Source organism: Patulibacter americanus DSM 16676 (genome assembly GCF_000420025.1).
Lineage (GTDB): Bacteria > Actinomycetota > Thermoleophilia > Solirubrobacterales > Solirubrobacteraceae > Patulibacter > Patulibacter americanus.
On sequence record NZ_ATUD01000008.1, the window covers coordinates 53,931 to 166,014 of the forward strand.

103 protein-coding genes and 3 pseudogenes (2 of these 106 only partly in view) are annotated in these 112,084 nt (G+C 74.2%); 48 read left to right on the forward strand and 58 right to left on the reverse strand.

Annotated elements, in window-relative coordinates; translation table 11 throughout:
* Positions 1–194, forward strand: the 3' portion of a protein-coding gene (locus tag F593_RS0113875) for a serine hydrolase domain-containing protein (protein ID WP_022929351.1). It extends 1,027 nt beyond the left edge of the window; only the last 194 of its 1,221 coding nucleotides appear in the window; the start codon falls outside the window, past its left edge; its stop codon occupies positions 192–194.
* Positions 195–256: 62 nt separating this feature from the next.
* On the opposite strand, the gene F593_RS0113880 is transcribed toward F593_RS0113875, so the two are convergent.
* Positions 257–838 (reverse strand): dihydrofolate reductase family protein, encoded by a 582-nt coding sequence (locus F593_RS0113880; RefSeq protein ID WP_022929352.1) that lies wholly within the window; start codon positions 836–838, stop codon positions 257–259.
* Positions 839–915: 77 nt separating this feature from the next.
* Between F593_RS0113880 and F593_RS0113885 the strand changes: the two genes are divergently transcribed.
* On the forward strand, positions 916–1,488 hold the full coding sequence (locus F593_RS0113885; protein ID WP_022929353.1) for a TetR/AcrR family transcriptional regulator: 573 nt from the start codon (positions 916–918) through the stop codon (positions 1,486–1,488).
* A 68-nt stretch (positions 1,489–1,556) separates the two neighbouring features.
* On the opposite strand, the gene F593_RS0113890 is transcribed toward F593_RS0113885, so the two are convergent.
* A complete protein-coding gene (locus F593_RS0113890; RefSeq protein ID WP_022929354.1) occupies positions 1,557–2,099 on the reverse strand; it encodes a cupin domain-containing protein in 543 nt (180 codons plus the stop codon).
* Entirely contained in the window at positions 2,096–2,950 is an 855-nt protein-coding gene (locus tag F593_RS0113895; RefSeq protein WP_022929355.1) for an alpha/beta fold hydrolase, read from the reverse strand. The genes F593_RS0113890 and F593_RS0113895 overlap by 4 nt, the downstream gene beginning before the upstream one ends.
* A 152-nt stretch (positions 2,951–3,102) precedes the next feature.
* On the opposite strand from F593_RS0113895, the gene F593_RS25310 reads away from it, so the two are divergent.
* The gene (locus tag F593_RS25310) at positions 3,103–5,832 is read left to right on the forward strand and encodes an AAA family ATPase (RefSeq protein WP_022929356.1); all 2,730 of its coding nucleotides are present in this window, start codon (positions 3,103–3,105) and stop codon (positions 5,830–5,832) included.
* Here F593_RS25310 and F593_RS28465 read toward each other — a convergent pair.
* From F593_RS28465 to F593_RS0113915, 3 genes are all read right to left on the reverse strand, one after another.
* Positions 5,829–6,467: an LURP-one-related/scramblase family protein gene (locus F593_RS28465; protein WP_022929357.1), complete on the reverse strand. Its 639-nt coding sequence runs from the start codon at positions 6,465–6,467 to the stop codon at positions 5,829–5,831. The two genes, F593_RS25310 and F593_RS28465, sit on opposite strands and share 4 nt — an antisense overlap.
* A 144-nt stretch (positions 6,468–6,611) precedes the next feature.
* Positions 6,612–7,436, reverse strand: coding sequence for a GNAT family N-acetyltransferase (locus tag F593_RS0113910; RefSeq protein ID WP_022929358.1), 825 nt, complete (start codon positions 7,434–7,436; stop codon positions 6,612–6,614).
* Positions 7,433–8,317, reverse strand: coding sequence for a short-chain dehydrogenase/reductase (locus F593_RS0113915; RefSeq protein ID WP_022929359.1), 885 nt, complete (start codon positions 8,315–8,317; stop codon positions 7,433–7,435). Before F593_RS0113915 ends, F593_RS0113910 begins: the two co-directional genes overlap by 4 nt.
* Positions 8,318–8,407: 90 nt before the next feature.
* Here F593_RS0113915 and F593_RS0113920 point away from each other — a divergent pair, with 90 nt between their 5' ends.
* Positions 8,408–9,655, forward strand: coding sequence for a PucR family transcriptional regulator (locus F593_RS0113920; protein WP_022929360.1), 1,248 nt, complete (start codon positions 8,408–8,410; stop codon positions 9,653–9,655).
* Between the two features lie 89 nt (positions 9,656–9,744).
* On the opposite strand, the gene F593_RS0113925 is transcribed toward F593_RS0113920, so the two are convergent.
* From F593_RS0113925 to F593_RS0113950, 6 genes are all read right to left on the reverse strand, one after another.
* A complete protein-coding gene (locus F593_RS0113925) occupies positions 9,745–10,356 on the reverse strand; it encodes a TetR/AcrR family transcriptional regulator (protein ID WP_022929361.1) in 612 nt (203 codons plus the stop codon).
* Between the two features lie 34 nt (positions 10,357–10,390).
* Positions 10,391–11,386, reverse strand: coding sequence for an AurF N-oxygenase family protein (locus F593_RS0113930; RefSeq protein ID WP_022929362.1), 996 nt, complete (start codon positions 11,384–11,386; stop codon positions 10,391–10,393).
* Positions 11,387–11,577: 191 nt separating this feature from the next.
* Positions 11,578–14,220: a delta-60 repeat domain-containing protein gene (locus F593_RS28470; RefSeq protein ID WP_022929363.1), complete on the reverse strand. Its 2,643-nt coding sequence runs from the start codon at positions 14,218–14,220 to the stop codon at positions 11,578–11,580.
* Between the two features lie 137 nt (positions 14,221–14,357).
* The gene (locus F593_RS0113940) at positions 14,358–14,963 is read right to left on the reverse strand and encodes a dihydrofolate reductase family protein (RefSeq protein WP_022929364.1); all 606 of its coding nucleotides are present in this window, start codon (positions 14,961–14,963) and stop codon (positions 14,358–14,360) included.
* A 118-nt stretch (positions 14,964–15,081) separates the two neighbouring features.
* Positions 15,082–15,588, reverse strand: coding sequence for a hypothetical protein (locus F593_RS0113945; RefSeq protein WP_022929365.1), 507 nt, complete (start codon positions 15,586–15,588; stop codon positions 15,082–15,084).
* 6 nt (positions 15,589–15,594) lie between these two features.
* Positions 15,595–16,215 (reverse strand): MBL fold metallo-hydrolase, encoded by a 621-nt coding sequence (locus tag F593_RS0113950; RefSeq protein ID WP_022929366.1) that lies wholly within the window; start codon positions 16,213–16,215, stop codon positions 15,595–15,597.
* Between the two features lie 95 nt (positions 16,216–16,310).
* On the opposite strand from F593_RS0113950, the gene F593_RS0113955 reads away from it, so the two are divergent.
* Both F593_RS0113955 and F593_RS28475 read left to right on the forward strand, forming a co-directional pair.
* A complete protein-coding gene (locus F593_RS0113955) occupies positions 16,311–16,655 on the forward strand; it encodes a hypothetical protein (RefSeq protein ID WP_157251818.1) in 345 nt (114 codons plus the stop codon).
* Positions 16,656–16,750: 95 nt separating this feature from the next.
* Positions 16,751–18,373, forward strand: a complete 1,623-nt coding sequence (locus tag F593_RS28475; protein WP_022929368.1) for a right-handed parallel beta-helix repeat-containing protein — start codon at positions 16,751–16,753, stop codon at positions 18,371–18,373.
* 26 nt (positions 18,374–18,399) lie between these two features.
* On the opposite strand, the gene F593_RS0113965 is transcribed toward F593_RS28475, so the two are convergent.
* Positions 18,400–19,386 (reverse strand): aldo/keto reductase, encoded by a 987-nt coding sequence (locus F593_RS0113965; RefSeq protein ID WP_022929369.1) that lies wholly within the window; start codon positions 19,384–19,386, stop codon positions 18,400–18,402.
* A 197-nt stretch (positions 19,387–19,583) separates the two neighbouring features.
* Between F593_RS0113965 and F593_RS0113970 the strand changes: the two genes are divergently transcribed.
* The gene (locus F593_RS0113970) at positions 19,584–20,189 is read left to right on the forward strand and encodes a TetR/AcrR family transcriptional regulator (protein WP_022929370.1); all 606 of its coding nucleotides are present in this window, start codon (positions 19,584–19,586) and stop codon (positions 20,187–20,189) included.
* A 109-nt stretch (positions 20,190–20,298) separates the two neighbouring features.
* On the opposite strand, the gene F593_RS0113975 is transcribed toward F593_RS0113970, so the two are convergent.
* Entirely contained in the window at positions 20,299–21,048 is a 750-nt protein-coding gene (locus F593_RS0113975) for an SDR family NAD(P)-dependent oxidoreductase (protein WP_022929371.1), read from the reverse strand.
* A gap of 95 nt (positions 21,049–21,143) precedes the next feature.
* Between F593_RS0113975 and F593_RS0113980 the strand changes: the two genes are divergently transcribed.
* On the forward strand, positions 21,144–21,734 hold the full coding sequence (locus tag F593_RS0113980) for a TetR/AcrR family transcriptional regulator (protein ID WP_022929372.1): 591 nt from the start codon (positions 21,144–21,146) through the stop codon (positions 21,732–21,734).
* An 80-nt stretch (positions 21,735–21,814) separates the two neighbouring features.
* Here F593_RS0113980 and F593_RS25330 read toward each other — a convergent pair whose 3' ends face one another.
* Complete coding sequence (locus F593_RS25330) at positions 21,815–22,438, reverse strand: dihydrofolate reductase family protein (protein ID WP_022929373.1); 624 nt, start codon at positions 22,436–22,438, stop codon at positions 21,815–21,817.
* 109 nt (positions 22,439–22,547) lie between these two features.
* Positions 22,548–24,209 (reverse strand): peptide chain release factor 3, encoded by a 1,662-nt coding sequence (locus tag F593_RS0113990; protein ID WP_022929374.1) that lies wholly within the window; start codon positions 24,207–24,209, stop codon positions 22,548–22,550.
* Positions 24,210–24,423: 214 nt separating this feature from the next.
* Between F593_RS0113990 and F593_RS0113995 the strand changes: the two genes are divergently transcribed.
* Positions 24,424–25,146, forward strand: coding sequence for a hypothetical protein (locus F593_RS0113995; protein WP_022929375.1), 723 nt, complete (start codon positions 24,424–24,426; stop codon positions 25,144–25,146).
* 99 nt (positions 25,147–25,245) lie between these two features.
* On the opposite strand, the gene F593_RS25335 is transcribed toward F593_RS0113995, so the two are convergent.
* Complete coding sequence (locus F593_RS25335) at positions 25,246–25,830, reverse strand: TetR/AcrR family transcriptional regulator (protein ID WP_022929376.1); 585 nt, start codon at positions 25,828–25,830, stop codon at positions 25,246–25,248.
* 111 nt (positions 25,831–25,941) lie between these two features.
* Here F593_RS25335 and F593_RS25340 point away from each other — a divergent pair, with 111 nt between their 5' ends.
* Positions 25,942–27,363: a cytochrome P450 gene (locus tag F593_RS25340; protein ID WP_022929377.1), complete on the forward strand. Its 1,422-nt coding sequence runs from the start codon at positions 25,942–25,944 to the stop codon at positions 27,361–27,363.
* Positions 27,364–27,431: 68 nt separating this feature from the next.
* On the opposite strand, the gene F593_RS0114010 is transcribed toward F593_RS25340, so the two are convergent.
* Positions 27,432–27,821 (reverse strand): winged helix-turn-helix transcriptional regulator, encoded by a 390-nt coding sequence (locus F593_RS0114010; protein WP_211216174.1) that lies wholly within the window; start codon positions 27,819–27,821, stop codon positions 27,432–27,434.
* Between the two features lie 144 nt (positions 27,822–27,965).
* Between F593_RS0114010 and F593_RS0114015 the strand changes: the two genes are divergently transcribed.
* A complete protein-coding gene (locus F593_RS0114015; protein ID WP_022929379.1) occupies positions 27,966–28,337 on the forward strand; it encodes a VOC family protein in 372 nt (123 codons plus the stop codon).
* Between the two features lie 152 nt (positions 28,338–28,489).
* Positions 28,490–28,927: a hypothetical protein gene (locus F593_RS0114020; RefSeq protein WP_022929380.1), complete on the forward strand. Its 438-nt coding sequence runs from the start codon at positions 28,490–28,492 to the stop codon at positions 28,925–28,927.
* 142 nt (positions 28,928–29,069) lie between these two features.
* On the opposite strand, the pseudogene F593_RS0114025 reads toward F593_RS0114020, so the two are convergent.
* From F593_RS0114025 to F593_RS0114035, 3 genes and pseudogenes are all read right to left on the reverse strand, one after another.
* A pseudogene (locus tag F593_RS0114025) lies at positions 29,070–29,546 on the reverse strand (STAS domain-containing protein); the annotation flags it as partial.
* Positions 29,547–29,570: 24 nt separating this feature from the next.
* Positions 29,571–30,962, reverse strand: coding sequence for an arsenic transporter (locus F593_RS0114030; protein WP_022929382.1), 1,392 nt, complete (start codon positions 30,960–30,962; stop codon positions 29,571–29,573).
* Entirely contained in the window at positions 30,962–31,366 is a 405-nt protein-coding gene (locus F593_RS0114035) for an arsenate-mycothiol transferase ArsC (RefSeq protein WP_022929383.1), read from the reverse strand. Before F593_RS0114035 ends, F593_RS0114030 begins: the two co-directional genes overlap by 1 nt.
* A gap of 154 nt (positions 31,367–31,520) precedes the next feature.
* Here F593_RS0114035 and F593_RS0114040 point away from each other — a divergent pair, with 154 nt between their 5' ends.
* Complete coding sequence (locus tag F593_RS0114040; RefSeq protein ID WP_022929384.1) at positions 31,521–31,874, forward strand: ArsR/SmtB family transcription factor; 354 nt, start codon at positions 31,521–31,523, stop codon at positions 31,872–31,874.
* A gap of 23 nt (positions 31,875–31,897) precedes the next feature.
* Positions 31,898–32,668, forward strand: a complete 771-nt coding sequence (gene arsM / locus F593_RS0114045; RefSeq protein WP_022929385.1) for an arsenite methyltransferase — start codon at positions 31,898–31,900, stop codon at positions 32,666–32,668.
* A gap of 572 nt (positions 32,669–33,240) precedes the next feature.
* Here arsM and F593_RS0114050 read toward each other — a convergent pair.
* Positions 33,241–33,879 (reverse strand): LysE family translocator, encoded by a 639-nt coding sequence (locus tag F593_RS0114050; RefSeq protein ID WP_022929386.1) that lies wholly within the window; start codon positions 33,877–33,879, stop codon positions 33,241–33,243.
* A 110-nt stretch (positions 33,880–33,989) separates the two neighbouring features.
* On the opposite strand from F593_RS0114050, the gene F593_RS25345 reads away from it, so the two are divergent.
* Positions 33,990–34,757 carry a DUF1932 domain-containing protein gene (locus tag F593_RS25345; protein WP_022929387.1) on the forward strand — a complete coding sequence of 256 codons (768 nt, stop codon included), beginning with the start codon at positions 33,990–33,992 and terminating at the stop codon, positions 34,755–34,757.
* Between the two features lie 305 nt (positions 34,758–35,062).
* Positions 35,063–36,652 (forward strand): sugar porter family MFS transporter, encoded by a 1,590-nt coding sequence (locus F593_RS25350; protein WP_281166659.1) that lies wholly within the window; start codon positions 35,063–35,065, stop codon positions 36,650–36,652.
* A 71-nt stretch (positions 36,653–36,723) separates the two neighbouring features.
* On the opposite strand, the gene F593_RS0114065 is transcribed toward F593_RS25350, so the two are convergent.
* Entirely contained in the window at positions 36,724–37,275 is a 552-nt protein-coding gene (locus tag F593_RS0114065) for a dihydrofolate reductase family protein (RefSeq protein ID WP_022929389.1), read from the reverse strand.
* Between the two features lie 79 nt (positions 37,276–37,354).
* Entirely contained in the window at positions 37,355–38,245 is an 891-nt protein-coding gene (locus F593_RS0114070; RefSeq protein WP_033207473.1) for an alpha/beta fold hydrolase, read from the reverse strand.
* A gap of 86 nt (positions 38,246–38,331) precedes the next feature.
* On the opposite strand from F593_RS0114070, the gene F593_RS0114075 reads away from it, so the two are divergent.
* Entirely contained in the window at positions 38,332–38,808 is a 477-nt protein-coding gene (locus F593_RS0114075; protein WP_022929391.1) for a MarR family winged helix-turn-helix transcriptional regulator, read from the forward strand.
* Positions 38,809–38,881: 73 nt separating this feature from the next.
* On the opposite strand, the gene F593_RS0114080 is transcribed toward F593_RS0114075, so the two are convergent.
* Entirely contained in the window at positions 38,882–40,168 is a 1,287-nt protein-coding gene (locus F593_RS0114080; protein ID WP_022929392.1) for a glutaminase, read from the reverse strand.
* Positions 40,169–40,346: 178 nt separating this feature from the next.
* Here F593_RS0114080 and F593_RS0114085 point away from each other — a divergent pair, with 178 nt between their 5' ends.
* The 3 genes from F593_RS0114085 (at position 40,347) to F593_RS0114095 (ending at position 42,658) form a co-directional block, all read left to right on the forward strand.
* A complete protein-coding gene (locus tag F593_RS0114085) occupies positions 40,347–41,261 on the forward strand; it encodes an ABC transporter ATP-binding protein (protein WP_022929393.1) in 915 nt (304 codons plus the stop codon).
* A complete protein-coding gene (locus tag F593_RS25355) occupies positions 41,258–42,073 on the forward strand; it encodes an ABC transporter permease (protein WP_022929394.1) in 816 nt (271 codons plus the stop codon). The genes F593_RS0114085 and F593_RS25355 overlap by 4 nt, the downstream gene beginning before the upstream one ends.
* A gap of 93 nt (positions 42,074–42,166) precedes the next feature.
* Entirely contained in the window at positions 42,167–42,658 is a 492-nt protein-coding gene (locus F593_RS0114095; protein WP_022929395.1) for a response regulator, read from the forward strand.
* Here F593_RS0114095 and F593_RS0114100 read toward each other — a convergent pair.
* Positions 42,655–43,878, reverse strand: a complete 1,224-nt coding sequence (locus F593_RS0114100; protein ID WP_022929396.1) for an SGNH/GDSL hydrolase family protein — start codon at positions 43,876–43,878, stop codon at positions 42,655–42,657. The two genes, F593_RS0114095 and F593_RS0114100, sit on opposite strands and share 4 nt — an antisense overlap.
* Before the next feature lie 185 nt (positions 43,879–44,063).
* Positions 44,064–46,199: an MMPL family transporter gene (locus F593_RS25360; RefSeq protein ID WP_022929397.1), complete on the reverse strand. Its 2,136-nt coding sequence runs from the start codon at positions 46,197–46,199 to the stop codon at positions 44,064–44,066.
* Between the two features lie 153 nt (positions 46,200–46,352).
* Here F593_RS25360 and F593_RS25365 point away from each other — a divergent pair, with 153 nt between their 5' ends.
* A complete protein-coding gene (locus tag F593_RS25365) occupies positions 46,353–47,531 on the forward strand; it encodes a sensor histidine kinase (RefSeq protein ID WP_022929398.1) in 1,179 nt (392 codons plus the stop codon).
* Positions 47,528–48,202: a response regulator gene (locus tag F593_RS0114115; RefSeq protein WP_022929399.1), complete on the forward strand. Its 675-nt coding sequence runs from the start codon at positions 47,528–47,530 to the stop codon at positions 48,200–48,202. The genes F593_RS25365 and F593_RS0114115 overlap by 4 nt, the downstream gene beginning before the upstream one ends.
* A gap of 126 nt (positions 48,203–48,328) precedes the next feature.
* On the opposite strand, the gene F593_RS0114120 is transcribed toward F593_RS0114115, so the two are convergent.
* Both F593_RS0114120 and F593_RS0114125 read right to left on the reverse strand, forming a co-directional pair.
* Positions 48,329–49,675, reverse strand: a complete 1,347-nt coding sequence (locus tag F593_RS0114120; RefSeq protein ID WP_022929400.1) for an NtaA/DmoA family FMN-dependent monooxygenase — start codon at positions 49,673–49,675, stop codon at positions 48,329–48,331.
* A 236-nt stretch (positions 49,676–49,911) separates the two neighbouring features.
* Positions 49,912–50,505, reverse strand: a complete 594-nt coding sequence (locus tag F593_RS0114125) for a TetR/AcrR family transcriptional regulator (protein ID WP_022929401.1) — start codon at positions 50,503–50,505, stop codon at positions 49,912–49,914.
* 158 nt (positions 50,506–50,663) lie between these two features.
* Here F593_RS0114125 and F593_RS25370 point away from each other — a divergent pair, with 158 nt between their 5' ends.
* Positions 50,664–52,169 (forward strand): MFS transporter, encoded by a 1,506-nt coding sequence (locus tag F593_RS25370; RefSeq protein ID WP_022929402.1) that lies wholly within the window; start codon positions 50,664–50,666, stop codon positions 52,167–52,169.
* A 63-nt stretch (positions 52,170–52,232) separates the two neighbouring features.
* Here F593_RS25370 and F593_RS31285 read toward each other — a convergent pair.
* Positions 52,233–52,331: pseudogene (locus F593_RS31285) on the reverse strand (YciI family protein); the annotation flags it as partial.
* A 154-nt stretch (positions 52,332–52,485) separates the two neighbouring features.
* On the reverse strand, positions 52,486–53,160 hold the full coding sequence (locus tag F593_RS0114140) for a GntR family transcriptional regulator (protein WP_022929404.1): 675 nt from the start codon (positions 53,158–53,160) through the stop codon (positions 52,486–52,488).
* A gap of 94 nt (positions 53,161–53,254) precedes the next feature.
* Between F593_RS0114140 and F593_RS25380 the strand changes: the two genes are divergently transcribed.
* From F593_RS25380 to F593_RS30880, 4 genes and pseudogenes are all read left to right on the forward strand, one after another.
* Positions 53,255–54,559 carry an MFS transporter gene (locus F593_RS25380; RefSeq protein WP_084630073.1) on the forward strand — a complete coding sequence of 435 codons (1,305 nt, stop codon included), beginning with the start codon at positions 53,255–53,257 and terminating at the stop codon, positions 54,557–54,559.
* Positions 54,556–55,923, forward strand: coding sequence for an acyclic terpene utilization AtuA family protein (locus F593_RS0114150; RefSeq protein WP_022929406.1), 1,368 nt, complete (start codon positions 54,556–54,558; stop codon positions 55,921–55,923). The genes F593_RS25380 and F593_RS0114150 overlap by 4 nt, the downstream gene beginning before the upstream one ends.
* Complete coding sequence (locus tag F593_RS0114155; protein WP_022929407.1) at positions 55,920–56,243, forward strand: DUF4387 family protein; 324 nt, start codon at positions 55,920–55,922, stop codon at positions 56,241–56,243. Before F593_RS0114150 ends, F593_RS0114155 begins: the two co-directional genes overlap by 4 nt.
* A gap of 123 nt (positions 56,244–56,366) precedes the next feature.
* Positions 56,367–57,931: pseudogene (locus F593_RS30880) on the forward strand (MFS transporter).
* Positions 57,932–57,939: 8 nt separating this feature from the next.
* On the opposite strand, the gene F593_RS0114165 reads toward F593_RS30880, so the two are convergent.
* Complete coding sequence (locus tag F593_RS0114165; protein ID WP_022929408.1) at positions 57,940–58,551, reverse strand: TetR/AcrR family transcriptional regulator; 612 nt, start codon at positions 58,549–58,551, stop codon at positions 57,940–57,942.
* A gap of 67 nt (positions 58,552–58,618) precedes the next feature.
* On the reverse strand, positions 58,619–58,972 hold the full coding sequence (locus tag F593_RS28480) for an HNH endonuclease (protein WP_022929409.1): 354 nt from the start codon (positions 58,970–58,972) through the stop codon (positions 58,619–58,621).
* 122 nt (positions 58,973–59,094) lie between these two features.
* On the opposite strand from F593_RS28480, the gene F593_RS0114175 reads away from it, so the two are divergent.
* From F593_RS0114175 to F593_RS25395, 3 genes are all read left to right on the forward strand, one after another.
* Positions 59,095–60,066: a hypothetical protein gene (locus F593_RS0114175; RefSeq protein WP_022929410.1), complete on the forward strand. Its 972-nt coding sequence runs from the start codon at positions 59,095–59,097 to the stop codon at positions 60,064–60,066.
* 174 nt (positions 60,067–60,240) lie between these two features.
* Positions 60,241–61,542: an acetyl-CoA hydrolase/transferase family protein gene (locus F593_RS0114180; protein WP_022929411.1), complete on the forward strand. Its 1,302-nt coding sequence runs from the start codon at positions 60,241–60,243 to the stop codon at positions 61,540–61,542.
* Between the two features lie 144 nt (positions 61,543–61,686).
* Positions 61,687–61,881, forward strand: a complete 195-nt coding sequence (locus F593_RS25395) for a hypothetical protein (RefSeq protein ID WP_022929412.1) — start codon at positions 61,687–61,689, stop codon at positions 61,879–61,881.
* Between the two features lie 85 nt (positions 61,882–61,966).
* On the opposite strand, the gene F593_RS25400 is transcribed toward F593_RS25395, so the two are convergent.
* The 7 genes from F593_RS25400 to F593_RS0114220 all read right to left on the reverse strand — a co-directional run bounded on the left by F593_RS25400 (position 61,967) and on the right by F593_RS0114220 (position 69,893).
* Positions 61,967–63,061, reverse strand: a complete 1,095-nt coding sequence (locus tag F593_RS25400; RefSeq protein ID WP_022929413.1) for a DUF808 domain-containing protein — start codon at positions 63,059–63,061, stop codon at positions 61,967–61,969.
* A 234-nt stretch (positions 63,062–63,295) separates the two neighbouring features.
* Entirely contained in the window at positions 63,296–63,682 is a 387-nt protein-coding gene (locus F593_RS0114195) for a hypothetical protein (RefSeq protein WP_022929414.1), read from the reverse strand.
* Positions 63,683–63,790: 108 nt separating this feature from the next.
* Positions 63,791–65,074 carry an L-2-hydroxyglutarate oxidase gene (lhgO, locus tag F593_RS25405; protein WP_022929415.1) on the reverse strand — a complete coding sequence of 428 codons (1,284 nt, stop codon included), beginning with the start codon at positions 65,072–65,074 and terminating at the stop codon, positions 63,791–63,793.
* A gap of 301 nt (positions 65,075–65,375) precedes the next feature.
* Positions 65,376–65,789, reverse strand: a complete 414-nt coding sequence (locus F593_RS0114205) for a hypothetical protein (RefSeq protein ID WP_022929416.1) — start codon at positions 65,787–65,789, stop codon at positions 65,376–65,378.
* 260 nt (positions 65,790–66,049) lie between these two features.
* The gene (gene argF, locus F593_RS0114210; protein ID WP_022929417.1) at positions 66,050–67,045 is read right to left on the reverse strand and encodes an ornithine carbamoyltransferase; all 996 of its coding nucleotides are present in this window, start codon (positions 67,043–67,045) and stop codon (positions 66,050–66,052) included.
* Between the two features lie 5 nt (positions 67,046–67,050).
* Positions 67,051–68,355, reverse strand: a complete 1,305-nt coding sequence (locus F593_RS0114215; RefSeq protein ID WP_245540808.1) for an arginine deiminase — start codon at positions 68,353–68,355, stop codon at positions 67,051–67,053.
* Positions 68,352–69,893, reverse strand: a complete 1,542-nt coding sequence (locus F593_RS0114220) for a YfcC family protein (protein WP_022929419.1) — start codon at positions 69,891–69,893, stop codon at positions 68,352–68,354. Before F593_RS0114220 ends, F593_RS0114215 begins: the two co-directional genes overlap by 4 nt.
* A gap of 149 nt (positions 69,894–70,042) precedes the next feature.
* On the opposite strand from F593_RS0114220, the gene F593_RS0114225 reads away from it, so the two are divergent.
* Positions 70,043–71,005 carry a carbamate kinase gene (locus tag F593_RS0114225; protein WP_022929420.1) on the forward strand — a complete coding sequence of 321 codons (963 nt, stop codon included), beginning with the start codon at positions 70,043–70,045 and terminating at the stop codon, positions 71,003–71,005.
* A 64-nt stretch (positions 71,006–71,069) separates the two neighbouring features.
* Here the strand turns inward: F593_RS0114225 and F593_RS0114230 are convergent, their stop codons facing one another.
* Entirely contained in the window at positions 71,070–71,582 is a 513-nt protein-coding gene (locus tag F593_RS0114230; RefSeq protein ID WP_157251822.1) for a GNAT family N-acetyltransferase, read from the reverse strand.
* 32 nt (positions 71,583–71,614) lie between these two features.
* Positions 71,615–72,685 carry a zinc-dependent alcohol dehydrogenase gene (locus F593_RS0114235; RefSeq protein WP_022929422.1) on the reverse strand — a complete coding sequence of 357 codons (1,071 nt, stop codon included), beginning with the start codon at positions 72,683–72,685 and terminating at the stop codon, positions 71,615–71,617.
* Positions 72,686–72,920: 235 nt separating this feature from the next.
* On the opposite strand from F593_RS0114235, the gene F593_RS25410 reads away from it, so the two are divergent.
* Entirely contained in the window at positions 72,921–73,856 is a 936-nt protein-coding gene (locus tag F593_RS25410; RefSeq protein ID WP_022929423.1) for a dihydrodipicolinate synthase family protein, read from the forward strand.
* A gap of 10 nt (positions 73,857–73,866) precedes the next feature.
* The gene (locus F593_RS0114245; protein ID WP_022929424.1) at positions 73,867–74,439 is read left to right on the forward strand and encodes a hypothetical protein; all 573 of its coding nucleotides are present in this window, start codon (positions 73,867–73,869) and stop codon (positions 74,437–74,439) included.
* 18 nt (positions 74,440–74,457) lie between these two features.
* Here the strand turns inward: F593_RS0114245 and F593_RS0114250 are convergent, their stop codons facing one another.
* Positions 74,458–77,229: a helix-turn-helix transcriptional regulator gene (locus F593_RS0114250; protein ID WP_022929425.1), complete on the reverse strand. Its 2,772-nt coding sequence runs from the start codon at positions 77,227–77,229 to the stop codon at positions 74,458–74,460.
* 177 nt (positions 77,230–77,406) lie between these two features.
* Here F593_RS0114250 and F593_RS0114255 point away from each other — a divergent pair, with 177 nt between their 5' ends.
* Together F593_RS0114255 and F593_RS0114260 are read left to right on the forward strand one after the other, a co-directional pair.
* Positions 77,407–77,766 carry a response regulator gene (locus F593_RS0114255; protein ID WP_022929426.1) on the forward strand — a complete coding sequence of 120 codons (360 nt, stop codon included), beginning with the start codon at positions 77,407–77,409 and terminating at the stop codon, positions 77,764–77,766.
* Complete coding sequence (locus tag F593_RS0114260) at positions 77,756–78,436, forward strand: response regulator transcription factor (protein ID WP_028721692.1); 681 nt, start codon at positions 77,756–77,758, stop codon at positions 78,434–78,436. The genes F593_RS0114255 and F593_RS0114260 overlap by 11 nt, the downstream gene beginning before the upstream one ends.
* 28 nt (positions 78,437–78,464) lie before the next feature.
* On the opposite strand, the gene F593_RS25415 is transcribed toward F593_RS0114260, so the two are convergent.
* From F593_RS25415 to F593_RS29955, 4 genes are all read right to left on the reverse strand, one after another.
* Complete coding sequence (locus F593_RS25415) at positions 78,465–79,535, reverse strand: ATP-binding protein (RefSeq protein WP_022929428.1); 1,071 nt, start codon at positions 79,533–79,535, stop codon at positions 78,465–78,467.
* A 93-nt stretch (positions 79,536–79,628) separates the two neighbouring features.
* The gene (locus tag F593_RS0114270; protein WP_022929429.1) at positions 79,629–79,979 is read right to left on the reverse strand and encodes a zinc ribbon domain-containing protein YjdM; all 351 of its coding nucleotides are present in this window, start codon (positions 79,977–79,979) and stop codon (positions 79,629–79,631) included.
* A 40-nt stretch (positions 79,980–80,019) separates the two neighbouring features.
* Positions 80,020–80,607: a sugar O-acetyltransferase gene (locus tag F593_RS25420; protein WP_022929430.1), complete on the reverse strand. Its 588-nt coding sequence runs from the start codon at positions 80,605–80,607 to the stop codon at positions 80,020–80,022.
* Positions 80,608–80,711: 104 nt separating this feature from the next.
* Entirely contained in the window at positions 80,712–80,879 is a 168-nt protein-coding gene (locus F593_RS29955; RefSeq protein WP_022929431.1) for a hypothetical protein, read from the reverse strand.
* A gap of 307 nt (positions 80,880–81,186) precedes the next feature.
* Between F593_RS29955 and F593_RS25425 the strand changes: the two genes are divergently transcribed.
* Together F593_RS25425 and F593_RS0114290 are read left to right on the forward strand one after the other, a co-directional pair.
* Positions 81,187–81,729: an RNA polymerase sigma factor gene (locus tag F593_RS25425; RefSeq protein WP_022929432.1), complete on the forward strand. Its 543-nt coding sequence runs from the start codon at positions 81,187–81,189 to the stop codon at positions 81,727–81,729.
* The gene (locus F593_RS0114290) at positions 81,726–82,817 is read left to right on the forward strand and encodes a hypothetical protein (protein WP_022929433.1); all 1,092 of its coding nucleotides are present in this window, start codon (positions 81,726–81,728) and stop codon (positions 82,815–82,817) included. Before F593_RS25425 ends, F593_RS0114290 begins: the two co-directional genes overlap by 4 nt.
* Before the next feature lie 12 nt (positions 82,818–82,829).
* On the opposite strand, the gene F593_RS0114295 is transcribed toward F593_RS0114290, so the two are convergent.
* Both F593_RS0114295 and F593_RS0114300 read right to left on the reverse strand, forming a co-directional pair.
* A complete protein-coding gene (locus F593_RS0114295) occupies positions 82,830–84,305 on the reverse strand; it encodes a protein adenylyltransferase SelO (protein ID WP_022929434.1) in 1,476 nt (491 codons plus the stop codon).
* A 46-nt stretch (positions 84,306–84,351) separates the two neighbouring features.
* On the reverse strand, positions 84,352–85,323 hold the full coding sequence (locus tag F593_RS0114300) for an AraC family transcriptional regulator (RefSeq protein WP_022929435.1): 972 nt from the start codon (positions 85,321–85,323) through the stop codon (positions 84,352–84,354).
* A 115-nt stretch (positions 85,324–85,438) separates the two neighbouring features.
* Between F593_RS0114300 and F593_RS0114305 the strand changes: the two genes are divergently transcribed.
* Positions 85,439–86,176, forward strand: coding sequence for an SDR family oxidoreductase (locus F593_RS0114305; protein WP_022929436.1), 738 nt, complete (start codon positions 85,439–85,441; stop codon positions 86,174–86,176).
* A gap of 242 nt (positions 86,177–86,418) precedes the next feature.
* Complete coding sequence (locus tag F593_RS0114310; protein ID WP_022929437.1) at positions 86,419–87,156, forward strand: hypothetical protein; 738 nt, start codon at positions 86,419–86,421, stop codon at positions 87,154–87,156.
* Here the strand turns inward: F593_RS0114310 and F593_RS0114315 are convergent.
* On the reverse strand, positions 87,140–87,727 hold the full coding sequence (locus F593_RS0114315) for a hypothetical protein (RefSeq protein WP_022929438.1): 588 nt from the start codon (positions 87,725–87,727) through the stop codon (positions 87,140–87,142). The genes F593_RS0114310 and F593_RS0114315 overlap by 17 nt on opposite strands.
* 135 nt (positions 87,728–87,862) lie before the next feature.
* Positions 87,863–88,801, reverse strand: a complete 939-nt coding sequence (locus F593_RS0114320) for a VOC family protein (protein WP_022929439.1) — start codon at positions 88,799–88,801, stop codon at positions 87,863–87,865.
* Between the two features lie 286 nt (positions 88,802–89,087).
* On the opposite strand from F593_RS0114320, the gene F593_RS0114325 reads away from it, so the two are divergent.
* Positions 89,088–92,447, forward strand: a complete 3,360-nt coding sequence (locus F593_RS0114325) for an EAL domain-containing protein (protein WP_169449199.1) — start codon at positions 89,088–89,090, stop codon at positions 92,445–92,447.
* A gap of 75 nt (positions 92,448–92,522) precedes the next feature.
* Entirely contained in the window at positions 92,523–93,515 is a 993-nt protein-coding gene (locus F593_RS25430; RefSeq protein ID WP_084630060.1) for a fatty acid desaturase, read from the forward strand.
* A gap of 109 nt (positions 93,516–93,624) precedes the next feature.
* Here F593_RS25430 and F593_RS0114335 read toward each other — a convergent pair whose 3' ends face one another.
* Together F593_RS0114335 and F593_RS25435 are read right to left on the reverse strand one after the other, a co-directional pair.
* Positions 93,625–94,470, reverse strand: a complete 846-nt coding sequence (locus F593_RS0114335) for an NAD(P)H-binding protein (RefSeq protein ID WP_022929441.1) — start codon at positions 94,468–94,470, stop codon at positions 93,625–93,627.
* Positions 94,467–95,432 (reverse strand): MYG1 family protein, encoded by a 966-nt coding sequence (locus tag F593_RS25435; RefSeq protein ID WP_022929442.1) that lies wholly within the window; start codon positions 95,430–95,432, stop codon positions 94,467–94,469. Before F593_RS25435 ends, F593_RS0114335 begins: the two co-directional genes overlap by 4 nt.
* A gap of 125 nt (positions 95,433–95,557) precedes the next feature.
* On the opposite strand from F593_RS25435, the gene hrpA reads away from it, so the two are divergent.
* Positions 95,558–99,988: an ATP-dependent RNA helicase HrpA gene (hrpA, locus tag F593_RS30885; protein WP_022929443.1), complete on the forward strand. Its 4,431-nt coding sequence runs from the start codon at positions 95,558–95,560 to the stop codon at positions 99,986–99,988.
* Between the two features lie 89 nt (positions 99,989–100,077).
* On the opposite strand, the gene F593_RS0114350 is transcribed toward hrpA, so the two are convergent.
* Complete coding sequence (locus tag F593_RS0114350; protein WP_022929444.1) at positions 100,078–101,517, reverse strand: SpoIIE family protein phosphatase; 1,440 nt, start codon at positions 101,515–101,517, stop codon at positions 100,078–100,080.
* A gap of 399 nt (positions 101,518–101,916) precedes the next feature.
* Between F593_RS0114350 and F593_RS0114355 the strand changes: the two genes are divergently transcribed.
* Complete coding sequence (locus tag F593_RS0114355) at positions 101,917–102,711, forward strand: DUF2382 domain-containing protein (RefSeq protein ID WP_022929445.1); 795 nt, start codon at positions 101,917–101,919, stop codon at positions 102,709–102,711.
* A gap of 378 nt (positions 102,712–103,089) precedes the next feature.
* Positions 103,090–103,800, forward strand: a complete 711-nt coding sequence (locus tag F593_RS0114360) for a DUF4383 domain-containing protein (protein WP_022929446.1) — start codon at positions 103,090–103,092, stop codon at positions 103,798–103,800.
* A gap of 149 nt (positions 103,801–103,949) precedes the next feature.
* Here F593_RS0114360 and F593_RS25445 read toward each other — a convergent pair whose 3' ends face one another.
* Positions 103,950–104,462, reverse strand: a complete 513-nt coding sequence (locus F593_RS25445) for a PaaI family thioesterase (protein WP_022929447.1) — start codon at positions 104,460–104,462, stop codon at positions 103,950–103,952.
* A 187-nt stretch (positions 104,463–104,649) separates the two neighbouring features.
* Positions 104,650–107,265 carry an NHL repeat-containing protein gene (locus F593_RS0114370; protein WP_022929448.1) on the reverse strand — a complete coding sequence of 872 codons (2,616 nt, stop codon included), beginning with the start codon at positions 107,263–107,265 and terminating at the stop codon, positions 104,650–104,652.
* A gap of 101 nt (positions 107,266–107,366) precedes the next feature.
* Between F593_RS0114370 and F593_RS0114375 the strand changes: the two genes are divergently transcribed.
* The 3 genes from F593_RS0114375 to F593_RS25455 are packed head-to-tail and all read left to right on the forward strand — an operon-like array spanning position 107,367 to position 110,112.
* Positions 107,367–108,290 carry a metal ABC transporter permease gene (locus F593_RS0114375; RefSeq protein WP_022929449.1) on the forward strand — a complete coding sequence of 308 codons (924 nt, stop codon included), beginning with the start codon at positions 107,367–107,369 and terminating at the stop codon, positions 108,288–108,290.
* A gap of 14 nt (positions 108,291–108,304) precedes the next feature.
* Positions 108,305–109,237, forward strand: coding sequence for a metal ABC transporter ATP-binding protein (locus F593_RS25450; protein WP_022929450.1), 933 nt, complete (start codon positions 108,305–108,307; stop codon positions 109,235–109,237).
* A complete protein-coding gene (locus tag F593_RS25455) occupies positions 109,234–110,112 on the forward strand; it encodes a metal ABC transporter permease (protein ID WP_022929451.1) in 879 nt (292 codons plus the stop codon). Before F593_RS25450 ends, F593_RS25455 begins: the two co-directional genes overlap by 4 nt.
* Positions 110,113–110,235: 123 nt before the next feature.
* On the opposite strand, the gene zigA is transcribed toward F593_RS25455, so the two are convergent.
* The gene (zigA, locus tag F593_RS0114390; RefSeq protein ID WP_022929452.1) at positions 110,236–111,507 is read right to left on the reverse strand and encodes a zinc metallochaperone GTPase ZigA; all 1,272 of its coding nucleotides are present in this window, start codon (positions 111,505–111,507) and stop codon (positions 110,236–110,238) included.
* Between the two features lie 112 nt (positions 111,508–111,619).
* Between zigA and F593_RS28485 the strand changes: the two genes are divergently transcribed.
* Positions 111,620–111,913: a hypothetical protein gene (locus F593_RS28485; protein ID WP_022929453.1), complete on the forward strand. Its 294-nt coding sequence runs from the start codon at positions 111,620–111,622 to the stop codon at positions 111,911–111,913.
* Between the two features lie 10 nt (positions 111,914–111,923).
* Here F593_RS28485 and F593_RS28490 read toward each other — a convergent pair whose 3' ends face one another.
* Positions 111,924–112,084, reverse strand: partial view of a hypothetical protein gene (locus F593_RS28490; protein WP_022929454.1) — the 3' portion only. The gene runs 79 nt beyond the window's last position; only the last 161 of its 240 coding nucleotides appear in the window; the start codon falls outside the window, past its right edge — the gene reads right to left on this strand; the stop codon is at positions 111,924–111,926.

Genomic DNA, 112,084 nt, shown 5'->3' on the forward strand with positions numbered 1-112,084 from the left:
CCACGCCGTGCGGCGTCTCGTGGTCCCACGGCGGCGACATCATGGGGTTCATGACCCGCAACGCCGTCAACGCCGACGGCTCCCGCAGCGTCGTCGTGTCGTTCAACACCGACTCCCCGAAGCGCAAGGACGGCGTCGCCGCCCCCAAGCGCGACATCACGCTGAAGCTGATCAACCGGGCGCTCTGCAGCTAGGGGACACCCGCGAGCGTGCCACGCGGCCTACGACGCGGCCGTTCCCGGCGCCATGCGTCACCCTACGCGCCCTCCCGGGGCCCCAGCCGGTAGGTCGCCAGCGCGACCCCGCCGGGCAGCCGTTCGAGGTCGACGACGTCGAGGTCGCGGGGAACTCCGGCGCCCTGCAGGAGCGGGATGCCGTCGCCGAGCAGCACGGGGTAGATCTTGAGCTGGATCTCGTCGACGAGCTCGATGAGCTGGCCCGCCAGGTCGGCGCCGCCGCAGAGCCAGATGTCGCGGCCCGGCTCGGCCTTGAGCGCGGCGACCCGGCCCGCGACGTCTCCGGCGACGACCTCGACGCCCGGGGCCTCGACCGTCCCGTGCGTGACGACGATCTGTCGCAGGTGCGGGTAGGCGCCGTGCTCCAGACCGGCGTCCTCCGCGGGGGCGTACGTGCGGCGACCCATCAGGACGGTGTCGAAGCGCCGAGGCTCTGCGGACACGCCGAGCGCGTCGCGCAGGTGGACCGGGCACGTCTCGGGGTAGTCGGCGAACAGGCGCCCGAGGAGCTCCGGAGAGGCGGGGAACCGCGACGGATCACCCGCGGGGTCGGCGATGAAGCCGTCGATGGAGGTCGCGATGTAGAGGACGAGGTCGCGCACGGGGCACTCCAATCACCATAGGTGTTGTGGTCAGCGGCAACGTACAACATCCGTAGTGGTTCGTCTATGGTGTGCGCGTGGTCGCCAACCCCCGCCGCCGAGCGGCCGTCACCGACGCCGCGCTCGAGGTCCTGGGGCGTGGGGGCAGCCGGGCGCTCACCCATCGGGCCGTCGACGCGCTGGCCGGAGTGCCCGCGGGCACGTGCGCCAACTACTTCCCGAGCCGCGCGGCGCTCATGCTGGCCATGGCCGAGCGCATCTTCGCGCGGATCGCCCCCGAGCCGGAGCGGCTCGAGGAGCTCGCGCGGGTGCCGGACGGTGACGCGCTCGCCGAGTACACGGGCTACGTCGTCGAGCGCCTGCTCCGCGACCCCGACCTGGCCCGTGCGCTGATCGAGCTGCGCCTCGAGGCCTCGCGGTCGCCCGACGTCGCCGAGGTGCTCGGCCCGTTCCTGCGGGAGGGCCTGCGCGCCGACATCGCGTTCCACCGGGAGCGGGGGTTCGGAGCCGGCGAGACGCTGGTGCCGCTCCTGCACCACGTGGTCGACGGCGTCCTGTTGGACCACCTCACGATCCCGCTCGATCCGCGACAGGATCCGACCGAGACCGCCAAGGACGCGGCGCGGCGGCTGGCGGCCGAGCGGCCCTGAGCCGCCGCGGCCACCGGCCCCCGCCACCCGACGACGACCGGCGCGGACAGGGAGCGTGGACGACGACCTCAGGTGCCCGAGATGTCGACGCCGTACCGGGCCGACAGCTCGGCGCCATGGCGCAGCTGGGCGGCCCGCTCGTCCGGCGTGAGCTCGCGCGGCGTCGCGGTGCGCGACGGCAGGAGCTCGCCGACCTCGGCGAAGAACTCCTCCAGGCCCGCCGGGGCGACGATGCACAGCATGCGGACCGTGGCGTCGTTCGGGTTGCGGAACGCGTGCAGGGCGTTGGCCGGGACGTTCGCCGTCTCCCCGGCGCAGAGCACCTTGGTCTCCCCGCGGACCGTGACCTCGAGGGTGCCCTCCAGCAGGTGGAAGGTCTCCTCGAAGTCGTGGCGGTGCGGCGGCGGCCCGGCCTGTGCGGGGACGACCATGTCCATGACGGCGAACCGTCCCGCGGTGTCGCTGCCCGACAGGAGGATCGTGTAGGTCCCCCCGGAGATCGCGACGGTGCGCAGGGCCGGATCGTCGGGAGCCGCGAACGCGAGCGGGCGCACGCCGTCGTCGGCGGGGATCGCGGCCCGGTCCGCCGCCGGGGTCGTGGCGCCGGTCATCGGACCGGGGCGGCGACGTCGTGGCCGAGGAACTGCAGGAGCGCCTGGTTGACCTCGGCGCCGTGCGTCCAGAGCAGGCCGTGCGGGGCGCCCGGGATCTCGACGAGCTCGCAGTCGGCGATCAGCGCCGGGAGACGGCGGGCCGTGGCACCGATTGGCAGGATGCGGTCCGCGTCGCCGTGGACGACGAGCGTGGGCACATCGATCTTGGGCAGGTCGTCGCGGAAGTCCGTGATCCAAGTGGGCGGGCACGAGTACGTGGCGACCGCACCGGCGCTGGCCGCGACGTTCCAGCTGTCGCGCACGACCTCCTCGCTGATGCGGGTGCCGAGCAGCTCGTCCAGGTTGTAGAAGTCCTGGAAGAACGCGGTCAGGTAGGCGAGGCGGTCCTCCTTGATCGCCTCGACGATGCCGCCGACGGCCTCGGCCTGCAGGCCCTCGGGGTTGTCGTCGGTCTGCTTCAGGAACGGCGGGACGACGCCCATGAGCACGGCGCGGCTGACGCGCTCGGAGCCGTAGCGGCCCAGGTAGCGGGTGACCTCGCCCGTGCCCATGGAGAAGCCGACGAGGATGACGTCGCGCAGGTCGAGCTCCGTCATGAGCCGGTCGAGATCGGCGGCGAAGGTGTCGTAGTCGTAACCCGTGGTCGGCTGGCTGGACTGGCCGAAGCCGCGGCGGTCGTAGGTGATGACGCGGTAGCCCGCGTCGAGCAGCGCGATCGTCTGCTTCTCCCACGACCGGCCGCTGAGCGGGAAGCCGTGGATGAGGACGACGGGCTGCCCGGCGCCCTGGTCCTCGACGTGGATCTCGATGGGGGCGGACTGCTCGGTGCCAACGGCGATACGGCTCATGGTGTGCTCCTCGGGGTGGTCCGCTGCGGTGGTGCAGCGGTTGGGAACACCCTCTCGTCCAGGGCTCGGGGTCGCCTCGGTGGCGATCGCCTAACCGCGAGCACCGCGCCGCCGACCACCTAGGCCGACGCGTTCGACCGTAGGATCGCCGCATGCTGCTGGCACGCGACCGCGAGATGGGCCTCTTGGCCGGCGTCCTCGACCGGGCGCGCGGCGGTCAGGGGCAGGCCCTCGTGGTCCGCGGTGCGGCGGGCGTCGGCAAGACCGCGCTCCTGCGGTGGACGCTCGACCGGGCGTCGGGCTTCCGCGTGCTGCGCGCGACGGGCGCGGAGTTCGAGATGGACCTCGCCTACGCCGGCCTGCACGCCCTGTGCGCCCCGCTCCTGGACCGCCGCGACCGGCTCCCGTGGCCGCAGCGGGACGCGCTCGAGGCGGCGTTCGGGCTGGCCTCGGGTGCGACGGCCGATCCGCTGATGATCGGGATGGCGCTGCTGGCGCTGCTCTCCGACGTGGCGGACGAGATCCCCGTCCTCTGCGTGATCGACGACGCGCAGTGGCTCGACCGCGACTCCGCCCAGGCGGTGGCGTTCGCCGCCCGGCGCATCGGGAGCGACCGCGCGGCCGTCGTGTTCGGGGTGCGCGAGCCGCACGTGCCCGCGCAGCTGCAGGCGCTGCCGGCGCTCGAGGTCACGGGGCTGCCCGACGAGGACGCCCGCGCCCTGCTCTCGAGCCTGTTCCACGCCCCGATGGACGAGCGGGTCGTGGACCGCGTCGTCGCCGAGGCCCGCGGCAACCCGCTCGTCCTGCGCGAGCTCGCGGCGGGCGACGTCTCGGCCCGCTTCGACGGCGGGTTCGTCGTCGCCCCGCGTGAGCAGCCGGCGCAGGCGCTCTTCCGGGCCCGCGCCGACGGCCTGCCGGACGCCACTCGCCGCCTGCTGCTGCTCGCGGCCGCCGAGCCGCTGGGCGACCCGGCGCTCCTGTGGCGCGCGGCGGAGCAGCTCGGCGTGACCGTCGACGACGCCGCGCCGGCCGAGGGATCCGGCCTGCTGACCCTCGGCGAGAAGGTGGAGTTCCCGCATCCGCTGGCCCGGTCGGCGATCTATCAAGCCGCGCCGGCGGCCGACCGCCGTGACGCGCACGCCGCACTGGCCGCGGCGACGGATGCGACCACCGACCCCGACCGCCGGATCTGGCACCGGGCCCAGGCGACCACGGGTCACGACGAGACGGTCGCCGCCCAGCTGGTGCGCTCCGCCGAGCGGGCCCGGGGGCGTGGCGGGACCGCCGCCGCCGCGGCCTTCCTCGAGCGCGCCGCGGCGCTGACGCCGGACGCGACGATGCGCGGGGAGCGGGCCCTGGAGGCCGCCGCCGCGAAGCTCGAGGCCGGCGCCCCGGACGACGCGGGCCGGCTCGTCGGATCGATCGACCGTGCCGGAGTTCCCGACCTGCTCGGGGCGCGCGCCGACATGCTGCTCGGCCTGATCGCGTTCGGGCAGCGACGGGGCGGCGACGCGCCGGCCCTGCTGCGACGCGCCGCCCGTCAGCTCGCGCCGCTCGATCCCGTCGCGGCCCGCGAGGCGCACATCGACGCCGTGCTCGCCGGCGTGGCCGCCGGACCGCTCGGCGAGGGGCTCGACGAGGTGGCCGCCACCGCCCTGGACGCGCCGCCCGCGGCCGTGCCGCCGACGGCGCTCGACGCCCTGCTCGACGGCCTGGCGCTCTGGTTGACCGGGCGCTACGCCGAGGGCGGGCTGCTGCTGGGGCGCGCGCTCGCCGACCCCGACGGCGCCGTCTGGACGGGCCGTCCCACCCTCGCGTGCCTCGTCGCCATCGAGCTCTGCGACCTCGACGCCTACGAGTCGATCCTCACGGACCAGGTCGCTCGGTTGCGGGCGACCGGCGCGCTGACGTTCCTCCCGCACGCCCTGTCGCCGCTCGCCGGCGCGCTGCTGCACCGGGGACGCTTCCGCGACGCGGAGACGCTGCTGGCCGAGAGTGACGTGCTCGCCGACGCGATCGGGATCGCCCGGCTGCGGTACCAGAACATGCACGTCGCGGCCCTCCGCGGCGATGCCGAGCGGACGCGGTCGCTCGTCGACGCATCGCTGCGCGACGCGGAGGGCCGCGGCGAGGGGTTCCTCTGCGCGTTCGCGCACTACGCCACCGCGGTCCTGCTCAACGGGCGTTCGGATCCCGCCGGGGCGCTCGTCGCGGCGGAGCGGGCGGCGACGCCGCTGGACTTCAGTCTCGAGGGGATGCGGGTCCGCGAGCTCGTCGAGGCGGCCGTCCGGGCCGGCGAGCCCGACCGGGGCAGGAGCGCGTTCGCCGGCCTGGCCGAGCGGACGCGGGTGCTCGACACCCCGTGGGCGCGGGGCACCGAGAGCGTGTGCGGCGCACTCCTCGCCGACCGCGCCGGGGCCGAGGCACTCTTCGCCGGGGCGCTGGAGCAGTTCGAACGCGGCGGCATGCCGACGGAGCTCGGCCGCGCCGAGCTGCTCTACGGCGAGTGGCTGCGCCGCAGCGCGCGGCGGGCCGAGGCGCGGGTGCAGCTGCGCCGCGCGTTCGACCGGCTCACCGCGATCGGGGCGGCCGGCTTCGCCGAGCGGGCCCGGCGGGAGCTCCTGGCGACGGGCGAGCGGGCCCGCTCGCGGACGCCCGACGCCGTCGACGACCTCACGCCGCAGGAGCGCCACATCGCCCGGCTGGTCGCGACGGGGGCGACGTCGAAGGAGGTCGCCGCCGAGCTGTTCCTGAGCCCGCGGACGATCGACGCGCACCTGCGCGGCGTCTTCCGCAAGCTCGACATCACCTCGCGCCGGCAGCTGCGGGGCCACCCGCTCCTGGCAACCGACGAGCCGGGGACGGCACCGGTCCCCGCCTAGCGGTCCTGCAGCGCGTCGAGCGCGATCGCGAAGGCCAGCAGCAGGCGCCGGTCGACGTCCGCCAGGCCGGGCCCGAGCTCCAGCACGTAGCGGTCGCGCAGCTTCGGAAGGACCCGCCGGTAGCGGGCGACCTCGTCCTCGCCGCGCAGGAGCGTGAAGTCGAACGGCAGGAAGTGCAGCAGGCCGAACGCCTCCGGCACGAGGTCACCGAGGCGGCGGATGAACGCGATCGGCCGGCTCGTCTCCCGAGCCGCGAAGAGCTCCGCTCCCTGCGCGTCGCGCACGATCCAGCGGCTGCGCAGGAGCGACCGGGCGAACTCCTTCTCGATCGTCCCGATGACCTGGCCGCCCGCGTCGAGGACGTCGTGGCGGCCCCGGAACTCGAAGACGGTCTTCGACGCGATCCGGAACAGCTCGGGGCCGTCGCCGTCGTCGGTCCGGAAGCGGATGTCCTCCTTGATCTTCGCGACCTTCTGCTTCACGAAGAGCAGCGGCTCGCCCTCCTCGGCGGTCCCGGACGCGGGCACGCTGATCCGGTACTGGTTGGCCACCGGCCGGAAGACCTGCTGGACGAGGAACCGGTCGGTGGTGGTGAGCGCCGTCGGGACGGCGTCGGGGGCGGTGGCGGTTGCCATGTGGTGCTCCTCTCTCGGACCGATCGGGCGTCCGGGCGATGCCGTAGCGGGATCGGTGGGTTCGACGATGCCGTCCGGGCGACGCTCGGGCGGCGGCGGCGCGCGCAACACGGGTGCGGGCGTCGGTGATGGCGGCCCGTCAGCTCACGGCGTCGGGAGCGTCCAGTTCTCGCGCTCGTACAGCGGCACGAGTCCCGTGCGCAGCAGGTTGTCCAGTGAGGTCCGCGGCGCACCCGGCGCCGGCTTGCCCGTCTCGGCGACGAGCCAGCGGCAGCCCGCCTCCCGGGCCTTCTGGGCGCGGAACGCCTGCAGCGCCCCCTGGGCTCCGCGCCCGTGGTGCTCGGGCAGCGTCGCGGCGCCGAAGAAGTGGGCGGCGGGACCGTCGAGCAGCAGCCCCGCGGCGGCGACCATCTCGGATCCGTCCCAGGCGGCGACGGGGACGAACCCGGGCTGACGGATGCCCGAGCGGAGCATCGCGACGAGCGGGTCCTCCGGCATGCCGAAGCCGCGCAGCAGCACGGACGCCCACTCGCTGAGCTGGCACTCGTAGACCGTTCCCACGCACAGCTCGGTGCGGGCCGGCGGCGCGGCGTCGACGGGACCGGCCAGCTTGATCCACGTCGTGTCGTGGGTGATCCCGTAGGCCTCGGCCAGCTCGTCCCAGTCCTCGGGCAGGACGGACGGCGCGAGCTGGAGCGTGGCGCCCGTGCCCTGCGCGGCGTAGAAGGCGACGAGCTCGTCGAGCAGCTCGTGGGTGACCGGCTCGTCGAAGCCGAACCCCAGCGCCTTGTTCCAGTAGCCCGTCGGATCCTCGCGCACCCCGACGGCGACGCCGCCGCGCAGCCGCAGGGCCGCGGTGCCCAGGCGCCCCCGCACGGCGGCGGTCACCCCGGCGTTGACCCGGAACATCGACTCGGCCTCGGCCCGCTCGGCGACGGCGGCGCGGGGGGCGGCGACGTCGACCGTCATGCGGCCACCTCCTCGAGGGTCGGGGCCGAGGGTCCCGGCGCGGACTCCCGTTCGACGTCGCGCAGCACGGCCTGCGTGGCAGCGTCCCGGATCGCCCGGCGGTCGAGGGCGGGCCCGAGGACCCGCATGACCGGATCGAGGGACCGCCACTTGCGCGGCGCGTAGATGCGCGCGTCGCCGCGCTCGATACCGGTGACGAGCGCCTCGGCGGCCTGCTCGGGCGCGATGCGGTGGCTGACGAACCGCGGGTGGGTGGCCAGGAGCCGCTGCGCCAGCGAGCCGCCGAACGTCGCGCGCTCCATCGGCGTGTCGACGAAGCCGAAGTACGCGACGGACACGTCGACGTCGTGCTGGGCGAGCTCGACGCGCAGGGTGCGGCCGTACTGCTCCAGCGCGGACTTGGCCACGGCGTACGGCGCGACGAGGGTCCCGGTGACGAACGCGTAGGTCGACGCGTTGATGACGATGCGGCCGCCGGCCTCGATGATCGGCTCCAGCGCCGCCTGCACCGTGCGGACCACGCCGAGCAGGTTGACCTCGATGACGCGCTCGAAGACGTCGGGGTCGAGGGTGCGGATCGTCGCGGGCGGCGGCGCGATGCCCGCGTTGGCCACGACGATCGTCAACCGGCCGAAGGCGCGCAACGCCACGTCGACGGCCTCGCGCATGCCGTCGGGGTCGGTGACGTCGGCGGTCACGGGGGCTGCGCGGTGGCCCAGGTCGCAGACCGCGGCGTTGACGGCGTCGGCGTCGCGGTCGACGAGGACGACGGCGGCCCCGCGGGCGTGCAGGGCCCGAGCCGTGGCGAGGCCGATGCCGCTGCCGGCACCGGTGATCAAGGCGACGTCGTCTCCGAGCGGGAGTGAGGAGGGGGTGCTCATGTCGCTCGACAGTACGGCCGTGGGACCGCCGCCACCATGTGCGGCGGACCGACACCGACGCGTGCCGATGGCTGCTGGCACACTCAGGTCATGACCACCCGTCCCGGGACCGGCCCGGAGCCGCCGCTGGCCCCGCTGCTGGAGCGCATCGCCGCCGAGCTCGAGGCGGACCTCGACGCGGTGACGGACGCGATGGACGCCGCCGCCGTCGAGCTCGTCCCGGTCCTGGGCCGCGATCCCGCCATCCTCGCCGACGTGCACGCAAGCCACCGCGGGAACCTCGTGCGCTGGCTCGCCGTGATCCGGCGGGGGGAGGAGCCCGGCCCGGCCCACGTACCGCCCGAGGCGCTCGACGTGGCGCGCACGATCGTCCGCCGCGGCCTCGAGGTCGACGCGATCCTCCACGCCTACCGCTCCGGCCAACGCGTCGCGTGGGGCGCCTGGATGGAGCGCGCCTACCGCGTGGTCCCGCCCGGGCCGGAGCTCGTGCGCGTGCTCGAGGTCTCGCTCGACCTGCTGTTCCGCTTCGTCGACCTCGTGCTGGACCGGGTGCTCGAGGAGGTCCGCTCGGCCGAGGAGGAGGTGGCCGGCGGGGCGCAGCGCCGTCGGGCCCAGACGGTCGGCCTGCTGCTCGACGGCGCCCCGGTCGACGCGCCGACCGTCAGCGCCCGGCTGGGCTACGAGCTCGCCCGAAGGCACACGGCCGTGGTGCTGTGGACGTCGGACGCGGCCGCCTCGACGGCGCTGGAGCCCGTCGCCGCGTTGCTCGGCCGGGCGGCAGGCGCACGGCGCCCGCTGACGCTGCCCGTCGGGACCACCACGACGTGGGCGTGGCTCGGCACGGACGCCGTGCCGGACCCGGACGCGCTGCGCGACGCGTTCGCCGCCGCCCACCCGGACGTCCGCGCCGCCGTCGGCCCGAGCCTGCCCGGCGCGGCCGGGTTCCGGGCCAGCCACGAGGCGGCGGTGGCCGTGCACGCGCTGCTGGCCGATGCGCCGGCCGACGGGCGCCTCGTCCACCACGACGAGCTCGCCGTCACGGTCCTCGCGGGGCAGGACCGGGGCCGCGCCGAGGCCTTCGTCCACGCCACACTCGGCCCGCTCGCCGCGGACGATCCCGCCAGCGCGCGCCTACGCGAGACGCTGCGGGTGTTCCTCGACGAGGCCGAGCACGCGCCGCGCACGGCCGCCCGCCTGTTCCTGCACCGCAACACGGTGCTCCAGCGCGTGGCCCGCGCCACCGAGGTGCTGGGCTTCGCGCCCGGCGAGCGGCGGCTGGAGGTCGCGCTGGCGCTCGAGCTGCAGCGGTGGCTGGGGCCGGGCCGGGCGCAGCGCTGACCGGGGTGGCCCACGCCGGGGGCGGCCGGAACCGGCTGGGTCGGAGCCCAACCATCGAGCGGGCCACGGGCCCCTCGGGCCGATGGCCGTCAGCGCCCGAACGCCCGCAGGAGCGACCGCGCGAACTCCGCCATCCGCTCCGGCGGGTAGGCGACGGGATCGCTCATCGTCAGCTTCGCGCCGTCCTCGCCGAGCGCCACGATCGCGTGGGCGGCGAGCTCCTCGTCGATGCCGCTCGGCGCACCGCGCTGCGTCAGCAGCCACGCGACGACGGGCTGCACGATCGCCCGGATCGCGCCGCGGGCGGCCTCGGTGCGCTCGCGCAGGATCGCCGGAGCGCCGTCCGCGGGCAGCAGCGCCAGGCGCCACGTCCGCGGGTCGTCGAGCACGATCTGCCCGAAGGTGCGCACCGCGTCGACGATCAGCCCGTCGATGTCCTCGGGGGAGGGAGCCTCCGCGAGGACGACGATCGCCTGGACCTGCTCCACCGCCCGCCGCTGCGTGCGCTCGAGCAGGGCCTCGAGCAGACCCTGCAGGTTGCCGAACTGGGCGTAGACGACGGTGCGCGCGACCCGACCCTCGCGGGCGACGCGGTCGATCGACACCGCCTCGTAGCCCTCGGCGAGCACGAGATCGGCGAGCACGTCGAGCAGCTGCGCCCTGCGTGCCTCCGGCGCCATGCGCCGTGTCTCGCTCCCCATGCGCGGCAGCTTGCCACAGCCGCCGCGGACGACGTCAGGCGAGGACCTCGGCACTCCTGTCCGGCTCGCCGCGGTAGAGCGCCGGCTCGCCGTCGATGCCGCAGAGGCGCCACGCGCGCCGGCTGATCCGGTTCATGAGCCCGACCTCGGTCGCGAGCGCGCGCATCTCGGCGAAGTACGAGCGCAGGATCCGCTGGGATGCGGGGCCGTCCCAGAACGCCTCGGCGAGCACCTCGGGCGGGATCCCCAGGCGCCTGGCCAGCGACCGCGGCGGGATCATGATCTCGTCGACCCCCAGGCGCATGACGACGGGGAAGAGCACGGAGAGCGCCAGCCGCTGGCCGCGCCGCAGGCGGGGGACCCGCAGCTTGAGGAACTCGTCGGCGAACGAGATGTGGCGGGCCTCCTCGGCCACGTGGATCTCCATCGTGCGCAGCACCGCGGGCGGCACGTCGCCCCCTTCCCGCAGGATCGCCTTCTGGTAGTGGTCGATCGGCTCCTCGCCGGCCAGGATGGCGACCATGAGGAGCACGGGACGGAAGGCCAGGAGCCCGCCGATGTAGGGCGACGCGCGCCGCAGCCGCTTCCGCATGCCGGGCGTCTCGACGTCGACCCGGTTGACGAGCTCCATGAACATCTGGATGTGGTTGCACTCCTCCGTCATCTCGTGGAGGCAGTAGCGGAACTCCGGCGAGCGGTGCGGCAGGGCGACGGCGTACTGCATGAGCCCGCGGATGAGCATGCTCTCGAAGGCCGCCCCGACCTTCATGGTGTTCATCAGGCGGGCCTTGCCGATCTCGACCTGCCGCTCGAGCGGCAGCTGCCGGTACCACGCCGTCGCGCCGAGGGGATCGACCGTGGGGGAGAGCACCCACCGCGGGTCAGCCTGGTCGATCGCGAGCTCGGGGGCGTCCCACGCGATGTCCTCGTACGGGTCGAAGTGCACGTGCACCGAGCCCTCCGACAGGGTCGACAGCATCGCTTCGTAGGCCGCGGATCGGTCGTTCTTGCTGGTGGTCGCGGGGGCCATGGGTGCTCCTCGGGGATCGCGCGACGGACGTCGGACCGCCGCTATGTACAGCACTGCACATAGCCTAGCCGTTATGTGCATCGGTGTACATAGGGCCCGTCGTGGGAGCACGGGTGGCGCGGCCCGTCCGGGCGCACGGTCCGGCCGCACGGGCCGGGCGGCGCGGGTGCCCGTGACGAGCCGCGCCGCCGCTACCGGCCGAGCGTCGCCGTCGAGGCCACGCGGGTGACCACCGACGTCGTCCCGACGTGGGTGACCGTCACGGAGGCGCGCACCGGCCCGCGCCGCAGCGCGCGCCAGCCGCCGGTCGTCGTCCGCAGCCGCACGGCGTAGCGCCCGGTGCTCGACCGTCGCGCGCTGCCCGAAGCGATCATCGACCGCCGGCTCCCCACGGAGCGGACGGACACCCGCACGGTGCCCGCCGGCAGGGTCCCGGTGCGCACGGGGCCGTTGCGCCGCGCCAAGCCGCGGCCGCGGAGGGCTCGCGCGGCGGCTCGAGTCAGCTGGCGGAGCACCGTCGACCGTGGCGCGGACGGCGAAGCCCCGGGGCGAGCTCCGACGGACGGGGGCGCGGGGGAGGCGGGGAACGGCGCGCCCAACGGTGGGCCGGTCGACCCCGGGTTCCCCGTGTCGGCCCCGCCCGGCGGCGGATCGCCGGCTGCCGGGGGGACGCCCGTGTCAGCCGGCGGGGTCGTGTCGGGCGGCGGCGGCACGCCGAGGTCCGCGTCGACGAACGCGACGCCGCCGGTCGGCCTGTCGCCCACCCCTGTGAACTGGCCGCCGATCACGAGGCGTCCGCCGAAGCTCCGCAGGGCGTACGGACCGCTCTCGGTCGGGTTGTCGGCCAGGTCGGTGTCCGGCTCGAGCCGCAGACGGCCCGTCTTCGCGTCGAGCGCGGCCAGGCCACGGCGGTCCACGCCGTCGACCCGGGAGAACGCTCCCGCGATCCACACGGTGTCGGCCCCGGGCACGATCTCTCCCTGCCCGCCCTCCACGTCGGGCAGCCACGGCAGCACCGACCCGTCCTTCGTGTCCAGCGCGACCAGGCCCCGGTAGTCGTTGGGCGCGGGATAGTCCGCGATCGTGCCGGAGACGTAGAGCCGATCGCCGAACGGCGCGAGCGTCCGCACGTCCCGCACGTGCGTCGGTGCGAACGTCGGGTCGAGCGCGCCCGTGGCGAGGTCGAACGCCGCGACGCCGGGGCGCGCCGTTCCCGCGATCCAGTCGAACCTCCCCCCGACGTACAGGCGTCGGCCGTCGGAGATCGCGGTCTTCGGCGCCCCGTTCGCGGCGGGGTCCCAGGGCAGGAGCTCCCCCGTGTGCCGGTCGACCGCAGCGACCCTGTTGCGCTCCACGCCTGCCACGGACCCGAAGAAGCCGGTGATGTACAGCCGATCGCCGTGGGGCACCACGGCGTCGACCGGCCCGGCGACCCGGGCGTCGAAGTCCCGACGCGCACCGGTGCGCCGGTCGAACGCGGCGATGCCGCTCGCCCGCCGGCCTCCGACGACCCACTCCCCACCGGCGGCGTAGAGGGTGTCTCCTGCGACCTCCATCGCCGTGACGTCGGAGCTGCCCGCGACGCTCAGCATCGGCGGCGAACGCCAGTCGGTGTCGAGCGTGCCGTCGGGCAGCACGCGGAGGATGCCGCCGACGTCCGGCAGCGGAACGGCGAGCGCCGCGAACCGGCCGCCGACCACGACGTCGGTGCCCGCCAGCGCGATGTCCTCGACCTCGCCGCGGGTCTGCGGATCCCAGTCCAGGACCTCACCGGTCGTTCGCGAGACGGCGAACGCCCCGCGGTGCTCCCCCTCTCCCGCGCGCGCCAGGCGTCCGCCGATCACCACGCGGTCGTCCTGGACGCGGATCGTGCGCGCAGTGCCTGTGATCCCCGGGGCCCAGTCCGTCGCCGCCCCGGACACGGCGTCGACCGCGGAGACGGCGGGCGTCGAGCCGTCGTCGGCCGATCGGGCGCCGCCGAGGTAGACCGTGTCTCCGGCGACGGCGAGGGACGACACGGATGAGACGTCCGGCGCCCACACCGTGCGCCGACCCGTCGCGCGGTCGAACGCGGCGAGGTGGATCGGGTCACCCGTGACGGGGTCGGTCAGGACGGAGCCTCCTTCGGCGTAGACGGTCGTCGCAGAGACGGCGAGGTTGTCGGCCCTCCCGCGAGCGCCGCTGTCCCAGGCCGTTCGGGCCCCGGTGCGCGGGTCGAGCTGCAGGACGCTGCGGTCATCGTCCGACCCTGCCGTCGAGAGATCGCCGGCCGCGTAGAGCTCGTCGCCGGCGACCGCGAGGTCCCACGCCACCCCTTCGAGGCGGGGGCTCCACCCGGGGAGCGCCTGGCCGTTGGCCAGGTCGTAGGCGGCGATCGGCTCGGAGCCCTCGTCCCGTCCCGCGCTCACGTACACCGTCGTGCCGGCCCGGGCGAGGGCGACCACCGGCGGTACGGAGGGGGCGAACCCGGGGTCGACGCGACCGTCGGACAGGATGCGCGCCAGGTTGTGGCGCCGAACGCCGCCGACGTAGCGAAACGTGCCCCCGACGATCCAGCCGCCGGCACCGTCGGACTCGATCACCTTCACCGTGCCGGCGACGGTGGGGAAGGGGGCCGCGCTCGGCGCGCCGCCTTCCCGCGCGACGCGCGCCAGGCCGCCCGTGCCACGCCGAACCTCGTAGGGCGACTTCGCGCGCACGTAGGCCGCCTCGGCGTCCGTGGCGATGGCCAGTCCCGTGTCGGCGCCCCAGGCGCCGGGTGCCAGGTCGGCGTGGGCGGCAGGTGCCGTCAGCAGCCCGCCGCCCGCAGCGAGCACCACGACCCAGAGCGCCACCCACCGAAGGGTGCCCAGCAGTCTTGACCCGGAACGGTGTCCACACACGCGGCGCAGCCTACTGCGACGCGCCGGCGATTCCCAGGCGTTCGACGCCGCCGCCCCGATCGTCCCGGCGGTCCGCCCCCGGCTCGCCCTCAGGCCGCCCGGCGGTACCGGACGTGGGTCGCCAGCGGCGAGTGCAGGACCTCGACGGGCTCGAACCCGAACGTCTCGACCCCGTCGAACAGCCGCTCCCCGGACCCGAGGAGGACGGGGGCGATGTCGAGCGAGAACTCGTCCACGACCCCGGCGACGAGCGCCTGCCGCACGGTGGAGGCGCCGCCCGCGATGTCGACCCCGCGGTCGCCGGCCGCCTTCACGGCCTGCGTGTAGGCCGCGTCGAAGCCGTCCGTGACGAAGTGGAACGTCGTTCCGCCCTCCAGCTCGAGCGGCTCGCGGGCGTGGTGGGTGAGGACGAAGACGGGCGCGTGGTACGGCGGCTCGGGCCCCCACCAGCCGCGCCAGTCCTCGTCCCACGCGCCGCGGATCGGCCCGAACATGTTGCGACCCATGACGTAGGCGCCGCGCGGACGCATGAGCCAGCTCACCGCGGTCGCGTCGGCCTCGTTGGCGCGCTCGTCGCCCAGGTGCCAGGCGTGGACGTCGTGCCCCCGCTTGCCCAGCGGGTGCTCGGCGCTCTGCTCCGGCCCGGCGACGAAGCCGTCGAGCGAGATCGACATGTGGCAGGTGGTGTCCGTCATCCGTGGCCTCTCGAGCGTGTGTGCGCCGTGCACGTGCCCCGTGAACCTACTCGGGGCGGACGGCCGCCGCCTAGCCACACGCGTCCCGGGGCGACGCGGATCGTCGTGGGGGCTGGGGTCACGCGGGGAGGTAGCCGAGCCCCGGGGCCGCACCGCGCGTCGCGCGGATGCCGAGCTCGTCCAGCGCGTTGAAGAGCTCGACGCGTTCCGTCCCGGCCTCGAACGCGAACCCGACGAGGTCGCCGTCGAACGCGATGAGCGAGACGCCAGTGATCGTCCGGTCCCGCAGGCGCTCGGCCTCGGGCAGGACGCCGCTGCGCCATCGCAGGTCCAGCCCCGTGCCGTACCAGTCGATCGGCGCCGCGAGATCGATGCTGTCGCACGACACGCAGAGCTCGGTCTTGAAGGCGGCGAGCTCCAGCCGCCCGCCAGGGCCGGCTCCCCGGTCGAGGACGACGGGCGCGTCGGCGAACCGCGCGTCGTCGTCGGTGTCCCACACGGCCCAGACCGTCGGGAACGCCGTACCCACCAGGCCGCGGAGCCGCGCGCGATCCGCGCCGGTGAGCTCGTCGACCGACGCGAGGTGCCGCGGCTGGTACCCGACGAGGCCGAGGAACGGGCGCACGATTCCTCAGACGGTAGGGGGCCGCCACGGCTCGTGCTCGTGCGTGAGCCAGACGAGCTCGGGCTCGAGCGCGCGCACGAGCAGCTGCCCCTCGGTGCTCGGCTCGTCCAGCTCGCCGAACCACACCGCCACGTCGCCGCCGACGACGATCGGCCGCCTGCCGGTCTCGACGACCACGACCTGCATGCCGTCCGAGTGCCCGGGTGCCGGGACGAGCCGAAGCCCGGGGAGCAGCTCGTGCTCGCCGTCGAGCGCCTCGTACGTCACGCCGGGAGCGTCGACCCACTCGGGGATCGTGTAGCCGTCGGCGCGGGCATCCTCGAGCTCGCGGCGCTGGACGTAGATCGGCTTGCCGGCGAAGAGGTGATTCTCGCCGCAGTGGTCGAAGTGCAGGTGGGTGTTGACGACGATGTCGACCGCGCCGACGTCGAAGTCCTGCGTGCTCAGGGGCCGGATGCGCGGATCCAGGTCGGCGGCGGCCGGGTGCAGCTCCTTGATCCCGGTGTCGACGAGCACGCGCGCATCCGGATGGTCGATGACGTGCGCGTAGACCGGCATCCGCTTCCCCCCGGCGAGGAGGTCGGCGACGAAGATCGGGGTGATCGTGATGGGGGCGGGGGCGGGCATCGTGCGGGTTGAGACGGTCGGTGGTCCGAGAACTCATCACCCCGCGCCGGGAGCCCCCTCACGGGGCAGCCAACGAGGACCCCTATGCTGGCGTCGTGTTGCGTGTGCGCCGTCTCCCCGTGTGGCTGTTCCTCGGGTACGTCGTCGCGCTGGCTGCCGTGTTCTTCCCGTTTCGCGTCGATCGCCGCGGGTGGTGCGGCGGAACGCTCGGCGGGTGTGGCCCGCTCCCGACCTACGACTTCCTCGCCGCGACGGCGCCGTTCGTGCTGGGGCTCGGGCTGGTCGCGCTGTTCAGCCTCCGTCGGCCCGGTGAAGGGGTGTCCTGGCTGAGCATCCACGTGCTCACCGCAGCGGCGGTCGCGTTCGTGCTCTTCCTGACGGGCTCCGTCGCGGCGGCGATCGAGCAGATCGGGGACGACGGCATGCTGGTGATCAAGTGACGGGTGCCAGCGCGTACCGCCGGGTAGGCCCCTGATCGGGGCACCGTTGGCGCCGAGCGGGCGTCGGTGCACGGAACGGCGACTACGCTGAGCCGATGTCCCGTCTCGCCTCGATCACCGTCACCGTGGTGGCGTTCGCCGGGCTTGCGGCCGCCCCGGCCTCTGCCGCCACCACGCGCCTCGTCGGCCCGGGGCATCCGTACGCCAAACCCTGCCAGGCGATCGCCGCCGCAGCACCGGGCGACACGGTGCAGATCGATGCGGCCGGAAACGGGAGCTACGACGGCGATGTCTGCCGCAGCACCGTGGCGAACCTCACGATCGAGGGGGTGGGCGGCCGCGCACGGGTCGACGCCGCCGGCCGCAGCAGCGGCGGCAAGGCGATCTGGGTCCTCGCCGGCCCGAACACCGTGGTGCGCAACGTCGAGCTCTCCGGGGCCGCCGTGACCGACAAGAACGGCGCCGCGATCCGCCTGGAGGGCGACGGCGACCTGACGCTCAGCGGCGTCTACTTCCACGACAACCAGAACGGGATCCTCGTCGGCGGCAGCGCCGAGACCGACGTCGTGGTGGAGGGCTCGGCGTTCGCGAACAACGGGGCGGGGGACGGCTACTCGCACAACATCTACATCAGCGGCGCGCGCAGCTTCACCATGCGCCACAGCTCCTCGCGCGGCGCCAGAGCCGGGCACCTCGTGAAGTCCCGCGCCACCGTCAACGACCTCTTCTACAACCGGTTGACGGGCGAGGGCTCGACCAGCTCGTACGAGGTCGACATCCCCAACGGCGGGCGGACCCGCGTGGTCGGCAACGTCATCCAGCAGGGGCCGAACACCAGCAACAGCGGCATGCTCTCCTACGGGGCGGAGGGCGCGCGCAACCCGGACTCCCGGCTCAGCGTCGTCAACAACACCTTCGTCGACGACCGTCCACGGGGCGGCACCGCCATCGCCGTCGGCTCGTCCGTCACGAGCCCGGCCTCCGTGGTCAACAACATCGCGGTGGGACAGGCGACGTTCGTGAACCAGACGACGGCGCAGCTCGCGTCGAACTGCCTGGTCGCCGACCCCCGGTTCGTGAACCGCGCGGCGTTCGACCACCGCCTGCAGCAGGCGTCGCCGTGCCGCGACGCCGGCACCGCCGGCATCGGGGCCGATCTGCCGACACAGCAGTACGTCTACGACCTCGGGGTGCAGCCGCGTCCCGTCGTCGGTCCCGCGCCCGACGCGGGCGCGTTCGAGTGGGGCGCACCCGCGCCGCCGCCGGCCGCCCTCCCCGCCGCGCCCGGTGCCCCGGCGACGACGTCCCCGGCCGGCGGCGGGGCCGCGGCTGGCGGGCCGAGCGGGGCCGGGGCCACCGAGGCCGCCCCGGCGTCCGCCGTCCGCGTGCTCTCGCGCCGGGCGCGACGCAACGGGACGGTCGCGCTGACGCTTCGCGTCTCGGACCCCGGAGCCCTCAGCGCGACGGCGTCCCTCCGCGCGACCGGGGGCAAGCGGAAGACCGTCACCTACGGCCGCGGATCGGTGTCGGCGAAGCGCGCCGGCCGGGTCGTGCTCGTGCTGCGTCCGACGGCGAAGGGCCGCGCGGCGTTGCGGGGTCGCGGACGCGTCGCCGTCGCACTCACGATCCGGTTCCGGCCGACCGGGACCGACACCGTCGTGAAGCGCTCCTCCAAGATCGTCCTGGGACGCACGAAGCGCAACGTCAGCGCGGGCTGACGTCGCCGACGCGGAGCGGGCGGCCGCTACGCACCGTCGCCCGAGCGGTCGATGGCGGCCATGTTGCCCTCGTCGAACCGCTCGCCCGACGCGGGGGTGAGGCGGTTCAGCCGGGCGACCTGGTCGCCGGTGAGCGCGACGCCGTCAGCCGCGGTGTTCTCCGTCACCCGGGCGACCCGCGTCGTGCCCGGGATCGGGGCGACGTCGCCCCCCTGGGCCAGCAGCCAGGCCAATGCGACCTGGGCGAGCGTCGCGCCGACCTCCTCCGCGACGGCCCGGACCTCGTCGACGATGCGGAGGTTGCGCTCCAGGTTGCCGCCGGTGAAGCGGGGGTTGGTGCGTCGCCAGTCGTCGGCGTCGAGACCGTCCAACGAGCGGATGCCGCCGGTGAGGAACCCGTGACCGAGCGGCGAGTACGGCACCAGGCCGATCCCCAGCTCGCGGAGCACCGGCAGGATCTCGGCCTCGGGATCGCGGGTCCACAGCGAATACTCCGTCTGGAGCGCGGCGACCGGGTGCACCGCATGCGCACGCCTGATGGTCGCGGGGCTCGCCTCGGACAGCCCGATGTGGCGCACCTTCCCCTCGGCCACCAGGTCGGCCAGGGCCCCGACGGTCTCCTCGATCGGCGTGTCGGGGTCCACCCGGTGCTGGTAGAGGAGGTCGACGTGGTCGGTCCCCAGCCGGGTGAGGGATCCCTCGAGCGCCGCGCGGACGTTGGCCGGCGTGCTGTCGAGGCCCGGGCGGCCCGTGTGCGAGACGAGGCCGAACTTCGTCGCCACGACGACCCCGTCCCGTCGCCCCTTCAGGGCGCGACCGACGAGCTCCTCGTTCGCGTACGGGCCGTAGACCTCGGCCGTGTCGACGTGGGTGACCCCGAGGTCGAGGGCGTGATGGATGGTGCGGATGGACTCCGCGTCACCGCGGCCGGCGCCCGTGTAGAACGCCGACATCCCCATGGCCCCGAGGCCGATGCGGGAGACCCGCAGGGCTCCGAGCGAACTGGTCCTCATCATCGTGCCGTTCCTTGCTTCGCGTGGTTGCGGGTGGCGCGGACGCCCGGAGGCGTGCAGTTCCATTCCGATCGGTACAGAACGCTAGCAGGCCCCTCCGGCGCCCTCGAGCGGCGCCCGCCCATCGGCGCCCCCGAGGGGAGGGCCGACCACCCCGGGGGCCCCGGCAGCGTCGACGCCGGGAGTACCATCGAGGGATGAGCGACGCTCGAAACGCCGTCATCGGACGGCCTCGGGAGTTCGACGTCGACGACGCGCTCGAGCGCGCGATGCGGGTCTTCTGGGAGCGCGGGTACGAAGGAGCGAGCCTCGTCGACCTGACCACCGCGATGGGGATCACGAAGCCGAGCATGTACGCGGCCTTCGGGAACAAGGAGCAGCTCTTCCGCCGAGCCGTGCAGCGCTACGCGGAAGGCCCGGGCCACTACGCGAAGCTCGCCCTCGAGGAGCCGACCGCACGAGCCGTGGCCGAGGCGTTTCTCCGCGGTGCGGTCGGGACGACGACATCGCCGGGCGATCCGGCCGGATGCCTCAGCGTCCAGGGCGCCCTGGCGTCGGGCGACGGAGGCCGCCCGGCGCGCGACCTCCTCGCCGGCTGGCGCAACGACACGAACCGCCAGCTCGAGGAGCGGTTCCGGCGGGCGATCACCGAGGGCGACCTCCCACACGACGCCGACCCCGGCCGGCTCGCGCGATTCACCATGACGATGGCGTTCGGCATCGCCGTACAGGCTGCCGGCGGCCTCCGGGGCGAGCAGCTCGACGACGTCGTCGACATGGCGCTGCGCACCTGGGGACCGTAGGGCTCCGGCACGGGCTGCCGGCTCGCCCGCCCGCCACGACGCCGGGGCTCCGCGGGCGGCACGCGCCCGACGCAGGGCCCGTCGGACGGGACCACCGCAGCCGAGCGCCTCAGACCTGCGCGAGCCCGCCGTCCGCGAACAGCTCGATGCCGTTGACGTAGCTCGCGTCCGGCGACGCGAGGAAGAGCGCCGCGCCGGCGATCTCGGACGGATCCGCGACACGACCCAGCGGGACCTGCGCGGCGAAGCTGTCGAGGAGGCCCTGACCCTGATCCTCCGGCACGAGCCCGAGGATCCCCGGCGTGCGCGTCGAGCCGGGGGCGAGGGCGTTGACCCGGATGCCCCGGTCCTTCAGGTCCAGCGCCCAGGAGCGGGCGAAGTTGCGGATCGCGGCCTTCGACGCGGCGTAGACGCTGAACGACGCGCCCCCGAGGGCCGACGTCGTCGAGCTCAGCAGCACGATCGACGCGCCGTCCACGAGCAGCGGGAGCGCGCCCTGCACGGTGAGCAGCGTGCCCAGGACGTTGGAGTCGAACGTGTCGCGGTACTGCTGCTCGGTGATCTCGCCGAGCGGGGCGAACGAACCGCCGCCGGCGTTGGCGACCACGATGTCGATCCGCCCGGCCGCCTCGCGGACGACGGCGTAGAGCGCCTCGGCGTCGGTGGCGCTGGCGGCGTCGGCCCGCACCCCGGTCACCTCTCCGTCGATCTGCGCGACCGCGGCGTCGAGGGCCTCCTGCCGGCGGCCGGTGATGAACACGCGCGCACCCTCGGCGGCGTAGCGCTGGGCGATCGCCAGGCCGATGCCGCTGGTGCCGCCCGTGATCACGGCGACCTTCCCTGCCAGAACCTGCGTCATGAGAACTCCTCGATACGTCGTTACGGAACGTCCGGTCCAGAACCGGAGGCGGGAGCATAGCGGAACGTTCGGTCCAGAACGAGTACGCTCTCTCCATGGCGCGCCCCCGGACCTTCGACGAGCCCCAGGTCACCCGACAGGCCCGCGAGGTCTTCCACGACCACGGCTACGCCGCGACCTCGGTGCAGCACCTGACGGCGGCGACCGGCCTGAGCCGCAGCAGCCTGTACGGCGCGTTCGGCGACAAGCACGGCGTGTTCCTGCGGGCCTTCGCCCAGTACTGCGACGACAACGCGGGGGCGATCGAACGGGAGCTCGCCGGCGACGACGCGGGCGCACGCGGACGCCTCGAGCACCACCTGCGAACGAAGGTCCCCGACTCCGACGGGCCGCAGCGCGGGTGCCTGCTGGCGAAGGGCACCGCCGAGCTCGCGGGGGAGGACGTCGACGTCGCCCGGATCGCCGGCGACTTCTACGCGACGTACGAGCGGGCACTCACCGCATGCGTCCGCAGCGCTCAGGCGGCGGGCGACGTCCGCGCCGACCTGGATCCGGCCGCCACGGGCGCGCTGCTGCTCTCGGTGCTGCGGGGCATCGAGACGCTCGGGCGGGCGGGGCACCCGGCGGAGGCGCTGCGGTCGGCGGTGGACGCTGCGATGGCGATGCTGGCGGCGCCGGGGCGCTGACGGTCCGTCCGACCACACGGCGGCTCGCGGCGGGGCACGTCACGAGCCGGCCCTCTCGATGAGGATCGACGCGTGCGGGCTCAGCCGGCGTCGCGCATCCGATGCCGGGTCGTCACCGCGTAGCGCAGGTGCGTGACCCCGTCCTCGCCCTCCCGCGTGTCGAGGCGCTCGAGCTCGACACGCCCGGGCCCGAGGTGCTCGAAGAGGCGCCGCCCCTCGCCCAGCAGCACGGGGACCAGGTGGATGTGGAGCTCGTCGAGCACGCCGGCCGCCAGGGCGAGCCGCGTGACCCCGACGCCGTGGACGAGCACGTCTCGGTCGCCGGCGGCGTCCTTCGCGCGCTCCATCGCCTCGGCCACCTCGGCGACGAACGTGACCCGCGGCTTCGCGTGCGGCTGGTGCCTCTCCGGGTCGCGGGTCAGGACGAAGATCGGCACACCGTCGTGGTGATCACCGCCCCAGCCGCCTGCGGGCTCGAACGTCCCGCGCCCGGCGACGACCGCACCCGTGGCCATGAACGCGTCCCACACCTCGCCGTTGGTGCCGGACGGACGCCCCGGTAGACCACGCTCGTTCGCCGTCGACTCCATGAGCCACCGGTGAAGGCGCTCACCGCCGTCCCCGAGACCGTCGTCGTTCGTCCCGTCCGGGCCCGCGACGAACCCGTCGAGCGACATCGACATGTACAGCACGCTCTTCGCCATCAGCAGCTCCCTCTCTGAGTGATGCGTCCGGGACCGGGCCGCCGGCGCGAACTCATCGCTGCGTGCTGCGTCTCGTGTTCGTCGCGGCGTTCCGCGGCCGCGATGTCGATCAGCCCGCGAGGACGTCGGAGGCGGTGTTCACGAGCTCGCGCAGCTGGACGTCGGGGTGGCGCTTGGCGAAGCGGCGGAGCTGGAAGCTCTCGGTGAAGACCGCGAAGACCGCGCCGTCGGCGCCGAAGAGCGCGACGCCGGCTCCGTCGCCCTCGACGATCTTGGCGTCCTCGAGGTCGATGAGGCGCGCGACGGACCAGGGGAGGGGATCCAGACGGATCTCGGCGCCGAACTCGTCCCGCATCCGCTGCACCACGACCTCGAACTGCAGCGCCCCGACGCCGCCCAGGACGGGACGGGGGTCCTGGATGCCGCCGCGCTGCAGCAGGCGAACGACACCCTCCTCGTCGAGCTGCTGCAGACCGCTGCGGAACTGCTTGTGCCGGCGCGCGTCGAGGTTGTTCGCCGAGGCGAAGCGCTCGGGGGGGATCGTCGGGATGGGCGGGAACGCGACGCGCGCCGAGCCGGCGTGGAGCGTGTCCCCGACGCGGAGGTCCAACGCGCCGACGACGCCGATCACGTCGCCCGGCCAGGCCTCGGGCAGGTCCTGGCGCTCGCGGGCGAACACCGCATGGGCGTGGTGCATCGTGAACGGCCGACCCGTCCGGCTGTTCAGCACCTTCAGTCCCCGTTCGAAGCGCCCCGAGCAGATGCGGACGTACGCGATCCGGTCGCGATGTCGGGGGTCGGTGTTGGCCTGCACCTTGCAGACGAACCCGGAGAACGGCGCCTCGAGCGGCCGGACGACGTCCTCCGTCGTCGGCCGGGCCGTGGGCGGGGGCGCAATCTCCTGCAGCGCCTGGAGCAGCGCGTCGACCCCGAAGTTCCAGACCGCCGATCCGAAGAACAGGGGCGTCGAGGTCCCCGCCTCGAAGGTCGCCGGGTCGTGGTCGGCCTCCACGGCGTCCAGGAGCTCGACCTCCTCGCGGGCCGTCGCCCACCGGGGATCGTCCTCGAGGCCGGCGTCGTCGGCCGCCACGACCTCGTCGTCGACGACCTTCGAACCGCGCGCCGTGCGCGTGAAGCGGTGGAACGACTCGTCACGTCGGTCGATGACGCCGCAGAACTCCTCGCCTGTGCCCACGGGCCAGGTCACCGGGGTGGCCCGCAGCCCGAGCTCCTTCTCGATGTGATCCACCAGCTGGAGGGGGCTCACGCCGGGGCGGTCGCACTTGTTGACGAACGTGATGATCGGGATCCGCCGGGCCCGGGCCACCTGGAAGAGCCGCCGGGTCTGCTGCTCGATGCCCTTCGCGGCGTCGATCACCATCACCGCGCAGTCCGCGGCGGCCAGGACCCGCAGCGTGTCCTCGGAGAAGTCCTGGTGGCCGGGGGTGTCCAGCAGGTTGACGACCACGTCGCCCACGGCGAACCGCAGGACCGTCGAGCTGACGGAGATGCCGCGGTCGCGTTCGATCTGCATCCAGTCCGACGTCGCGTTGCGTCCGCCGGCGCGGGCCTTCACCGCGCCGGCCTCGTGGACCGCGCCGCCGTACAGCAGCAGCTTCTCCGTCAGCGTCGTCTTGCCGGCGTCGGGGTGGGAGATGATCGCGAACGTCCGCCGGCGCCCGGCCTCGCGCAGGAGTTCGGCGGACGCTGCGGCCGTCGGCCTGGCGCCGCCGTTCGATGCAGCGGGGGCCGAGGCGGAGATATCGGCCATCGTTTGACCTTAACGAAGGCGGGGCGTTTTCCTCACCAGCCTGATGATCGCTCGGAGTGGCCGACCTCCGCCTCTCGGCCGGCAGAGGTCCATGACCCAGGCCGGTGCGGACGATGTGATGCCTGACGTTCGCGTGTCCGGGGCGTTGTAGGAGTAAGGCGCCGGATCTCCCGGCGCCGCCGATGTCCGCCGAGTGGGCGGCGAAGGAGTCTCCATGAACACTGCCCGCAGGAACTCGCGCCCGGCCGTCCTGGCAGCCACGTTCGGATCGATCGGCGCGCTCGCTCCGCTGCTGCTCGCGGGGCCCGCGGTCGCCGCGAAGCCGCCCAAGCCGCCGACGCCCAACGGCGCTCCGGCCCTGTCGATCGACGCGGCGCCCACGAACGTCGTGTTCGGCGCGTCCACGGTCCTCTCCGGCAAGCTGTCGGGCGCGAAGGCCCCTGGCGTGGTGGTCCGGATCGAGCAGGACACGACCGCGCCGTTCGGCGATGCGTTCGTCCCGACCGCGAGGACCACCACGACGGCCGCGAACGGCACCTGGTCCGTGTCGGTGCGACCGACGGTCAACGCGCTCTACCACGCCGTCGCGATGGCGTCGCCGACGGTCACCAGCCCGGTGAAGCGGGTGAACGTCCGGCCGGCCGTCCGGCTGAGCGTGTCGGACTCGACGCCGGCGCGCGGTGCCCTCGTCCGGTTCTCCGGCGCCGTGGCGCCGGCACACGACGGCCGCAGCGCGCTGATCCAGCGGCGCGGGACCGACGGCGTGTTCCGCACCGTCGCCAGGGCCCAGCTGCGTGACGCCGGCACGTCGCGTTCGACGTACAGCCGACGGCTGCGGGTCCGCAGCACCGGGGTCTACCGCACCAAGATCGCGCAGCACGCCGACCACACCAACGGGTACAGCGCACTGCGGACCCTGACTGTCCGCACCCCGTAGACGACCGCCCCGGCCCGCCCCGGGCCGGGCGGACGGGCCTGCGTCAGCGGCCCAGGAGACGACGGAGCCAGTCCCGGCGGGTCGCGCGGGCGCGAGCGCCTACGGCGCCGGGCGGCCGAGGGCCACGATGGCGTCGATCACGACCGGCGCGAGCCGCTCCAGCTGCTCCCCGTCCAGCGCGGAGCGGGTCACGAGCTCCGCGACGCCGGCCACCAACAGGACGGCGGTGGGGCGGGGGACGGGACGCACCGCCGCCCCACGCCGCCCGAGCTCGGCCGACGTCGCGACGAAGAGGTCCGCGAAGCGGTCGAGGGCCTCGCGGTGCAGCGCCAGGCCCTGCGGCCCGAGCGTGGGCAGCTCCCGCGAGATGGCGGCGACCAGCAGGGGGTTGGCGTCGAGCGCCTGGAGGTAGGCGGACACGCCCCGCGCGACCTGGTCCTCCCAGGGGGCGGGGCCGCCGATGCCGGCGACGACGTCGTCGAACATCTCGATGCTGACCTCGCGGATCAGCTCCACGAACGCCGACTCCTTGTTCGGGAACGTCGCGTAGAAGGTGCGCTTCGACATCCGCGCGTGACGCACGATGTCGTCGATCTGGGTGCCGGCCAGCCCCTTCTCCTGCAGGGCGGCCGCCAGGCCGTCGAGGATCCGGCGGCGCGGTGCGGCGTTCGGGGCGATCGACACGGTCGGGACCCTACGCAACGCGGGGAGGGGAGGGGAGGGGGCTGTTGCGCGAACGGGTACTTACGGTTACCCTCCCGCCGGTACGCGCCGTTACCGCCCCGGAGATCCACCGTGCCCAAGCTGTCCGTCACGCCCCTCGCCCCGGGGGCCACCCCGAACCCGCCGCGCGGGCCGCGCCTGCCCACCGCCGTCAGCACCGCCCTGTTCGCGTTCGCCCGCCGGCCGTACTTCGCGGCCCTGCAGCGCCGCTACGGCGACGTGTTCTCGATCCCCTTGCCGGGCCTCGGCCGGGCCGTCGTGGTGTGCCACCCGGAGCTCCTCAAGGCGGTGTTCACCGCGGACCCGGCGGTGCTGCACGCGGGGGACAACCCGCTCGGCGCCGTCCTCGGTCGCGGTTCGCTCTTCACGCTGGACGAGGACGAGCACCTGCGGGAGCGCCGCCTGCTGCTCCCCGCCTTCCACGGGGACCGGATGCGCGTGTACGAGGGCCTGATCGAGGAGGAGTCGGTGCGTGCGATGGCGTCGTGGCCCGAGGGCGAGGAGTTCGCCACGCTGCCGGCGTTCAACACCATCACGCTGCGCGTGATCCTGCGTGCCGTCTTCGGGGCCGAGGGAGCGGAGCTCCACGAGCTCGAACGGCTGCTGCCGAAGGCCACCGCTCTCGGTCAGCGGATGGTGGCCGCTCCCGTCCTCCGACGGAACTTCGGCCCGCTGAGCCCCGGCGGACGCCTGCTGCGGATGCGGGCGCGGTACACCGTCATCGTCGACCGCCTCATCGACGAGCGCCTGGTGGACCCGGAGCTGCGGGACCGCACGGACGTGCTCTCGATGATGCTCCAGGCGGTGCAGGACGACGGCGCCGCCGTCGACCGCGCCGCGGTGGCCAACGAGCTGCTGACGTTGCTGGTCGCGGGCCACGAGACGACGGCGTCGTCGCTGGCCTACGCCGTGGAGCGCCTGCGCCGCCACCCGCTGGTGCTGGAGCGCCTGGAGGAGGAGGCCGCGACGGACGCCTCCGCCTACCGCACCGCGACGATCCTCGAGCTGCAGCGCCATCGCACGGTGATCGGCGGCACGGCCCGGCGGGCCGTCGTTCCGGTCGGGCTGGGGGAGTGGAGTGTCCCCGCCCGCACGATGCTGTTCCCGGCGCTCGCCACGATCCACGACGACACCCGCTTCCACGCGCACGCCGAGGGCTTCGACCCCGAGCGGTACCTCGACGCCAAGCCGGGCACGTACACGTGGGTGCCCTTCGGTGGCGGCCGTCGTCGGTGCCTCGGCGCCGCGTTCGCGCTCTTCGAGCTCGACATCGTGCTCCGTACCATGCTGCGCCACTTCGACCTCGAGCCGACGACGGACCGTCCCGAGCGTCAGAGCTTCCGCGGGCTCGCGTACGCGCCGTCCCGTGGAGGGGTCGCGAGCGTCCGCCGGCGGCAGCATCCTCGCGGCGAGGCCGCGGCGTCCACGGCGGGCGGTGCCGACGCCGCCGACGGCCGGGCGGCCGCGGCGACGGGATGCCCGGTGGCGCATTGACGCCATCGGGGCCCAGGGTCGACGGCTGGGAGGACGCATGCCCCACCCGTCCGAGCACGCGCCGGCGCCTACGGGGCCGCGTCGTAGGCGGCACGGGCGTCGCCCACGGCGCGCATGTGCTCCTCGGCCCAGTCGCGTAGGACGGCCAGGCGGGCCTCCAGGGAGTGGCCGAGCGGCGTCAGCGCGTAGTGCACCCGCGGCGGGACGGTGGGTTCGACGCGCCGGGTGACGAGCCCGTCGCGCTCGAGGGTCCGCAGCGTCTGGGAGAGCATCTTCTGGGAGATCCCAGGCGTGCGTCGGCGCAGCGCGGCGAAGCGGACCTCGACGGACGGCTCCTCCGCGAGCACCTTGACGATCATCGACACCCACTTGCTGCCGATCCGGTCGACCAGCCAGCGCGTCGAGCAGTTCGGGTCGAAGAGGTCCCCGCGCTCGAGCTCGACGTCCGGGGTGGTCACCACGGGGTGACCAGGTGAGCCGAAAGTGCCATCTTCCCATCGTAGCGGGGGTCACCTACGGTTACCAGGTGCCGCCTGGAGACCTCTCCGAGGCCCGCCGGAGGCGCTGCTTCGTCCATGCATGACCTCGCCACCTAGGACCTCATGATCCTCAAGACCTATGCCCGCCTGTGGGTGCCCGACCTCGACGCGACGCTGCCGCTGCTCGAGGCGATCGTCGGCCGCCCCGCCGACCTGCGCTTCTCTTTCGAAACCGTCGAGCTGGCCGCCATCGGCGACTTCCTCGTCATCGCCGGTCCTCCGGAGGCGCTCGCCAAGCACCGCGAAGCGACCGGCCCGGTCGTCGTGTCCGACCTCGCCGAGCTCGAGGCCACCGTCGTGGCCGGCGGCGCGGAGATCGTCGGGCCCGTGGCCCAGAGCGCCACGGGATCGTTCCTCTACGCCCGGCACCCCGACGGGTCGCTCGTCGAGTACGTGCAGTGGAAGCCCGAGCTCGTGGCGCGCATCATCGGCTGACCCGTCGGGCTCGCTGCCGAAACCCCGTCTGCTTTTCGCAGCGAGGCCCGGTGGACCGCGGTGGACGGTCGCCAGTCGGTGTCCGCGTCGGAGCCGTCCTGCTGAGCTAGCGGTTCTCCGGGCGTGGGGGATCGCACTCTAGGGTGGGCGCCGTGGATCACTCCCGTCACACCCCCGGGACGGGCGGCTGGGTCCCGGCCGCATGGGTGACGGCCGCGGTGGCGGCGATCGTCGTGGGCATCCTCGCGGTGGAGGTGGCGAAGGTCGACCGTCGCGATCGCGAGCTGTGCCGCACCGGAGTCGCAGTTCGCGAGTGGCAGCGGGCCCGGACGATGCCGCCGGGGTCCGAGGGACGGGACCAGCTCGTCCGGCCGGTCGCGCTCGCTCTGGTCGGTTGCGATCGGCCGTTGATCGGTCTGACCCGCCGCCAGGTCGGGGAGCGACTCGGGAAGCCAGAGGGCCCTCCGGTCGACGGCGACGTGTTCACGCACTGGTACGTCGGGGGCGGCGACCAGCGCGACTCGTCGACGGACTACCTCGTGGTGCGCTTCGCTGCCGGTCGGGTGGTCTCCGCCGAGGTCACCGGTTGACAGCTGCACGGGGGCGACGCTGCACCGGTCCGGTCGTCTCGTTCCGACGAGGCTCGGAGTCTCGGTGCGATGAGGCCCAGGCTCTCGTGCGTCAGATCGGCGGTCTCGCCACATCGAGACCGCCGCGGTCCGCCGGGACGGTTCAGTGGGCGCCGGCGAGCTGGCCGGAGAGCGCGTCGTGCAGATCACTGGACGGTTCGTTCAGTCCGGTGATCTCGACGGACTTCCCCTGCTTCTCGTACTTCGTCGTCAGCGCGTCGAGGGCGGAGACGGCGGAGGCGTCCCAGACGTGCGCCCGGCTCATGTCGATGAGGATGCGCGCGGGGTCGTCGGGGTGGTGGAACGCGTCGGTGAGCTCCTCGTTGGAGGCGAAGAACAGCTCGCCCTCCACCCGGTAGGTGACCGAGGTGCCGTCCGGGGAGACGGTGCGCTCGACGCTCAGAAGGTGCGCGACGCGGCGGGCGAAGAGCGCCATCGAGGTGAGGACGCCGACGCCGACGCCGATGGCGAGGTTGTCGGTCGCGACGGTCGGTATGACCGTGAGGAGCATGACGACGGTCTCGCCGCGGGGCATCCGCCTGAGGGTGGCCGGCTTGACGCTGTGCCAGTCGAAGGTCGCACCCGGGCGAGGCTCGGTCCCCTCCTACGGTCCGATCAGTGTCAGCCAGCCCGTGAGCACAAGCAGCGTGACGAGGATGACGGGGATGGTCAGCACGATGCCCACGCGGAAGTACGTGCCCCAGCCGATGTGGATGCCCTTGCGATCCAGCACGTGCAGCCACAGCAGCGTCGCGAGGCTGCCGATCGGGGTGATCTTGGGGCCGAGGTCGGCGCCGATGACGGTGGCGTAGACCATGAGCTGGTGGGGGAGACCCGTCGCGCCGGCCGCCTCCACACCCAAGGAGGCCACGAGCACCGTCGGCATGTTGTTCATCACGGAGGAGAGGCCGGTGACGACGAACCCGGTGCCGTACGCGGCGCCGAAGGAACCGGAATCCGCGAAGGAGCGGAAGAGGTCTCCGAGGTCGTCCGTGAGCCCCTGGTTGCGCAGCCCGTAGACGACGAGGTACATGCCGAGGCTGAAGAGGACGACCTGCCAGGGGGCGCCGCGGACGACGGAAAGCACGTCGATGGTCGGGCGCTCGCGCGTAGCGCGGGGTGTCGGTCCCGCGCCGTGGCCGGGGCCGGCGGTTGCGAGGACCGGCGCGCCGGTGGTACGGAAGGCGCCGGCGGGCTGCCGGGCGGCGATCAGCACGATCCCGACGGCACACAGCGTCGCCACCGCGGCAATCGGCACGCCGAGGGGGTCGGCGACGAAGTAGCCGACGAGCAGCACGCCCAGGACGACCCAGCCGGCGCGGAAGACAAGCGGGTCCTTGATCGCTGCGGCCGGGTCGCCGAGGAGCCCGACATCGTAGGTGGGCGGGATCACCTTGCGGAAGTAGAGCCGCAGCACGAGCAGGCTGGCCAGCAGGGAGGCGATCGCCACGGGGACCATGACGACGGCGTAGCGCGCGAACCCGATCTCGAAGAAGTCGGCCGTGACGATGTTGACGAGGTTCGACACGACGAGCGGGAGCGAGCCGGCGTCGGCGATGAACCCGCAAGCCATGACGTAGGCCAGCGACGCGGCGGGGGAGAACCGCAGTGCGACCAGCATGTTGATGACGATCGGCGTGAGGATGAGCGCCGCGCCGTCGTTGGCGAAGACGGCGGCGATCGCGGCGCCGAGGAGCACGATCAAGGTGAAGAGGAGCTTGCCGTTGCCGCGGCCCCAGCGGGCGACGTGCAGGGCGGCCCACTCGAAGAACCCCGCCTCGTCGAGGACGAGGGAGATCAGGATGACCGCGACGAACGTGATCGTCGCGTTCCAGACGATGTCCCAGACCGTCGGGACGTCGGAGAAGGAGACGACGCCGGTCGCCAGCGCGACCGCGGCACCCGCCAGCGCGCTGACGCCGATCGGCAGGTTGCGAGGCTGCCAGATGACGAGCGTGAGGGTCGCCAGGAAGATGGCGATCGCCAGCGCGAGCATCAGCTGCCAGTCGCCCCGGCGAGCTCCTCGACCAGGGCGTGAATGCGGCGGTCGATCGCGTCGCGGGTCGCGCGGACGCGGTCGACGTCCTGGCCGGCGGGGTCCTCGAGCTCCCAGTCGACGTACCGGACCCCGGGGACAAACGGGCACTCGTCGCCGCAGCCCATCGTCACGACGACGTCCGCCCACTCCGCCATCTCGCGCGTGAGCTTCTGCGGCGTGCGGTCGCGGAGGTCGATGCCGAGCTCGTCCATGACCTCGATGACCTCGGGGTGCACGCGCTCGGCGGGGGTGGTGCCGGCGGAGCGGCCCTCGTGGGCGTCGCCGGCGGCCCGACTGAAGAGGGCCTCGCTCATCTGGGAGCGGCCGGCGTTGTGAAGGCAGACGAAGAGGACGTGGCTCATGGGGGACTCCTGGGGAGGACTGGTCGGGCACACGCGATGACGCTCACCGCCGGCCTGCCACCCACGGAGGCGGTCGGCAGGGTCCGCAGCGTAATCATCCACGAACGTCGATGCAATCGACAACGGTGAATAGATGGGGTAGCTTGCTGAATCGATGACCGTCGATCTGCAGCTCGAGCCCAAGACGAAGCGCGCCGCCGGCGCGCCCTGCTGCGAGCCCGTCGTCTACCCCGACGTCGACCGGGAGCAGGCCGTCCGCCTGGCCGAGGTCGCCAAGGCGATCGGCGACCCGATCCGGCTGCAGCTCGTCGACGTGCTGCGCAAGCACGCCGGGAAGGTCTGCGTCTGCGAGCTCGTGCCGCTCTTCGACGTCTCGCAGTCGACGCTCTCGCACCACCTCAAGAAGCTGCGCGACGCCGGGATCGTCGACTCCGAGCGCCAGGGCCTGTGGGCCTACTACTACGTGCTGCCGGGGGCGATCGACGAGCTCGCGGCCTGGCTCGGCTGACCCCCTTCCACCGAGAGGACCCGATGACCACCACCGATCCGACCGCCCTCACCGACGACGCGCTTCGCGAGCAGGTCCGCGCGAAGTACGCGCAGGCCGCCACCCAGACCGGCAGCTGCTGCTCCCCGGCGGTCGCGACGACCGACGAGGACGGCAGCCAGGTCTTCGGCGCCGCGCTCTACGACGCGGGGGAGGCCGCCGACGCCGGCGACGCCGCGGTCAATGCGTCCCTGGGCTGCGGAATGCCCACCGCGGTCGCCGACCTGCACGACGGCGAGACGGTGCTCGACCTCGGATCCGGCGCCGGCGCGGACGTCCTGATCTCCGCCCGCCGCGTCGCGCCGGGAGGCCGCGCGATCGGGCTGGACATGACCGACGAGATGCTCGAGGTCGCACGCAAGAACGCCCATGAGGCCGGCGTGCAGAACGTCGAGTTCGTCAAGGGCTACCTCGAGGACATCCCGCTGTCCGATGCCACCGTCGACGTCGTGATCTCCAACTGCGTGATCAACCTCGCCGGCGACAAGCACCAGGTCCTCGCCGAAGCCGCGCGCGTCCTGCGCCCCGGCGGACGCTTCGCGGTCTCCGACGTGATCGCCGACCCCGGCATGGACGACGCCACCAAGCGCGACATGCAGCAGTGGACCGGTTGCGTCGCCGGCGCACTGACCCGCGCCGAGTTCGAAGACGCGCTCGCCGCCGCCGGCCTGGTCGATGTCGAGATCACCGAGACCCACCGCGTCCACGAGCACGCCTCCTCGGCCATCATCCGCGCGAACAAGCCCGCCCGGTAGTCGGCAGCGAGGAGCGCACCGAACGGGGCTCCGCTCATGCCAACTGCCCGCGGCGGGATGGCGCCGGGAGGGGGCCTCTCCCGTTCTAGGTTTCCATAAGATCGATTATCGAGCGCAGACTTCGAAGCGCCGGTCGCTCTGCTCGAGCTCGACTACGTGCTGGGCATGGCCCGCCAGGTGTGGGCCCCTGATGTCGCAGCACGCTGGTTTGGCTCGGCGAACGCGCTCCTCGACGGGCTGGCCGGAGGCGGCCGCGTCGCCAAGTCTTGGTTTGGCTGCGCTCTCGTTCGTCGGAGCGCGAGGCGGCTCTCAGTGGCGCCGAGGATCTGCGTGGCCTCACTCCGCTGTTCTGGAGCTACATCCAGCCTACGGCGAGGTCAGGCTGGACCTCGCCGCTCGACTGGCACTGAACGCTCGCGGCACGTCGTAGCGTCGGGTACGTGCTCGTGCTGTGTGCCCGCACAGGACGGGACGCCCGACCTGCTGGTCGTCGCTCGTGGACTCGAAGGCCAGTCGCAGGAGTTCACGTTGGTCCGAGCCCGGTCGCGCGGTCGACACCCATCCCACCGTGGTCAGTCCTTGCGGCCGCTGAGCGCCAGGCCTGCGCCGAGGCCGATCATCGTGAGGCCGCCGGCCCCACCGATGAGCTCAAGGCGCCGAGGAGAGCGCAGCAGCCACGAACGGGCGGAGCCGGCGGCGAGAGCCCAGGCGCCGTCGAACACGACGGCCAGGCCCACGAAGATTGCGCCGAGCACGAGCAGCTGCTGCGGCACGCCGCCGGCAGATGGATCGACGAACTGTGGCAGCACCGCGGCAAAGAACACGATCGACTTGGGGTTCATCAAGCCGACCACGAACCCGTCGCGCACGATGCGGCGCATCGTCTTGGGATCAACGCTCTGCCCGAGGGCGTGGCGAAGGGCGTGGCGATGTCGAAAGGCCTGCACGCCGAGGAACACCAGGTACGCGGCGCCCCCAAGCTTGATCAGCGTGAACACGGCCGCGGAACTCGCGACGATCGCGCCAAGGCCGAACGCCACGGCGATCACCTGCAGGTACACGCCCGCTGCGTTGCCGCCAACCGTGGCGACTCCAGCGCGACGCCCGAGCGTCAGCGAACGAGTGACCGTAAACAGCACACTCGGCCCCGGCACGGCGAGGATCACCAAAGACGCGATCACGAAGGCCAGCAGGTGCTCAGTCGGCGGCATCTGCTCAGGTTAGCTCCGACCCTGGGCGACTGCGACAACGGGCACGGCGCATGTCCTTAAGGTCCTGTGCACGCGGGAATGTGTAAGCCCAGTAGCTCTACAGTGGCGCCATGCCCCGTATCGGCCTTCTGCATCCCGGAGCGATGGGAGCCGCCGTCGGCGCGCAGCTCGTCGCAGCGGGTCACGAAGTGCTGTGGGCAAGCCACGCACGATCGGCGTCCACAGCCGCGCGAGCCGCGCGCGCGGGTCTGGTCGACGTCGGTGACGTGGCCACTCTGGCCAGCCGAAGTGAGCTTTTGGTATCGATCTGCCCACCGGACGCGGCCCTCAGTATCGCCCGCTCGATAGCCGGCTTCGATGGGCCGTTTCTCGACGCCAACGCGGTCTCCCCCGCCACCGCCGCGCTGATCGCGCAGGCGGTGGGCACCCGGATCACGGACGGCGGGATCATCGGCCCACCCCCGCAGCATGCGGGTACCCGCTTGTACCTCTCAGGCCACCAGGCCGAGCGTTTTGTAGACCTCTTCGCCGGAACCGCCATCGAGGCGCGGATCCTGCAAGACGGCGGCCCGTATGCCGCGTCGGCGCTGAAGATGGCGTTCTCGGCGTGGTCGAAAGGCAGTGCAGCGCTGCTGCTCGCCGCCGCTGCTGCAGGTAGCCGCCTTGGCGTCGGCGAAGCGCTGAACAACGAGTGGGCCCTCTCCCGCCCCGGGCTCGCAGACAGGCTCAGCGCCGCCCGCCACGACGCCCGCGAGAAAGGCTGGCGATGGGCCGGCGAGATGGACGAGATCGCGTCGATGCTCGCCGCAGTCGACCTCCCGGCGGGTTTCCACGCCGCCGCGGCCGACATCTACCGAGATCCGCCCGGCGCCACTTAGCGCCTTCCCGCCGCTGCGCCGGACCGTGCCTTCAGACGCTCTTCGAGCAGCTGCGCGCCGCGCGGATCATCCCCTGAGCGCGCCGACACCAACGCCAGCCCACGAACGGCCGGAGTCCTCCGGGCGCCAGGCAGGCAGAGGGCCTATGCCCAGGCGAGGGACCCCCGAGAGGCGACCGTCGCACGTCACCTTCGGGACGGGAGTTCCAAAGCCACGTTTGCCACATGCCTGCCGTGGTGAAACAGGGAGCACGAACCGTCGACCGCCGCTCGGCTGAGCGGAGGTCGCGGTAGGCGGGCGAGACGTTGCCGACGGCGCGTCACGACGTTCCACCGCGCCCGAACCAACGACTCGAGATGAACGCCATGCCACAGGACGACGACGACATCCCCCAGCCGCAGGGCGCCGCGGAGGTGACGCCGTTCCTCGTGCTCGTCGCCGCCATCTCCGCCATCGGTGGCCTGCTGTACGGCTACGACACGGGGATCATCTCCGGCGCGCTGCTGCAGATCACGGACGACTTCGGCATCGAGTCCCAGTGGGAATCGGTCATCGCCGCGAGCATCCTCGCCGGCGCCGTCATCGGAGCGCTCCTGTGCAGCTACCTCTCGGAGAAGTTCGGCCGCAAGAAGACGATCGTCCTCGTGGCCACCACCTTCGCGCTCGGCGCGCTCGCCAGCGCGGTCTCCCCCAGCCCCACCACGCTCTCCCTCAGCCGCGTGCTCCTCGGCTTCGCCGTCGGCGGCGGCACCCAGGTCATCCCGATGTACGTCGCAGAGCTCGCGCCCCCCGCGCACCGCGGCCGGCTCGTGCTCATGTTCCAGGTGGCCATTGGCGTCGGCATCGTCATCGCCACCATCGTCGGCGCGACCGAGATGGTGGACTGGCGCGTCGCCATCGGGGCGGCTGCCGTCCCGGCCGTGATGATGCTGCTGGCCATGCTGCGGATGCCCGAGAGCCCGCGGTGGCTGTTCAAGCAGGATCGCCGCGACGAGGCCACGGCGGTGCTGAAGCGCATCCGCCCCCAGGGCGTCGACGTCGAGCCCGAAGTGACGATGATCTGCAAGCTCGAGCGCAAGGAGCGCTCGGCCAAGACGCGCGGCTGGAGCGGGCTCAAGGAGCCGTGGGTGCGCCCCGCGCTGGTCGTCGGCTGCGGCGTCGCGATGTTCACCCAGCTCAGCGGCATCGAGCTGATCGTGTACTACGCGCCGACGCTCCTCACCGACAACGGCTTCAGCGACACCGCCGCACTGCGGGTGAGCGTCGCGCTCGGCGTCACCTACCTCGTCTCCCAGCTCATCGGCCTGGCCATCATCGACAAGGTCGGTCGCCGGAAGATGACGCTGGTCACGCTGCCCGGGGCGGCCGGGTTCCTCTTCCTCGTCGGCGCCCTCTTCACGTTCGGCCTCGACGACATGACGTGGGCGATCGTCGCCGGCCTGATCATCTTCATGGCCTTCACCGCGGGCGGCCTGCAGCTCATGGGGTGGCTGACCGGCTCGGAGATCTACCCCCTCGCGGTGCGCGGGCACGGCACCGCCGTCCAGGCGGCGACCCTCTGGGGTACGAACCTCATCATCAGCGTCTCGCTGCTCACGATCGTCGACGCCCTCGGCGTCGGCCCGACGCTGTGGATCTACGCGGGCTTCAACGTCGCTGCGTTCATCTTCGTCTACAAGCTCATGCCCGACCTCACCGGGCGCAGCCTCGAGCAGATCGAGGACGCGCTGCATCGCGGCCGGTTCCGTCCGGACACCTTCCCTGCGCGACGCGACGAGGAGGCCGACTCCTCCATGAGCGCACGGGAGCCGCAGGTGGCCGGGCGCACTGGGCGGCTCTCTAGGGACGAGGCGGACGCGGCCGAGCAGGAGCACCCCCCGAAGTCCCTGACGTAGGCGCGCCGGGCGGCGTCGATCCACGTCGCTGTCCCCCGGCTCGACCGATCGGTGGACCTCAGAGACGGCTGCTAGCCGGGACGCCCGCCCAAGACGCGGTACGTGGTCTGGACCATCCCGCCGTCGAGAACCGCGGTGCGGACGTGCTCGAGGGGCACGTCGCCGCCGAGCGGCCCGAACAGTGAGGGCCCGTCGCCGATGAGCACGGGTACTTGGGAGAGCGTGAGCTCGTCGACGAGTCCGGAGGCGAGAAACCAGCGGATGGTCTCGCCACCGTCGACGTAGACGCGCCGGTGGCCGCCCCGCTGCAGTGCGTCGACGGCCGCCTCGGCGGAGCGATGCACGGTGATCCGGGAATCTGCGTCCGCTGCAAGGGTCGTGCTGATCACGTGCATCGGCCGATCGAGGTAGGGCCAATGCTCGTCGGAGGCAATGGCCTCGTAGGTCCTCCGGCCCATCACCACCGCGTCGACGGACTCCACGAACGGCGTGAAGCCTGCGTCCCCGGCGGCGGCGCCGCGGCTGGTCAGCCAGTCGAGGTCGCCATCGGGCCTGGCGATGCGGCCGTCGACGCTCAGACCGAGGAAGACGGCGGCGCTGAGGGATCGCTGCGATGCGGTCACGGGACCGATCCTCTCAGCAGCGACCGGCAGTGCTCAAGCCGAAGCCGACGGGCGCTGCAGCGCTTCGGTCGTCTCACGTTCAACGGCACCGGTCGACGCGGTCGACGAAGTCGCCGACCGCGGTGGCGAAGGCGGCGGGCGCCTCCTGCGCGACGAAATGCCCGACGTCCGGGATCGTGACCGCGGTGACGTCGTCGGCGACCTGGCGCATCGTCTGCTCGGTGAACGGGGCGTACATGCCGTCGACGGCAAGCACGGGAACGGTCAGCGGCCGCGACTCGGCCAGCGCCCGCATCCGGTCGCCGCCGGTCAGGGAGGAACGGTAGAGCTCCTCGGTGCCGCGCCAGCCGCCCGGCCGCGCGTAGGTGCGGGCGAACTCGTCGAGGTCGGCCTCGGTGACCCCGCCCGGCACCGTCGTCATCGCCGCGACGGCCCAGTCGAGCATCACGCGCTCACGGCCGGCCAGGAACAGCTCCGCGATCCCCGGGGCGGCCAGGAATCCCACGTGCCAGGAGCCGCCGTTCCGCACGTCGGCCAGCATCTCCCAGCCGTACCCCGGAAGCGTGGTCTCCACGCCGGTGAAGCTGAGGACGTCGCCGGGGTGCGAGGCCGCGAACGCGAAGACCGCCCCACCGCTGATGTCCTGGCAGGTCACGTGCACGGGCCCGACGCCGAGGTGGGCGACCAGCCGGTGCAGGTCCTCCGCCATGGTGGCCACGTCGTGGTCGCCGTCGGCGATGCCGGAGTCGCCGAAGCCGCGCAGGTCGACGGCGAACACCCGGTGGTTGGCGGCGAGCAGCGGGATGACGTCGCGGAAGGCCCACCAGGACTCCGGCCACCCGTGCACCAGCAGGATCGGGGAGCCGGTGTCGCCCGCCGAGACGTAGTGCAACGTGGTGCCGTTGACCTCGGCGGTGTGGTGCGTGACGCCCGCCACGGCGGGCGAGGCGGTCACGAAAGAGCTGGGCATGCGATGGGTCCCGAGATAGACAACGAGGTTGCCTTCAGTATTGACAACCCGGTTGTCCATGTCAAGCGACGATCTAGACTGCGGTCATGTCCTCAGGATCCGGCGCCGATCTCGCCCTGCTGCTCCTGGGCAGCTACCGCAATCTGGTGGACGAGGTGGTCCGGGAGCTGGCGACCCGGGGGTACCCCGACGCCCGGCCGTCGCACGAGTACGCGATCCGGGCCATCCGAGCCGGCTCCGACAGCGCGTCGGACCTGGCCCGCAGGCTCGCCATCACCAAGCAGGCCGCGGCCAAGACGATCGCCGCGCTCGTCGAACGCGGGTACGTCACCACCGAGACCGACCCCGCCGACAGCCGCCGCAAGACCATTCGGATCACCGATCACGGGCTCGGGCTGCTCGCCGAGGGCACGGCGATCTTCGACGAGGTGCGCGCCCGCTGGGAGGTGCGTCTGGGCGCCGCCGAGCTCGCCAAGCTGGAAACGCAGCTCGCCCAGTTCGTCTGCGACTCCCCCATCAACCTCGACGCTCCGGGCTGGGCGGCGGGACAGGAACTGCGCTAGCGGTCAGCCGAGGGTTTCGCGACCGGTCGCCCGATGTTGTCGTCCCACACCCGAGGGACGACGCCGCGCCCTCTCAGCCGCGTACGGCGCTGGCGACATCAGGGAACGATGCGGGCACGTAACCGCCGTGCGCCTGTTCGCCACGCACGAGCTCGCCCGTGCCCGTCTCGGCGCTGCCCAGCACGCCCCACGGGTCCACGATTCGCACGTCGTGGCCGTCGAGGCGGAGGCGGCGGATGCCCTCGAGGAGTATGCGCCTGGCGATGTCGTTGGCGCGGTGCACCCGGTCGAGGTCGACGACGACGGGGGTCTCCCCCGCGGGCTCCGCTGCGAACTCTCGCAGGACGCGCTCGGCCTCGACGAAGTGGAGATCGCCCACGATCTCGTGCACCGCGATGCCGTCCACCTCCCGCCTGCGCGACACGGAGTGCGCGGACTCCGTCGACGCCATGAGGTGCAGGCCCATGTCGTGGTTCATGCGTTCGAAGATGCGCCTCCCCCGCGTGCTGTTCCCGTGAGCGTCGAGACGCGGAGAGAACGCGGCGATGCCGACCTGGCCGGGGAGCACGCCCATGAGACCACCGGCGACGCCGCTCTTGGCCGGGATGCCGACCGAGGCCAGCCAGTCGCCCGCGGAGTTGTACATGCCGCACGTCGCCATGACGCTGAGCACCTGCCGGTTGACGGCAGGCTCGAGCACCTGGTCGCGGTCGGGCGTCCTTCCGCCCGCGGCGAGCACCGACGCCATCCGCGCGAGGTCGCTGACCGTCACCGAGACCGAGCATTGCCGGGTGTAGCCGCGCACGGTGTCGGCGGGGTCGCAGTCGAGCGTGCCGACCGAGCGAATCATGTAGGCCAGCGCCATGTTGCGGTCGGCGGCGGAGAGCTCGGACTCGAAGACGTCCTCGGCGATCGACAGCCGACGGCCCGCAAGGCGACTGTAGAAGTCGACGATGCGCTCGACGCGCGCATCGGCGTCGTCGCCGTGCACGAGCGCGTGTGCGGCGATCGCGCCCGCGTTGATCATCGGGTTCCTCGGCCGGCCGGTGTCGGGGTCCAGCGAGATCTCGTTGAACGCGTCGCCGGACGGCTCGACGTCGATGTGTTCGAGCACGGCGCCGAGGCCCTGGTCCGCGATGGCCAGTGCATACGTGAACGGCTTCGAGATCGACTGGATCGTGAACTCCGCATCGGCGGCCTCGCCCGCCACGTACACCTCACCGTCGAGTGTCGCCATCGCGACGGCGAGCCTGTCCGGGTCGGCGTTCGCGAGCTCGGGGATGTACGAGGCGACCTCGCCGCCATCCTCACCCAGGGACTCCAGGAGCAACTCGAGGTAGTCGGCTATGGGCGTCTGCATCCGGCTGATGCTTCCATACGAAGACGCGACCGCCCGCCGCAAGTCGGCCCGGAGCCGGCGCCTCAGCAGGCGACGAGCGAGCCATCTGACGGCCGCCCGGGTCGATGTGACAGGTGCATGCGCTCCGGTGACAACCGGGCCCTGTTGGGCGGCTCGGTCGACCACCAAGGTGTCGTCCATGAAGACGAACGACAGGGCGATCGAGGTCGAGGGGCTCCGCGCGACCTACGGCAAGCACGTGGCGGTCGACGGCGTGGACCTGACGGTGCACCGCGGCGAGCTCGTGGCGCTGCTCGGGACCAACGGCGCCGGCAAGACGACCACGATGGAGACCATCGAGGGGCACCGGGAGGCCCAGGGCGGCACCGTGCGGGTCCTCGGGCACGACCCGTGGAAGGACCGGGGCGAGATCCGCCCGCGGATGGGGATCATGCTCCAGTCCAGCGGCTTCGCCGGCGAGCTGACCGTCCGCGAGACCGCGAAGCTGTGGGCGAAGCTGCGCTCCCGGGCCGGCGATCCGGACGACGCGCTCGAGCGCCTGGACCTCGCGCACCGCCTCGACGTGCGGGTCAAGCAGCTGTCCGGCGGTGAGCAGCGCCGCCTGGACATGGCGACCGCGCTGCTCGGCGACCCCGACGTGCTGTTCCTCGACGAGCCGTCCACAGGGCTCGACCCGCAGTCCCGACGCCGGACGTGGGACGTCATCGCCGACCTCGTGACGGGCGGCACCGCCGTCCTCATGACGACGCACTACATGGAGGAGGCGGAGAAGCTGGCCGACCGGATCGCGATCCTCGACGGCGGGCGGATCGCGCGCACCGGCACGATGGCCGAGCTCGTGGCCGGGCTGAACGGCACGATCTCGTTCGCTCTCCCGGACGACCTCGATCCGCGCACCCCTCCGCCGGACCTCCCCGACCTGGCCGGCTCGGTCGAGCGGGCGCGCGACGGCGTGGTCGTCATAACGACGGACCAGCTGCAGCGCGACCTGTCGGTCGTGCTCGGCTGGGCGGCCGACCGCGATCTGACGCTCGAGCGGCTGCACGCCTCGGAGAGCTCGCTGGACGACGTCTTCGCCGGGGTGCAGGCATGAGCACCCCGACCACCACCTCCGCGCCCTCCCCCGGCCCGACGACGAACGAGGACCCCACCATGAAGCGCTCCCCGAGCACGAAGAACGCGTCGACGACCCGCGCCGTCCTGGCGCTCGCCGCCAGCGAGGTGCGGCTCCTGGTGCGCAACCGGCTGGTCGCCGTGACCGCGCTGGTCATCCCGCTGATCACCGCGGCGGGCTACGGCGCCTCGGGCCTCCGCTACGGCGACGGCTGGGGCGGCACCGTCGCGTTCATGATCCTCACGATGCTGCTCCTGACCGTGTACATCGCGGCCACGACCGCTGTGGCGGCCCGGCGCAGCGGCCTGGTCCTCAAGCGCCTGCGCTCCGGCGAGACGCCGGAGTGGGCGATCCTGGTGGGGATGCTGTTGCCGACGGTCGGCCTCGCGGTGATCCAGTCGGTCCTGATCGCCGGGATGTTCCTCGCCTACGGCGCCGACCTCCCGGAGAACCCGCCCATCGTGCTCGGCGCGGCGGTGGGCGGGGCCGTGCTCTGTGCCGCGTTCGCGCTGGCCACCACGCGCGTCACCGCCACGCCCGAGATGGCGCAGGTGACGACGATGCCGTTCTTCTTCGCGGCGCTCGCCGGTGCCTTCTGGATCACCTCGAAGCCCATCGACGAGGCGACCACGCTGATGCTCGTCAACCCGGGCGGCGCCGTCATGCACCTCGTCCAGGGCGGCTGGGACGGCGGCGGCGACATGCTCGTCGCGGCGGCGGCCCTCGTCTCCTGGACCGGCCTCGCCTACGAGATCGCCAAGCGGACCTTCACCTGGGAGCCCCGGAGCTAGCGGCCCGGGCCCGCGGGTCGGCGTCGCGCGCGCCGGCCCGTGGGCCGTGACGCGCCCGACCGATCCACGTCCCGACCGCCCGAGGTGACCCCCATGGCCCCCGCCGCCCCCCTCCCGAACACGACGTCCCTCTCCCCCGCGGCCACCGAGTCGCAGCGCCCGCAGGCTCCCCAGCCCGTCCGGACGCTCCTCGTGCTGGGGGGCATCGGCCTCGCTCCGCCGGCCTTGACGGAAGCGCTGGAGCACGACGGGGAGGTGGTCGTCGTCGGCACGACGACGAGCCCCGTCCAGGCGATCGAGCTGGCGCAGACGCTGCAGCCCGACGTCGTCCTCGTCGACCAGCTGCTCGGGCTCGCCAGCGGCACCATCGTCGCGCGGCACATCCACGGCGACGTCGAACACACCGAGATCGTGCTGCGCACCCCGTGGCCCGACGCGGACCGCCACGACGCCGAGCGCGCCGGCGTGTTCGCGACCGTCGACGTCGCCGACCCGGCCGCGGTGGTCGCAACGACGATCGCGGCGGCCGGCCGGGAAGCCCGCCGGGCCGCGCAGTCCGCGGCCGGACCCCGCAGGATGAGCTAGACGCCCGGCCGGCCCGCCGCGAACCCGCGGCGGGCGAAGCGCTCCCCGATGATCCGATGGGTCGGGGCGTCGGGGTGCAGGGCGTCCGGAAGCGGGCGCTCGACCTCGTCGTCCGGGCCGTACAGGTCGAGGCCGTCGACGTAGGAGAGCTGCGGATCGTCGACCCGGCGGTCGGCCACGATCCGCGCGAGGACCTCGCGGACGAGCGTGAGCGTCAGCCGGCTCAGCGGCGTCGTCGGGCTCGCCGGGTCGACCGGGTCACCCGTCGCGCGGAACCGGACCCGCCCCTCGGCGAGCGCCTCGACGTCGAAGGCGCCCGGCCCCGGCGTGTGCTCGTGGATCGGGCAGAACAACGGTCCGATCACGATCAGCGGCACGTCGGGGTGCCCGTCGCGGAGCGTGTCGAGGAACCCGTGCACGGCGGGGCCGACGGCGCGCAGGCGCATCACGTCGGAGTTGACGAGGTTGATGCCGATCTCCACGCTGAGGACGTCCGCCGGCGCGTCGCGCATCGCCCGCGCCACGAAGGGGTCGAGCATCGCGCTGCCCCCGAACCCGAGGTTCACGAGCTGCACGCCGCCGAGCGCCGCGGCCACCGCCGGCCAGGTGGTGCTGGGGCTCGCCGCGTTGGAGCCTTGGCTGATCGAGCTGCCGTGGTGCACCCAGACCGGGCGCCCGTCGGTCGACGGTGCGGCGATGGGCGCATCGGTGCGGAGCGCGACGAGCTCCGTCCGCTCGTGGTGCGGCAACCAGATCTCGACGTCCTTCTCGTCGGACGACAGGCCGTCGAAGCGCGTGGTGGCCATGTCGCCGGGTCGGAGCGCCGTCGCACCGGTCGCGAGGTCGACCTCCACGACGTCGCCGCCGGCCGTCGTGGCCTGCGCGGCCAGCCGGCCGTCGATGCGCAGGTCGACCGTCCCCTCCGGGCGGTCGGGGACGCCGGTCATCGCGACCCGCGTCCGGACCGTGTCGACCTCGACGACGGTGGAGCGGGTGCGAAACGCGAGTCGCACGCCGGACGGCTGGGACTCCGCGCCGGCCAGCTGCGGGTCGGTGCTCTGCGCACGGGCGCGCGCCGGCAGCCGGTGGGGCAACCAACCGCGCTCCGTGCGCTCGAGATCGGCGAGGCCCCGCAGGACGTCCGTGCCGATGGGGTGGGAGAGCAACGTCGGCTCCCGGTGGTCGTCGACCAACGGGCTCGATGCGTCCTGGTTCTTCATCCGCGGTCCTTCGACGATGCCTGGGTCCGGGCCGTTGGAGTCTCCCAACCGACGGTGGGCCGCGTCGGGCCGCGCGCGGGGCCGGCGGCGGCCGGGCGTCGGGTCGAGCCCGGTGCGTTGCCGGCGGCGGCCGGGCGCCGGGTCGACCGACGACCACGGACGCCTGGCCCCACACAGGACGCCGCTCAGCCGGCGCGCTTCGCCAGCCGTGCGCCTTCGATGTCCACGTGCGGAAGCAGCCAGCTGAGCCAGCGCGGCAGCCACCACGCCCGCCGACCGAGCATCGCCAGGAGCGCCGGGATCAGCGTCATCCGCACGACGAAGGCGTCGACGAGGATGCCGAACGCGAGCGCGAAGCCGATCGACTTGATGATCGCCGCCTCCTCGAGGATGAACCCGGAGAAGACCGCGGCCATGATCAGCGCCGCGCCGGTGACCACGCGCGCGCCGTGGCGGAAGCCCTCGGTGATCGCACGGGTCGGCTCCGCCCCGTGGACGTGCTCCTCGCGCATGCGCGAGACCAGGAACACCTGGTAGTCCATCGCGAGCCCGAAGAGGATGCCGACGGTGAAGATCGGCAGCACCGGGACGATCGGCGCCTGTTCCACGGCGAGCTGCGCGGCGAACGTGCCGTGCTGGAAGACCGCGACGAGCGCCCCGAGCGTGGCGCCGATGGTGAGCAGGAACCCGCCGACCGCCGTGAGCGGGACGAGGATCGACCGGAACGCGACCATCAACAGCAGGAACGCGAGGCCGACGATCACGGCGAGATAGGGCAGCAGCGCGCTGGACAACCGGTCGGCGAAGTCGATGTTCGCCGCGGTCGGCCCGGTCACGAGCACCTCGGCGTCCACCTCGTCATCGAGCGTGTCGGTGCGGTCCCGGATCTGTCCGACGAGGTTCTTCGTCGCCTCGGTGGACGGGCCGCTCCGCGGCGTGAGTGAGACGATCGCGGTGTCACCCTCCTCGTTGAGCACCGGGGCGCCCGCGGCGACGACGTCCTCGAGCTGCCCGAACTCCGCCGCGACGACCGTGGCGGCCGCCTTCGCGCTGCCTCCGGTCCCGGCGTCGACCACGAGCGTGAGCGGCCCGTTGAAGCCCGGGCCGAACCCGGCGCCGAGCAGGTCGTAGGCCTTGCGGTTGGTCTCCTCGGGCGGGGCCGTGGAGTCGCCGGACTGCCCGAGACGCATGTCCAGGGCCGGGATCGCGAGCGCGCTGAGCGCCACGACGGTGACGAGCACCGCGGGCAGGCGGTGGCGCGTGACCAGGCCGACCCAGCGAGCGCCCATCGTCGGCCTGGTGGCGCGCCGGCCGGTGTCGAAGTTCTTGCCCTTCGCGAGCCGCATGCCCGCGAACCCGAGCATCGCCGGGACGAGCGTGAGCGAGACGAGCACGGCGACGGCGACGGTCCCGGCGGCCGCGAGCCCCATCCCGGTCATGAAGGGGATCCCGACGACGGTCAGCGACGCCAGCGCGATCATCACCGTCGCTCCGGCGAAGACGACCGCGCTGCCCGCGGTCCCGACGGCGCGGGCCGCGGCCTCCTCGGGCTCCATGCCCTCGAAGAGATGGGTGCGGTGGCGCGAGATGATGAACAGCGCGTAGTCGATGCTGACGGCCAGGCCCAGCATCAACGCGACGGTCAGGACCGTCGGGTCCATGTCGAAGAGGCCGGTGGCCGCGATGATCCCCGCGATCCCGACCGCGACGCCGACGACCGCCGTCAGGAGGGGAAGCCCGGCGGCGAGGAGCGAGCCGAACGTGATCGTCATGACCAGCGCCGCGACGCCGAGCCCGATGAGCTCGCCGGTCCCGCCGGGTGACGGTTCCGTGTCGACCGCGTCGCCGCCGAACTCGACCTGCAGATCGGCGTCGTGGGCGCGCTCGGCCGCGGCCTGGACGGCCGTGACCGACCCTTCGGGGATCGTCTCGGCTGACGCGGCCCACGTCACCTCCGAGAAGGCGATGCGTCCGTCCTCCGAGGTCTGGGGCTCGCTCACGGACGCGACGCCGGGAGCCTTCGCGGCCCCGGCGACGACGTCCGCGATGGCGGCCGGGCGCGTGCCGTCGGTCAGCCGCTCGCCCGTGGGAGCCGCGAACACGATGCGGCCGGACGCGCCGTTGGCCTGCGGCAGTCGCTCGTCGAGCAGGTCGGCGGCCGCCTGGGACTCCGTGCCCGGCATCGTCGAGCTCTCCGTGAAGGATCCGCTGAGCGTCGCGGCCGCCGCGAACGCGCCGACGATCACCACCAGCCACAGGGCCAGGACGGTCTTGCGGCGGCGGAAGGCCGTGCGGCCGAGGTGGTAGAGCACAGTTGCCATGAGGGGTCCTTGGTGTGGCGGGATAGGGGTGCTCTCTCACCATCGGGGTCGGGACGCCCCGCGGCGACGGCCGAGAGTGCTCTTCTGTCGAGCCCGTTCGGACGCACACGGTTCCCCCTTTCGGAGGAAGGGCCGAGGACTACGATGGGCCTCGTGCCCCGCCGCGCCGACCTCCTCTGGACCGCGCTGGTGACGGCACTGGCCCTCGCGGCGTTGCAGCTCGATCCGTCCGACACGGCACGGGGTGACCGCGGGCCCGACCTGCTCGGCGTCCTGCTCGTGATCGCGGCCTGCGCACCCGTGGCGGTGCGGCGCGCGCAGCCGCTCGCGGCGGCGGTCGTCGCGCTGACCGCGGCGGCCGTCGCCCTCGCGCTCGGCTACGCGGTGATCGTCCCGGTGCTCGTGGGCCTCGCGCTCTGCAGCTGGGTCGCGTTTCAGAGCGCGCGCCGGGTGACGGTCCCCCTCGCCGCCTACGCCGGCACGGTGATGGCGGCGGCCGTCGCCATCACCGGCGACGAGAGCCCGGTGCCGATGCTGATCCTCGTCGGGGCCTCGATCGGCGTGGCGGCGGTCCTGATCGGCGACGCGATCCGCGGCGAGCGCGAGCGGACCCGCGCGGCGCAGGAGTCGGCGCAGCGGATCGCGAAGCTGCGGGACCGCGACGTCGAGCGCGCGGTCGCCGAGGAACGACTGCGGATCGCCCGCGACGTGCACGACATCACCGGCCACCACCTGAGCGCGATCTCGCTGCAGGCCGTGGGGGCCGGTCGCGCCACGACGGACCCCGTCGCGCGCGCGGCCCTCGAGCGCATCCACCGGCTCACCTCCGAGGCGCTCGGCCAGACGCGACGGTCGCTCGGCGTCCTGCGGGGCTCCGACCCCGCCGGGCCGGCTCCCCGCGCCCCGACGCCCCGGTTGGCGCACGTGGAGGAGCTGCTGGGTCCCGCGCGCGACGCCGGCCTCGTCGTCGACCTGCGCCTGGACACCGCCGACCGCCCGCTCTCGGACGAGATCGAGGTCTGCGCCTACCGGGTCGTGCAGGAAGCGCTGACCAACGTCGTCCGCCACGCCGACGCGAGCCGCGTCCGCGTGGACGTCACGTACGGCGAGCAGGAGCTCCTGATCGCGGTCGAGGACGACGGCGTCGGCGGGCCCGGCCGCCCTGGCGGCGGGATCCAGGGGATGCGCGAGCGCGTCGCGATCGTCGGCGGCACCTTCGCCGCGGGGCCCGCCGGCTACGGCTGGTCGGTGCGGGCGAGCCTCCCGCTCGACGCGGAGCCGGACCAGCGTCACCCGGCGCCGCTCTCGCGGATTGCGCAGGGCACGCCGTGAGCATCCGCGTCGTCGTCGCCGACGACCAGGAGATCGCGCGCCACGGCCTGCGGATGGTCTTCGACGGCGAGGACGACATCGAGGTCGTGGGCGAGGCCGCCGACGGCCTCGAGGCCCTCGGCCAGGTCGAGCGGCGCGCACCCGACGTCCTGCTCATCGACATCCGGATGCCGCGGATGGACGGGCTCGAGGCGACGCGGCGCCTGCGCGGCACGGACGGCGTCGCGGTGATCGTGATCACGACGTTCGACCTCGACGAGTACGTCCTCGAGGCGTTGCGGGCCGGCGCCGTGGGCTTCCTGGTCAAGGACTCGTCGGCCGACCGCATCATCGACGCGGTCCGCGCCGTCGCACGGGGCGACGCCCTGATCTCGCCCGAGGTCACCCGCCGCCTGCTCGACCAGTTCGTCGCGTCGGCGCCGGCCCGGGTCGGCGACCCCGCGCTGGCGAGCCTGACCCCCCGCGAGCGCGACGTGCTGCTGGGCATCGCGGCCGGGCGCAGCAACGCCGACATCGCCGCGCACCTGCACCTCGAGGAGAGCACCGTCAAGAGCCACGTCGGCCGCATGCTCGGCAAGCTCGGCCTGAAGAGCCGCGTGCAGGCCGTGATCTTCGCCTACGAGACCGGGCTGGTCGCGCCGGGCACGGCCCCGGGATCACCCGACCGCTGAGCGCGCCGCCCCACCGTCAACCGAATCCCCTCCCCCCACCTCTTCGAGCCCGACGTCCTGGCCGAGATCGAGGCGCACGCGATCCTCGACTGAGCCACCGAGTGACGGCCTGCCCTGCGCGCGCCGTCAGTCCTCACCCCGGGCGGCGCGGGTGACGCGGGAGTCGATGCCGTACTGCGGCGGGACGCCCAGGTTCTCCCGGAGGGTCGCACCGACGTACTCCTCCGGGAAGATTCCGCGGCGGCGCAGCTCGGGCACGACCTCGTCCACGAACCCGTCGACGCCGTCCTCGTAGATGTCCGGCGAGATCCAGAACCCGTCGGCGGCGTCGGCCTCGAGCCACGCCTGCAGATAGTCGGCGTGGACCACCGCGGGGCCGACCGTGGTCGGGTGGTAGTCGATCGCGCCATGGGCGAGGATGTCGCGGGGCGACCACCCCTCGTGGGCGAGCCCGAGCACGATCCCGGACCGCGGGTCCATCGGGGACGCGCTGGCCGCCGCGAGCTGCTCCGGGGTGAGCGGCTCGTCGTAGCGGCTCGGATCGATCCGCAGGCCCAGCAGTCCGCCGAGATGCGGGAGACGCGCCTCGATGACGTCGCCGGACAGGGCGAGGCGACGGTCCAGGCCCGCCCGCGTCGTCGGGGCGACGGTCGTCATCAGCCCGGGGAAGTACTTGATCTCGTCGGGGTCGCGCCCTGCCTGCACGGCGGCGTCCCGCACCAGCTCGCGCTGCGCACGCGCCTCCTCGATCGTCCACACCTCGGCGATGAAGCCGCTCGCGTAGCGGCCGGCGAGCTCCAAGAGGTGCGGACTGGGCCCTCCCGAGCTGAAGATGACCGGCTGCCCCTGCTCCGACGGCGGGATCGGCAGCGGTCCGCGCGAGGCGACGTACTGTCCCTGCAGATTGACCGGCTGGAGCTTCGACGCGTCGAGGAACCGACCGGAGTCCTGGTCCGCCAGCCAGGCGTCCGGCTCCCAGCTGCCCCAGAGCGCCTGGACGATCTGGATCGCCTCGTGCGCCCGCCCGTACCGCTCGGCGCGGTCGACGACGGTGCTGCCGTAGTTGGCCGCTACCGCCGGATCGCTCGTGGTAACGGCGTTCCATCCCGCCCGGCCGTGACTCATCACGTCGAGCGCCTTGAACTGCCGGGCCGTGTTGAACGGCTCCTGGAAGGTCGTGGACCCGGTGGCGACGAACCCGATCCGCTCCGTCGCCTGCGAGATGGCGGCGAGCTGCATCATCGGCTCCAGGACGTTCTGGACGCCGGTGGCCTCGACGTCTCCACGGACGGCCGGGAAGTCGGGGGTGAACAGGAACGCGAACCCTCCCCTCTCGGCCGTCTGCGCGTAGCGGACGTTCGCCTCGACCTTCGCGTAGTTGCCCGGGTCGACGTGCGGAGCCCGCCACGCCCCGGCCAGGTTGCCATACCCCGCGGTCATCCCCAGCCCGAGGATCATCTTCTTGCCTGCCATGCAACGGTCCCTTCTGCCCCGCGCTCAGATGCCACGCGCCCCGGGACCCGGCGAAGCCACACGGCCCCCGATCGTTCAGGCGGTGACAGGGCACGAGGTCGTGTCGGCTCTGCGCTGGCCGACCGTCGACCAGCCTCGCCGACTATACGGAGATTGTCTCCGGTTTACAAGAGACCGTCCTCGCCACCTACGGCGCGGACGCGACAACGCCGAGATCCTCGCCCTCGACCGCGCGGTCACGCGGGAGTCGTAGGGGCCGCCCACCCCTGACGGAGGAGCTCCTTCAGCGACTCGGCGGAGGCGTCGTCGGCCATGACCGCGCCGCGCGCCCACGAGGTCGCGAGCGCGCCGAGGAAGAGGTCGCGGCCCCGCACCCCGGGCTGCGCCTTGCCCGCGCGCTGGGCCGGTACCAGGAACTCGTCGGTGTCGGTCACGAAGCCCCGGCAGGTGATGGCGAGCGGCGAGGCCTCGTCGGACAGCGCCGTCCGCAGCGGCTCCGGCAGACCCTTGAACGCCGAGAGCCATTCGTCGATCGCCTCGAGCCACAGACCCAGGGCGACATCCGGCTCGTGTCCCTCGGCCTTGATGGCCTCGCGACGAGCCGCGAGTTCCTCGTTGCGCGCCTGCAGGAGCGCGGCAAGCAGGGCCTCGCGGGTCGGGAAATGGCGGTACAGCGTGCCGGCACCGACGCCCGCCCGCTTGGCGATGGCGTCGAGGGACCCGCTGACGTCGGCCGACGAGAAGTACTCGTCGGCGACCTCGAGGATGTGCTCTCGGTTTCGCGCCTTGTCGCTGCGCTCCTTGCGGGCGCCGCCGGTCGCATCGGCCATCTGTGTCCATCCTCTCTTGACGAAACGGAGATTGTCTCCGTATGGTCCCCAGGCGAAGCGGAGACACGCTCCGCGTTGATCAAGGATCGCACTTCGGGCGGTCCGGGTCCAGCGCGCCCGCCGGCGAGTCTCCCACGACGCCTCCCACAAGGACCCCGATGAGCACCGACCACCCCACCGATCGCCGCGACATGATCGCGCTCTACGTCCTCTGCCTGGGGATGCTGATGATCGTGCTCGACAGCACGATCGTGAACACCGCGCTACCCGTCCTGAAGGACGACCTCGAGTTCTCGGACAGCAACCTCACCTGGGTGGTGAACGCCTACCTCATCCCCTTCGGCGGCCTGCTGATGCTGTCCGGCCGCATCGGCGACCTGATCGGGCCGCGCCGGATGTTCCTCTGGGGCATGTCCCTCTTCACCGTTGCCTCGCTGCTCTGCGGCCTGGCGGCGACCCAGGAGGTCCTCATCGCGGCGCGCTTCCTGCAGGGCGTCGGGGGAGCCCTGGGCTCCTCGGTGATCCTGGGGATGATCATCACGATGTTCCGGGAGCCCCGCGCGCAGGGCCGGGCCATCGGCATCTACTCCTTTGTCGCCACCGCGGGCGGCTCGCTGGGCCTGCTGCTCGGCGGTGTGCTGACGGACGTCCTGTCGTGGCACTGGATCTTCTTCGTCAACCTGCCCGTCGGCGTGGCGACCGTGCTGCTGGGCACCCGCCTGGTCCCCCACCGTCCCGGGCTGGGATTCGGGGAGAACAAGGTCGACGTGCCCGGCGCGCTCATGCTCACGGGCGGTCTGATGCTCGCCGTCTACGCCATCGTCGGCGCGGAGCGCGAGGGCTGGGGGTCGTCCCGCACCCTCGTCCTCGCGGCCGTGGCGCTCCTCCTGCTGGCCGGCTTCGTGCTCCAGCAGGCCCGCACCGCCCACCCGCTCGTGCCGCTGCGGATCTTCCGCTCCCGCAACGTGACGGGCTCCAACCTCATCGTGCTCGGACTGCTCGCCGGCGTGTTCTCGGTCTTCTTCTTCGGTGCGCGCTACACGGGCGAGGTCCTCGGCTTCAGCCCGTTGCAGATCGGCCTCGCGTTCCTGCCCCTCACCGTCGTGAACGGCACGGTCTCGACGAAGCTCTCCCAGCCGGTGCAGGAGCGCTTCGGGGCCCGTGCCGCGGTGATCGGCGGCCTGGCGTCCGTGGTGGTCGGCGTCCTCCTGCTCCTGCGGACGCCGGTCGACGGCGGCTACGTCGAGCACGTCCTGCCCTCGATGCTGCTCGTCGGCTTCGGCGCGGGCATGAGCTTCCCGGCGATCATGGGCCTCGCCATGTCGGCGGCGACCCCGGGGGACTCGGGGGTCGCCTCCGGCCTCATCAACACGTCGCAGCAGATCGGCGGCGCGATCGCCCTCTCGGTCCTCGCGACCTTCGCCGCCGACCGGACGGCCAGCGAGCTCACGGGCGGCACGAACGCGACCGAGGCCCTCAACGCCGGCTTCCACGTCGCGTACGTCATCGCCGCGGGCATCGTCCTCGCGACCATCGTCGTCGCCGCGCTCGTCCTGCGCGTGCGGCCCGGAGCCGTGGGCGAGACCGCGACGCCCGAGGGCTCGGACGACCGCGTGCAGGACGCGATCGCTCCTCCGCTGGCCTCGTCCGCGCGCGTCGACTAGCCGCACCCACGCCACGACGGCGCAGCACGACGCCTAGCGGGCGACCGCCGGACTGATCGTGACCGAGGGGACGCGCAGCCCGCCGACCTCGAGCATCACGCCCGCCTTCACGAGCTCCTCGTTGTAGGCCCCCATCGCGGCGAGCAGGTCGTCGCTGGGCATCGCGCCGGTCTCGTCCTTCGGCTCGATCTGCACGAACACCACGACCTTGATCGAGTCCTCCTCGTTTGCGGTTCTACCGCCACGTCGAACGGGGTGCTCGGGCTTCGACACCGCCGACGAGCACATCCTCGTCCGGTCGTCGGCGGCCGCGGCGCTACAACAGGTCGGCGAGCGCCGCCTGCGCGTGGGCGATCGCGACCTCGTGGGCACCGTCCGGGTCACGGTCCGCGATGGCGTCGAGCAGCCGGCGATGGTCGCGGTAGCGGGCGGCCCCGAAGCTGTCGTCCACGACGGCGCGCTCGAGCAGACGCGGGGCACGCTCTATCGGCGACAGCACCCGCGCCTGCTGCAACGCGTCGACGAGCGCGGGCAGGTGGCAGGCCCGCTCGACCCCGCGGTTGAACTCCGCGAGCGTCTCGAGCAGTGCCTGCACGCGGCGAGGGGTGCGGCCGCCGTGCTCGATCGCGACCACCAGGTCGTCGGCGCGGTCCAGGGTGGAGCGTAGCTCGACGACCTCGGCGTCCCGCACGTTCGTCGCGGCGAACCGGGCGACGAGGCCGCGCAGCGTCACCTCGACCTCCCCCATCTGCCGCTGGGTCGTCGGCGAGATCTCGGCCACCACCAGCGTGCGCGGGCCGAGACGCGTGACGAGGCCCTCGCGCTCCAGGCGGCGCAGGGCGTCGCGCGCCGGCGTCGGGCTCACGCCGCACCGGGCAGCGGCGCTGCGCTCCGTGACGCGCTCGCCGGCGCGCAGCTCCCCCGCCTCGATGGCGGCCCGGAGCGCCTGATACGCGTGCTGGGCCTGGGACGCGAGCGCGGTGGTGCTCATCGGCACAGCCTACGTCGTTTGCCGTATGTTGCCCTTTTGCTATGGCAAATGCTACGGTCTGTGCGTCGTGTCACCCAGCGCCGTCCAGGAACCGATGCCCTCGACCCTCCACCACGCCGACGCCGGACCCGGCGCGGCGGCAGACCCCTCGACGCCGCCGCGCGTCGGGCTGCGCATCACGATCTACGTCGCGCTGGCGGTCTTCGCCCTCGAGGTGACGTGGAGCTTCTACGACGCGCAGGTGCCGCCGCTGCTCGAGGACTACGTCTCGAGCGCCGCGCTCGTCGGCCTGTTCATGGGCCTCGACAACGTCGTCGGGGTCTTCATCCAGCCGTGGATCGGCAACCGCTCCGACAACACCCGCAGTCGCTGGGGCCGCCGGGTGCCGTACCTGCTCGTCGGGCTCCCCTTCGCGGCCGTCTTCTTCGTCGCGATCCCGCACGCCGGATCGCTGCCGGTCCTGGTCGTCCTGATGCTCGGGTACGCCGTGATCGCGAACTCGGTGAAGCCTGTGGCCGAGGCGCTGATGCCCGACTTCGTCTCGCGGGAGCAGCGCAGCCGCGCCAACGCGGTGGTGAAGATCGGGACGGGCCTGACGATCGTGGTTTCGGCACTCATCAGCCTGCTGGTCGTCGACGAGCACCCGCAGGCCGCCTTCGCGATCCCGGCGCTCATCATGCTCGCCGCCGCGCTCGTCGTGGCGCGCAAGGTCCGGGACCGCGAGTCGCCCGGGTACCAGGCGGCCCTGGCGGAGTCCTCCGCCTCGTCGGCCCGCTCCCCCCGCCGCGTCCGCGCCATCGTCCGCGAGGTCCTCGTCGACGCCGATCGCTCCCGGTTGTTCCTCCTGGGCATGATCGTCGCGTTCGCCGGGGCCTGGGCGGCCTCGCGCTCGCTGCTGACGCCCTACAGCACCGCCGTCCTCGGGCTCTCCCGCGGCGAGGCCGGCGGGCTCGTCCTGCCCGCCGGGCTCGCGTTCCTGCTCGCGGCGTTCCCGGCGGCGCTGCTCGCCGAGCGCCTCGGCCGCATCCGGACGATCGGCGTCGGGGTCGCGATCTACGGCGCGGCGCTCGTCCTGGGCACGGTGGCCACGTCATCGACGGGGGCGATCGTCGCCCTCTGCCTCGCCTCCGTCGGCTACGCCGCGTTCGCGATCAACGCCATCGTGATCCTCTGGAACCTCTCCCCTCCCGGGTACGTCGGCACCTACACCGGCCTCTACACGGTCAGCGCCGCGGTCGGCGCAGCCCTGGGGCCTGCAGTGGTCGGCGCCCTGGTCGACCTGACCGGCTGGCGCTGGTTCTTCCTCGACGTCGGCGCCCTCGTCCTCGTCGCCCTGGTCCTGCTCCGGCTCGCCCACGTCCACCTTCGCCGCAACCCCTCCTCCGGAGCCCCTGCATGAACGAGATCCGCATCCTGGCCCCCACCGGCGCGCTCGGCGCCGGATTCGACCTCGAAGGCTTCGAGCGCGGGGTGGCGCTGCAGCCCCACGTGATCGCGTGCGACGCCGGGTCGACCGACAGCGGACCCTCCGCCCTGGGCAGCGGCACCCCGAAGCTCTCGGACGCCGCCGTCACCGGCGACCTGCGGCACATCCTCCGCGCGCGGGCGGCGCTCGACGTGCCCCTGATCATCGGCTCTTGCGGCACGAGCGGCCGGGACGACGCCGTCGACCACGTCCTCGACCTCGTCCGCAGCCTCTCGCGCGCCGACGGTGCGCCTCTCACGGTCGGCGTCGCGTACTCCGGCCAGTCGTCCGACGCGCTGGGGCGGCTCTGGGACGCGGGCCAGATCCGGGCGCTGCCGCACGCGCCGTCGATCACCCGCGACGACCTGACGGGCAGCAGCGTGGTGGGGATGATGGGCACGGAGCCGATCGAGGCGCTCCTGGAGCAGGGGTGCGACGTCGTGCTGGCCGGCCGCGCGAGCGATACCGCGCTCTTCGCGGCCGTCCCGCGGATGCGCGGCTTCGACCCCGGGCTGATCTGGCACGCGGCGAAGACCATCGAGTGCGGCGCGGCGTGCGCGGTCCCGCCGTCCGCGAACAGCCTCCTCGCGACGGTGCGCGACGACCACTTCGACGTCCGGACGCTCGCCGCCGGATCCCGGCTGACCGAGGTCTCGGTCGCCGCCCACACGCTCTACGAGAACGCTCATCCGTACCGCGTGACCGAACCGGCCGGCGTGCTGGACACGACGGAGGCGACGTACGAGCAGGTCGACGAGCAGACCGTCCGGGTCCGAGGCTCGGCGTTCGAGCACGCGCAGGAGTACACGATCAAGCTCGAGGGCGCGCGCCTCGTCGGCCACCAGACGGTCGTGGCCGGCGGCATCCGCGACCGCGTCGTCATCGACCGGCTGCCGAGCCTCGTCCCGCTGGCGCAGCAGTACTTCGCGGCCAAGATCCGTGACCTCTTCGACGATGCCGTCGATCCCGACGAGATCGACATCTCGTACCGCTTCTACGGTCTGGGCGCCGTGGTCTCGGGGACGGAGCCCACGCCGCTGCACGCCGACGAGGTCGGGGTCCTCATCACGGTCACCGCCCCGGAGCAGCGGCTGGCCCACGACATCGCCACGTTCGTCGCGCACGCCAGTTCGCACCTCCCGATCCCGGAGTACGAGGGGCTGGTCACGACGATCGCCTACCCGTTCTCGCCGCCCGAGATGGATCGCGGCCCCGTGTACGAGTTCGTCCTCAACCACGTCGCGGCCGGGGTCGAGCCGGGCGAGCTGTTCCGCACCCGGACGGAGACCATCCGATGACCACGCTGCTCGACCTCTGCTCGCTCGTGCGCTCGAAGAACGCCGGCCCGTTCACGTTGACGTTCGACTTCATGTGTCGCGACGAGGCCGCCCTCGATGCGCTCGTGGCCGCCGACGTGCTCACCCCGGAGCGCTTCGCCGGCCTCTACGGCACCCGGCCCGAGGACGTGGCCATCACGGTTCACCGGCACGCGCGCGCGGTGAAGGTCTCCGTCCCCCGCCCCGTCGTGCAGGGCGCCATCTACGACAACGACTCCTACGCCGGTCAGCAGTACGGGCCGCTGATGGACCTGGAGTTCTCGGTGCCGGAGGATTCGTAGCGGCCGGGGCGGATAGGCGACCTGAGCGGGCGCCGGCCTCCCGCGCCCCACGCGGACTGCCCGGGCCCGGGTCCCCGTCGCCGCGGCTTGACACTGTCAAGCGGGGTGCCTACCGTCTCGTCGATGCGCGCCGAACCATCGACGTCCTTCACCGGTCGGGAGCGGCTGATCCTCGCGATCGTCTGCCTCGCCGTCCTGGTGATCAACCTGTCGACGACGATCGTCAACATCACGCTGCCGCGGCTCACCGAGGATCTCGGGGCCACGACGACCGACCTGCTGTGGATCGTCGACGCGTTCAACCTCGCGTTCGCCGCACTCGTGCTGGCCGCGGGCACGCTGTCGGACCGCTTCGGCCGGCGCCGGTTGCTGCTGATCGGACTCGCGCTGTTCGCCGCGGCCTCCTTCGGCGGCGCGACCGCGGGATCGCCGGGGCACCTCATCGCGTGGCGCGCGGTGGCTGGCGTCGGGGCGGCGGTCATCTTCCCGGTGACGCTCTCGATCATCTCCGAGGTCTTCACGGACCGCGCGCGGCGGGCGAAGGCGATCGGCCTGTGGGGGCCTCCGCCGGGCTGGCGATCGCGCTGGGCCCCGTCGTCGGCGGGTTCCTCGTCCAGCACGTGTCGTGGAACAGCACCCTGCTGTTCCCCGGCGCCGTCGCCCTCCTGGCGCTCGTCGGCGCGCTGCTGCGGATCCCGGAGTCCCGCGACCCGGAGACGCCGCCGCTGGACTACGGCGGGATCGCGCTGTCGACCGTCGGGCTCGGCCTGCTCGTCTACGGCGTGATCGAGGCGCCCGAGCGCGGGTGGGCGTCGGCGGCGACCGTCGGAGCGCTCGTGACCGCGCTCGTGGTGCTGCTCGTCTTCGTCGTCTGGGAGCGCCGCCGCGCGTTCCCGATGCTCGACGTCTCGGTGTTCAAGAACCTGCGCTTCACCGCCGCGGCGCTGTCGATCACGTTCGCGTTCTTCGCGCTCTTCGGCTTCATCTTCCTCATCACCCAGTACTTCCAGTTCGTGAAGGGTTACGAGCCGTTCTCGGCCGGCATCCGGCTGCTCCCCTTCGCGGTCTGCACCGCCGCCCTGTCGATCCTGGGGTCCCGCGCCGCGGTGGTGGCGGGCACGAAGCTCGTCGTGGCGGGGGGCCTGCTGATGTTCGCGGCCGGGTTCGCGTGGACGTCTACGGTCGACGCGGACACGGCTTACGCGACGATGGCGTTCCAGATGGTGCTCATGGGCTCCGGGCTCGGGCTCACCAGCGCGCCCGCGACGGAGGCGATCATGGGCGTGGTACCCGCGGCGAAGGCGGGCATGGGGTCCGCGATCAACGACGCCACCCGCGAGCTCGGCGGCACGCTCGGCGTCGCCGTCGTCGGCAGCGTGGCGCTCTCCCTGTACCGCGACGCCTTCGACGGCGCCTCGCTCCCGGGGCCGGTCCTCGAGACGGCGCGGGAGTCCATCGGCGCCGCCGTGCTGACGGCGGACGGGCTCGCCCGCGGCGGGGATGCCGCCGCCGGCGCGGCACTTGCCAGCGCAGCGCAGTCGGGGTTCCTCGACGGCCTGCAGGCGGGGTGCCTGGTCGCCGCCGGAGTGTCGGCCGTCGGCGCCGTGCTCGTGCTGCTCTGGCTGCCCGCGCACCCGGGCGCCGCGGACGACGTGCCCCAGCAGGCCGCGGTTCCCGCGACCGCCTGAGGAGCGGTTCAGTCCACCGACGGGGTGCCGGTCTCGAGCGCCCCGACGAGCGTGCGCGAGAGCAGGTCGGCGAGCTGCTCCGGCGTGGCCTCCGGGGCGTCGATGGCCAGGATGCCGTCGCGGGCGAGCGTCGCAAGACCGTGGACCGTGCTCCAGCAGAGCAGCGCGAGGGTTCGCGGCTCCGCTCCCCCACCCCACCCCGTCTCCGCCGCCGCCTCCACTGCGTCGTGGAGGACCCGGAGCGGGCGGCCGCGACTCTCCGCCAGCGCCGGGTCGTCGAGGTTGGACAGCTCGGGCCGCGTCATCACGGAGAACAGCGCGCCGCGCTCCAGCGCGAACCGCACGTAGGCGACGCCCACCCCGGTCAGGCGCCCCGGCGGCCCGCCCACGGCGGCGTCGCGTCCGGCCGCGAGCTCCTCCGCCAGCGCGTCGTAGCCGGCCTGCGCCACCGCGGTGAACAGCCCGGCCCGGTCGCGGAAGACGTGCCCGGGCGCCTGGTGCGAGACCCCCGCCCTGCGGGCGATGGCGCGCAGGCTCACGGCCCCGACGCCCACGGCGGCGAGCTCGTCCTCGGCGGCGCGCAGCAGGACGGCACGCAGGTCACGCGGCGCAGGAGCCATGCCCCCATGATGGCTGCAGCCGCGGGAAGCCGCGACCCGAGGCCACCGCGGGGCGGTACCCGCGCCGTCAGGGTCGGACGGGCGCGTCCACGGACCGCAGGCGCTCGAGCTGCCGCTGCCCGGCCTCGCGGTGGACGCGACGGTCGGCGTCGAGGAGCCGCCGCAGCGCGGTCCGCAGACCCTCGACGTCGACCGCGACCCCGTCGCGCAGGAGCTCCCGGACGTACGCGTCGGCGGGGCGTGCACCGCGCCGGCGGTTGCACCGGCCGCAGGCCAGGACGACGTTCTCCGGTGTCAGATGGCCGCCCCGGGACCGGGGCACGAGGTGCTCCAGGGTGAGGTCGCGGCGCCAGGGCGCGCGGCCGCACCACGCACAGGCAGGACCGTCGCGCTCGAGCAGCATCTCGACGGTCACGGCCACCCCCACACCGTAGGGGCCCCGGCGGGCCTCCGCGCCGCTGCGCACCCAGCCGCGCGGGCCCGCGCGGCGCCCGCGGCGCTGACGACGTCCGCAGCCCGGCGCCCCGCCGATAGGCTCGCTCGATGCGTCGTCTCGTCCCCCTCTCCCTGGTCCTGCTGCTCGCCACGGGCGGGGCCACCGCGCAGGCCGCCGACACCGGGGCGCCACGCCTGGCCCGCGGCGGGGCGACGTTGACCGCCGCGCACCCCGGTACGACGGTCGCCTCGTTCCTCTCGGGACGCCCGCTCGACGTCACGGTGCTCTACCGCCGGCGCACCGCGGCCCGCACGGTGCGGCTCGCGGCCCGGTTCGGGCCGCGCGGCGGGCGCTGCCCGCGCCGGCCGTCCGCGGCCGACCGACGGCGGCTGCGCGCCACCGGAGGCGTCGGTTCGACTTTCACCGCAAGCGGCCGGGCGCGGTTCGCCGCGGGGAAGAACGTCGTGTGCGTCTGGCCGCAGGAGGGCTCGGGCGGGTACCGCCGGCCCATCCGGCTGCGCGAGTCGTTCAGGCCGTCGCTCTTCGCCGCGACGGCGGTCGAGGGCACAAACGGCCCGGCGGCCGGCTCGGGCGCCGTCGTGCAGTCGTCCTCGCCCGTCTCGGGGACCTACACCCGGGTGACCCTGGGTACCGGCGACGGCTGCGGCGAGCGCACGGGTCCCGCCAGCGCGATGAAGAGCGCCGGGCTGCACACGGTCAACGTCGCGGGCTACACGGGGTCGGCGTGCACGGGCTTCCGCCTCGAGGTCTCCGGCCGGGCCGGGTCGGCCACCGTCGCGGTCGGCCAGACCGCCGTCGGTACGCCGACCCGGGTCGTCCAGCACGTCGGTGCCTGCAACCCCTCCGTTCTCGGCCTCCTGCCCGTCACCCGGCAAGAGGCCGCGCGCTTCTTGGCGGGCGCCGGTTGCCGGCTCGGGCGGCTCATCCGAGGCCGGAAGGAGGGCACCCAGGACCCGGTGCCGTCCCGTGCGCTCTTCCGGGCCACGTACCGCGGCCTCGACGTCGCGGCCGCGCCGCGAGGGGCGACGGTCGACGCGTTCGTCGACGACCTCCGCTGAGGCCGGACCGGATCGGCGCTCGCACCGGTCCCGCGGCGGCGGGGTCCTCTCAGGGCGTTCGCGCGCACGTGCGCGGCACCCGGGCGTCGCCGAGCGCCGGTTCCGTAGTCCGCCGCGGGAGTCGCGCGGGAGGCGACGGACCCGTGCGCCGCGCGCGCCACTAGCCTCGGCCGCATGCAGCGCGAGCGAGTTCCGGAGGGCACCGTCCAGGACGTGCTCGATCACGTGGTGCCCTACGGCGACGTGATCACCGGCATGGCCAACGGCGAGGCGGTCGAGGCCCTCGACCTGCTCGAGCGCGAGCACGAGCGGCTCACCGACGTGCGCGTCTTCCAGATGCACGCGCTCCGCCCGCGGCTCTACATCGACGGGCGCTGCGGGGACCACCTGCGCCACGTCAGCCTGTTCCTCTCCCCCGCCACCCGTGCCGCGTGCTGGAGCGGGGCCTGCGACCTGCTGGCCTCGGACTTCTCGAACGTCCCGCGCGCGCTGCGCCGCCACACGAACCTCTCCCTGATCGTCGCCGCGGCGAGTCCGCCGGACGCCGACGGCTGGTGCACGCTGGGCACGAACGCCGAGTACGTCGCGCCGCTCCGGGGCGAGGCCCCGTTGGTGCTCGAGGTCAACGAGCGGATGCCGCGCACCCACGGCAACCACCGCGTGCACCTCTCGGAGGTGGCCGCGTGGTACCGGACGGACCGCCCGCTCGTCGCCCTGGAGCCCGCGCGCCCGGACGACCGCGACCGCGCCATCGGCGCGTTCGTCGCGGACCGGATCCAGCACGGGGCGACGCTGCAGATCGGCATCGGGTCCGTCCCCGAGGCCGTGCTCGACGCCCTCTCCGGCCACCGCGACCTGGGCGTGCACACCGAGCTGTTCTCGGACGGGCTCATGCAGCTCGTCGAGCGCGGCGTGGTGACCGGGGGCGAGAAGCGCCAGCACCCCGGCGTTGCCGTGGCGACGTTCGCCCTGGGCAGCCAGCGGCTCTACGACTGGCTCGACGACAACCCCGCGGTGGAGCTCCACCCCGTCGACTGGGTCAACGATCCGCGGACGATCGCCACGGAGCGCCGCATGGTGTCCGTCAACGCCACCACCGAGGTGGACTTCTTCGGGCAGTGCGCCTCGGAGACGATGGCCGGCCGGCTCTGGTCCGGCAGCGGCGGCCAGGCGGATTTCGCGCGCGGCGCCATCGCGTCGTCCGAGGGCGAGGCCTTCGTGGTCCTGCACTCCACGACCTCCGACGGTCGCTCCCGCATCCGCCCCACGCTGACCGACGGGTCGATCGTGACGACGAGCAAGAACGACGTCGACCACGTCGTCACCGAATGGGGCGTGGCGACCCTGCGCGGCCGGACCGTCGCCGAGCGCACCCGCGCCCTGATCGCGGTGGCCCACCCCTCGCACCGCGAGTGGCTGAAGGAGGAGGCGGAGGGGCGCGGGGCCCTCGGGCCCCGTCCGGTCGCGGCGGGCTAGTCCGGCTGGCGAGCGACCAATCGCCACCGCTGGCGGCGCGTGGTGGGGCCGTGCGAGTCCGTCGAGGCCGGGCGTCCGCTGAGCGCGCTTCGCCCGCGTTCCGGGGCGGAGCGCGGTTCGCGGCGCCCGTGTGATGCTCCGCGCGTGGAACGCCCGCCCCGTGACGAGTCCGACCCCGACGCCCGGTTCTCCGTGGCATGGATTGCCCTCGCGCTCGCAGCAGTGTCCCTCGCGATCACCGCGTCGGGCGGCGGCACGCGCGGGACGCTCGCACTCGCCGCACTCGCGCTCATGGCCTGCGCGGGCGGCTGGGAGTTGCTGCGCCGGCGGCGTCCCTGAGGGCTCGCCCGTCCGGGCGCTCCGGGGGGCTGCGGCCGCTGCCGCGGCGGGTCACTCCTCCGACGAGGTGCCCGCGGCCCCGGGGTCAGAGTCCGTCGGTGCCCTCGCGACCGGCCGTCTCCTCCGCCGTGGGGGCACCGGACGCGCCGGCGCGGGTGGCGCCGGACCCGCTGCCGGGCGTCGTGGCGACGGCCGGCGTCACCGTCTCGCCCGCGGCGTGCGGGTGCTTCCCGGCGCCGTGGCCGTCGTCGTCATGCTTGTGGAAGAACCGGAGCACGATCGCCGTGATGATGCCGCCGACGATCAGGCCGAGGACGGCCGAGGCGGCCGTGTTCGTCAGCCAGGCGCCGACGCCGCCGAACCCGCCGAGGGCGTCGTGGACGTCCTCCTCCCAGTGGTGCACGTGGTCGTAGAGCCAGGAGGCGCCGAGGTCCTTCAGGCCCACGAGGAGGATGTGGCCGCCGACCCAGAGCATCGCGGCGATGCCGACGGTCGACAGCACCGAGAGGACGATCGGCATCGCGCGGACGAGGCCGCGACCGAACGACGCCACGCCGCCCGCGCCGCTGCGGGCCAGGCGCAGACCGATGTCGTCCATCTTCACGATCAGCGCCACGGTGCCGTAGACGACCGCCGTGATGAGGAACGCAACCGCGATCAGGATCAGCAGGCGCGAGACGAACGGCTCGTTCGAGACCTCGTTCAGCGAGATCACCATGATCTCGGCCGAGAGGATGAAGTCCGTGCGGATGGCGCCGCTCGTGAGCGTCTTCTCGTCGGCGGGCGGCGCGGTCGCCGCGGCCGCCTTGTGCTCGTGACGGTTCGGGCCCACGGCCTCCCACAGCTTCTCCGCGCCCTCGAAGCAGAGGTAGCAGCCGCCCACCATGAGGATCGGCGTCAGCAGCCAGTCCACGAACTGGCTGAGCAGCATGATGACCGGCAGGATGAAGAGGATCTTGTTGCGCAGCGAGCCCAGCGCGATCCGCCGGATCATGGGCAGCTCGCGCTCCGGCTTGATCCCCTGCACGTAGCGCGGCGTGACGGCCGTGTCGTCGACGACGACGCCCACCGCCTTCACGCTCGCGCGGCCCGCGCCGGCGGCGACGTCGTCGACGGACGCGGCGGCGGCGCGCGCGAGGACGGAGATGTCGTCCAGGAGGGCGGCGAGACCGGCGCTCATCGGGCCGCCCCCTCGCCGGTGGTCGGGCGGGACGAGGCGGCTGGCCGGTCAAGCGGTCCGTCGGTCATGCGGGGACCGTAGACAACGGCGGGCGATCAGGACGCACGACCGTCGTCATCCCGCCCGAACGTTGGACGTGGCGCGCCGCCGCTCGCCGCAGTGGGGCACGCCTGCCAGCCCCCGAGCGGTCGCCGCGCGACGGGGGTCGGTGCGGCGTGTGCCGCGGCGCCATCTTCAAGTCGGCGGCGGGAGGGACCGACGGATCCAGGCCATGTAGCCCACCACCAGCAACAGCAGCGCGAGCGCCACAAACGCGGGCAGCGCAAGGCCGGCGGCGTCGTCGGCGACGAACAGCGTCGCGACGTACCACCCCACTGCGGAGAACTGGAGCAGGCCGAGTCCCACGAAGGTGACGGCCCGCCCCCGCGGGAGGTCGGCGACGACGATCGGCGCGCGCCGCTTGTCCGGATCGGGGGGGCCGTAGGTGACGACGACGGCGATGAGGGCCGTGAGACCGATGGCCACCTCCGTCGGCGCCCGCAGGTTCATCGAGACCACGAGCGCGATCAGGAGCACGCGGAAGGCCGCGCGGTAGAGGCGGAAGGCCGCGCGGTCGGACACGGCGGCGAGTCTCCCGCATCGGCCATGTCCGATCCAGCCGCGCGATCCCGGACGGCCCGCCAAGACCGGACGGCCCGCGGGCCCCGGGGACGCCGGTCGCCGCGCGCGCTACCGCCCTCCGGGTCCCCGCGCCGCCCCCGCAGCCCCCCGGAGCTCGAGCACCTCCCCCGCCCGGTCCGCCACCAGCGCCGCGATCGCCAGGGCCGACGTGGCCGCCGGCGAGGGTGCGTTGCGCACGTGCAGCGCCCCCGGTCGCTCGTCGAACACGAAGTCGTCGACCAGGCGCCCGTCGCGGGAGACGGCCTGCGCCCGGATCCCCGCCCAGCCGTCCGTCACGTCCTCCACCGTCAGCTCGGGCACGTAGCGGGCGGCGCTCGCCACGAACGCCCGGCGGCTGACCGCCGTGGCCAACTCCGCGATCCCGGTCCGCCAGAACCGCCGGGCCAGGCGCCACGTCCCGGGCCAGCGGAGCGTCGCGCCCAGGTCGCGGCGGCGGACCCGCCCGATCCCGTAGGCGTCGCGCGCGCCGACGAGGAGGGCGGTCGGGCCGAGCAGCACGTCACCGGACACGTGCCTGGTCAGATGGACGCCGAGGAACGGCAGGTCCGGATTCGGCACGGGGTAGATCAACCCGCGGACGAGCCCCGTCGCCTCGGGGCGCAGGCGCAGGTAGGCGCCGCGGAACGGCACGATCCGCGGGTCCGGCGAACCGCCGTCGGCGACCGCCAGCCGGTCGGCCCACGCCCCGGCGCAGCCGACCAGCCCGCGCGTGACGATGGGTCCCTGCGGCGTCTGCAGCACCCGCAGGTCGCCCCGGCGGCCGACGCCGGTGACGGCGCGCCCCAGGAGCACGTCACCGCCGGCCGCCCGCACGTCGTCCGCGAGCGCCCGGGCGACCGCGGCGAAGTCGACGATCCCGGTGTTCGGCGAGTGCAGCGCCGCGACACCCGTGCAGTGCGGCTCGATCTCGCGCATGCGCTCCGGCCCGACGCGCTCGAAGGTCACACCGTTGGCGCGCGAGCGGCGCTCGAGCTCGTCGAGGCGTGGCAGCTCGGACGCGTCGACGGCGACGACGAGCTTGCCGACCCGCTCCGTCGGAATGCCCCGCTCCGCGCAGTAGGCGTACATCCGGCGGGCGCCCTCGACGCACAGGCGAGCCTTCAGCGATCCGGGCGCGTAGTACACCCCCGCGTGGATCACGCCGCTGTTGTGACCCGTCTGGTGGCCGGCCACCTCGTCCGCCCCGTCGACGACCGCGACCCGCAGGTCCGGTCGGCGGGTCCGGAGCTCGCGGGCCGTCGCCAGCCCGACGATCCCGGCGCCGACGACCGTGACGTCGTAGTCGGCGCGGGCCGCTCCGGGGCCGCGGAGGTCGTCCGAGTCGCCGGTCATCCGCGCGAGCGTAGCCCGCACCGATCCGCGCCGCCGGGCCGCTGCGAGACCGCGGGGCGGCCCCACCCCCACCGGGCACAGTGCCGCTCGACGTCGCGGCCGCCACACACGATCGGTTCGCGTCGCGGCCGATCGCGGTGGAAGAGTCCCCGCACGTCGCGCCTGTTCCCGATGCTGTCGTGCGCGGATCTCCCACGCTCGCTGGCGTTCTACGGTGGGCTGCTCGGCGACGTCGAGACCTACCGGTTCCCGACGACGGCGAGCCGGCGTTCCTCAGCCTGCTCACGCAGGCCGCGGCCGGTCAGACGAAGGGACTCGGTCGGTCCTCCGTGCGGACCGCCTCCCCGCCGGGGGCCTCCTCGTCCCCGTCGACCTCGCCGTCCTCGCCGTCCTCCGGGGACGTCAGGGCCAGGCCGTCCTCGTCCACGGCCTCGCCGTCCACGGTCTCCGGCGGGTCGACGTTGCCCAGGCCGGCGCACTCCTCGCACGTCACCCAGCGCGGGCGCGCGGGCGGCTCGTGCACGACGACCTCGCGGGCGCCGAGGCACGCGGGGCACAGCCGGTGGCCGCGGGCCAGGTGGGCCTGGCGGCGGAACTCGTCCTCGGAGCAGGCGCAGTCACGGTCCAGCGGCAGGTGCGCGCACCGGGCGGACTGGTGCGCCGCGTACGCGAGCGCCGCGCGCGAGAGGTCGCGGACGAGGATCTCGTCGGTCAACGCACGACGGCGACGGCCGGGGCGAACGCCGGGCCGAGGCGGGGATCGAAGGGTGAGCGGGGGATCGACACGAGTGGCCGCCCGAGCGGGCGGCGATGAAGGGCACGGGGCCACGATGGGCGACCGCCGACGAGCGGGGTCTCACCGTCTATCGCCCGCACCGCCGCGGACTTGAGGGTCCGAAGGGGCGGCGGCGGCCGACCGCCCGGGCGGGCGGGCGGGACCGCAGCCGACCGCGCCGGCGCGGTCGGTGCGCGCGCTCAGGCCATCGTGGCCACGAGCACGGCCTTGATGGTGTGCAGGCGGTTCTCGGCCTGGTCGAAGACGACGCTGGCGGGCGAGCGGAAGACCTCGTCCGTCACCTCGAGGCCGTCGTGCATGCCGGTGGCCTCGGCCATCTGCGCGCCGACGACGGTCTTCGAGTCGTGGAACGCGGGCAGGCAGTGCATGAACCGCACGCGCGGGTTCTCCGTGCGGGCGAGCAGCTCGGCGTTGACCTGGTAGGGCGCCAGCAGGCGCGCGCGCTCCGTCCAGACGTCCTTCGGCTCGCCCATCGACACCCACACGTCGGTGTGGACGAAGTCCACGCCGCGCACGTCGGCGACGTCCTCGCTGATCGTGATCCGGGCGCCGGAGGTCTTCGCGAGCTCGCGGGCGGTGGCGATCACGTCCTCCGGCGGCCGCAGCTCGGCCGGGGTGATGAGCCGCACGTCGGCGCCGAGGATCGCGCCGGTGATGAGCAGCGAGCGGCCCATGTTGAAGCGGCCGTCACCCACGTACGCGTAGGCGATCTCGTGCGCCGGGCGGCCCGCGTGCTCCCGCATCGTCAGGACGTCGGCGAGCATCTGCGTCGGGTGCCACTCGTTCGTCAGGCCGTTGAACACCGGCACGCCCGCGTACTCCGCGAGCTCTTCGACGTGCTCCTGGCCCGAGCCGCGGTACTCGATCGCGTCGAACATCCGCCCGAGCACCTGGGCGGTGTCGGCGGTCGACTCCTTGTGGCCCATCTGCGAGCCCGTCGGATCGAGGTAGGTGACGTGCGCGCCCTGATCGTGCGCGGCGACCTCGAACGCGCAGCGGGTGCGGGTCGACGTCTTCTCGAAGATCAGGGCGATGTTCTTGCCGTTCAGGCGCGGCACCTCGGTGCCGGCGTACTTCGCGGTCTTCAGGGCCGCGGAGAGGTCGAGGAGGTAGGAGAGCTCCTCGCGGGTGAAGTCGAGCTCCTTCAGGAAGGAGCGGTTGCGCAGGTTGAACATCGGTCTCAGGCCTCGCGGGAGATGGGGCAGGTCATGCAGTGGGAGCCGCCGCGACCGCGGCCGAGCTCGGAGCCGTCGATCGTCAGGACCTCGACGCCGGCCTCCTCGAGGCGGGCGTTCGTGTCGACGTTGCGCTCGTAGGCGACCACGACGCCGGGAGCGAGGCAGACGACGTTGTTGCCGTCGTCCCACTGCTCGCGCGCCTGCTCGGGGGCGTCGCCGCCGGTCGGGACGGTGCGGATCTCTTCGACCCCCAGCGCGTCGGCCATCGCCTCGAGGATCGTGCCGGGGAAGCGCTCGACGACCGGCAGGGCCCCCTCGTCGCCGGGCTGCAGCGTCCAGACGCGGACGTCGTCGTTGACGACCTTGGGGTACAGCGTGACGACGTCCCGGTCGACCATCGTCAGCACCGTGTCGAGGTGCATGTAGGAGCGCGAGGGCGGCAGCTGGACGGCGAGCACCTTCGTCGCGACCCCCTGCTGAAACAGCGTGCGGGCGAGGATGCCCACGGACTGCGGGGTGGTGCGCTCCCCCATCCCGATCATCACGCAGCCGTTGCCGATCGTCTGGACGTCGCCGCCCTCGATCGTGCACGCTCCCCAGTCCTGCTCGACGCCGCCGAACCACACGGGCACGCCGCCGGCCTCGACGAACATCGGGTGGAAGCGGTAGATCGCCTCCATGATCGCCGTCTCGGGACGACGCGCCGCCTTCGTCATCGGGTTGAGCGTCACGCCGCCGTAGATCCAGGACGACGGGTCGCGCTGGAAGAGGAAGTTCGGCAGCGGCGGCAGCATCATGTCGTCCGGCCGCGACGAGTCGTAGAACAGGCCCGCGCCGCCCTCGAGCTCGTCCTTCGTCATGCCGCCGATGAGGAAGTTCGACAGGTCACGGGCGCTCGCGGTCGTCGCCCACTCGCGGGCGCTGCGGGCGAGGTACTGCCCGACGCGGCGCTCCTGCAGCACCTGGTCCAGCAGCCACTCCTTGCCGGCCTGCGCCTCGAGCGTCTGGAGCAGCAGGTCCTCCGCGTCGAAGACCTCGACGCCGCGGTCCTCCATCAGCCCCACGAACGCCGCGTGCTCCTCCTTCGCCTTGCGCACCCAGATCACGTCGTCGAAGAGCAGCTCCTCGGCGTTGGCGGGCGTCAGGCGCCGCTGCTCCAGCCCGGGACGGTGGACGATGACCTTGCGGAGGGTTCCGACTTCGGAGTCGACGCTGAACTTCATGGGGTGGACCTCGGTGGTGGTGAGGGATCCGGCCGGTCTGGCGCTGGCGCCGGCGGCCGAGGGGTGGGAAGAGGAGACGCTCATGCCGCGGCACCCAGGGCGACGAAGCCCAGGCAGAGCACCAGGGCGATGCCGAAGTACGGCAGCACGAAGCGCAGGTAGTGGTGGTAGTCGATGCGGGCCAGCGCGAGGCCGCCCATGATCACCGCGGACGTCGGGGTGATCAGGTTCACGAGTCCCGACGCGCTCTGGAACGCGGTGACGGAGATCGAGCGCGGCGCGGAGGCGAAGTCCGCCAGCGGCGCGAAGATCGGCATCACGAGCGCCGCGTGACCCGAGGACGACGGGACGAGGAACGCGATCGGCAGGTTGACGAGCAGCGCGACGGCGCCGAAGACGCCGCTCGAGGTGCCCGTCACGGCGCTCTCCGTCCAGTGCAGCAGCGTGTCGGTGACCGCGGAGTTCTTCATCACGACGGTGACCGCGCGGGCGACCACGATGATGAGCGCGGCGCCGAGGAAGTCGGAGGCGCCGGCGACCATCGTCGTCACCGTGCCGTTCTCGCCCAGCTTCGCGACCTGGCCGATGACGACGGCCATGACGATGAAGAGCACGCTGGCCTGGGCGAAGTAGAAGGACTCGAACGTCGGCAGCGGGAAGTCCGCGCTGAAGATCGTGGTCCAGATGTCGCCCCACGGGATGAACCCGTAGATCATCACCGCGAAGGACGTGAAGAAGAGGCCGAGCACGATCCCCTGGCGGCGCGTGAGCGGCGGGACCTCGCCGGCCACGTCGTCGGCCACCGGCAGACCGGCGGACGAGGTGCCGTCCGGGCCGAGCACGGAGCGGGACGGGTCCTTGCGCACGCGGTTGGCGTAGCGCAGGACGTAGGCGATGGCGACGCCCACGAGCACGACCCACATGGCCAGGCGCAGGAAGATCCCGTCGCCCACGCCGATGCCGGCGGCGTCAGAGGCGACCCCGGTGGCGAACGGGTTGACGGTCGACGCGATCACGCCCGAGCCGCAGCCGAGGAAGATGATCGCGGCGCCCGTCATCCGGTCGTAGCCGAGCGCGAGCGCCAGCGGCACGAGCAGCGCGAAGAACCCGAGGGTCTCCTCCCACATGCCCTCCGCGGTGCCCCCGAGGGCGAAGACGGACATCAGGACGACGATGAGGATCTGAGGACTTCGTCGGAACCGCAGCGCCAGCCGGGCGATGCCCGTCTGGATCGCCCCCGTCTTCATCGTCACGGTGATGAACGCGCCGATCGCGAGCACGAACAGGAAGATCTGCGCAGCGCCGTAGAGGCTGCCGGAGTTGTCGACGCTGACGTTGCCGCGCTCGTTCTCGATGCCGTAGAGCCCGTTCGTCGGGGCGTTCCAGAGCTTGTAGAACTGGTGCGGCACCGACTTGTCGGTCTGGATCTCGTGGTAGGTCCCCGGGACGGGCCCGCCCGTCTTCGGGTCGGTGTCGTAGGCGCCCGACGGGATGACGAACGAGAGCAGCCAGACCACGAGCAGCACGCCGGTCAGGACGGTGAACGCGGTCGGGAAGCGCCGGGGGCGCCCCTCGGGCGGGTCCTGTTGGGCGGTGGCCGGTGGTGCGGCGTCCTGCGACATGTCTGCTCCGGTTCGATGCGCGCCGGCGGGACGCGCGGCGCAGGGCGGACTCTCGCCGTCGGGGGTGCCCGGCGGAAGGGCTGTCCGCCTCACCAGGTCTGCGGGAAAACCCTGCCTGTCCTCGACCGCCGCCGGGTGACGATGCAGTGATGGACCCCTCGGCCCCCCGCCCCCTCGTCGTCGCCGCGCTCGGCGGCAACGCCCTGCTCCGCCGCGGCGCCGCCCCCAGCGCCGCCAACCAGCTCCAGGCCGCGCAGGACGCCGCCGCGATGCTCGCGCCGGTCGCGGCCGACCACCGGCTCGTCGTCACCCACGGCAACGGCCCGCAGGTCGGCCTCCTGGCGCTCAAGGAGGACGCCTACGGGGAGGGCGAGCCCTATCCGCTCGACGTGCTCGACGCCGAGACGGAGGGCCAGATCGGCTACGTCGTCGAGCTCGCGCTGGACAACGTGATCGACCACCAGGACACCGTCACCGTCGTGACCCGCGTGCTCGTCGCCGCCGACGACCCGGCGTTTCGCGCGCCGACGAAGTTCATCGGCCCGGTCTACGACGAGCAGCGCGCCCGGACGCTGGCGGACGAGCGTGGCTGGGAGGTCCGCCCGGACGGGCAGTGGTGGCGCCGGGTCGTGGCGTCCCCCGACCCGCTGGAGATCGTGCAGCTCGGCGCGATCCGCCGGCTCGTCGACGGCGGGTTCCTCGTCGTGTGCGCCGGGGGCGGCGGCGTACCCGTCGTCGCCGACGGCACGGGCCACCGCGGCGTCGAGGCCGTCATCGACAAGGACCTCGCCTCCGCGCTGCTGGCGCGCGAGCTCGGAGCCGACGTGCTCGCCCTGGCCACGGACGTCGACGCGGTGTACGTGGGCTGGGGCACGCCGGAGCAGCGGGCGGTGAGCGCGGCCACGCCACAGTGGCTGCGGGAGCAGTCCTTCGCGGGCGGCTCGATGGGCCCGAAGGTCGAGGCGGTGTGCCGGTTCGTGGAGGAGACGGGCCGGCGGGCGGCCATCGGACGGCTCGAGGACCTGGAGGGGCTCGTGGCCGGGACCCACGGCACCCAGGTGCGGCACGACGGCGACGCCGTGGAGTACGCCGCCGCGGCCGCGGTCGCCTGACCGCGGCGCGGGTCAGCGCTGCGGCCTGGCCCCGCGGCCCGGCGCCACGGATTCGTGCCGCGGGTCAGCGGGGAGCGTCGGGCGGAGCCGGCACCGCGATCCGGACCTCCCAGATCCCGTCCTGCATGCTCCGGCGCTGCGGCAGGCCCGACGCGGCGAGCATGTCGAGCATGTCGCGGTTGCCCGCCAGCACCTCCGCAACCACCTCGCGGTAGCCGGCCGCAGCGGCCTGCGCGACGAGGTCGTGCAGGAGGACGCTGCCGATCCCCCGGCGGTGATGGCCATCGGCCACCTCGAACGCGATCTCGCCCGTGTCCTCCGTCATCGGCAGGCACATCCCGTGACCCAGCACCTCCCGACCGTCGAGGGTCGTCGCGAGCAACCCGAGGCTCCGCACGCCGTCCGTCGTGGCGCCGAGGTGCGCGGCGGCGTCGATGTCGGCGCCGCCCGAGAAGAACCGGAACCACCGCGAGTCGCCCGTCACCCGCTCGAGCAGCCCGTGCAGCACCGCCTCGTCGTCGACCCCGACGTCGCGCAGGGCGATGGGCTCGCCGTCGGGCAGCGTCGTCCGGCGCATGACGGGTGGGACGCCCGGATCGGGGGCGGGCGTCACGACGCGGCCCCGGCCGCCGCGGGCGCGCTCTGGTCCGTCGTCGCGTCGGGGGCGATGCGGAAGACGGTGCGCGCCGTGCCGGCGGAGCCGTCGAGCATCGCCGCGATCGCCTCGTTGACGTCTTCGAGCGCCACCTCGGAGCGCTCGACGCGGGTGAGGCCCCGGCGGTGCAGCGCGAAGACCTCGACGAGGTCCTGGTGCGTGCCGACGATGGAGCCCTTCACGGTCAGGCCGCCGAGGACCGTCTCGAAGATCGGGAGGCCCATCTCGTTGTCGGCCGGCAGCCCGACGCAGACGAGCGTCCCGCCGCGTGCGAGCGACCCCAACGCCTGCTCGAACGCCTTCGGGCTGACGGCCGTGGCGATCGCGGCGTCCGCGCCGCCGAGGGCCTGGATCGCCGCGACCGGGTCCTGGGTGCGCGGGTTGATCGTGTGCGACGCGCCGAGCTCGCGCGCCGTCTCCAGGCGTGCGTCGTTGAGGTCGACGGCGATGACCTCGGCGCCGGTGATGCGGGCGTACTGGACGGCCATGTGGCCCAGGCCGCCCACGCCGAAGACGGCGATGCGGCTCGCGGACGTGCAGCCGGACTCCTTCACGGCCTTGTAGGTCGTCACGCCCGCGCAGGTCAGCGGTGCCGCGTCGGCCGGATCGACGCCGTCCGGGACCAGCACGACGTGGCGGGCCCATCCGACGACGTACTCCGCGAACCCGCCGTCCACGGAGTAGCCCGTGTTCTGCTGGGCCTCGCACAGCGTCTCGCGGCCGGAGTTGCAGAACCGGCAGTCCCCGCACGCGTAGCCCAGCCACGGCACCGCGACCCGCATGCCGACCTCGAGCCCGTGCGCGTTGCCCTCCCCCAGCCGCTCCACGATCCCGACGGCCTCGTGGCCGGGCACGAACGGCGGCTCCGGCTTGACCGGCCAGTCGCCGTGGGCGGCGTGGACGTCGGTGTGGCAGAGCCCCGAGGCCTCGACCCGCACGAGGACCTGCTCGGGCCCCGGTTCGGGCACGGGGACGTCCTCGACCGAGAGCGGGGCGCGGAACTGGTGGACGACGGCGGCCTTCATGGTCTGCTCCTGGGTGGGTGGCCGGCGGCGGGACCGCCGGGTCCTCCACAGCCTCGCCCCGTCGACCCGTCGTGGCATCCGGGGCGCGCCCGCCCCGGCGTCCGTAGTCCGCCCCCGGGCCGCCCCCGGACGGCCTCCCGCCGCGAGCCCGAAGGTCGGGCCGCGGCGTCCGCCGGGTGCTCGTGCGACGATCGCGCTCGCCCCGGCCCGCCCGGCCCGCGAAGATGCAGCTGCCGTGACCGTCCCCCCGCCCGCAAACCCGCTCTTTACCGGGCTCAGCGCGTTCCCCCTGACGCCCATGGTCGGCGCGGGGGTCGACGAGTCCGCCGTCGTGCGGCTCGTCGGGAGGCTGCGCGACGCCCGGGTCGACTCCGTCGGGGCGCTGGGCAGCACGGGCAGCGCCGCCTACCTCACCCGCGAGCAGCGCGCCCGCGTGGCCGGCATCGCGGTGCGTCACGCCGGGCCCGTCCCCGTGATCGTCGGGATCAGCGCGGTCTCGACGGCCGAGGTGCTGCGCCTGGCCGAGGACGCGCAGAACGCGGGTGCCGCGGCGGTGATGCTCGCCCCGGTGTCGTACCAGCCGCTCTCGGACGACGAGGTGCTCGGGCTCTACGAGGACGTCACGCACGACCTCTCCGTGCCGCTCTGCGTCTACGACAACCCGACGACGACGCGGTTCACGTTCTCGGACGAGGTGCACGCCGCGATCGCCCGCCTGCCCCGCGTGGGGTCGATCAAGATCCCGCCCGTGCCCGCCGATCCGGCCGCGGCGCGCGAGCGGGTCGGGCGCCTGCGGGCGCTGATCCCGGAGCACGTGACGATCGGCGTGAGCGGCGACGCCGCCGGCGTCCGCGGGCTGCTGGCCGGCTGCGACGCCTGGTACTCGTCGCTGGCCGGAACGGTGCCCGGGCCGTTCGTCGCTCTGGCACGCGCGGCGCGGGCCGGGGACACGGAGGCCGCGGACCACGAGACGGAGCAGCTCGGCGTCGTGTGGGACCTGCTGGCCCGCTTCGGCGGCCTGCGCGTGAGCGCCGCCATCGCCGAGGAGCTGGGCCTCATCCGGGCACCGAGCCTCCCCCGCCCGCTGGCCGGCGTGCCCGAGGCCGACCGGCTGCCGCTGCGCGCCGCGCTGCGCGGGCTGACGCCGGCCGACACCGGATCGACCGCCTGAGGGGAATGCCGTGGGGCGCGCCTCGGTCACCCGCATCGACGTGCTGAAGGGCACCGGCACCCGCTACCGCTCGGTGCTGCACCGCGCGGACGGTGTCGTCGTCGAGCTCGACGGCGGTGGCTACAACGTCGTCGGCGGCCCCGCGCGCCGGGTCCCGCACGACATCGCGCACCTCGTGGTCGAACGCCGGCTCGGCCTCGACGCCGGGCTGTGGGGCGTCCTCGCGGGCGGCGGGATCGTCCAGAACGCCTCCTTCGTCGGTCGCCTGCCCCCGCACGCGTTGCGGCGCGCGAAGGCGCAGACGGATCCGCAGGGCGAGACGCTGCGGCAGGCCGAGGTGCTCGTCCGGGCCGTCGCCGACCGCTGCCTGGCACACGGGCCCTCACCAGTGACCCCCGGGGAGCTCGCGGCGCTGCGCCGCGCCGTCGGGGACCGCTGGTGGGCATCAGGCACGACGGCCTCCGCCCTCGCGTCCGCCTGCCTCGAACTGCGGGATGCGAGCGTCCGCTGGGAGGCCCTCCCGGCCGGCGAGAGCCTGGCGCTGGAGTGGCCGGCCGCCGGGCCCCGGACGACCCGCCGCTGACGGCCGTCCGGCGGGGGATCAGCCCGCCGCGACCCCGTCCGCCTCCACCCCGAGCTCGGCCAGCGCCCGGCCCAGCTGAGTGCGGTTCGTGATGCCGAGCTTCGGGAAGACCCGGTAGAGGTGCGAGCCGATGGTGCGGTGCGAGAGGTAGAGCCGCGCGCCGATCTCGCGGTTGCTGAGCCCCTCGGCCGCGAGCCGGGCGATCTGCAGCTCCTGGGCGGTCAGGTCGTCGAGCTGGTCCGGGGCCCGGTGCACCGTGGCGGCGCCGGCCGCCCGCAGCTCCGTGGCGGCGCGGTCCTCCCACGCCGAGGCGCCGCAGACGGCGAACGCCTCGCGGGCGAGCTCGAGCTGGGCCTGCGCGTCGCGGCGACGGCGCTCGCGGCGCAGCCACTCCCCGAGGGCGAGGTGCGCGTGCCCGCGGCGGAACGGGACGTCGTCGGCGGCCGCGGCCAGCGCGACGCCGAGCGGGCCGGCGGCCTCGGGGGTCTCGTCGAGGAGTGCGTGCGCGAGCGCCAGGCCCGCGGCGTGGACGCCCCCGGCCGACGCGAGGGCGGCGAGCCGGGCCCGGGCGCGGTCGCAGGCCCCGGCGTGCCGCGCGGCGTCGGCGTACTCCGCCACGACCCGCCGGGCCTGCACGGGCACCACGTCGCCGTCGCCCATCTCCCACAGGCGCTCGAAGCGCTCGAACGCCTCGGCGTGGCGGCGCTCCCCCAGCCGGGCCAGGCCGCGCACGAGCTCGAGCTCGGCCCGCGCCGCGGGCCAGCCGGCCAGCGCACCCTCGGCCTCCGCGGCGAGGCGGTCGGCCTCGCCGGCGCGGCCGCAGAGCGCCGCCAGCAGCGCCTCGAGCGCCGGCAGCCGCGCCAGCACGCGCGTGTGCCCGTAGGCCTCGGCGAGCGTCCGGGCCTCGGCCAGGTCGGCGCGGGCCGCGGCCACCGTGGCGGTCCGGGCCGCCGTCCAGCCCCGGAGCCGCAGCGCCTCGCTGAGCAGACCGACGTGGCCGTCGGCCCGCAGGTCGGTCACGGCGGAATCCAGGAGCGCGGCGGCCAGCGCGTCGTCGGCGGCGTCGATGGCGGCCCCGGCGAGAAGGACGCGCGTCTCCGTCGACAGCGCCTGCGTGTCGGTCGCGGCCGTCGCCGCCCGCAGGGCCTCGGGGCCGCGGGCCGGCGCGGCGGCGGTCAGCGCGACCGCCAGCAGCGGCTCCTGCGCCGGGGTCCCCAGGCGGTCGGCGAGGGCGACCACCCGGGCGCGGCCGGGGCCCGCGCCGGGTCGGCCCTGGAGGTCCCGGGCCACGTCGACGAGCAACCTGGTGGCGAGCGCGCGCTCGCCGGCGGCGCCCAGCGCCTCGACGTCGCCGAGCAGCTCCTCCACCGCCGCGCGGTCGCGGCGCCGCAGGTGGAATCGTGCCCGGACGGCCTCGAGGCGCCGGCGGTCGGCGTCCGTCGCGGCGGCGGAGGAGCGCACGCGGCCCGCGAGCTCGGCGGCGCGGTCGGGCCGCCCGACGGCGTGCGCCAGCTCCGCGGCCTCGAGCAGCCGGTCCACCCGGACTCGCGGTTCGGCGGTGACGCGGGCGGACTGCTCGATCAGCGCCAGCGCGTCGAGCAGCCGGTCGCGGGAGCGGGCCGCGGTCGCCGCGGCGTACGCGGCGTCGGCGACGGCCTCGTCGGCGCCGAGCGTCGCGGTCACGCGGTGCCACGCCCGGCGCTCGGGGCGCTGCCCCACGACGTCGGCGAGCGCCAGGTGCACGGCCCGGCGGGCGTCGAGGCCCGCCGCCGCGTAGACGGCCGCCCGTGCGGCCTCGTGCCGGAACCGCAGGCGTCCGTCCGCCTCGAGCAGCTCGTCGTGGGCGACGGCCAGGGCGACGGAGGCGACCACCTGCCCGGAGGGCGCGCCCGTGACGAGCGACGTCGCGGCGACGACCTCGCCCACGGACGCGCCGTCGTTGGCGGCCGCGGTGAGGACGACCGCGCGGGTCAGCGGGCCCAGCGCCTCGAGGCGACGGGTCAGCGCGTCGCGGAGCCGGTCGCTCACCGGGAGCGCGGCCGGGGCGCGCACGCCGAGCCGCTGCCACGCCTCGATCGGCCGACGCGCCAGCTCGACGAGGGCGAGCGGGTTGCCGCCGGCCGCGGCGAGCGTGCGCTCGCGGACGATCCCGGGGAGGCGCGGGCGCATCGCGTCCAGCAGCGCCCCGGCGGCGGCGTCGTCGATGCCCTCCAGCGCGACGACCGGGAGCCCGGTGCCGTGCGCGTCGCGCCGCTCGTCCGTGACCGCGAGGACGGCGACGCGCTCCCTGCGGGTGAGCGCCGCGACCCGGGCGAGCTCGTCCCATCCGCGGCGCCCGAGCCACTGGGCGTCCTCGACCAGCACCACCAGCGGACGCTCGCTCGCCGCGGTGGTCAGCCCGCGCGCCAGGGCGGTCGCCCCGCCCTCGTTCTCCATCCCGAGCGCGAACCCGAGGTCGGCGAGTGCCGTCGCGTCACGCCGCGCCGCCCCGCACGTGACGTGCACGACGCCGTGACCGGCGCGGTCGGCGCGGCGCTCCGCCGCCTGCAGCAGCGCGGTGCGGCCGCTGCCGGGCTCGCCGGAGAAGACGAGCCACGGCTGCTCCTGGGGGCGCAGGATCATCCGGTCGACGAGCTGCAGCTCGCGGCCCCGACCGTAGAGGGTGCCGGCCGGGAACCCGGGCTCGGGACCGCTCGTGGCGGCGGGCGCCGGCGCCCGTCGCCCGGAGCCCGCGACGGCGATGGCGTCGGTGAGCGCGACGGGATCGGTGGGGCGGAGCTGCGTGGACATGGAGGGCCTCTCGGGGGACGATCGGGGTGGTGCGGTGGTGCTCCGCCACCTTCGCCGCCGGGCCCGGGGCCCGCCAGAAGGGTCCCCCCGAGAGCCGCGACGGCCAGCCCACGACCCGGGTAGGGCCAGCCCTACCATCGCCGGCGTCGGCCCCTGCGCTGCCGTACGCTCGACTCGATGGCGATCCGCGTCCTCATCGTCGACGACGACCCGGCCTTCCGTGCGCTCGCCCGGCGGGTGATGGTGCACGGGGGTCTCGACGTCGTCGGCGAGGCCGGGACGGCCGGCGACGGCGCGGACGCCGCGAACGCCCTGCGCCCGGACGCGGTGCTCGTCGACGTCGGGCTGCCCGACCGCGACGGGGTCAGCCTCGCCGGCGACCTCGTCGCGCTCTCGTGGCACCCGCGGATCGTCCTGACGTCGACCGACCCCGACGCGACGAGCCCCGACGCCGCGCGTCGCCTGGGTGCCTCGGGGTTCGTGCCGAAGCACGAGCTGCCCGGTGCCGGCCTCGACCTGCTCCTCCATGGTGGGTGAGCGCCCAGCGACCCCGGTGCGGGTCGTCATCGGCGAGGACGACGTCCTGCTGCGCGAGGGCATCGCCCGCCTGCTCGCGGGCAGCGGGTTCGAGGTCCTCGCCCAGGCCGCCGACGCCGACGACTTCCTGCGCAAGGCCGTCGCCCACCAGCCGGACGTCGTCGTCATCGACGTGCGGATGCCGCCGGGCGACGTCGACGACGGGCTGCGCGCCGCCATCGAGCTGCGGCGCCGGCATCCGCAGATCGGCGTCCTCGTGCTCTCCCAGTACTACGACGAGCGCTACGCCGTCGACCTGATCGGCGACCGTGCCGAGGGCGTCGGCTACCTGCTGAAGGAGCGCGTCGGCGACGTCGACGCGTTCACCGACGCGGTGCGGCGCGTGGCCGCTGGCGGCGCCGCGCTCGACCCCGAGGTGATCGGCCGCATGCTCGGCCGGCGCACCACCGAGGGCCCGCTCGACAAGCTCAGCCCCCGTGAGCGCGACGTCCTCGCCGAGATGGCGGAGGGCAAGTCGAACGCCGGCATCGCCGCCGCCCTCGTCGTCACGGACGCCGCCGTCGAGAAGCACGTGACGGCGATCTTCGCCAAGCTCGGGATCCGCCCGGCGCGTGAGGACCACCGCCGCGTGCTGGCCGTGCTGACGTACCTGCACAACCGGCGCGGCTGACCCGGCCGGCGGCGCCCGGGCCGCGCGCTCAGCCGCCGTCGTCGGGCGCGAACGGGATCCGCGCGCGCAGCGTCGTGCCTCCCCCGGGCGGGCTGTCGACCTCCATCGTCCCGTCGAGCACGGCGAGGCGGTCACAGATGCCGGTGAGCCCGGGCCCGTCCGCCGTCGCGCCACCGACCCCGTCGTCCTCGATCTCGAGCGCGACGTGGTCGGGCCCGATGCACGCCCGGACGACGACGCGCGTCGCCTCGGCGTGCTTGATGACGTTCGTGAGCGCCTCGGCGACGACGAAGTACGCGGTGGCCTCGACAGAGGTCGGCATGCGCCGGTCGTCGACCTCGACCGCGACGGGGATCGCCGTACGGTCGGCCAGCGCCTGGACGCCGGCGAGCAGGCCGCCGCGCGCGATGACGGCGGGCAGGATCCCGTGGGCGAGCTCGCGGAGCTCCTCGATCGCCGCCCCCGCGTGGGACAGCGCGTCGTCGAGCAGTACCCGCCCCTCCGCCGCGTCGCCGTGCTGGGTCGCCCGTTGGAGCAGCTTGAGGGTCACGACGGTGTGGACGAGCCGCTGCTGCGCACCGTCGTGCAGGTCACGGACGACGCGCTTGCGCTCCTCGTCGCCTGCGGCCAGCACGCGGGCGCGGGACGCCTGCAGCTCGCGGACGCGCACCCGCTCGACGTCGCGCCGGCGCAGCTCGCTCTCGAGGTCCAGCCGGACCTCGGCCTCGTGGGCGCGCATGCGGGCGCGGTCGGCGAGCACCGCGGCGACGATCTCCGTCACGAGCAGGACGACGATCGCGACCACGTCGTCCGCCTCCACCCCGTGGAACCCGGCGCTCGGGTTCGTGTGGAACACCCAGAGCGCCAGCGCGCTGGCGACGGACGTGGCCAGCCCGAGCATCAGGCCCCAGGTCGCGGAGAGCACGAGGACGCCGAGGACGTACAGGACGCCACTCGAGACCCCGGGGTCGACCTGCTGCAGCGGGTAGAGCGCCAGCGTGACGGCGGTGACGACGAGCACGGCCGCCACGATCCCGGTGGCCCGGGAGCGCTGCAGGCGACGGATGGGCGTGGGCTCGGCGGGGTGTGCGGTGGCCATGCGTGGGGACGGATCCGCCCTCCTGGGCGGCTCGGCGCTCATGATGGCGCCTGCGTGCCGCGACGACCATGCGTCACATGACGGTCGCGAGTCCTAAGCCTTCTTGACAATGCTGGACTTCAGCTGTAGCGGACCGAAGCCGTCGACCTTGCAGTCGATGTCGTGGTCGCCGACGCCGTCGACGAGGCGGATGTTCCGCACCTTCGTGCCGGCCTTGATCGACCCGGCGGCGCCCTTGACCTTGATGCCCTTCACGACGGTCACGGTGTCACCGTCGGCGAGCACGTTGCCGACGGCGTCCCGGATCACGCGCTCGTCCTCCGCGTCGCCGCCCTCGGCGCCGGGGGTCCACTCGTGCGCGCACATCGAGCAGACCTGCAGGCCGTTCAGCTCGTACGTGTACTCGCTGGCGCAGGCCGGGCAGGCGGGGGTCTCGACGCTCATCCGGCCAGGGTAGTCGGCGGCCTCGCCGGCGCGCGGGGCCCTAGAGCCGCGGGATCTCGACGCGGTCGCGCGCGTCGATCTCGCGCACCGGCCGGGCCGGCGAGCCGACCGCGACCACGCCGGCGGGCAGGTCGCGCGTGACGACGGACCCCGCGCCCACCACGGTGTCCGAGCCGATCGTGACGCCGGGACAGACGATGACGCCGGCGCCCAGCCAGACGTTGTCGCCGAGCACGATCGGCGCCCCGGACTCCCAGCCCAGCCGCCGCGGCTCCGGGTCGATCGGGTGCGTCGCGGTGAGGAGCTGCACCCGGGTGGCGATCTGGCAGTGCGCCCCGATGGTGATCGCTGCGACGTCGAGCATCAGGCAGTCGAAGTTGAGGAACGTCGCGGTCCCGATCGACACGGGCGTGCCGTACTCGCAGCGGAACGGCGGGCGAACGACGACGTCCTCTCCCACGGCGCCGAGGAGCTCCCGGAGCAGCGCGTGGTGCCCGGCCTCGTCGGCGAGCGGCGTGGCGTTGTAGCGGGCGAGGAGCTCCTGGGCCCGGTGCAGGTCCGCGGTCAGGTCGGGGTCCTCGGCGCGGTACAGCTCGCCGCGGAACATCCGGTCCTTCATCTCTCCCATGGCGCGATCCTCGCAGGGCGCACCGGCGGCGGGCGACGTCCGGGGGACGGGGACGTCGGGGGCCGTGGCGGGCGGGCGGCGCCGGAGGCCGCCATGGGGTCCGATCAGCGGACGATCGCGACCTCGACCGCGGGCCCGCGGTCGGCGCGGTGCGAGGTCTCCGCGGAGACGACGGTGCCGACGGCGAGCGCCGCGGCGAGGACGGGTCCGGCGAGGCCCGCGAGGGCGGCTGAACGGAGGGTGATCGTGGGGGTGCTGCGTGGATGGTTCATGGTGCTGGCCGGGTCGGCGGGTCGTGGTCGGACCTCAACCGTACGGTGCACATCCGCGGCCGAGAAGCGGGTTGCGCATACGGTGGGGAACGACCGTTCGCCCCCTTCAGCGGGGGTACGGGCGGCCGATAGATCGGCTGCGGTGCACCTTGTGGGCGCCCCGCCCGGTGCCGCAGCGTGGGCCCTCGCCGCCGCCCCCTCGCCCCCGCCCCTGGCGCGTGGCAGTCTCCCCTCCGCGATGTGTGGGGGTTCGCGGGCCGACGGCTGCCCGTCACAGATCCGTGCGTCGCGGAACTGAGCAGGGCAGATGGCCACCGGGGTCGACATCGACGCGCTGTACGCCGAGCACGGGGATCCCCTGTTGCGCTGGTTCGCACGGCGGACGGCGGACCCGGAGACGGCGCTCGACCTGTGGTCCGAGACCTTCGCGCAGGCCGTCTCGTCCCAGCGACGGTGCCGCGCGAGCACCGACGACGAACGGGCCGGCTGGCTGTGGGGCATCGCCCGCCGGCAGCTCGCCCGCTATCTGCGCCGCGGGTACGCCGAGCAGCGCGCGGTGCGCCGCATCGGCCTGGAGCGTCCACCGGCGGACCCGCCGCTGCTGGCCGCGATCGAGCACCGCGCCGGCCTGGACGCGGTCCGGGCCGAGCTGGTGCAGGCGCTGTCGACCCTCGGCGACGACACGCGGCGTGCGGTGGAGCTGCGCGTCGTCGACGATCTGCCCTACCCCGAGGTCGCCCGTCTGCTGGCGATCTCCGAACCCGCCGCGCGCGCCCGCGTCTCGCGCGGCCTCAACGCCCTCGGCCGACTGCTGGACCGGCAGGCCCTCCTGGAGGTGACGTCCCCGTGACGCCCGAGCACGATCCCTACGACGCGCATCTGCAGGCGATGGGCCGCGCGCTCCGCACCGCACCCGGACGGCGCACGAGGCAGCACCGCACCCGGCCGTTGCTGATCACGGGCCTCGGCGCGGCGCTGGCGGCGGCCGTCCTCGTGCTGCTCCTCGGCGCGCCGGGGCGCTCGCCGGTCGACGTGCTGGGGCGGGCGGAGGCCGCGCTGGGCACGCCGGACGAGCTCGTGCACTACGTGGTGCGGGATCGCGTGGTGCAGGCCCGGCCGGGCCTGCGGCCGCCGCCGGTGTCGCGGTCCTTCTTCCCGTGCCCGCCGACCGGCACGACCGAGGTCTGGCAGTCGGAGCGACTCAACCGGTGGCGCGCGGTACTGCCCGTCGCGCCGAACGGGCCGCGGTGCAGCCAGACCTACGACGGGCGACGGGGGATCCCGGTCGACGGGCCGACCCAGTCGGCGTGGAACAACGGCACGACGTCCTACTACGTCGAGCAGAACGACACGTTGGACACCGTTCGCGGCTACTCCCTGCGGTCCTCCGCCCGTCTGACGCCGATCAGCGACCGCAACCTCGGCGGCGGCGACCCCGTCCAGACGCTCCGCGGCATGCTCGCCGCCGGCCGCCTGACCTCCCGCGGAGCGACCACGCTGAACGGGCGGCGGGTCCGCACCTTCAGCGGCACCTCGACGCAGCACGGGCGCGGCGGGACCGACGTCACCACCGTGCTCTACGCCGTGGACGCCGACACGTTCCGACCCGTGCGCTCCATCGTCACCCGGCGGGTGCTGCGCCGCGGCGGACCGCCGACTCCCCGCGGACGCGACATGCGGCGCTGGATGTGGTCCTCCCCGTCGGCCCACCAGCTCGACTTCCTCCGCTACGAGCGGCTGCCGCTGAACGCCGCCACCCGGCGGCTGCTCGAGATCCGTCCGGCGCGCCCGCCGAAGGACACCACGGACATGACCCAGGCCGAGCTGCGCCGATCCATCAAGCGCCGGACCGCGGCGGAGAACCGCGAGGGCGCCGCCCGGGCCCGACGCGCGAATCGCGAGCGCGCCGCGCGGGCTCGCGACGGGCGCGGCGGCTGACCCGCCCCGCCCTCAGGTCCCGCAGAACGTGCGGTACCCCGGCTCCTCCGGACCCGCCTCCGCGTAACGCTCGAGGCCGGGCCGCACCGCGAACGGGCGCTGCAGCACCGCGACGAGGGCCTCGAACGGGCCCAGGTCGCCGGCGGTCGCAGCCGCGAGCGCCTCCTCCACGAGGTGGTTGCGCGGGACGTAGACCGGGTTCACGCGGTCCATCTCCTCCGCGGCCTGCGCCGGGTCGCGGTCCTGCGCCGCCAGCGACGCCCGCCAGCGCTCCGCCCACGCGTCGAACCCGTCGCCGTCGGCGAACAGCGCCCGAGCCGGAGCGTCGTCCCCGCGCAGCAGGTCCGCCAGGGCACGGAAGGCGGCGGTGTGGTCGACGCGCCCGCGGTGCATCAGGGCGAGCAGGTCGTTCGCGAGCTCGTCGTCGTCGGAGGGCTGGACGAACCCGAGCTTCGCGGCCATGCCGCGCCCCCACGCCTGGCCGTAGTGGGCCTGGAAGGAACGCAGAACCTCGGTCGCCGCGGCCACCGCCGCCTGCTGGTCGGCGTCGATCAGCGGGACCAGCGCCTCGGCCAGGCGGGCGAGGTTCCACTGCATGATCGGCGGCTGGTTGCCGAACGCGTAGCGCCCCGCCTGGTCGATCGAGCTGAAGACCGTCGCCGGGTCGTAGGCGTCCATGAACGCGCAGGGGCCGTAGTCGATCGTCTCGCCCGAGATCGTCACGTTGTCCGTGTTCATCACGCCGTGGACGAAGCCGACGAGCATCCAGCGGGCGACGAGCTCGGCCTGCGCCCGGACGACCGAGGCGAAGAACGCGAGGTAGGGGTTCTCCGCCCCCGCCGCGTGCGGGTGGTGCCGGGCGATCGCGTAGTCCGCCAGGCGCCGCACGAGCTCGGGGTCGCCCAGCCGCGCGGCGTACTGGAACGTGCCGACGCGCAGGTGGCTGGCGGCCACGCGGGCGAGGACGGCGCCGGGCAGCATGGTCTCGCGGACCACGTCCTCGCCCGTGGCGACGACCGCCAGCGAGCGCGTCGTCGGGATCTCGAGCGCGTGCATCGCCTCGCTCACGACGTACTCGCGCAGCATCGGGCCGACGGCCGCGCGGCCGTCGCCGCCGCGGGCGAAGGGCGTGCGGCCCGAGCCCTTCAGGTGCAGGTCGCGCCGCCGCCCGTCCGGGTCGACGAGCTCGCCGAGCAGCAGCGCCCGGCCGTCGCCGAGCCGCGGCGAGTAGCCGCCGAACTGGTGGCCCGCGTAGGCCTGGGCGACCGGCGTCGCGCCCTCCGGCACCGTCGCGCCGGCGAGGATCGCGGCGCCCTCGGGCGTGTCCAACGCGTCGGCGTCGAGTCCGAGCTCGCCGGCCAGGGCCCGGTTGAGGACGAGGAAGCGAGGGTCGGGGGCCGGCGCACCCTGCCAGGCCAGGTACAGGCCCTCGAGCTGCCGGACGAAGGTGTCGTCGAACGCGAACAGCGGACGGGCTGCGGTACTCATGGTCGGAGGCTAGCGCCGACCGCGCTCCGGCTCGCCGGTCGCGGCTCTACGCCACCACATGCGGCCGGCGCGCCGGCAGGTCCGTCGCGTCCGGCCCCGGCGCAGGGGTGGCACGGGCCGCGGTCCGCCACGCGCGGGGCGAGGCGCCCATGACGCGCTTGAACGCGTTGGAGAACGCCGCGTCGGACGTGTAGCCCCACGCCGCGCCGACCGCGGAGACCGGGGCGTCGCTGCGGCGCAGGTCGCGCGCCGCGGCGTGCATGCGCATCCGCAGCAGGTGGTCCAGCGGCGGCGCGCCCACGAGCGCCCGGAACCGCTCCGCGAAGGTCGACCGGGAGAGGTGTACCGCGGCCGCGAGCTCGGGGACGGTCCAGCGGCGGGCGAGGTCGGCGTGCATGAGCGTCAGTGCGGGGCCGATTCGCCCGTCGGTCATGGCGGCGAGCCAGCCACCGAGCTGGTGGTCTCCGGCGTCGAGCGCCGCGCGCAGCGCCTCGACGAAGACGATCTCCCCCAGCCGCGCCGTCACGAGCGAGGCCCCCAGGCGGGACGCGGCCGCCTCGTGCCCGAGCAGGTCGAGCGCCGCCCGCAGCGGCGTCCCGCGGGCCTCGTCGGCGCCCACGACGATCAGGGGCGGGAGCACGTCGAGCAGCAGCCGGGCGCTGGCGGCGTCGAAGGCGAACCGTCCGCCGGTCAGCAAGACCTCGTCGCCGGTGCCGACGCGGGCGGTGCCGTCGACGGACTCCTCGAACGCGGGCCGCCCGTCGACGGGCTCGAGGCCCGGCGCGCCGGCCACGGAGTAGCCGGCGCCGGTGACGAGCACGAAGCAGTCGCCCGCGCGCAGGTGGCGCTCGGATGCGCCCGGCGCGGGCCGCAGCCAGCACTCCCCGCGGTGCACCGCCCCGAACTTCACGTGCGCGACGCCCGGGAACGCCAGCGCCCACCGTCCCCCGGCTGCGAGCCGGGCCGAGACGGCGCGCTCCACGGTGAGCAGCTCCAGGACGTCGGACAACGGATCCACGCCCGGAGCATGACGCAAGAACGCCGGCCTCTGCGTCATGGATCCTCCGCCGGCCGGGACCTACCGTGGGGCCACGCCCCGCTCGGGGCGCACCACCACGGAAGACGGGCACCACATGTCGGACATCGCAGGGAAGGTCGTGGCGATCACGGGCGCCAGCGGCGGGATCGGAGAGGCGACGGCGCTGCTGCTGGCGCAGCGCGGGGCGCGGGTCGTCCTGGGCGCCCGCCGCGCCCCCGAGCTCGAGGCGGTCGTCGCGCGCATCCAGGAGGCGGGCGGCGAGGCCACCCACGTCGTCTGCGACGTCACCCGTCGTTCCGACCTGGAGGAGCTCGTCGCGGCCGCGCAGGACCGGTTCGGGCGACTCGACGTGCTCGTGAACAACGCGGGCATCGCACCGATCTCGCGGCTCGACGACCTGCGGGTCGACGACTGGGAGGCGATGGTCGACGTCAACGTGAAGGGCGTGCTGTTCGGCATCGCCGCGGCCCTGCCGGGGTTCCGCGCGCAGGGCTCCGGGCAGATCGTCACCGTCGCGTCGACGGCGGCGCACCGGGTGGTGCCGACGATGGCCGTGTACGCGGCGACGAAGGTGGCGGTCCGTGCCATCGCCGAGGGGCTGCGGCAGGAGGCGGGCGACGCGCTGCGGGTCAGCGTCGTCTCGCCCGGGTTCGTCGACACGGACTTCGCCGCCGGAGCTGCGGACCCGGAGCTCCGCAGGCGGCTGCTGGCCGACCGCGACCGCATCGCCATGCCGCCCGACGCCGTCGCCCGCGCGGTGGCCTACGTCGTCGAGCAGCCCGCGGGCGTCGACGTCGGCGAGGTGGTGATCCGGCCGACGGCGCAGGCGTAGGCGTAGGCGCAGCCCGGCGACGTCGGCCGCAGGCCCGCGGGTGAACGCCCGACCCAGCCTGCCGCCGCGCCGCGGCCACGCCGACCACCCGGACAGTCGTCCACCCCGGCCGCTCCTGGGCGCCCCGATACGCGACCGACACGGTCCTGCACCCCGTCCGCTCCCCCGCCTGCCGACAGTCAGAACAGGAGCCGAGGGAACCGGATGCGATCGGGCATCCGCTTCCCGGAGCCGCCCGCACCATGCGCACGCACGACCGACCCCGGTGGACCACCCTCAACCTCGCCGCCCTGTGGCTCGCCGTCGCGGCCGACCGCGACCCGCGCACCCGGGCGCTCCGCCCGGGTCTGCCGGCGGACCCCGCCATCCTCGGCGCCGTCGTCGGCGCCATCGGTGGCGCGAACGCCGGCGGCGAGGTCCTGGAGGCCGCCGTCGTCTGCGCCCGGGTCGCCGGTCGGGACTGGGCGGCCATCGCCGCCGACATGGACCTGGACGCCACGGTCGTCCGCGAGCGCTACGCCGACGCCGAGCGCGCCTTCCGCCTCTCCGAGGCCTTCCCGATCCGCCGCGAGCCCGACGGCCGCATCCGCCGCTCCTGGCCCGCCCCGCTGCACAACCCGGACGAGTGGGCCCGCCGCCTGGCCGTCTCGCGCGGTGCCCGCGGCACCGCCGACCTCGAGCTGGACGACCTGACCTGGCGCGCGCACGAACTGGCCGCCATCGCCCTGATGGAGGACGTCGTCGAGCTCGGCGAGCTGCCCTCCGGCGTCGACCCCCTGGAGGCGCGCCTGCGGCTCGAGCGCCGGCGCGTCGACCACCTGCTCAACGAGCTGGGTCTGCCCGACGGCGACCCCGCCGTCGCGATCGACCTGCAGGGCGCCCTCGAGGTCAGCATGCTGGCCTGCCGGGTGCTCGCCGACACCGTCGCCGAGAGCCGCCGCCCCGCCCGGCCGCTGCTGCGCGTCACCGCGCTGGTCTGAGTTCCGCCGTCGCGGGCGCGTCGGCCGCGGGTGCGCCGAGCCCCTCGGGCCGGTCGAACGAGACGGACATCCGCTCCGTCCCCGCACCACCCGGCAGGCGCCGGCAGGCCGCCGCGGTGGCCCCGTGGACGAGTCGGCGGTGGAGCAGGCGCGGGCGCTCGCCGTCCGCATCCCACACCACCGTCTCCACCGTGTGCACCTGGCCGAAGCGCAGCAGCATCGTCAGCTCGTTGCGGCCCATCAGCAGCGCCGCCAGCGCTCGCTCCAGGTCCGGTCCCCACGGCGCGCGCACCTGCCCGCCGATCCAGCTCAGCGTCGCCTGACCGTCCTCGAGCTCGAGCGCCAGCCGCGTGTCGTCGCACGCGTGGAGGATGCGCAGCTCCACCGCGCCCGTCGGCGTCCGCAGCGCCTTCGTGCGCTCCGGCCGGACGGCCGACGGGGCCAGTCCGGCCAACAGGCCGCGCACCGCTTCGACCGTGGCGCGTTCCCGGTCGTCGAGGGTGGAGCGGGCCGTCACCTCCGGGAAGAACGGCTCGTGCAGGGGAGGTCGGACCACCTGGTGGGCACACATCGCCCCGCCAGCGTACCCCCCACACCGGCGAACGGGAGACCGTGCGGGCCCCGGCCCGTGCGTCTCGGGCCGGGCCGCGCAGGACGTCGTCAGGGCCCGGTCCACCCGCAGGGCGGGTTGGCCGGCCCCGACGCTCTAGCCCTGCGGGTCGAAGCCGATCGGCTCGCCCGTGCGCGGGTTGACCACCGGCACGAGGATGCCGCGGAGCTGGTCGCGCAGCGCCTCGTGCTGCGTCGGCAGGCGCAGCTGCTCACCGAGGTGGTCGGGCGCCTCGTCCGTCGCAAAGCCGGGCCCCAGGGTCGCCAGCTCGAACAGCACGCCGCCGGGCTCGCGGAAGTAGATCGCGTCGAAGTAGTCGCGATCGATCACCGGCGTGACGTGTGCGCCGGCCTCGGCCAGGAGCGCGCGCCAGCCCTCGTGGTCCTCGTCGCGGGACGCCCACGCGATGTGGTGGACGGTGCCCGCGCCCGGGACGCCGGGCTCTGCGGGTGCGGGGTCGAGCGTCCAGTGCACGTGGCGCTCCTGACCGCGGGCGACGAAGCGGCCCTCGGCCTCGGCCTCGAAGCCCAGCAGAGCGGTGACGACCGTGGCGGAGACGTCGGGGTTGGCGCTGTAGGCGCGGGCCCCCTGCACGCCGGTGATGGCGTGCTGGGCGGGGACGGCGGGGTGCTCGGCCTTCAGGGCGGCGCCGATGTCGTGCACGACGAGCTCGAGGTCCAGGCCGTCGGGGTCGGCGAACCGGAGCCCGCCGTCCTCGCGGGTGTTGGCGACACCGTGGTCGCCGAGCCGACCGGCCCAGAAGTCGATCGCGGCGTCGGAGGCGACGGCGAGGACGAGGCGGTGCACCATGCCGGCGCCCGCGCGGCCCGGGCGGGCGCCCTGGAACTCGAACCACGTGAGGATCGATCCGGGGCTGCCGGCCTCGTCGCCGAAGTACAGGTGGTACGCCTCGGGCTGGTCGAAGTTGACCGTCGTCTTGACGAGCCGCAGGCCCAGGACGTCGGCGTAGAAGTCGACGGTCCGCTGGGCGTGGCCGGTGATCATCGTGACGTGGTGGAGGCCCTCGAGCTGCATGGTGGTCCTTCGTGCGGAGGTGGCCCGGGGCGGTGGTGCCCCGGCCGTGCAACGAGCGTAGCGCCGTTTGGTTGCGCGTGCAACTACGCCGGTCCTTCAGGTTTTCGCCCCTTCGGCCGATGCACGGGCGGGGGCCCGCATCCGACAGCGCGTATGCGGCGTACAAGAAGGAGCGGCGATCGTTCGATCGGCCGATGGAATGCGCCATCGGACCGCCGTACACTCGTCGGCCGTCCACCGGCAGGATGCCGCCGCCCCAGCGGGGTATCCGATCCCCAGGCACACCGTGACCGATCCACACGCAGACCCCGCCCCCACGCCCCTCGCCATGACGGCCGAGCAGGTGCTCGGCGCGGCCCCGGATCCGTTCTTCGCCCTCGACCACGAGGCGCGCGTGCTCTACGTGAACGCCGCCGCCGAGCGGGTCTCGGGCTTCTCCGCGGCGCAGCTCGCCGGCCGCGCCATCTGGGACGCCTTCCCGGACGCCCGCGGCTCCGTCTTCGAGGAGCACTACCGGCGCTCCGTCGACGAGGGCACGAGGGTGTCGTTCACCGCGTACTACCCGCCGCTGGCCTCCTGGTTCGCGGTCCAGGCCGTCCCGCAGCCCACCGGGACCGCCGTCTTCTTCCACGACGTCACGGCCCTGAAGGAGGCCGAGGCCCGTGCCGGCCACCTCGCCGCCGTCCACCGCGCCCTCCAGCGGGCGGCCACGGTCGTGGCCACGAACGGTGGCCCCGAGAGCGTCTTCTCCCTCGTCGCCGAGGACAGCGCGGAGCTCGTGGACGCATGGGGCTCGTGGCTGGTGGCCTTCGACGGCGACCACTACGAGGTGCTCTCCTCGACGGTCCCCGCCGGCCGCGGTCGCCCCGGTCGCGGCGACCGCGTGCCGATCCGCCCCGGCACGGAGATCGCACTCGTGCGCGACGGCGAGACCGTCACGGTCGCCGACGCGACGGGCGGCCGACTGGCCGAGCTGGGCCTGCGCAGCGCCGTGCTCGTACCGATCCGCCTGGGCGGCGCCGTATGGGGCTGCCTCGCGGTGGCCTGGGAGGAGCGCCGCCCCGACGCGGCTGCCTGCGAGCCGCTGCTGCGCGACTTCGCCGATCTGGTGGCGGTCGCGCTCGACAACGCCGCCGCTCGGACCGAGCTCGCCCGGCAAGCCGCGGACGACCCGCTCACGGGTCTGGCGAACCTGCGCACGCTGCACGGCGAGCTCGACCGCCATGTCGAGGCCGCCGCGCGCACGGGCGGACCGCTGTGCCTGGCGCTCATCGACGTCGACCACTTCAAGGCGGTCAACGACGGCCACGGCCACGACGCCGGCGACGCCGTTCTGCGGGCCGTCGGCCGGCGGATCGCCGCGGCGTGCGACGAGGGCGACCTGGCCGCCCGCATCGGCGGGGACGAGTTCGCGCTCGTCCTGCACGAGGACGCCACGCACGGCGCCATGGAGCGCGCCCAGCGGCTGCGCGACGACCTCGCCGTCGCGGCCGCGGACGACGGCCTGCCGCCCGTCACCGTGTCCATCGGCGTCTGCGCGTGGGAGCCGGGCTTCGACCGCGAGGCGATGCAGCGCCGCGCGGACGACGCGCTCTACTGGGCCAAGCTCCACGGCCGCAACGCCGTGTGGGCGTACAACCACGAGCTCATGGACGTCCGCGACGCCCGCGGGCGTGCCGCGGCGCTGCGCCGCACGGGCGAGTCCGTCGACCCCACCGAGATCGAGGCGGGGCTGCGCAGCGCGAAGGCGTTCTGGCAGTCGGCCCTGGACGGCCTGCGCAAGCAGATCGCGATCCTCGACGGCACGGGCCGCATCGTCGCCGCGAACGCCGCCTGGCGCCGGCACGTCGGCAGGAGCGCCGGCCGGCCGCGCGACACCGGCGTCGGCGCGGACTACCTCGGCGCGTGCGAGGCCTCCGGCGACCCGGTCGGGATCGAGATCGCCCGCTCCCTGCGCGACGTCGCCGACGGCCGGCGCGACCACTTCGAGGTCGACTACCCCTGCCACTTCGAGGACGGCGACCGCTGGTACACGCTGCGCGCCAACCGCTTCGGCGGCGACGAGCGCGGACGCGTCATCGTCAGCCACGAGGACATCACGGCGCGCCGCACCGCGGAGGAGCAGAGCGCCTTCCAGGCGACGCTCCTGGACTTCGTGGCGATGCCGGTCTACGCCACGGACCTCGACGACCGCGTCACCTACTGGAACCACGCCGCGGAGCAGCTCAACGGCCTCAGCAGCGACGAGGTCCTCGGTCGGCGCATCGACAGCCTCGGCCTCGTCGACCCCTCGAGCGTCGACCCGCGCGACGAGCACGCCGCGGTCGCCGCACCCGAGCTGTGGGAGGGCGAGCTGACGGGCCTCCGCCCCGACGGCCGCACGTTCCCGGCGTTCATCACGCGCGCCGTGGTGCGCGACACCGACGGGTACCGCACGGGCGTCATCGGCACCGTGTTCGACTTGAGCGAGCGCGAGACCTACGAGCGCGACCTCCAGGCGGCGCGCGACTACCTCCACACCGTGACGGAGAGCATCGCCGACGGACTCGTCGTCTTCGACGCGGCGGGCACGGTGACCTACGCCAACCCGGCGGCACGCGAAATGCTCCGCGCCGGGGATGGCCTGGCCGGGATGCCGGTCGCCTCCGCGCTCTACGGCGACCGTCCGCACCCGCTGGCCACCGACGTCTTCGGGCAGGAGCGCGCGGCCGACGACGTCTTCCGGCGGCGCGACGGCACGGCGCTGCACGTGGAGTGGACGGCCGCCTCGCTCGACGTGCCCGACGCCGCCCGCCTCGACGGCTCGCAGCTCGACACGACGGGCAGCCGGGTCCTCGTCTTCCGCGACGTCACGGAGCACCGCGCCCGTGAGGAGCGCCTCCGCCGCGAGGCCGAGGGCCTGCGCTGGGCGGCGCGCCTGCAGGAGGCGCTGGACGAGGACCGCTTCGTCCTGCACGCCCAGCCGATCGTCGCCACGGCCACCGGCCAGACGGTCGACCACGAGCTGCTGATCCGCCTGCGCGACGGCGACGGCGGGTTCATCCCGCCCGGCGACTTCCTCCCCGCCGCGGAGGAGCTGGGAGCCATCGTCGACATCGACCGCTGGGTCACGGGGCAGGCGATCCGCTGCGCCGCGGCGGGCATGCGCGTGCACTTCAACCTGTCGGCTCGCACGATCGGCGACGAGGCGATCCTCGAGATCCTGCGCGCGGGCATCGAGGAGTCCGGCGCCGACGCGAGCCGACTGACCGTCGAGGTGACGGAGACCGCCCTCATCGACGACTGCAGCAACGCGGCGAGGTTCATCGCGCAGCTGCGGGCGATGGGCTGCCACGTCGCGCTGGACGACTTCGGGACGGGCTACAACGGCCTGGGCCGCATGAAGGACATCGACGCGGACATCATCAAGATCGACCGGCAGTTCGTAGGCGACCTGATGAGCGAGCCCGCCAGCGAGAGCGTCGTCAAGGCGATCCTGGCGTTCGCCGACGACATGGGCCTGGGCATCATCGCGGAGGGCGTCGAGGACGAGGAGACCGCACAGCGCCTGTGCGAGCTCGGCGTCCGCCACGCGCAGGGCTTCCACTTCGGCCGCCCGGGACCCGTGGCGTGGACCGCGCCGGTCGCCCCCGGCTCGGGCGACTGAGCGGCACGGCGCCGCACCGGCGCCTGCACCGCGCCGTGGTTGACACGAGGGGGTCACGGTGTCTAATTTGACACCGTGTCAAGCACCACCAGTCGGCCCGCCCCCGGCCCCGCGACGCCCTCCGGGCCCGTGACGCCCTCGGGCCCCGTGACGCCCTCCGCGACGGCGACGGCCGACCGGGTCCGCACCATCCCGCGTCCGGACGAGCCGATCCCCGTGCTGCCGTGGCCCACGATCGGCCTGTTCGTCGTCGCGGCCACCGTCTACGCCGCCTCGACCGCCCTGGGCGCGACGGGCTCTTGGCCGTGGCCGGTGTCGACCCTCGTCAACGGCGTCGCGGCGTTCGCGCTCTTCACCGTCGCGCACGAGGCCGGCCACGCCGCGGCGTCGGCGCGCCCGGGGATCAACCGCTGGCTCGGACGCCTCGCGCTGCCGTTCTTCACGCCGCTGGCCAGCCACGGCGTCTTCCGGTTCATCCACATGCAGCACCACCGCTTCACGAACCACGAGGACGGCTCGGACCCCGACCACTGGACCCAGGGTGGCCCCGCGTGGACGCTGCCCCTTCGGTGGCTGACCGTCGACCTGCGCTACGTCGCCTTCTACCTGCCGAAGGCGTCGGCGCGGCCGCGGAGCGAGAAGCGCGAGACGCTGATCTCGTTCGTGCTCGTCGTCGGCGCCCTCGTCGCCCTGACGGCGCTCGGGTTCGGCTTCGAGGTACTCGTGCTCTACCTGCTGCCGGGGCGGATCGCGGTGTTCCTGCTGGCGTGGTCGTTCGACTGGGTGCCGCACCACGGGCTCCACGACACGCCGAAGACCAACCGCTTCCGGGCGACCCGCAACATCGTCGGCCGCGAGCGGCTGCTGACGCCGCTGATGCTCTACCAGAACTACCACCTGGTCCATCACCTGCACCCGGTGATCCCGTTCTACCGCTACATCGCCGTCTGGCGGGGTCGCGAGGACGCCTACCTCGACCAGGACCCGGCGCTGGCCTCGCCCCTGGGCCGGCCCGTCACCGCCGAGGAGCAGCGGCGGCTGCGGGCGCTGGACCACCACCACGGCTGAGGCCGGCCGCCGTGGGGCCCGGTCGACGGGGGCCCAGCACCTCGCGGTCCCGCGCCTCGGTCGTGCGCCTACCCGAGGGTGGGGCGCGGGCGCGGGTGTCGTCGCGGACTCAGTCCGCGGCGAGGTGCTCGGCGAGGCTCGTCGCCGGCCGGCCCACCAGGGTCGCGAAGTCGGGCGAGGCGAGGTCCAGGCTGCCGTCGCGGATCGCGACGTACGTGCTGATCCAGGCCCGGAGCTCCCATTCCGGGGCGCCATAGTGGGCGCGGGAGGCGCGCGCCTCCTCGTCCGTCTCGTCCTGGAAGACGACGGAGCGACCCGTCACGCGGGCGATCGTCGCGGCGACGTCGTCCATCGTCAGCCGCTCGGGGCCGACGATGTCGTACGCGCGGCCGTCGTGCCCGGAGCCCGTGAGGACGGCCGCGCAGGCCGCGGCGACGTCGTCGCGGACGACCGGGGTGAACCGGCCGTGCCCGGCGGGGCCGCGGAGCACGCCGTCCTGCCCCGCCATGGCGGTCAGGAAGTCGGTGTAGAGGTTCATCCGCACGAAGGTCCACGCGAGCCCGGCGCGGCGCACGAGCTCCTCCGTCGCCCAGTGGTCGCGCACGAGCGTGAACGTCGCGTCCTCGCGGGCGCCGACGAAGGAGAGGTAGACGATCCGCCCCACCCCGGCCGCGACGGCCGCCCGGATCGTGGCGGCGTGCCCGTCCACGCGGTCGGGCGCCTCGTGGGCGGGCACGAGGAAGAGCGTCGACGCGCCCCGGAGGGCGTCCCGCACCGCGTCCTCGGCGGCGAGATCCGGGATCGTCACGACCTCGGCGCCGTCGAGCTGTGGGGCGCGGGCGGCGTCGCGGACGAGCAGCCGCTGCGGCACGCCGGCGTCGGCCAGCCGCCGGGCCACGCGCGAGCCGACGTAGCCCGTCGCCCCGGTGACCGCGATCGGGCCCGCGGCGCTCATGCCGGCGCTCCGTCCCCCGCGGCCGCGGCGTCGGCCGTCGCGGGCTCGCCGTCGGCCAGCGCCTGGCGGGCCAGCTCGAGCACGCCCTCGCGGCTGCCGGCCACGGCCATGAACCGCGCGCCGTGGCAGAAGACGGCGTCGGGCACGCCCGTGACCTCCTGCAGCGGCGCGCCCTCGAGTCCCGCCCACGCAGCGGGCAGCGAGCGGCGGTTCGCGAACCCGTGGGCGGCGGCGGGGACCGCCTGGATGCTCCAGTCGCGGGTGCGGGGCGAGACGACGAACAGCACCTCGGGCGCCTCGTCGATGACGATGCCGCGCCACGGCATGCCGCGGTCCAGGACGAGCACCCGCGGGTCCTCCGCGGCCTCCAGCGCGCCGCGGACGAGGTCGGCGGCGCGGGCGCGGGCCTGCTCCTTCTGCAGCTCGCGGCGGATCATGCCCTCGGCCAGGTCGACGGCCTCGTCGAACGCCGCGCGCTCGGCCCGGGCGCCGTCCTCGGCGTCCCACGGGGGGTTCATCGCGGCGATCACGCCGGAGACGGCGTAGGGCGTGACGCCCTCGACGAGCGGCTCGTAGAGCTCCTGCCCGTTGTCGCCGGCGTCGATCGGCGCGACGATGCGCCCGTCGATCGCCGCGGCGATCTCGGGCGAGCCGCCCAGCTCCTCGCCGTGCTCCTTCCAGACCAGCCCGAAGGACGCGAAGCGGATGCCGCTGGGCCGCTCCCCGACGTCCCCCTGGTGGTGGTCGAAGTCGCCCGACGCCGGGTCGTAGTGCCGGCCGACGTCGATGCGCAGCGCGCAGCCCTTGAGCACCTCGGCGTCGCGTGAGCGCACGATCTCGAGCGGGCCGCGGGCCAGGCGCAGGGTCGCCAGGGCGAAGACCTCGTCGGCGTGGAACGAGCCGGAGTGGGTCCCGACGCGCAGCGGGGCGGGGTCGGGGGCGGCGGGAGCGGCGTCGGTCACGACCCCAAGGTACCGGGCGCTCCCGCCCCGGCGTCCGACCGACGACCGGCTCCAGCGACCGGTCCGCGACCCGCAACCCCCGCGGCGACGCGGGTGGTGGTCCCGCCGACCTATCCTGGAGGGTGATGTCCGAGTCGCCTGCAGCCACGCCCTCGGGCGCGGAGACCACCGGCGACCTGCGCGCCCGCCTGCGCGAGCTCCGACTCCGGGACGAGCACCGCCTCGCCCGCAAGGTCGACCGCCTGCGTCACACGAAGGACCCTCAGGCCCGCGGCCGCGACCTCGCCAAGCTCGTCGCCGAGATCGACCGCGCCGAGGCGACGATCGCCGCCCGCCGCGAGGCGATCCCCGAGATCACCTACCCCGAGGACCTCCCGGTCTCGCAGCGGCGGGACGACCTGCTCGAGGCGATCCGGGACAACCAGGTCGTCGTCGTGGCCGGCGAGACGGGGTCGGGCAAGACGACCCAGATCCCGAAGATGTGCCTCGAGCTCGGGCGCGGGGTCCGGGGGCAGATCGCCCACACCCAGCCGCGCCGGATCGCCGCGCGCACCGTCGCGGAGCGCATCGCCGAGGAATTGCACACGCCGATCGGCGGCGCCGTCGGCTACTCCGTCCGCTTCAACGACCACTCGGGCGAGGACACCCTCGTCCGCCTGATGACGGACGGCCTGCTGCTGGCCGAGATCCAGCGCGACCGGCTGCTGCGCCGCTACGACACGATCATCATCGACGAGGCGCACGAGCGGTCGCTGAACATCGACTTCCTGCTCGGTGTGATCAAGCAGCTGCTCCCGCAGCGGCCCGACCTCAAGGTGATCATCACCTCGGCGACGATCGATCCGGAGCGCTTCGCGGAGCACTTCGACGGCGCCCCGATCGTCGAGGTCTCGGGCCGCACCTACCCCGTCGAGGTCCGCTACCGCCCCGTCAACGACCCGGACGACGGCGACGCCGACCGCGACCAGATCGACGCGATCGGCGACGCCGTCGAGGAGCTCGGCCGCGAGGACCCGGGCGACGTCCTCGTCTTCCTCTCGGGCGAGCGCGAGATCCGCGACACCGCCGAGGCCCTGCGCGGCCGCTTCGGTGGCGACCGCAACGGGGGCCACCGGGACACGGTCGAGGTGCTCCCGCTCTACGCCCGGCTCTCGTCGGAGGAGCAGCAGCGCGTGTTCCGCCGGGCGCCGTCGGGCCGCCGGCGCGTCGTGCTCGCCACGAACGTCGCCGAGACGTCGCTCACGGTCCCCGGCATCAAGTACGTGGTCGACCCCGGTCAGGCCCGGATCAGCCGCTACTCCTCGCGCCTGAAGGTCCAGCGCCTGCCGATCGAGCCGGTCTCGCAGGCGTCGGCCAACCAGCGCAAGGGCCGCTGCGGCCGCACCTCGGACGGCATCTGCATCCGCCTCTTCTCCGAGGAGGACTTCGAGGCGCGCCCGGAGTTCACGGACCCCGAGATCCTGCGGACGAACCTCGCCTCGGTGATCCTGCAGATGGCCGCGCTCGGCCTCGGCGAGATCCAGGACTTCCCGTTCCTCGAGCCGCCGGACCGCCCGCAGATCCGTGACGGCGTGCAGCTGCTCGAGGAGCTCGGCGCGCTCAAGCAGGACGAGGAGGACCCGAAGAAGCGCCTGACCCCGACGGGCCGGACGCTCGCCGCGCTCCCGATCGACCCGCGCCTGGGCCGGATGGTGCTCGAGGCCGACCGCCTGGGCTGCACGGAGCACGTCGTCGTCATCGCCGCCGCGCTCTCCATCCAGGACCCGCGCGAGCGCCCGCAGGACAAGCAGGAGGCCGCGCAGCAGTCCCACGCGCGGTTCAAGGTCGAGGGCTCCGACTTCCTGGGCCTCCTCAGCCTGTGGGAGTACCTCCAGGAGCTCCAGCGCGACCTCTCCGGCAGCCAGTTCCGCAAGCGCTGCAAGCAGGAGTTCCTCCACTACCTGCGGATCCGCGAGTGGCAGGACCTCGTCGCCCAGCTGCGCCAGGCCGCCAAGGGCACGGGCATCACCGTGCCCCGCGGCGGCGGCCGGCACGCCGGCCTGACCCCCCAGCTCGGGTCGGACGGTCCGCTCGAGGCCGACGCGCCCACGGGCGACCGGCGTGGTGGCGCCGGGCGGCCGGCCAAGGACGACGGCGACGACGCCCGCCCCGCCAACGCCGACGGCGCCCGCAATCCGCGCCGCCGCGGGCGCGGCCGGGGCCGCGACGCCCAGGCCGCCTCGGCGCCGTCCGCGTCCGCTTCGACCACGGCCGACGGCGGGTCGGCGCTCCCGAGCGACGCCCAGCTGCGCCCCGTCGACCGCGCCGGTGGGGCGGGCGTCGCCCGCTTGCGCGCCGCGGAGCGCGAGGCCGAGCGGCTGCGTGAGGCGAGCGAGCGCGACATCCACACCGCACTGCTGGCCGGCCTGCTCTCGCACGTCGGACTGAAGGACGAGACGAACGTCAAGACGGACCAGAAGGGCCGGCCGATCAAGCCGAAGGGCCGCCCCGCCCGGGCGGAGTTCCTGGGCGCCCGTGGCGCGCGGTTCCAGGTCTTCCCCGGCTCGGCGCTGGCGAAGAAGCCGCCGACGTGGGTGATGGTCGCCGAGCTCGTCGAGACCTCGCGGTTGTGGGGCCGCACGGCCGCGCGCATCGAGCCGGAGATGATCGAGCCGCTCGCCGGCCACCTGCTCCGCCACACCTACGCCGAGCCGCGCTGGTCGAAGAAGCGGGCGTCCGTCGTCGCCGACGAGCGCGCCACGCTCTACGGCCTGCCCGTCGTCGCCGGTCGCCCCGTGCAGTACGGGGCGATCGACCCCGTCCTCTCGCGCGAGATCTTCATCCGCCAGGCGCTCGTCGAGGGCGAGTGGCACGGCGGGAAGGCCGGCGGCCAGCAGGTCCTCGAGCAGAACGCGGCGCTGATCGAGGAGGTCCGGGCGATGGAGGAGCGCGCCCGCCGGCGCGACCTGCTCGTCGACGACGAGGTCCTCTTCGCCTTCTACGACGAGCGGATCCCCGAGGGCGTCGTCTCCGGTGCCCACTTCGACCGCTGGTGGCGCGACCAGAAGCGCCAGACCCCCGAGCTCCTGAGCTTCACCCGCGACCTGCTGATCGACGAGCGCAGCCAGCTCAGCGTCGGCGTCGGCGAGGACCTCAAGCTGCGGCCCGAGGCGTGGAAGCAGGGGGAGCACGTCCTCTCCCTCACGTACGCCTTCGACCCGGGCACCGAGCACGACGGCGTCACGGTCCACGTCCCGCTCGACCTGCTCCCGCAGGTCAAGGCCGTCGGCTTCGAGTGGCTCGTCCCGGGCCTGCGCCGCGAGCTGATCGAGGCGCTGATCCGGGCGCTGCCGAAGGACGTCCGCCGCGAGCTCGTGCCGATCCCCGACACGGTCGACCGCATCATGGAGCGGATCGTGCCGCGCAGCGCCCCGCTGCCCGTGGCCCTGGCCCGCGAGCTCAACGAGCTCCCCGGCGTGCAGGTCAGCCCCGCGCTGCTCAAGCTCGACGCGCTGCCCGCCCACCTGCGTATGACGTTCTCGGTCGAGGACGAGGGTGGCGCGGTGCTCGCCAGCGGGCACGACCTCGCGGCCCTGCGCGCGGAGCTGCGCCCCGTGCTGCGCAAGCGTCTCGAGGACGCCACCCCCGACCTCGAGCGCCACGGCCTGACGGACTGGACGATCGGGACGCTCCCCCGCGAGATCGGGTTGCCCGGCGGCGGCGAGCACGGCGTGCGGGTCTTCCCCGCCCTCGTCGACGAGGGGAAGGCCGTCGGCGTGCGCGCGTTCGACGCCCCCGACGTCCAGGCGCAGCAGATGGTGCTCGGCACGCGCCGCCTGCTGCTCCTGACCGTGCCCTCCCCCGCCCGCAAGGTCGTGAGCGGCCTGCCGACCGCGGCGCAGCTCACGCTCGCGACCGCCCCCCACGGCTCCGTCGACCGCGTCGTCGCGGACACGCTGGCGGCGACGGTCGACGTGCTCGTCGGCGCGGCCGGCGGGCCGGCGTGGGACGAGGCGGGGTTCCGGGCGCTGCAGGCGTCCGTGGCCGAGCGACTGCCGGCCGCCGCCAAGAAGGTGCTGGCCCAGGTCGTCCGCGTCCTCGACGCGGAGCGACAGCTGCGCTCCCGGCTGGAGCGCTTCGCGCTGGCCCCGCCGCACCCGGCGTTCGAGGCCGCCCAGCGCGACGTCACCGCCCAGGTCGGGCGGCTCGTGCACCCGGGGTTCGTGACCGAGGCCGGTGCCCGCCGGCTGCCCGACGTCGTCCGCTACCTGCAGGCCGCCGTCGCCCGGCTCGACCGCCTTCCCGACGCCCGGGCGACGGACACGGACCGCATGCACGCCATCCACGAGCTCGAAGGCGCTTACCGCCGCCGCGTCGAGGCGTGGCCGCAGGGGCGGCCGCTCCCGCTCGCGCTGCGCGAGGTCCCCTGGCTCATCGAGGAGCTGCGCGTCGTCCAGTTCGCCGGCGGCCAGGGCGCCAAGGCCGTCCGCGACCCGACGCGGCCGAACGACGTCGCCAAGCCCGTCTCGAGCAAGCGCATCCGCCGCGTGCTCGACGAGACCCCCGTCCCGGCCTAGGACTCGCGCGCCGCACGGTCCGGGCCGGCCGGTCCGGGCCGGCCGGAACGCCGGGCCGTTCCGAGGAGGGCGGGCCGACCGGGCGGGCCTCAGGCGTCCCGGGGGTTCGGCACGAGCACGACGAGGGTCGCGTCGTCGTCGAGCGGGTCGACGACGTTCTCGCGCACCGCGTCCTCGACGGCACGGATCGTGCCGGCCGCCGACGTCCGCGAGGCCTTGATCGCCGCCGCGTGCACGCCCTCGACGCCCAGGCGCCCGCCGTCGCGGGTGCGGCGCCCGATCAGCCCGTCCGAGAGCAGCAGGAGTCGCTCCCCGGAGCGCAGCCGCCGCTGGTGGACGGCGATCGCGTCGGGCATCGCCGGGTCGCCGAGTCGCGGCAGCCCCGTCTCGAGGAGCTCCATCTCGTCGTCCTCGCCGATCAGCATCGGCGCGACCTCGCCGCAGGTCACCCAGCGAAACAGCGAGGCGGGGGCGTTCCACGTGCCCACGGTCGCGGTCGCGGTCAGCGCGCCGCCCGGAATCCCCGCCAGCACCTCGTGCATGACGGCCACGGCCTTCGCCGGGTCGGAGTTGCGGTGGCGGGAGGAGCGGAACGCCCCGAGCACCGCGGCCGCGACGCCGGACGCGTAGCTGCCCGTGCCGTCGACGTCGGCCACGCCGACCCACGTGCAGTCCGCGTTCTCGGCGTAGTCGAACCAGTCGCCGCCGATCTCGTAGCCCGGCAGCACGTTGCCCGCGAGGGTCCCGCCCGTGATCCGCACGATCCGCGGGGGCAGGAGGATCTGCTGCGTCTCCGCCGCGGCGGAGATGTGCTGCACGCGCTGCGTCGTCTCGATCGCGTCGGTGTAGTCCGCAGCGTGCGAGACGGCCACCGCAGCCTCGCGCGCCAGGTCGCGGATCGCGTCGTCCGCGGGGCCGACGGCGAGCAGGATCCCGATCGCCCGGCCGCGCAGCAGGAGCGGCGCGACGGCCGTGCCGGGAAGCGCCTCCTCGATCCGCTCGCGGAGCGGCTCGATGCCCTCGCGCGGGATCTCGGGCCCGACGGCCAGCGGCACGGCGAACGTCTCCGGGAACGTCGCGGCGCCCGCGAGCCGCTGCATGCTCGTCCCGTCGAGATCCACGAGGTAGACCGCGGCCGACGCGACCCCGTCGATGCGCTGGGCCTCGGCGATGATCTGCTCGCCGAGCTGGAACGGCGGCACCCGGTTGAGCACCTCCGTGACAGAGAGCGGCGTCGCGGCGGTGTTCGCCAGCTCGCCGGCGGGGCGCAGCGCGTCGTCCTCGTTGAGCTCGGCGTCGTCGCGCGCCTGGCGGCGGACCGCCTCGATCAGCTCGTCCCGCGAGGGGAAGTGCCGGTAGATCGTGCCCCGGCTGACCCCCGCGGCCTCGGCGATCGTCGTCATGCCGCAGTCGGGGTCGGCGATCAGCGCCTCCCCCGCGGCCTCGACGATGCGCGCGCGGTTGAGCGCGGCGTCGCTGCGCTGCCGGCGGCGGCGCGCGGCGGGGACGGAGGTGTCGGGCTCGGTCATGGCGGTCCTGTCTCAGTCGCGTCCCACGGGTGTCGCACTACAGCACACCGCGCATCCGGAACGCGCTGTTGTGGAACACCCGACGGCCCCGCCATCCCAGGACACGATGTCGCACTTCGCGCCGGACCACCGGTAGAAATGGGCCGAACGTCGCGGAACCGCTCGCGATCGGGAACAAACTTCTGCGATGTCGCGTTTAAAGTCGCGGAATCGGGTAGACCAGTGACGGGCGGCACGGAAGACGCGCCGCCCGGACCACACGAGCACGCCGGTCGCCCCCGAGACCGGCTCCTCGGGTGGTCGCGATACCGCGCACCACCCCCGATCCGTACGACGACGGCGGTCTCACCGCTCACGTCGTCGTGCCCTCGGGACCACCCCCACCGAAGGAGCACCACCATGCCCACCACCCACGACGTGCAGGACTGGAACGGCCGCAACCTCGTCGGTTCCGACGGCTCCAAGATCGGCAAGATCGACGCGATCTACCTCGACGACCACAGCGGCGAGCCCGAGTGGGCGCTGGTCAACACCGGCCTCTTCGGCACCCGCTCCTCCTTCGTCCCCATCTCGGGCGCCTCGGCCTCCGGCGACGGCGTGAGCGTGCCGTTCGACAAGGACAAGGTCAAGGGCGCCCCGAACGTCGACGAGGATGGCCATCTCTCCCCGCAGGAGGAGGCCGAACTCTACCGTTACTACGGCCGCGAGGACTACGACCGCAGCGCGGGCAGCGCCGGCGGCGACACGACCGACCGCGACCGCACGACCGACCGGGACCGCGTCTCGGACCGCGGCGACGAGCACGGCACCGTCGGCCGCGACACCTCCGGGCCCACCACGGACGACGCGATGACGCGCTCCGAGGAGGAGCTGCGCGTCGGCACCCGCGAGCGCGAGACCGGGAAGGCCCGTCTGCGCAAGTACGTCGTCACGGAGGAAGTGACGAAGACCGTGCCGGTCACCCGCGAGGAGGTCCGCATCGAGCGCGAGCCCATCACGGACCAGAACCGCGACGCCGCCACCGACGGCCCGGCGATCTCCGAGGAGGAGCACGAGGTCACGCTCCACGCCGAGGAGCCCGTCGTCGAGAAGACCGCCGTCCCCAAGGAACGCGTCCGCCTGGACAAGGACGTCGTCCAGGACGAGCGCACCGTCACGGAAGAGGTCCGCAAGGAGCGCATCGACACCGAGTGAGTCGGGGGTCGGGGCCGGCAGGGCGCTCCGGCGGGCCGCTCGCTGCGGTTCGCCGGGGCAGCTCCCGCTCCCGACCGCCGACCGCGACCGCCGGCTCCGACCCGGGCGGCGTCCGGGTTGAACGGCGTCCGGATTGGGCGACGTCTGTCTCGGGCGGCGTCTGTGTCGGGCGCCGTCCGGGTAACGAACACCGTCCAGGTATCGGGCGCCGTCCGCTTCGTCGGCCCGCCGTCCGGCTGTCGCGCACCACCGCGCGGGCCGGCCGACCATGCCGGCGGCCGTCGTTCCGCCCAACCCACCTTCACGGGCCGTCCTCGGTGGTCGGCCCGCCCGCCCCGGTCCCGGGGCAACCCCACCCATCCCCCCACGGAGCCCACCATGCCCGATCGCGATACCCACACCGTCAAGGGACCCGGCCTCGCCCGCGGACCCGCGCTCATCATCGGCACCATCCTGGCCGTCTTCGGCCTGATCCTGTTCCTCCACGACGGCGCCACCGCCACGGGCGGGTTCCCCGACGCCGACGTGAACGGCCGCACGTTCCTCGGCTTCGAGGCCAACGGCTGGACCGCGTTCATCACGACCGCCGCCGGCGTGGCGCTGCTCTTCGGCGCCGCGCAGCACCTGCTCGCCAAGACGATGAGCCTCATCGTCGGCGTCGTCCTGGCCGCCTGCGCCGTGCTCGCGCTCGTCAACGGTCCGGGCGTGCTCGGCCTCGCCGCCGCGAACTGGGCCACGGAGCTGGGCTGGGGCATCGCCGCCGTCCTGCTGCTGCTCAACCTCTTCGCCCCGCGCATCAAGAAGGAGGAGCCGCTCGACCGCGAGCGCGCCCTGGCCCGCCGTCGCGACCACGGCGACCACCCGCGCACGAGCAGCGATCACGACCGCGACCGCGACGGCCGCGCGTCGGGCCTCGCGCACGACCCGCGCGGTGACCACGACCGCACGGGCGACCACGACCGGTCGGGCGACCATGGCCCGACCGGCGACCGGACCCCCGGCCACGACGCCGGCACGGCCGGCACCCCGCGCACGGCCGGCGGCGACGCCGCCGGCACGAAGGACGGCGCCACCCGCGTCGACCGCTGAACGCCGGACCGGACGGGCCCGTCGCGCCCGACGACGCGGCGCCCGTCCGCGCGCCGGTCCACCGGCGCACCGCGCGCACGGGCTCGCCGCGCGCGTCAGCCAACGGCGCGCGTCGGCGAACGGCGCGCGACAGCGAACGGCGCGCCGGGTCAGGTGCCGACCTGCGGCTCCTCGCCCGGCGTGCCGTGGTACCGCAGGAAGTGCGCCTTCTCCACCGTGATGAAGAGGGAGCGGCACGAGGCGACGGTGCGCCCGTCGTCGAGCACGCGCCCCACCAGGCGGATCTTGCGGCCCTCGTGGCTCTCGAGCCACGCCTCGGCGACCAGCTCGTGACCCAGGACGACCGGGGCGACGTAGTCCACGTCGAGCTTCGCCGTCACGGCGCGCTGGTGCATGGCCACGAGCACCCCGCCCTGGATGTCGTCCAGGATCGCCGCGACGATGCCGCCGTGCGCCAGGCCGCGGGCGCCCTCATGGCGCTCGTCCAGCGTGAGCGTCGCGCGGACGACGTCGCCCTCGCGGGCGTAGCGGATGCCCAGGCCGGAGGCGTTCTCCGGCCCGCAGCCGAAGCAGTTGGGCTGGTGCGGGCGCAGCGGCCCGTCGCCCGGAACGCCCTGAACGGGCAGGGGCGCGGCGGGTGGGAGCTCGGGAGCGGTCGCCATCCGCCCAACCCAACCAGACCGGGGCGGCGAAGGGCGGGAGGACGCCGTCGACGCCCGCGCGGCGGCGGCCACCCGCCGGACCGGCGACCTCACCGGTCCGGCGGCACCCGCTCCTCACCCGGGCGGCCGATCCCGCCGGATCAGCAGGTGCTGCGGATCACTCGCCCTGGCGGCCGACCCCGCCGGGTCAGCGGGTGATGCGGATCCGACGGCTCGTGCGCGTCGAGACGTTGCCCTGCGGGTCCGTCGCCGTCGCGCGCAGGCGGTAGAGGCCCGGCTTGAGCGTCCGGCCCGGGAACCGCGGCTTCACGTCGACCGTCGTCGTGCCCGCGACCAGCCGCAGGTTGCGGCGCGTGGGCAGGAGCGCCCACCGCGAGCAGCGCTGCTTCTTCTTCAGGCGCGCCGGACGCGCGACGCGGGCGCAGCGCTTCGTGGCGCCCTTGCCGACGGTCTTGCCGACGCGGGACTCCTCGACGTACAGCCGCACGCGGGCGTCCTGCGTCAGCCGGACGACCATCTCCGCCGTCGTCGACGGCTGCGCCTTGCGGGCCTTACGGCCCTTCGCCTTGCGGACCGCCTTGCGCGGCAGGTGCCACCGGGTCGTCGACAGCGTCAGGCTCGAGAGCTTGACCGGCGGCGGCGGCACGGGCGCGAAGGTCGCCGACACGTTCAGGTCGCGGGAGGCCGCGATCTGGCAGGTCGGGTTCGCGCCCGCGGGGGCGCAGTCGCCGCCCCAGCCGGTGAACTGCGCGTCGGGGTGGGGCTTGGCCGTCAGCGTGACCGCCCGGCCCACGCCGAGCAGCTGGGTGCAGTCCGTGCCGCAGTCGATGCCGCCCGGGGCGCTCGACACCGTGCCGAGGGTCGGTCCGCCGCCGAGGGCGACCGTGAGGCGGTGGCGCGGCGCCGGGCCGACCCCGGGGGCGTCGAACCGCTGCACCCGGTTGTTTCCCGCGTCGGCGACCAGCAACGTGGTGCCGTCCGGGCTGAGCGCGAGGTTCGCCGGGTCGATGACCTGGCCGAGCCCGGTGCCCTCCCCGGCGATCGTCTCCCACGCGTAGCCGCCCTCGGCCTGCGGCGTGCCGCGCACGATGCGCGCGCCACCCGGCGTCTTGGGCCGCGCCTCAGCGACGTAGAGCGTGCCGTCGGGGGCGACCGCGAGGCCCTGCGGGGCGTCCCAGTACTGGGCGTCCGGCGGGGAGATGCGCTTGCCCGTGGCGTCGTCGAGCACGATGCGGGCCGAGGCGACGATGGCCGTCCCCTGCGGCGTGACGGCGACGGCGGCGGGGCGGTTCAGGCCCGTGCGCACCGTGGCCATGGCCCCGTCGGGCGACACCCGGACGAGGCGACCGCCGGAGTCCGTGGCGAAGACGGTGCCGTCGGGCGCCGCCGCCACGCCGCGGGGCCGCGAGAGGGCACCGTCGGCGGTGGCCGCCGCCACGTTGCCGGCGTTGTCGAACCGCACGAGGCGGTTGTTGAAGGTGTCCGCGACCCAGCTGCCGCCCTGGGTGTCGTACGCGACGCCGCTCGGCACCAGCAGCTGGTTGGAGGTGTCGGAGCCCGGGGCCGCGAAGTTGTTGAGCTTCGAGATCCGCCCGAACACGCCGGCCACCGTGCCGTCGGGGTCGGTGACGCTCACCCGGTGGGCGAACGTATCGGCCACCTCGATGCCGCCGTCGGGCCGGAACGCCACGCCCCGCGGGCGGCTGTAGAAGCCCGCGCTGCGGCCCGCCACGCCCCAGGCGCTCGTCACCCGGCCCTCGGCCGACATGCGCTGGATGCGGTTGTTCGCGGTGTCGGCGACCCAGACGCCGCCGGCCGGGTCGGAGTGGTTCGTCGCCACGGCCCGCACGATCGAGAAGCGGCCGACGCGGTACCCCGTGCCGCCGAAGGTGCCCAGCAGGTCGAGGCTGGCCCCGTCGTAGACGTTGACGCGCCCGTTGATGTTGTCGCCGACGTAGAGCTGGTTGCGTGCGTCGAGCGCCGTGTCGTAGGGGAACTGGAACTGGCCCAGGCCCTTGCCGAACGAGCCGGCCTCGCCGATCGTCTTGAAGGTCGACGCGTGCACCACGAGCACGCGGTGGTTCTGGTTGTCGGGGATGAAGAGCCGCGTGCCGGCGCCGTCGACGCTCACGCCCTGCGGGCGCTTGAGGTTGATACCCGCGTCGGCCGTCGACCGCGGGGGACCGTACGGGCGCAGCGAGTTCGGCTCGAGGCCGTAGCGCAGGACGCGATCGTTGCCGGCGTCCGCCACGAACACGACGACCTGGTCGCCCGGCCGGCGCTGGCTCACCGCGATGCCGCCCGCCGAGATCCCGCCGTCGGGCCGTGAGCTCGTGTTGGACAGCGCCAGCCCGGCGTCCTGGGCGAAGGTCGAGAGGTAGCGGCCGTCGTCGGCCGAGAACACCTGGATCCGGTTGTTCTCCGAGTCGAGCACGAAGACGTGGCCGCTGCGGTCGAGCGCGACGCCGCCGACGACGCCCAGCCGCCCGGCCTCGCCCCGCTCGGCGCGGCCGCCGAACGAGAACCGCCGCTCACCGTTGGACCCGAAGGCCTGGACGACCCCGCTGTACTGGTCGGCGACGAAGACGTTGCCGTTGCGCTGGTCGATCCCGACGCCCTGCGGGAAGCGGAACACCCCGGGGGTCGCGGGATCCTCCCCGATCGCCGACGGCGTGAGGGGTGGCCCGGCGGCGTGCGCGGTCGACGTCCCCACGGCCGGCGCGGACAGCGCGAGCAGCGGGAGGACGGCGAGGGCGACGCGTGATCGAAGGGCCTGGGGACGGCGGAACCTCGGGACGTGCATCGCGGAACATGGTGGCGGCTCGGTCGGCCCGCCGCGCCGGTGGGACGAACCGTGCGTCCGCCCAGCCGCCGCGCCCTTCATGGGAATGGTTCTCATGTAAGATGGCTGGTCGCCGCGGACCCCTGCGCCCGCGGCGCCGCACGATGCTCGAGCCCTTCACCCTCCCCTTCGTGCAGCAGGGTCTCCGCGAGATCCTGCTGCTCTCCGTCGGCGCCGGCGTGCTGGGCACGTGGATCGTGCTGCGCGGACTCGCCTTCTACGCCCACGGAGTCGCCGCCGCGACGTTCCCGGGCCTCGTCCTCGCGGCGGGCCTCGGCTTCGCCGGCCCGCTCGGCGCGCTCGGCGTCGCGCTGCTCTTCGCCGCGGCCGTCGGTCGCCTCGCGGCGCGGGGCGAGCGCGGCGACCACAGCACGCTCACCGCCATGGTGCTCGTCGGGGCCCTCGCGCTCGGCGTCGTCCTGGCCAGCGACGTCTTCCCGCTGGCGACGACGGTCAACTCCCTCCTGTTCGGCAGCCTGCTCGTGATCGCCGACCGCGACCTCGTGATCGCTGCCGTCACGAGCGTCGTCGTGCTCGGCGCGTCGCTCGCCCTCGGCACGCGCTGGCTCGCCGTCGGCTTCGACCGCGAGGGTTCCCGGGCGCTCGGCGTCGGCGCCGGCGTGCCCGACGCCGTGCTGCTCGTGCTCGTCGCGCTCGTCGCGGTCTCCACGCTCACCGCGGTCGGGTCGCTGCTCGCGGCCGCGATCATGGTCATCCCGGCCGCGACGACCCGCCCGTGGGTGCAGCGCATGGGCCGCTGGCAGGTGGCGACCGTGCTGCTCACCGCGCTCGAGGGCGTCGCGGCCCTGTGGCTCTCCGCCCGCACGAACGCGCCCCCGGGCGCCACCCTCGCCGTCCTCGCCGGCGCCGCCTTCGCCCTCAGCGTCCTGGCCCGCGCCGTCGCCCACCGCCGCCGCGACCGCACGAGCCGCGGCGCGTCCCTCGATCTGTCCCAGTCCCCCGCCGGCGCCGTCGCGCGCGGCTGAACGGGAGTCCAAGCATGCCGCCGCGCGCCGTCAGCGATCATGGGGTCATCGCCCCGCACGACCCCACCCCCGACCCGTCGAAGGTCGCCGGCCAGGCCGGCGCCTCGGCGGCACCGGCGCCGGAGTCCGCCGAGGTCGCCGCCTCGGCGTCCGCCCGGGTGAGCGCCCCGGATCCCGACGCCGACGCCCCCGGGGCCGCGGCCCGCGGCGAGGCGGTGCTGTCGCTCGAGGCCGTCGGCGCGGGGTACGACGAGCGCCTGGCCCTGCACGGCGTGTCGTTCGCGGCGCGCCCGGGTGACCGGATCGCAGTCCTGGGCCCCAACGGCGGCGGCAAGACGACGCTCTTCCGCGTGATCCTCGGCGAGCTGTCGGCCCGCACCGGCCGCGTCGACCGCTCCGGCGACGTGGCCGTCGTCCCGCAGACGGAGCGCTCGCGGCTGGACTTCCCCGTCTCCGCGCTCGACGTCGTGCTCATGGGGACGATCGCGGGCCGCGCGTGGTGGCGCGGCCCCCGGCGGGCCGACCGCGAGGCCGGCCGCGAGGCGCTCGCCGCCGTCGGACTCGAGGACCGCGCCAGCACGACGTTCGGCGCGCTCTCGGGCGGCCAGCGGCAGCGCGTGATGGTCGCGCGCGCCCTGGTGCGCCGGGCCCGCGTGCTGCTGCTCGACGAGCCCTACCGTGGCCTCGACACCCGCAGCGCGGCCCGCCTGGACGAGCTCATCGTCGAGCTCGCCGGCCGCGGCCACGCCCTCCTCATCGCCACGCACGACGTGAGCCAGGCGCGCGCCTGGGACCAGGTCCTCTGTCTCAACGGCGGCCAGGTCGCGTTCGGACCGCCCGCGACGACGCTGACGCCGCAGGTCCTCGCGGCCACGTACGGCGGCGAGCTCCTGCGCGTCGGCCCCGACGGCGAGCTCGCGGTCGTCGCCGAGCACCACTGCGGATGAGCGACCCCGTGCTCGTCGCGGCCGTCCTGGACGGCCTGGTCGATCCGTGGCGCAGCGGCATCATGCAGCGCGCGCTGATCGAGGTCGTCCTGCTCGGCGTCGCCGGCGGCCTCCTGGGCTGCTGGATCGTGTGGGGCAGCCTGAGCTACAGCGCCGAGGCGCTCCCCCACGCGATGTTCCCCGGCCTCGTCGGCGCGGCGCTGCTCGGGGTCCCGCTGGTCGTCGGCGGCACGGCGGGGCTGCTCGTCGCCGGCCTGCTGATCGCGGCGGTGGCGCGCGTGCCGACCCTCGACCGGGACACGTCGATCTCCGTCGTCTTCACCTCGATGTTCGGCCTCGGCACGCTCATGGCGCTGGCGCCCGAGACGCCGCCGGGCGTGTCCGAGCTGCTCTTCGGCGACGTGCTCGGCGTGACCACGGGGGATCTGCTGGTCGCGGGCGGCCTGACCGTCGCGGTGCTGATCGCCCTTCGAGTCCTGCACCCGCGCCTGGTCGCCACGACCTTCGACCGCGAGGGCGCCCGGGCGTTCGGCGTCGTCCCCGGCGTCGTCGACGTCGCGCTCGTCGTCCTCATCGCTGTCGCCACGCTGATCTGCGTGTCCGCCCTGGGCAACCTCTTCGTCGCCGCCACCCTCGTCGCCCCCGCGGCCACCGCACGGCTCTTGGGCCGGCGCGTCGTGCCGACGATGTTCCTCGCCGCCGGCGTCGCGATCGCCTCGGGGATCGGCGGGTTGCTGCTCTCGTACCACGCGGGCATCGCAGCGGGCGCCTCGATCGCCGGCGTCACCGTGCTCGTGTACCTCGTGCTGGCGGCCGTCGCCACCTTGACGCGGCACGGCCTGGGCCTGCGGGCCCGGGCGTCGGCCGCGCGCTAGGGGAACCCCTCGGCCGGGCCCGGCGCGCAGGACCGCCGCGGGCCCCGGTACGCCGGGCGCCGGCGGACCTCGGCCCCCTCGGCGGGGGGGGGCCGGGGTCTGACCGGGGCCCCGCTGCGTCCTTCAGGCCGCTTCGGCCCGCGCGGCTCCCGCCTCGTCCTCGGCCGCGTACCCGTCGCGGTGCATGGCGTCCGTCCCCCAGCGCGGCCACGGGTCCGGCAGCCCCAGCGCGGCGTCGCGCCCACCGAGGAGCTCCGCGTCCGTCAGCAGCGCGGCGTCCAGGCGGGCCACGAACGCGTCGCGGTCCAGCCCCTGGCCGATGAACACGAGCTCCTGCCGCCGGTCCCCGAACTCCGGGTCCCAATCCGCGACGATCCGCTCCCGCACCTCGTCCGGCCACGCGTCCTGCGGCTGCGTGGCCCACCACGTGCCGACGGCGCCGAGGTTGAGGATCGGCCCGGCGGTCGACCACTCCCCGACGATCGCGGGTCGGCTGGCGAGCCAGAAGAACCCCTTCGAGCGCAGCACGCCCTCCCACGGCTCGTGGACGGCGGCCCAGAGCCGCTCGGGGTGGAACGGCCGGCGGGCGCGGTAGACGAACGAGCCGATCCCGTACTCCTCCGTCTCCGGCTCCTCGTCACCGCGCAGGACCCGCAGCCACCCGGGGTGCTCGGCCGCCGCGTCGAAGTCGAACCGGCCGGTGCCCAGCAGCTCGCCGATCGGCACCCGCCCGTGCTCGGCCCGCAGGATCCGGGCGCCGCGGTTGAGCTGCCGCACCGCGTGCTCCGTGCGCTGCAGCCGCGCCTCGTCGACCAGATCGCACTTCGACAGCACGATCAGGTCGGCGAACTCCACCTGGTCCACGAGCAGGTCCGCGACCGTCCGCAGGTCGTCCGCGCCCAGCGTCTCGCCGCGGGCGGCGAGGTCGTCGACCGAGCCGAGGTCGTCGACGAACCGCGCCGCGTCGACGACGGTCACCATCGTGTCGAGCCGCGCGACGTCCCCGAGCCCCACGCCGTCCTCGTCCTCGAACGTGAACGTCTCGGCCACCGGCAGTGGCTCGCTGATGCCGGTGGACTCGATGACGAGGGCGTCGAACCGCCCCTCGGCCGCCAGCCGCGAGACCTCGACGAGCAGGTCCTCGCGCAGCGTGCAGCAGATGCAGCCGTTGCTCATCTCGACGAGCCGCTCCTCCACCCGGTCGAGCTGCGCGCCGCCCTGCTGCACGAGCGCGGCGTCGATGTTCACCTCGCTCATGTCGTTGACGATCACCGCCACCCGCCGGCCCTCGCGGTTGTGGAGGAGCTGGTTGAGGAGGGTCGTCTTGCCGGCGCCGAGGAAGCCGGAGAGGACGGTGACCGGGAGGCGCCGGTCGTCGCTGAGGGGGTCGGACACGCCGCCCACTATACGGGACTGAGTCTTATTATTACTTTCGACCGGGCTCGATGCCCGCGGTCCCCCGCCCTCCCGGCACGCCGTCGCTCCCGCGTGTCACGCTGGCGGTGCCATGGCCGACGCCTACACCTCGATCTGGACCACCGACGGCACCGGGGCGTTCACCGTCGCCGGGGCGTTCGACGACGTCTTCGCCGCGATCACGAACGCCGATCCCGACGCGTTCGTGGCGCTCGAGCGGGTCATGTGGCAGGACCCCGAGGACGAGGACGGGGTGGATCCCTCGTGGCCGATGTACGAGACGCAGCCGTTGCGGGTCCGCGCCGGGACGGTCACCGCGGTCTCGATCCCGAGCGCCGGCACGGCGCCCTCGATCCACCGGGCGCGGGCGCACGCCCTGCGCTGAGCGGGACGACTCAGCGCGCGCTGGCGACGGCCGCGGCGGGCGCCGCCGCCTGCCCCGCGGACGTGCCCGGCGCGTGCGCCGAGGGGCCCAGCACGCCGGCCGCCAGCACGCCGACGACCATGATCGTGCGCCGCGCGACCTTGCGGACCCGGGGGCGCGCGAAGACGGGGA

What these genes read in the sequence shown, in the direction of transcription:
- F593_RS0114125 (WP_022929401.1), bottom strand. Translation starts at nt 50,505, where the DNA reads ATGGCCGATGCGACCGGCGGCGCCCGCAAGGAGCGCAGCGACAAGGCG.
- F593_RS0114370 (WP_022929448.1), bottom strand. Translation starts at nt 107,265, where the DNA reads ATGCACGTCCCGAGGTTCCGCCGTCCCCAGGCCCTTCGATCACGCGTC.
- F593_RS0114140 (WP_022929404.1), bottom strand. Translation starts at nt 53,160, where the DNA reads ATGAGCACCACCGCGCTCGCGTCCCAGGCCCAGCACGCGTATCAGGCG.
- F593_RS0114155 (WP_022929407.1), top strand. Translation starts at nt 55,920, where the DNA reads ATGACCACGCTGCTCGACCTCTGCTCGCTCGTGCGCTCGAAGAACGCC.
- F593_RS25310 (WP_022929356.1), top strand. Translation starts at nt 3,103, where the DNA reads ATGCTGCTGGCACGCGACCGCGAGATGGGCCTCTTGGCCGGCGTCCTC.
- F593_RS0114350 (WP_022929444.1), bottom strand. Translation starts at nt 101,517, where the DNA reads ATGACCGAGCCCGACACCTCCGTCCCCGCCGCGCGCCGCCGCCGGCAG.
- F593_RS0113990 (WP_022929374.1), bottom strand. Translation starts at nt 24,209, where the DNA reads ATGGCCGATATCTCCGCCTCGGCCCCCGCTGCATCGAACGGCGGCGCC.
- F593_RS0114335 (WP_022929441.1), bottom strand. Translation starts at nt 94,470, where the DNA reads ATGAGCGCCGCGGGCCCGATCGCGGTCACCGGGGCGACGGGCTACGTC.
- F593_RS0113925 (WP_022929361.1), bottom strand. Translation starts at nt 10,356, where the DNA reads ATGGGGAGCGAGACACGGCGCATGGCGCCGGAGGCACGCAGGGCGCAG.
- F593_RS0113965 (WP_022929369.1), bottom strand. Translation starts at nt 19,386, where the DNA reads ATGAGGACCAGTTCGCTCGGAGCCCTGCGGGTCTCCCGCATCGGCCTC.
- hrpA (WP_022929443.1), top strand. Translation starts at nt 95,558, where the DNA reads ATGTCCGAGTCGCCTGCAGCCACGCCCTCGGGCGCGGAGACCACCGGC.
- F593_RS25330 (WP_022929373.1), bottom strand. Translation starts at nt 22,438, where the DNA reads ATGGCGAAGAGCGTGCTGTACATGTCGATGTCGCTCGACGGGTTCGTC.
- F593_RS0114355 (WP_022929445.1), top strand. Translation starts at nt 101,917, where the DNA reads ATGCCCACCACCCACGACGTGCAGGACTGGAACGGCCGCAACCTCGTC.
- F593_RS25380 (WP_084630073.1), top strand. Translation starts at nt 53,255, where the DNA reads ATGCCCTCGACCCTCCACCACGCCGACGCCGGACCCGGCGCGGCGGCA.
- F593_RS0114360 (WP_022929446.1), top strand. Translation starts at nt 103,090, where the DNA reads ATGCCCGATCGCGATACCCACACCGTCAAGGGACCCGGCCTCGCCCGC.
- F593_RS0114030 (WP_022929382.1), bottom strand. Translation starts at nt 30,962, where the DNA reads ATGCTCGCGCTGGCGATCGCCATCTTCCTGGCGACCCTCACGCTCGTC.
- F593_RS0114040 (WP_022929384.1), top strand. Translation starts at nt 31,521, where the DNA reads ATGACCGTCGATCTGCAGCTCGAGCCCAAGACGAAGCGCGCCGCCGGC.
- F593_RS0113995 (WP_022929375.1), top strand. Translation starts at nt 24,424, where the DNA reads ATGAACACTGCCCGCAGGAACTCGCGCCCGGCCGTCCTGGCAGCCACG.
- F593_RS0114180 (WP_022929411.1), top strand. Translation starts at nt 60,241, where the DNA reads ATGCAGCGCGAGCGAGTTCCGGAGGGCACCGTCCAGGACGTGCTCGAT.
- F593_RS25420 (WP_022929430.1), bottom strand. Translation starts at nt 80,607, where the DNA reads ATGGGAGAGATGAAGGACCGGATGTTCCGCGGCGAGCTGTACCGCGCC.
- F593_RS0114080 (WP_022929392.1), bottom strand. Translation starts at nt 40,168, where the DNA reads ATGCAGACGCCCATAGCCGACTACCTCGAGTTGCTCCTGGAGTCCCTG.
- F593_RS0113890 (WP_022929354.1), bottom strand. Translation starts at nt 2,099, where the DNA reads ATGACCGGCGCCACGACCCCGGCGGCGGACCGGGCCGCGATCCCCGCC.
- F593_RS0114050 (WP_022929386.1), bottom strand. Translation starts at nt 33,879, where the DNA reads ATGCCGCCGACTGAGCACCTGCTGGCCTTCGTGATCGCGTCTTTGGTG.
- F593_RS0114225 (WP_022929420.1), top strand. Translation starts at nt 70,043, where the DNA reads ATGGACCCCTCGGCCCCCCGCCCCCTCGTCGTCGCCGCGCTCGGCGGC.
- F593_RS0113975 (WP_022929371.1), bottom strand. Translation starts at nt 21,048, where the DNA reads ATGACGCAGGTTCTGGCAGGGAAGGTCGCCGTGATCACGGGCGGCACC.
- F593_RS0114295 (WP_022929434.1), bottom strand. Translation starts at nt 84,305, where the DNA reads ATGAGTACCGCAGCCCGTCCGCTGTTCGCGTTCGACGACACCTTCGTC.
- F593_RS0114085 (WP_022929393.1), top strand. Translation starts at nt 40,347, where the DNA reads ATGAAGACGAACGACAGGGCGATCGAGGTCGAGGGGCTCCGCGCGACC.
- F593_RS0114270 (WP_022929429.1), bottom strand. Translation starts at nt 79,979, where the DNA reads ATGAGCGTCGAGACCCCCGCCTGCCCGGCCTGCGCCAGCGAGTACACG.
- F593_RS0114215 (WP_245540808.1), bottom strand. Translation starts at nt 68,355, where the DNA reads ATGAGCGTCTCCTCTTCCCACCCCTCGGCCGCCGGCGCCAGCGCCAGA.
- F593_RS28475 (WP_022929368.1), top strand. Translation starts at nt 16,751, where the DNA reads ATGTCCCGTCTCGCCTCGATCACCGTCACCGTGGTGGCGTTCGCCGGG.
- F593_RS0114150 (WP_022929406.1), top strand. Translation starts at nt 54,556, where the DNA reads ATGAACGAGATCCGCATCCTGGCCCCCACCGGCGCGCTCGGCGCCGGA.
- F593_RS0114075 (WP_022929391.1), top strand. Translation starts at nt 38,332, where the DNA reads ATGTCCTCAGGATCCGGCGCCGATCTCGCCCTGCTGCTCCTGGGCAGC.
- F593_RS0114305 (WP_022929436.1), top strand. Translation starts at nt 85,439, where the DNA reads ATGTCGGACATCGCAGGGAAGGTCGTGGCGATCACGGGCGCCAGCGGC.
- F593_RS0114220 (WP_022929419.1), bottom strand. Translation starts at nt 69,893, where the DNA reads ATGTCGCAGGACGCCGCACCACCGGCCACCGCCCAACAGGACCCGCCC.
- F593_RS28465 (WP_022929357.1), bottom strand. Translation starts at nt 6,467, where the DNA reads ATGGCAACCGCCACCGCCCCCGACGCCGTCCCGACGGCGCTCACCACC.
- F593_RS0114230 (WP_157251822.1), bottom strand. Translation starts at nt 71,582, where the DNA reads ATGCGCCGGACGACGCTGCCCGACGGCGAGCCCATCGCCCTGCGCGAC.
- F593_RS25355 (WP_022929394.1), top strand. Translation starts at nt 41,258, where the DNA reads ATGAGCACCCCGACCACCACCTCCGCGCCCTCCCCCGGCCCGACGACG.
- F593_RS0113940 (WP_022929364.1), bottom strand. Translation starts at nt 14,963, where the DNA reads ATGACGGACACCACCTGCCACATGTCGATCTCGCTCGACGGCTTCGTC.
- argF (WP_022929417.1), bottom strand. Translation starts at nt 67,045, where the DNA reads ATGTTCAACCTGCGCAACCGCTCCTTCCTGAAGGAGCTCGACTTCACC.
- F593_RS0114095 (WP_022929395.1), top strand. Translation starts at nt 42,167, where the DNA reads ATGGCCCCCGCCGCCCCCCTCCCGAACACGACGTCCCTCTCCCCCGCG.
- F593_RS0114015 (WP_022929379.1), top strand. Translation starts at nt 27,966, where the DNA reads ATGATCCTCAAGACCTATGCCCGCCTGTGGGTGCCCGACCTCGACGCG.
- F593_RS0114250 (WP_022929425.1), bottom strand. Translation starts at nt 77,229, where the DNA reads ATGTCCACGCAGCTCCGCCCCACCGATCCCGTCGCGCTCACCGACGCC.
- F593_RS25345 (WP_022929387.1), top strand. Translation starts at nt 33,990, where the DNA reads ATGCCCCGTATCGGCCTTCTGCATCCCGGAGCGATGGGAGCCGCCGTC.
- F593_RS25360 (WP_022929397.1), bottom strand. Translation starts at nt 46,199, where the DNA reads ATGGCAACTGTGCTCTACCACCTCGGCCGCACGGCCTTCCGCCGCCGC.
- F593_RS0113950 (WP_022929366.1), bottom strand. Translation starts at nt 16,215, where the DNA reads ATGCCCGCCCCCGCCCCCATCACGATCACCCCGATCTTCGTCGCCGAC.
- lhgO (WP_022929415.1), bottom strand. Translation starts at nt 65,074, where the DNA reads ATGACCGGCGACTCGGACGACCTCCGCGGCCCCGGAGCGGCCCGCGCC.
- F593_RS0113980 (WP_022929372.1), top strand. Translation starts at nt 21,144, where the DNA reads ATGGCGCGCCCCCGGACCTTCGACGAGCCCCAGGTCACCCGACAGGCC.
- F593_RS25370 (WP_022929402.1), top strand. Translation starts at nt 50,664, where the DNA reads ATGAGCACCGACCACCCCACCGATCGCCGCGACATGATCGCGCTCTAC.
- F593_RS29955 (WP_022929431.1), bottom strand. Translation starts at nt 80,879, where the DNA reads ATGAACCATCCACGCAGCACCCCCACGATCACCCTCCGTTCAGCCGCC.
- F593_RS0114310 (WP_022929437.1), top strand. Translation starts at nt 86,419, where the DNA reads ATGCGCACGCACGACCGACCCCGGTGGACCACCCTCAACCTCGCCGCC.
- F593_RS0114035 (WP_022929383.1), bottom strand. Translation starts at nt 31,366, where the DNA reads ATGAGCCACGTCCTCTTCGTCTGCCTTCACAACGCCGGCCGCTCCCAG.
- F593_RS25445 (WP_022929447.1), bottom strand. Translation starts at nt 104,462, where the DNA reads ATGGCGACCGCTCCCGAGCTCCCACCCGCCGCGCCCCTGCCCGTTCAG.
- F593_RS25450 (WP_022929450.1), top strand. Translation starts at nt 108,305, where the DNA reads ATGCCGCCGCGCGCCGTCAGCGATCATGGGGTCATCGCCCCGCACGAC.
- F593_RS0113920 (WP_022929360.1), top strand. Translation starts at nt 8,408, where the DNA reads ATGACCACCCGTCCCGGGACCGGCCCGGAGCCGCCGCTGGCCCCGCTG.
- F593_RS28485 (WP_022929453.1), top strand. Translation starts at nt 111,620, where the DNA reads ATGGCCGACGCCTACACCTCGATCTGGACCACCGACGGCACCGGGGCG.
- F593_RS0114255 (WP_022929426.1), top strand. Translation starts at nt 77,407, where the DNA reads ATGGCGATCCGCGTCCTCATCGTCGACGACGACCCGGCCTTCCGTGCG.
- F593_RS0113910 (WP_022929358.1), bottom strand. Translation starts at nt 7,436, where the DNA reads ATGACGGTCGACGTCGCCGCCCCCCGCGCCGCCGTCGCCGAGCGGGCC.
- F593_RS0114100 (WP_022929396.1), bottom strand. Translation starts at nt 43,878, where the DNA reads ATGAAGAACCAGGACGCATCGAGCCCGTTGGTCGACGACCACCGGGAG.
- F593_RS0114175 (WP_022929410.1), top strand. Translation starts at nt 59,095, where the DNA reads ATGCGTCGTCTCGTCCCCCTCTCCCTGGTCCTGCTGCTCGCCACGGGC.
- F593_RS0114260 (WP_028721692.1), top strand. Translation starts at nt 77,756, where the DNA reads ATGGTGGGTGAGCGCCCAGCGACCCCGGTGCGGGTCGTCATCGGCGAG.
- F593_RS25455 (WP_022929451.1), top strand. Translation starts at nt 109,234, where the DNA reads ATGAGCGACCCCGTGCTCGTCGCGGCCGTCCTGGACGGCCTGGTCGAT.
- arsM (WP_022929385.1), top strand. Translation starts at nt 31,898, where the DNA reads ATGACCACCACCGATCCGACCGCCCTCACCGACGACGCGCTTCGCGAG.
- F593_RS25400 (WP_022929413.1), bottom strand. Translation starts at nt 63,061, where the DNA reads ATGAGCGCCGGTCTCGCCGCCCTCCTGGACGACATCTCCGTCCTCGCG.
- F593_RS0113970 (WP_022929370.1), top strand. Translation starts at nt 19,584, where the DNA reads ATGAGCGACGCTCGAAACGCCGTCATCGGACGGCCTCGGGAGTTCGAC.
- F593_RS0114120 (WP_022929400.1), bottom strand. Translation starts at nt 49,675, where the DNA reads ATGGCAGGCAAGAAGATGATCCTCGGGCTGGGGATGACCGCGGGGTAT.
- F593_RS0113930 (WP_022929362.1), bottom strand. Translation starts at nt 11,386, where the DNA reads ATGGCCCCCGCGACCACCAGCAAGAACGACCGATCCGCGGCCTACGAA.
- F593_RS0113895 (WP_022929355.1), bottom strand. Translation starts at nt 2,950, where the DNA reads ATGAGCCGTATCGCCGTTGGCACCGAGCAGTCCGCCCCCATCGAGATC.
- F593_RS0114320 (WP_022929439.1), bottom strand. Translation starts at nt 88,801, where the DNA reads ATGCAGCTCGAGGGCCTCCACCACGTCACGATGATCACCGGCCACGCC.
- F593_RS0114235 (WP_022929422.1), bottom strand. Translation starts at nt 72,685, where the DNA reads ATGAAGGCCGCCGTCGTCCACCAGTTCCGCGCCCCGCTCTCGGTCGAG.
- F593_RS0114070 (WP_033207473.1), bottom strand. Translation starts at nt 38,245, where the DNA reads ATGCCCAGCTCTTTCGTGACCGCCTCGCCCGCCGTGGCGGGCGTCACG.
- F593_RS25415 (WP_022929428.1), bottom strand. Translation starts at nt 79,535, where the DNA reads ATGGCCACCGCACACCCCGCCGAGCCCACGCCCATCCGTCGCCTGCAG.
- F593_RS0114315 (WP_022929438.1), bottom strand. Translation starts at nt 87,727, where the DNA reads ATGTGTGCCCACCAGGTGGTCCGACCTCCCCTGCACGAGCCGTTCTTC.
- F593_RS25425 (WP_022929432.1), top strand. Translation starts at nt 81,187, where the DNA reads ATGGCCACCGGGGTCGACATCGACGCGCTGTACGCCGAGCACGGGGAT.
- F593_RS0114375 (WP_022929449.1), top strand. Translation starts at nt 107,367, where the DNA reads ATGGCTGGTCGCCGCGGACCCCTGCGCCCGCGGCGCCGCACGATGCTC.
- F593_RS0114165 (WP_022929408.1), bottom strand. Translation starts at nt 58,551, where the DNA reads ATGGCTCCTGCGCCGCGTGACCTGCGTGCCGTCCTGCTGCGCGCCGCC.
- F593_RS0113915 (WP_022929359.1), bottom strand. Translation starts at nt 8,317, where the DNA reads ATGAGCACCCCCTCCTCACTCCCGCTCGGAGACGACGTCGCCTTGATC.